The organism is Lysobacter yangpyeongensis (assembly GCF_042655745.1).
Taxonomy (GTDB): domain Bacteria; phylum Pseudomonadota; class Gammaproteobacteria; order Xanthomonadales; family Xanthomonadaceae; genus Agrilutibacter; species Agrilutibacter yangpyeongensis.
This window is the reverse complement of sequence record NZ_JBHSNM010000001.1, coordinates 1,031,620-1,144,677: the sequence shown is the minus strand read 5'-3', so window position 1 is coordinate 1,144,677 and position 113,058 is coordinate 1,031,620. Positions and strand designations below refer to the sequence as shown.

Sequence of the window (113,058 nt, the reverse complement as noted above, 5' to 3'; positions counted from 1 at the left end):
CCGACCTTTGCCGAGATCCTGCGCCTGGCGAAAGCCGCGAGCCGCGATGGCCGCGCGGTCGGTGTCTATCCCGAGACCAAGCTGCCGACGTATTTCGCCAGCGAAGGCCGCCGCATCGACGGCGCCCCGATCGGCGTGTCGGTGGGACACAAGCTCGTCGAGACGCTGATCGCCGAAGGCTTCACCGATCCGCGTCGCGTCTACATCCAGAGCTTCGAAGTCGCCAACCTCCTCGAGCTGAAGCGCTCGGTCATGCCGGCGGCGGGCGTGGAGTTTCCGCTCGTGCAGCTGTTCGGCGATCTCGATGCGAGCGGGCCATACGACTTCCGCTCGAACGCGAGCTACGGACTCGATCTCGCAGCACGCTACGGCGGCCTGGCGGATATCGTCGGCGGCATCGATGCCGCCACGCGATACCGCGCGCTGGCGACACAGCCGGCGCTGCAATGGATGCGGGCGAACTACGCCACCGGCATCGGCCCGCGGAAGGGCAGCCTCCTGCCGCGCGGATCCGCTCCGCAGTCGCACGAAGGCAAACCCGCCGCGCGGGAAGAGGAGCGGGGGCCTGCATTCCTCGCGCACGCGCTGGAGGCCGGTCTGCTCGTGCATCCGTACACCTTGCGGGCCGACGAAGCGCTGCTCACGCGCAACCCCGACGGGATTGCCACCCCCAGCGTCATCGACGAAGCCATGCAGTTGTTCGGCCTGGGCGTGCACGGATGCTTCATCGACCAGCCGGACCTCGGCGTCGCCGCACGGGACCGCTTCCTCGCCATCGGCGGGCGTTGACGCAACAGGCGCGTGGGACACAGCCGCTTCCGGCACGCAACGTCCGCCGCGTTCTGCCGCACCGCCGGCAGGTGCACCATGCCGCGTTTGTCCCGTTTTCCGGCATAGCCCGAACGTCACATGCATTCCGCACCGCGCGACTGCTAGGTTCGGCAGGCACCGCACGGCCTGCGAAGGGGCCTCCTTGCCGTCGGCTCTTCTGTCACCCATCGATTTCCACGGAGAGTTCCATGGCTGTTCCCACCATCAAACCGCTGGCCGCCGGCTGCCTCGTCGGCATGCTGGCCCTGGCCGGATGCAATGCCGGCAAGCCGGCGACCGCCGAGGCGCAGGCCGCGACCACGCCTCCGGCCTTCGCGCTGGACGAAAGCAAGCTGCCGCAGGTCGCGGGCTTCAGCGCGAACGACCTCGACGCCGGCAAGAGCGCCTGCGCCGATCTCGACGCCTACGTCAACGGCAAGTGGAAGGCCGCCAATCCCATCCCCGCCGACCGCACCGACTGGGGCCTGTACAGCGCGATGAGCGAGCGCTCGCTCGCCGTGCAGCACCAGCTGGCCGAACACGCCGCCGCGGCGGGTGGTACCGGCGTGGAAAAGATCATCGGCGACCTGTGGGCCACCGGCATGGACACGGCGAAGCGCAACGCGCAGGGCATCCAGCCGCTGCAGCCGCGCATCGCTGCCGTCGAGGGCCTGACCGACGGCGCATCCGTCGCCGCGTTCCTGCGACAGGCGTTCGCGAAAGGCGAGGGCTACGTTTTCAGCTTCGGTCCCAGCCCCGACTTCAAGGATTCCAACGTCAACATCGCCTACGTGACCCAGGACGGCCTCGGCCTGCCGGATCGCAGCTACTACTTCGACGCGGACAAGAAGGCCGCACGCGACGCCTACCAGGCGCACGTGGCGAAGCTGCTGGAGATGTCCGGCATCGCCGCCGCGGATGCCGCGCAGCAGGCGAAGGACGTGCTCGCGTTCGAGACGCGCCTGGCGAAGGTATCGAAGTCGAGCGAGGAGCTTTCGCGCGATACCGAGCTGTTCTATCACCCGGTGTCGGTGGCCGATGCCGACAAGCTGACGCCGCATTTCACCTGGAGCGAGTTCTTCGCCGCGCAGGGCATCGAAGCGCCCGCGATGTTCTCGCTGGCGATGCCGGAGTTCCAGCAGGAGTTCGACCGCATGCTCGCCGACGTTCCGGTGGCGACGTGGAAGAGCTACCTGCGCTTCCACATGGTCGACGATGCCGCGCGCTACCTCAGCGACGACTTCGCGCAGCAGTACTTCGAATTCCACAACAAGGCCCTCAACGGCCAGAAGGAAATCCAGGAGCCGTGGAAGCGCGTGCTCGGCACCATCAACCGCCAGGTCGGCGAAGCGATGGGCCAGCTCTACGTGAAGGCCACCTTCCCGCCGGAATCCAAGGCGAAGGTGCTCGACATGGTGCAGAACATGCGCGACGTGCTGAAGGCGCGCCTGGAGAAGCTGGAATGGATGGGGGACGCCACGCGCCAGAAGGCGCTGGAGAAGTGGGCGACGTTCACGCCCAAGATCGGCTACCCGGACAAGTGGCGCGACTGGAGCGGGCTGCAGACCAGCCGCGACAGCTACATCGGCAACGTGCTGGCCGCCAACGAATTCGACTACCGCTGGAACCTGGCGAAGATCGGCAAGCCGGTCGACCGCACCGAGTGGGGCATGAGCCCGCAGACGGTCAACGCCTACTACAACCCGCAGCTCAACGAAGTCGTGTTCCCGGCGGCGATCCTGCAGCCGCCGCTGTTCGATCCCAAGGCGGATGACGCGCTCAACTACGGCAACACGGGCGCCACCATCGGCCACGAACTGATGCACGGTTACGACGACCAGGGCAGCCGGTTCGGACCGAGCGGCAACTTCGAGAACTGGTGGACGCCGGCCGACGCGAAGGGCTTCGCCGAGCGCAGCGAGAAGCTGGTGCAGCAGTTCAACGGTTACGAGGCGCTGCCGGGCGTCAAGGTGAACGGCCGGCTCACGCTCGGCGAGAACATCGCCGACCTGGGCGGCATCGAAGTCGCCTACGACGCGATGAAGAAGGCCGCGGGCAACACGCCGGATCCGATGATCGAAGGCATGAGCCGCGACCAGCGCTTCTTCGCCAGCTTCGCGCTGAGCTGGCGCAGCGTGATGACGCCCGAATCGCTCAAGGTGCTGGTGGCGTCCAACCCGCACGCGCCGGAAAACTTCCGCGCGATCGCGGCGCCGTCGAACATGCCGCAGTTCGCCGCCGCCTTCCAGTGCAAGGACGGCGACCCGATGGTGCGCACCGGCGACAAGCGCGTCGTGATCTGGTGACCGCGTGGTCCATCTCCCCGTTCCGGCGGGGAGACGGACACAGGCTGCAGGGTGGGCCCAGGCCCACCCTTTTTCATGCCGCTTGTCTCAATGGCCTCGGCCGCGTCAGGCGAACAGGTCTTCCTGCGCCGCCGCACTGTCGGCATCGACAAAGCCCGACAATCCCACGCCGACCAGCCGGTAGCGTGTCCGGCTGGGCAGTTCGACCCGCGAACGCAACTCGCAGGCGATGTCCGCGAGCTGCCGCAGCGACTCCGGTCGCGAAGCAGGCGTGAGACTGCGGGTAAGCGTCCTGAAATCCGAGGTCTTCAGCTTCAGCACGACCGTGCGCGCGAGCCGGCCATGCGTCGAAGCGCGCTCGCGCTCGTAGCCGGCCCAGGCCTTTTCCGCCAGCCGGCGGATATGCGGTTCGAGTTCGTCCAGCAGCAGATCGTGCTCGAAGGTGTCCTCCGCCGAGATCTGCATCGTCGGGCGCTCGCTCTGCACCGGATGCTCGTCGATTCCGAGCGAGAGTTCGTGCAGGCGCAGGCCCCAGCGGCCGAAGCGGCGTTCCAGTTCCTCCACGCGCAGCGCGCGCAGGTCGCCGACGGTGGTCACACCCATCTGCGCAAGGCGGCCTTCCATCACCTTGCCCACGCCGGGCAAGCGGCCCACGGGAAGCGGCTCCAGGAACGCCAGCACCCGGTGCGGGCGGATCACGAACAGACCGTCCGGCTTGCGCCAGTCGCTGGCGATCTTCGCGAGGAACTTGTTCGGTGCCACACCGGCCGACGCGGTGAGCCCGGTCTCCTCGCGGATCGCGGCGCGGATCGCTTCCGCCGTCGCCGTCGCGGTGTCCAGGCCGGTCTTGGTGGTGGTGACGTCGAGGTAGGCCTCGTCGAGCGAGAGCGGCTCGATCAGGTCGGTGTGGCGCGCGAAGATCTCGCGCACCTGGCGCGACACGGCCTTGTAACGGGTGAAGTCGGGCGGCACGAAGATCGCCTGCGGACAGAGGCGCTCCGCGCGCACCGCCGGCATCGCCGAGCGCACGCCGAAGCGCCGCGCCTCGTAGCTCGCCGCGCAAACGACCGAACGCGAACCGCGCCACGCCACGACGACGGGTTTGCCGCGCAGCGAAGGATCGTCGCGCTGCTCGACGGAGGCGTAGAACGCATCCATGTCCACATGCACGACTTTGCGGGGCGGCGGGGTCACCCGCGAAGTCTAGCCGCCGCGCGGCGGCACGCACTCTTCCGCGGTCAACGCAGCAACTGGCGCACATGGCGCCAGAAGAGGTCGATGAATCCCGCTTCGTGGTGGGGCCGGGATTTTTTTGTCGCTGTCCGGTAGCCCGGTTGGCTGCTGGCCCGCATCGCCAGCGACGTGGGCAGGTCGGTGCCCTGCACGATGCCCAGCGGTGAGTAGCCCGCGTAATTGGGGAAGATCGTCGTCAGGTTCGGATTGCCCATGCGGCGGACCAGGATCTCCGAGAGCACGCGGCGGTAGTCGGTGCTGACCGGCACGTCGCCGTAGTAAGGCGACAGCACTTCGGGATCGAGGCCCGACCACGCGCCGAAGAAGCGCCGGCCGTTGACGGCACCGCCGAGGACCAGCATCGGGTTGCCATAACCGTGGTCGGTGCCACCGGCGGCGTTCTCGCGTACGCGGCGGCCGAATTCGGACTGCACGACCACCGTGACGCGCGATGCATGTCCGCTCGCCGCCAGGCTGGCGTAGAAAGCCGACAGCGCGGACGACAGCTCGTTCACCTTGTTCTGGTAGTAGTGCCAGCCGGCGCCGGCCGTGCCCTGTCCGTCGTGCGTGTCCCAGCCGCCCAGGTCGAGCGTGGCGTAGTTGAGGCCGAGTTCGAACTGGATCGATTGCGCGATCGTCCACAACTGTTCCGCGAACGTACCCGTCGGCCATCCCGCGGGCAGGGCGGCGTAGGGTTGGGTGGCGATCACGCGCAGCGAGCGGTCGGCGCGCTGTCCGTCTTCCTCGAGCGTGCTCGGGCCGGCCCACATCGAAGCGAGCATCTCGTTGACGCCGCGGAAGCCGGCCGGGGCCCCGGCGCGGGCCTGCTGCCATTGCCAGGCGCCGCTGTCGAGCGCGAAATCCGACGGATCGGCCATGACCAACGTGTCGGGCGATCCCAGCAGCGACACCGGCGTGCGGCTGCTGACACCCAGCAACGGCACGCTGCCGCCTGCCCCCGTGGCCGCTTGCGTATTCCACGCACGCGTCATCCAGCCGCTGCCGGTGCCCTTGGCGCCGGGGCTGCCCAGATCGATGTACAGCTGCGCGTCGAAATGGCTGCGCGTCGCCTCGGGCAGGCCGCAGCCGTGCACGATGGCCAGGTGTTGCGCGTTCCACAGGTCGCGCAGGCCGGTGGCCGACGGATGCAGGCCGAATCCGGTGGCGGCGTTGTTGGCGAGCGTGAGGGGCAGGGCGCCGTAGGTACCCGAGTTGGCGATGGCGAGATTGGGTCGCGCCTGCTCGTAGTGGCCGCGGTCGATGCCGCTGACGGGGACGACCAGGTTGAGACCGTCCATCGCACCACGCAGGAACACGTGGACGACGGTGTTGCCGGCGCCGGCCGCACTGGCGTCGGCGCGGCCGGAAAACATCATCAGCGGCTTGCCAGCGCCCAGCGCACTGCTGGCGCAGCAACCCTTGAGGAACTCGCGGCGGTTGAATCCCATGGCGTTGTCCTCAGCGGCTCAGGAATTCGGGCGACATCAGGATCAGCGACACCATGCTGCGCAGGCGCTGCTGGTTGTAGTGCTGCTTGAGGTCGTTGGCGGACCAGGTGTCCGTATCGGCAATCACGTAGCCGGTAGCGCTGCCGTTCTGCGCCATGAAGGCCACCAGTTGCTGCCGGCGTGTGGCGGTGGGCAGGTAACCGAGCAGGCGCCGGCACCAGAAATCGACCAGGTTGCTCGCCGTCCACGAAGCCACGTTGGCGCGCGTGGTCTGCAGGATCGGCGCCAGCGGCACGCCGGCATCGGTCGTCTCGGTGAGCCAGTTCAGCATCTTCCACGTCATCGCGTGGCTGTTGGAACCCGACCATGCCGATGCGGTATCCGGATAGCCGTTCGGCGCGGGCCATTCATACGGCGTGTGGCCGGTGTAATCCATGCGCCACATGAACTCGTCGCTCTTGTCGTTGCCCATGCGCAGCGTCCAGTCCGTGCCGAGCGCGCGCATGGCCGCGACCATGGTCTCGAAGGGACGACGTCGCTTGTATCCCCAACTGCCCGGAAGTGCGGGCGACAGCAGGATGTGGCGCAGCACGCGTTCGATCTGGTCGCTGGCCTGCCAGTGCTGCCGGAACACGGCGGCCGCGCTGGCGACCAGCGCCGGATCCGGCTTGTCGCTGACGAAGCGGCGGATCAGCTTGGTGCAGATGGAACGGGCGACGTACGGGTGGCTGGCGAGACGATCGAGGATGTCGCGGCCGTCCTTGAGCGCCGGTTGTTCGGGATTGAGCAGGCGACCCAGCACGAACTTGGGGCCCGCGTCGTGCCAGGTCTGGCGATAGACGAACGTGCCGTCATCGTCGGTCGGGAACTCCCAGTGCCCGTCCTTCACCGTCCATCCCGTGAAGGCAGAGGCCGTCTCGTAGACGTCGATGTCGCAGTAGCCCGACGGATAGGCCGGATCTTCCGGGCACGGCGGAATCTGGAACGGATCGGCGAAGCCGAGGTAGTGCTCGGCGCCTAGCGTGTGCAGTTCCAGCAGTTCGCGCGCGAAGTTCTCGTTGGGGCCGGCACGCGTGTTGTCGGCGTTGTCGAGGTAGTAAAGCATCGCCGTGCTGCGTGCCACTTCCTCCACCAGCGTGCGGAAGTTGCCCAACGCGTGCTGTCGCAGCACGTCGCGGTCGAAATGCACGTAGACCGGACCGGCATCGCCTTCGGTGGCGGTCACGTTGAAGTGGTCGTGCCAGAAGTTCACCACCAGTTCGCGCAGCTGCCGCTTCGAATGCACGGCGCGGACGAACGCGGCGCGCTGCACTTCCCAGGCCGGGCGCATGCGCACATCCCAATCCGGATCTCCGAGCACGTGGTCGGTCCACAGCTGGGTGAGGCTCTTGCCCAGCGTCGAATACCCGGCCCCGGTCAGACGCGCATCTAGCGCGCTGTCGTCGATGTTCGTCCAGTCCAGTTGCCACTCGACGAAATTGGCCAGGCGCGTGGTGTCGTTGGAGCCCAGGGCATTGAATTCGGCGAACGAGGCCGCGGTCGCGCCGTAGGTCAGGTGGCCGAGCGCGCGGACCGCGAACGGCGCCACCGGCAGGGTGACCATCGACGCTGGCAACGGTCCGCCGGTGTGCATGGAGGCGGCGGGTGCGGCCGCGGCCGCGGAAGCGGAGTGCCGCATCGCGACCGCGCCGCGCGCGTGGGTGCCGTACCGCTGGCGCAGCAACTGCTGCATGCGCGCCCGCTGCGCGCTCGATAGGGTGTCCATGGGGCTGCGTCCTTTCCGGCTCCCGCGAAGGCTAGGTTCACGCGCCAGGTGCGGGCGTGCCATGGATCACAGAACCGGCCAGCCCGACGGTCGCGCCGCACCGGCTTGCGGCGCGCGATGGGCCTTGGCACGATCCGCCGATGAATACGGATCCCCGCAATCGCCGGCACTTCTCCATGATCCGCGGGTTCCATCTCGCGGACTGGTTCACGCTCGCGAACGCCTTCTGCGGCACCGGGGCGATCTTTTCCGCCATGCGCTTCCTGCAGGATGGCGTGGTCGCCGACCTGCTGGTCGGCATGGCCCTGATTCCCGCGGCCTTCGTCTTCGATGCGCTCGACGGTCGCGTGGCGCGCTGGCGGCAATCCTCTTCGACGCTGGGTCGTGAACTGGATTCGCTGGCCGACGTGATTTCCTTCGGTGTCGCACCGGCGGCGCTGGCGTATGCCTGCGGCCTGCAGGGCGGCTGGGACTGGGCGGTGCTGAGCTATTTCGTCGGTTGCGGCGTGAGCCGCCTGGCGCGCTACAACGTGACGGCCGAGCAGTTGTCGGGCGGCGGCGACAAGGTGAAGTACTTCGAGGGCACGCCGATCCCGACCAGCCTGTTGCTGGTGATCGTGCTCGCCGTCGCCGCACGGCAAGGCGCGATCGGCCCGAACGTGTGGTTGGGCATGATCCAGCTGGGGCCATGGCAGTTCCACCCGCTGGTGCTGATGTTCGCGCTGTCGGGCTCGCTGATGATCAGCAAGACCCTGCGCATCCCCAAACCGTAGGGCGGGCCCCGGCCCGCCTTGCACGCAGGCGAGCGCTTCCTGCATCCCTCCCTGCAACAGTCGCAGCGGTATCATCCTCCGCCTTGACGGAGGAACCTGATGGCCAGCGGATTCGACGATTTCGAGCAGCTTGCGCGCCAGTACTGGAGCGCGTGGGGCGATGCGATGCGCGCAGGCGCGACGCCCGCCCAACCCGCCATGCCCAACTGGAACGACGCGCTGGGCTGGTGGTCGCAGCTGGCGAAAGGAGCGACCGCAGCCAACCCGGCCAGCGGTGCGGACGATGCCGTCAACCGCTTCAATTCCCAGGCGCAGCAATGGCTGGGCCAGCTGCAGCAGTTGGCGGCGCAGTTCGCCGGCACCCAGGCGCAACCCGCGGACATCGCCGACGCATGGCGGCGGATGCTCGGCGCAAACGGTGCGAACGCGTTCGCCGAGATGTTCAAGGGCATGCCTGGCCCGGGCCAGCATGGCGTCGACCACTGGATGGAGCAGATGGCGCCGCTGCTGCAGAACCTGCAGCGCGACGGTCGCAGCTGGCTGGGCCTGCCGGCGTTCGGTTTTGCGCGCGAACACCAGGAACGCTGGCAGGCGCTTGCGCAGGCGCAGCTCGACTATCAGGAGAAGAGCAACGCGTACAACGCGCTGATGGCCGAAGCGACGCAGCTCGCCTTCCGCCGCTTCGAGGACAAGCTCGCCGAGCGCAGCGAACCCGGTCGCCAGCTCGGCTCCGCGCGCGCGCTGTTCGACCTGTGGATCGACGCGGCCGAGGACGCCTACGCCGAAATCGCGCTGTCGCCGCGTTTCCGCGAGACCTACGGCGAATTCCTCAACGCGCAGATGAAGGTGCGCGCCGGCCTGCAGCGCGAAGTCGAGCAGTTCTGCGGCCAGCTGGGCATCCCCACGCGCACCGAGATCGACGCGGCGCATCGCAAGATCGTCCAGCTCGAACGCGAACTGCGGCGCCTGCGTGACACGCTGCACGACGCCGCTTCCCGAACACCGAACGAGGCCTCCAACCCGGCCGCGCAACCCAGGGCCGGAAAAGTCGCGGCGAAAAAGGCACCGGCGAAGAAGGCACCGGCGAAGAAGGGAGCGCGCGCATGACCCCCACCGACCTGCACGGCCCCTTCGCCTTCACCCCCGAAACCCTGGCGCAGGAGGCGATGCAGGTGCAGGCCAAGCTGCGCGCGGGCCTGGAAACGCTGCACGAGGTCGACGACGTCGATTACGGCGCCACCGCACGCGAGGAAGTCTGGCGCGACGGCAAGGTGGTGCTGTACCGCTTCAAGGGCGAGCGCGCGCCGACCGCGAAGGTGCCGCTGCTCATCGCCTATGCGCTGGTGAACCGGCCCTACATGGTCGACCTGCAGAGCGACAAGTCGATCGTGCGCGGCCTGCTCGAGCGCGGCGAGGACGTGTACGTGCTCGACTGGGGCTACCCGGACCGTTCCGATCGCTACCTGGAACTCGAGGACTACATCCAGCGTTTTCTCGGCGGCGCAGTCGACCACCTGCGTCGTACGTACCGCCAGGACGCGATCAATCTGCTCGGCATCTGCCAGGGCGGCGCGTTCTCGCTGTGCTATTCGGCGCTCAATTCGAAGAAGGTGCGCAACCTGGTCACCATGGTCACGCCGGTGGACTTCCACGGCGAGGACAACATGCTGTCGAACTGGGTGCGCTGCCTGGACGTCGATGCCTTCGTCGACACGCTCGGCAACGTGCCGGCCGACCTGATGAACTGGACCTACCTCACGCTCAAGCCGTGGCGGCTGTTCGTGCAGAAGTACGTCGGCATGGTCGACATCCTCGACAACCGGCAGGCGCTGGAGGACTTCCTGCGCATGGAGAAATGGATCTTCGATTCGCCCGACCAGGCGGGCGAGGCCTTCCGCCAGTTCGTCAGCCAGTTCTACCAGCGCAACGGCTTCGTCAACGGCGGCATCGAGATCGGCGGCCGTCCGGTCGACCTCGGCTTCGTCGACATGCCGGTGCTGAACATCTACGCCGAGCAGGATCACCTGGTGCCGCCATCGGCATCGCGCGCGCTGAAGGACCTCGTCGGCAGCGACGACTACAGCGAACTCTCGTTCAAGGGCGGGCATATCGGCATCTACGTGTCGAGCCGCGCCCAGCGCGAAGTGCCCTCGGCGATCCACGACTGGCTCGAGCAGCGGTCGCGGTAGTCGGCGCGGCGGTCGCTGCAGATTGCACGCATGAACAGGTTCGTCGTGCTGCTGTCCGTCCTGCTGCTGGCTTCAGCGCAGGCCGCGCCGCCGCCGGTCGCGGCCGGGGAGATCGACCGGCTGATCGCCGCGATGGGCGCCTCGGGCTGCGACTTCGAACGCAACGGCCGCTGGTATCCGGCGAAGCAGGCGGAGGAACACCTGCGCCGCAAGTACGAATGGCTGCGCAGGCGCGACCTCGTCGCCAGCGCCGAACAGTTCATCGAACGCGCCGGCACCCGGAGCAGCATGAGCGGTCGCGCCTATCGCGTGCGTTGCGCCGGACGGCCGGTCGTGCCGTCCGCGGAATGGCTGCGTGCGCGGTTGCGCGAAATGCGCCAGCCACGATCGAACCCGCACTGAGGCCGCGCTAGACTCGCGGCAGGTCCGGAGGACACATCCATGAACGCCCCACGCACGCTCTCCCGCTCCCGCGACGACCGCATTCTGGCTGGCGTGATGGGTGGCATCGCCAGGCGCTTCGACTGGAATGCCACCCTGGTGCGCGTGCTTTACGTAGTGCTGTCGATCGTCTCCGCGGCCTTCCCGGGCATCCTGGTCTACCTCATCCTCTGGCTGCTGACCCCGGAAGAGGGCAATTGAACCCAGTGCTGCGCGGCATCGCAGTGGGCCTCGGCATGGTGTGGGCCTTGCCCAACACCGCGCTGGGACTGCTGGCCGGCGCCGTGGGACTGGTTTTCGGCGCGCACGCGCACTGGCGCCCGAGGGACCTGGCGATCGTGTTCCATGGCTGGCCCTGGGGGCCGGGCGGAGCGCTCACCCTGGGCAACGTGATCCTGCATACCGGCGACACGCTGGATTCGACCTGCGTGACCTACGCGCATCGCGCCGGCCACGCCGACGAAGCGCCGATCCTGCTCGCCGACCACGAGCGCGCGCATGTGTACCAGTACATGGCGCTGGGCCTGCTGTTCCTGCCGCTGTACCTCGCGTGCGGCGGAATCAGCGTGCGCAACCGCTTCGAGCGCGCGGCCGATCGCTACGCGCAGACCGGACGCGGCTGGTGGCCCTGGGCATGACGCAGGATCCCGCGCCGTCCGGCATGCGAGAGAACGAAGTTCCTTCGTCGCTGCACGAGTTGTACGCGCCACCTTCCTCGCGGCCGGCGGTGGGCGGCGTGGTCCGCACCGCCGGACGTCCGCTGTGGGTCGGCTATGGCCTGGGATGGGCGGCGATCGGTTTCACCTTCCTCTGGGTGGTCGTGGCGTTTCCGGTGTTCATCCGGTTTACCTCGATCGGCATCGGTGCCGTGGCCGCTGCGGTCTGGCTGGGCCTGCTGGTGGCGCCCACGCTGGCGCTGATCGCCTATCTGGGCTGGCGCCGGCAGTGGAAGGCGCTGCTGGGAACCGCACTCGCCTGGGCCAGCGCCCTCGTGCTGGGCGCGCTGCTGCTTCTGCTGGTGGCGGGCCTCGGCAGGACGTTCTGAGCGGCGCGCTCGCCGTGTTCGCAAAACGTTGCGATTCCCTTTACCCCGCGATAACCACCCGCGCGATAACCTCGCAGGCGTCGGAGAACAAGTAACGAGCCTGAAAACTCGCTGCAACCGCTCCGGCAACGGAAGGCTCAGCCACCCGAGGGTCAAACCTCGAAGACTGGGCCTTCTCTATGTCCGGCGGTCGCAGACACGACGAGGGCCGCATTGCGCGGCCCTGCGGGTTCAGTCTGGTGCCGGAAGTGGGACTCGAACCCACACGCTTTTAAGGGCGGCGGATTTTGAGTCCGCTGCGTCTACCGATTCCGCCATTCCGGCGCGGCCGCGCAGTATAGCCGAGCGGGGCGGGATTGGCTTCAGAAGCCGCCGTAGCGCGCCATCATCGCGGCGAACACCAGGATCGCCGCCACCAGCAGCAGTTCGAAGCGGACGATGCGCGACATCGCGACGACTTCGCGCGCCTCCGGCACGAAGGCGGGATCCGCTGCCAGGGCCTTGCGCCAGCGCAGGAACCGGATCGTCGGCAGGATCGACAGCAGCCCTACCAGCACGAAACAGCCCAGCTTGGCGTGGAACCACGGGTTGTGCAGGTAGAAGTCATAGCCCTTCACGCCGTGGAAGACGCGTAGCAGGCCGACGGCGAGAATCAGGCCGGCGCTCAGGCCGTAGCCGGAATCCAGGCGGGCGAGGCGCTGCACCACGGCACCATCGATGCGCCCGCGCAGCAGGACCGACTCGGCCACCAGCATGGCGATCAGGGCGAAGAAGAGCAGGTGGTGCAGGGAGGCGAGCAGCAGGTCCTTCAGCATGGAAATCCTCCGCGCCGCGACCGCGGCGTCGACGCATTCGATGTCGGGGCATGCAGAAAAATGCCGGGCCAGGCCCGGCATCGCAAGCTCACTGGGTTTCGTCGGTACAGAGCGTCTTGTCCTGGCGCACGAACCATTCGCCCTCGCGCGGGACGAACATCGAACAGCACTCCATCGGCGCCTTGTAGATGTGCAGCGAGATCGCGACGTTGCGATCGCTGGCATTGCGGATGGTGTGGTACTCGTGCGGCGGGATCAGGCTGCCCGCGCTGCCCGGGCCGGCATGCATGCCGCCCGCGGCACGGAAATGGAAACGCTCGCCGTCGCGTTCGAGCAGTTCGTACTGGACGATTTCCAGCTCGCCGTCCCAGACGCCTTCCACGCACCACAGCCCGGAATGATCGTGCACCGGCGTGCCCTGGCCCGGGCCCCAGGTCATGGCCACGACGCTGTAGCCGTGCTTCGGACTGCGATACAGCTCGCGGCGTGCGTAGTGGTCCTGGATGGGATCGTGCACGCACGCCGGGAGTTCGACGTCACGGTCGCGGATCATGCGGCACAGCGCGTTGCGCAGGGCCGCGGTGACTTCGTGTTCGTCGCCACGGGCGACGGCGGCGTCGATGGCGGCGACCAGCTTGTCGTGGCCGGGAAAGTCGCAGTCCGGCAGCGCGGCCGGCTCATGGTCATGGGTTATGTCCATATGACCGATTCTATCGCGGCTGGTGGTTTGGCTGGCCACGACGAGAGGTGGGGTGCGGACGCCGGGTGCGGAAGGGACTGCTGGCGGCCGATGGCGGGCTGAAAGCCGCCCTACAGCCATTCCTACACCCGCCCTACAGGCTGTCGAGGAAGTCGCGGACGGCGGGGCCGAAGCGGGCGATGTCGACCAGGAAGGCGTCGTGGCCCTGTGGCGACTCCAGCGGCAGGAAATGCGCATCGGCACCGCCGGCGCGCAGGCCGTCGGCGATTTCCTGCTGCTGCTGGAGAGGGAACAGGATGTCGGTGTGCACGCCGATCGCCAGTGCCTTCTCGACGCGGATGGCAGCCAGTCCGGCCATGACATCGCCACCGGCGTATTCGCCGAGGTCGAACCAGTCCATAGAGCGGCTGAGGTAGAGGTAGCAGTTGGGGTCGTAGCGGCGCACGAAACGGCGCGCATGCCCTTCCAGGTAGCTTTCGACCTGGAATTCGAGGCCGAACGGCTCTTCGTCGGGCCGGTCGGATTCCAGGCGCACGCGACCGAAGCGTCCATCCCATTCCAGCGCCGAGCGGTAGGTGATCACGCCCAGCTTGCGCGCCATGCGCATGCCCGATTCGGGATAGTGCTCGTCGGTGTAGTTGCCGTGGTTCCACTCCGGATCGAGGCGGATGGCTTCGCGCTGCAGCGAGCGGATCGCGATCGAGAACGGCAACGCGCGCGCGGCGCCGGAAATGTTGATGTGGGCGCGGGCAATGCCCGGGTGTGCGCGCAACAGGGCCAGCGCGGTCATGCCGCCCATCGAATTGCCGATCACGCAGGCGAGGCGCTCGATGCCGAGCGAGCGCACCACGTGCGCGGCGGCATTGGCGCCATCCTCGACCGACAGGTCGGGAAACGAGAGGCGGTAGAGGTCGCCCGTCGCCGGATCGATCGACGCCGGTCCGGTCGAACCCTTGCAGCTGCCGAGCGAATTCACGCAGATCACGAACCAGCGGTCGCTGTCGATTGGCTTGCCGGGGCCGACCATCGGCTCCCACCAGCCGGCTTCGGGATTTGCGTCGTTGGCCGCGGCATGCGCATCGGGCGAGAGCCCGGTGACGATGAGCACCGCGTTGTCGCGGGCGGCATTGAGCTCACCCCAGGTTTCGTAGGCAATGCGCGCGCCGCGCAGTTCGCCGCCGCGTTTCATTGCAAAGGGGGAGGGCAGGTCGACGTAGCGCGTGCCGACTGGGATGAATTCGGTCATGGGCCCAAGTTTAGCAATCGCCTTCGCTCCGGCCGCGCTGGCCCGGCAACGCAGGGCGACGTCGCATGGAACGGCGGGCGTTCCATGCGACGCGTGGCGCATCAGGCGACCTTGAGGGTGACGTCGATGTTGCCGCGGGTGGCGTTGGAGTATGGGCAGACCTGGTGCGCCTTGGCGACGAGATCCTCGGCGGTTTCGCGCGCCACGCCCGGGATCGAGACCTGCAGCTCGGCCTGGATACCGAAGGCATTGCCCACCGGGCCGATGCCCACGTGGCTGGTGATCGAGGTGTCGGCCGGCAACGCGACCTTCTCGCGCGCGGCGACGACCTTCAGCGCGCCGATGAAGCAGGCCGAATAGCCCGCCGCGAACAGCTGTTCCGGATTGGTGCCGGGGCCGCCGGCGCCGCCGAGCTCGCGCGGCGTGGAGAGCTGGATGTCCAGCGCCTTGTCGGAGGAGACGGCGCGGCCTTCGCGACCGCCGGTGGCAGTGGAAGTGGCGGTGTAGAGGACTTTGTCGAGTGTCATGGTTGCAGTTCCCTTGTGTGCGGCGGAAGGGGGATCGGCCGCCGCGTTCCGATTGAAGTGTTGGCTATTTAATAGCGCGCTATATAAATGATGTGATGTCGCTGCGGGCGAGGGCGGATTGCGTGCCTCAGTCCGCGGCGTTGGCGTGGAGGTTGTCGCGCAGTCCTTCGAGCTGCGCCTTGAGCGTCACCAGCTGCTCCTTCGCGAGTCCGGCCGCGCAGAAGATCCCCTCGGGGACCGCGGCCGCTTTTGCCCGCAGCGCCTTGCCGGCGCGGCTGAGGTGGATGACCACCTGGCGTTCGTCCTCCGGCGAACGTGCGCGGGTCAGCAGGCCGGCGGCCTCCAGGCGCTTGAGCAGGGGGGTCAGCGTGGCCGAGTCGAGGAACAGGCGCTCGCCGATCGCCGACACCGTGAGTCCGTCGTTTTCCCAGAGCACCAGCATCACCAGGTACTGGGGATAGGTGAGGTCGAGCCCGGTCAGCAGCTGGCGGTAGACCTTCGTCATCGCCAGCGAGGTGGAATACAGCGCGAAGCACAGCTGGTTGTCCAGCTTCAGGGCGCGGGCGGCTTTGGTGTCGGGCTTGGTGGCCATGGGTGCGCAAATTACATAGCGTGCTATGTAATTGCAAGCTATGAATTGTGGGCGTGGGCGGAGCGCTGTGAGGCGGGCGGTGAGGCGGTTTATGCCGAAGCAGACAGAAGCAAAAGCAAAAGCGCTCGCTGCGCTCGCCCCCTCACCCGCCCGTTGGGCACCCTCTCCCCGCGATGCGGGGAGAGGGACGTAAAAGCAGCCTGCGAAAAGAGAGGGAGCTTCGTGACACTCTTCTCCCCGCTTGCGGGGAGAAGAGGCCCGAGGAGCCTGCCTCCGAATGCTTTAATCGGGGCATATGAAGGGGAGCGAGCGCAGGGAGCTGCTCTTCCGCTCGCCGGGAGTGCGGGAAAGAGAGGGGCGTCATGACTCTCTTCTCCCCGCTTGCGGGGAGAAGATGAAGAGGGGCGTCATGATCCTCTTCTCCCCGCTTGCGGGGAGAAGATGAAGAGGGGCGTCATGATCCTCTTCTCCCCGCTTGCGGGGAGAAGATGCCCGGAGGGCAGATGAGGGGGCGAGCGCAGCGAGCTGCTCTTCCGCTCGCCGGGAGCGCGGGAAAGAGAGGGGCGTCATGACTCTCTTCTCCCCGCTTGCGGGGAGAAGATGCCCGAAGGGCAGATGAGGGGGCGAGCGCAGCGAGCTGCTCTTCCGTCGGCATCAACCCAGTCAAAAAGCAAAAACACTTCCGCGGATCCGCACTCCTTGCGCGACGCAGAGGATGGGTGAGAACCGCAAGCAGACTTACCGAACGACGCGATCAACCCGCAGCGTATAAACCGCGCCCGCCTGCGCCTTAGCCGCCTGCGTGGCCGATTCGAAGTCCCCCGCCGCCCGATTCGCCGTGCCCTGACGCGACACGCGGGCGACAATCTCGACCTCGCCCGCTTGCGACAGCTTCATCGTCGGCATCGGACTGTCGCCGTCGCCGAGTTCCACCGTCACCGGAAAACCACTGGCCGGCACGCGCTTCACCGCCACCGGCATCGGCGCGCCGCCCGCCTGGCGCGCGATGACAAACAGGGCGTCGTTGCTGCGCAACTGCTGCTGCAAGGCCGGATCGAGTTCGACGGTGACGCGAAGCAGTGCCTGCGTCTTCGCAGCGGCGGGCGCGGCCAGCGGTGCCAGGCCCGCTTCCGTGCGCGCGGCATTGATCTGCACGCGAAGGCTGTCGGCCGTGACCCCATCGACGATGCCCAGCAACGGTTTCCAGGTCTTCGCCGCTTCCGCCGGCTGGTTCGCCTGCCGCTGCGCGATGCCCAGGAACCAGCGCGCGCGCTGGTGCATCGGCGCCTTTTCCAGCGCATGGCGAAGCAGGGCGACGGCTTCGTCGTCGAAGCGACGCGTGGGATCGGCGAGGGCGCGCGCTTCGGCCGCTTCCGCGAGCACGTCCGGTTCGTCCGGGGCGAATTTCACCGCCTGCATGAAGGCGTCGCGGGCCTCCTTCGCGAGACCCTGCTGGGCCTGCGCGCGCGCAAGCAGGCGCCAGCCTTCGGGCTGGTTCGGATTGCGCTGCAGTTCGTCCCGCAGCTGCGCGACAGCATCGGCCAGCGTATCGGGCGCGCGACGCTGCACGGGATCGAGCGCGCGCGGCGTGCCGACGAGTACGTAGAGCAGGCCGGCGACGATCGCGACGCTCGCGCCCATCGCCGCCGTCGCGCCGCGATTGCCGCGCCACAGCGGCCGCAGCACGAATCCCAGCACCAGCACGGCCAGCGCGGCCGCGGCGATCACGAATCCGGTCACATCACCACTCCTGGTCGTCGTCGGCGGGCGCGGCGTTGTCCGCGGTGCGCCGGCGCACGATGCCCGCCACCACCAATCCACCCGCCAGCAGCACCAGCGCCGGTCCGAGCCACAGCAGCCACGTGCGGGATTCGACCTGCGGGCGGTACAGCACGAACTCGCCGTAGCGCGCGACGAGGAAGTCCTTGATCTCGCGATCCGACTTGCCCTGGCGCATCAGTTCCAGCACCTCGCGGCGCAGGTCGCGGGCGATCTGCGCGTTGGAATCGGCCAGCGACTGGTTCTGGCACATCACGCAGCGCAGTTCGGACGTCAGCGCGTGGAAACGCGACTCTTCGGCGGTGCTGGTGAACTGCAGCGGCGCTTCCGGTCTGGCCGGCTGCGCGCCGACCAGCGATGGTGCGAGCGCGAGGCACAGCGCCATCGCGAACATCGCGCGACGAACACGCGGGAACAGATCCGCCCTCATCGCCCGTGTCCGATTTCGTCCAGCTTCGGCAGCAGTTGCGCCGCGATGACCTCGTCGGTCAACGGACCCACGTACTTCCAGCGCACCACGCCCTTGCCGTCCACCAGGAAGGTTTCCGGCGCGCCGTAGATGCCCCAGTCGATCGCGGTCTTGCCTTCGCGGTCGGCGACGACGATCCAGTACGGATTGCCGAAGCGTTCCAGCCACGCCAGCGCATCGGCGTGCTCGTCGTTCCAGTTGAAGCCGACCACGCGCACGCGCTTGGTTTCGGCGAAGCGCGTCAGCACCGGATGTTCGTCGCGGCAGGCCGGGCACCAGCTGCCCCACACGTTGAGCAGGTAGGGTTCGCCTTCGAGATCCCTGGTACCGAACAGGCGGCCGGCCTCGTGCAGCACCGGCAGCGCGAACGCCGGCGCGGGCTTGCCGATCAGCGGTGAGGGCAGTGCCTCGCGATTCGGATTGCGGCTCATCCACACGCCCGCGGCGAGCAGCGCGCCCAGCGCCGCAACGATCAGCAGGGGCATCCAGCGCGACATCGGCTTGCGTTCGCTCACGCGGCATTCTCCGCAGGTTGGCCGGCGCCCGTGCGGCGCGCTTCGTTGCGCGCGAAGCGACGATCCGTCGCCGTCACCAGGCCGCCGAGCATCATCAGGATCGCGCCGCCCCAGATCCAGCGCACGAAGGGTTTCACGTGCACGCGCAGCGCCCACGTGCCGCCGCCGAGTGGTTCGCCCATGGCGACGTAGAGGTCGCGGGTGAAACCGGGATCGATCGCCGCCTCGGTCATCACCTGTCCGCCGCTGGCGTAGGCGCGCTTTTCCGGATGCAGCACCGCGACCTGCCGGTCGTCATGGAATACGGTGACCGTGCCGCGATCGCCAACGTAGTTCGGACCCTGATAACGCTCGTTGCCGTCGAAGCGGAACGCGTAACGGCCCAGTTCCACGCTCTGGCCCTGCGCCACGGCGACCTCGCGCTGCTGACTCAGGCCTTCGGTGAGCAGGGCGCCGATGACGAACACGGCGATGCCGGCGTGCGCCAGCGTCATGCCGAGCATTTCCGCGGTGAACTGCCGGCCGGACTGGGCGAATCGCGACCACACGAAACGCAGCGTGCCCACTGCGATCCACGCCGAAGCCAGGATGCCCGCCGGTACCTTCCACGACGACTGCGGCATCAGGAAATACGCGGCCATGCCGGCGAGCAGCGCCAGCCCGGCCCAGGGCAGCAGCATCGCCAGCGGCTTGGAGGGCTGTTCCCGCTGCCAGCGCGTCAGCGGCCCGAACGGGATCAGCAGCACCACCGGCGTCATCAGCGGAATGAACATCAGGGCGAACCACGGCGAGCCAACCGAGATCTTTCCGAGGTCCAGGGCGTCGAACAGCAGCGGCGCGAGCGTGCCCAGCAGCACCGTGGCGCACGCCGTCGTCAGCAGCAGGTTGTTGACCAGCAGCAGCGTCTCGCGCGATGCCAGCGCAAACGGTGCGCCGTCGTCGTCGGACGGTGCGCGCAGCGCGTACAGCACCAGCGATCCGCCGATCACGATGCCCAGGAAGATGAGGATGAAGACGCCGCGCGCCGGATCCGCGGCGAAGGCGTGCACCGACGTCAGCACGCCCGAACGCACCAGGAATGTCCCCAGCAGCGACAGCGAGAACGTCGCGATCGCCAGCAGCAGCGTCCAGCCGCGGAAGCTGCCGCGCTTCTCGGTCACCGCCTGCGAATGCAGCAGCGCCGCACCGGCCAGCCACGGCATGAACGAGGCGTTCTCGACCGGGTCCCAGAACCACCAGCCGCCCCAGCCCAGTTCGTAATACGCCCACCACGAACCCAGCGCGATGCCGAGCGTCAGGAACGCCCACGCGATGTTGGTCCATGGCCGCGTCCAGCGCAGCCAGCGTGCATCGATACGGCCATCGAGCAGCGCCGCGATCGCGAACGCGAACGGCACCGAGAAGCCGACGTAACCCAGATAGAGCATCGGCGGATGGATGATCATCCCCGGATCCTGCAGCAACGGATTGAGGTCGCGGCCTTCGGCGACGGCCGGCAGCAGGCGCTCGAACGGATTGCTGGTGAAGATCAGGAAGGCGAGGAACCCGAACGCGACCAGCCCCATCACGCCGAGCACGCGCGCAATGACTTCCGCCGGCAATCGCTGTGAGAAGCGTGCCACTGCCGCGGTCCAGACCGACAGGATCAGCGCCCACAGCAGCAGCGAACCCTCGTGCGAGCCCCACACCGCCGTGTAGCGGTACACCATCGGCAACAGCGAGTTGCTGTTGATCGCGACGTACCTGATCGAGAAGTCCTGGCTGACGAAGCCGTAGGTCAGCACGCCGAACGCGAGCGCCACCAGCGCGAACTGCGAGTACGCTGCCGGCCGCGCCACCGCCATCCACGTATTGAGTCCACGCTGGGCGCCGACCAGCGGCAGGATCGACTGCAGCGCCGCGACCAGCAGCGCCAGGACGAGCGCGAATTGACCGAGTTCGGGCAGCACGGGTTAGTTCGCTTCCGCTTCGGGCATTGCGGCGGCGCCGTCTGCCGCCTTGACGTCGTGCTTGCGGTGCGCCGCGCCCATCTTGTCCGCCACTTCCTTCGGCATGTAGGTCTCGTCGTGCTTGGCGAGCACCTGCTCGGCGACGAAGTGGTCGCCCTGCATGCGGCCGGTGGCGATCACCGCCTGCTTCTCGCGGAACAGGTCGGGAAGGATGCCGGTGTAGACCACGGGCATTTCCGCATCTCCGTCGGTCACGCGGAAGTGCGCCTCCAGCGAACCCTGCGCGCGCTCGAACGAATGGGCCGCGACCATGCCGCCGAGACGGAAGCGCGCATTCGCGCCGGTCTCGCCGCGCAGCACTTCGCTCGGCGTGTAGAGATAGGTGATGTTGCGCTGGATCGCGTAGGTGATCATCGCGGCGGCGATGCCTGCGGCGGCGACCAGCGCGCCGATCCAGAGCAGGCGGTTGCGGCGAATGGGGTTCATCGGCTCAGTTCGTTCTTCATGGTGCGGGCCGCCTCGCGTGCGGCGCGCTGGCGCGCATTGCGCAAATGGCGACGGATCTGCAGGCGCGTGGCGACGAAGTCCCAGCCCAGCACGATCACGAATACCGCATAGGCGGCGATCAGGTAATTGACGTAGGTCATGCGCGCGGCTCCGCGGCGTTGGCGGCCTGCGCGACCCAGGCCTTGCCGGCCTCGCGGCGCAGGTTGTCGGCGCGCGCGCGGGCGAGCAGGGCGCCGATGAACCACAGCTTGGTCCCGACGATCATCAGGATCAGCGGCGGAATCATGCTGCTGTCCATCGTCGACTCGCCCATCAGGCGGATCGTCTGCCCTTGATGCAGCGAGTTCCACCACACCACCGAGTAGCGGATCACCGGCAGCAGTGCCACGCCGACGATGGCGAGGAAGCCCGCCGCGCGCGCCGCGGCGCGGCGATCGTCGATGGCGTTGTACAGGCCGATCACGCCCAGGTACATGAAGAGCAGGATCAGCTCGGTGGTCAGGCGCGGATCCCAGTCCCACCACGTGCCCCACATCGGCTTGCCCCAGATCGAACCGGTCAGCAGCGTGATCAGCGTGAACGCGGCGCCGATCGGCGCGCAGGCCATCGCGAGGATCTCGCACAGCTTGATCCGCCACACCTGTGCGGTCACCGCGTACACCGCCATCAGCGCATACACGGCCATGCTCATCCAAGCGCTGGGCACGTGGATGTAGAGGATGCGGAAGCTGTCGCCCTGCTGGTAATCGGCCGGCGTGTGGAACAGGCCCCAGTACATGCCCGCCACCATCACCAGCAGGCCCAGGCCGTAGCCCCAGGGCGCCCAGCGCGCGGCGAACCGGTCGAAGTACGGCGGCGAGCCAAGTTGGTGGAACCAGCGGACGATGGGATTCATGCGTTCACGTCCTTCCTGCCGGGCGGGAAGGTGAAGATGGACGGGGCGTGTGGGACGAGTCGATTTGGAACGAGTCCATTTGGAGCGCGGCGGGACTCATCAGTTCAATGCGATCCGGATTGCGGCGGCCGCGGCCAGCGGTGCCAGCACCAGCGCCAGGACAAGTCCGGCCCCCAGCATCAGCAGCGCGCCGGCGACATCCAGGCCCTGCGCCGCCTGCACCACGCTGCCTGCGCCGAACACCAGCACCGGCACGTAAAGCGGCAGCGCCAGCAGGGCGACAAGTATACCGGAGCGCCGCATCCCGACCGTCAGCGCGGCGACCACCGCACCGAGCAGACTCAGCAAAGGCGTGCCCAGCGCGAGCGAGGCCAGCAGCACGCCCAGCTGCGCGTGCGGGAGGTGCAGCAATTCGGCCAGCAGCGGCGCGGCCACCAGCAGCGGCAGCGCCGTCGTCGCCCAGTGCATGAATGTGCGCACCAGCACCAGCCACGCCAGCGGCACCGGCGCCAGCATCCACTGCTCGAGCGATCCATCCTCGGCGTCGCCGCGGAACAGCGAGTCCAGCGCCAGCAACCCCGCCAGCAGCGAGGCCAGCCACAGGACGGCGCCGGCCGACTTCGCCAGCGTCGCGCGATCGTTGCCCAGCGCCAGCGCGAACAGCGTCACCACCAGCAGCGCGAACAGCGCCGGTTGCAGCGCATCGCCACGCCGGCGCCACAGCAGGCGCAGGTCGCGCAGCAACAGCGCGCGGGCGGAGGCGAGCAGGCCGGTGGTCGGAGCGGCCGTCATGGGGCTCGTTTCCGCGATAGCGGGAAGGGGGAAGAGGGAAGAGGGAACGAGAGCCCCCCGCGAACGGAAATTGCGGGGCGCAGGGAAGCCTCGCTGACGATCATGCGTCGTTCCCCATTCCCACTTCCCCATTTCCGCCTTTCGCCTTCCGCATCACCAGCATCCGCGTCCGCACCGGCGGCGCCGCATACGCTCCGTGCGTCGTCACCAGCGTCGCCCCGCCGTCCTGCAGGTGCGCCTGCACCATGCGGTTGACCAGTTCGATGCCGTCCAGGTCGAGATTCGCGTACGGCTCGTCCAGCAGCCACAGCGGCGCCGGCGACAGCCACAGGCGCGCCAGCGACAGCCGCTTCTTCTGGCCGGCCGAGAGCTGCCGCGCCAAGGCGTCCTCGTAGCCGGCCAGCCCGACCATCGCCATCGCCTGCTCCAGCGTCAACCCGGCACGGCGGCCGTGCAGGCCGCAGAGGAAGGCCAGGTTCTCCAGCGCGCTCAGATCCGCCTTCAACGCCGGCAGGTGCCCGAGGTAAGCGATCGCGTGCGACCGCTGGTACGGATCGGCGACGCGGCCTTCGATCAGCACCTCGCCCTCGTCCAGCTTCAGCAGCCCGGCCAGCACACGCAGCAGGGTGGTCTTGCCCGCGCCGTTGTCGCCCTGGACCAGCAATGCCTCGTTGGCGTCGACCACGAAATCCAGCGGCCCGAACACCGGCTCGTCGTTGCGCGAGAAGCGCAGGCCGCGGGCCTCCAGCAGCGGGGGCAGGGCAGTCTTGGGGGGCGTGCTGTCCAGGAGGGCGACCGGCAGGAGCGGCCACGGCCGCGAAGCGGCAATTTTATGCGATCGGCCCCGGCCGCGACCCCGCTAGGTGGCAACCCAGTCGATCACGGCGCTGTCGGGCGCCTTCGGTGGCCGCGGCATCAGCATCCGCAGCCGCACCGGCTGGCCGAACTCCCACGCCAGCACGCCGGCCTGGCCGAACTCGCGCCCCAGCATGTCCAGCAGCGACGCCTCGACATCGCCCACCAGCCACCCGGCCTCGCGCCAGGTGCCGGCCTGGCCCCAGGCATGCGCCGGTTGCCGCTTCAGGCCCATGGCGTCGAGCCGGGCCACCAGCATCGCGTTCGCGCTTTCGTTGGCGGCATCCGAATGCGGCACCGAGGCCGGATTCCACGCCGTGATGAAGCCGTACCGGGCCAGCGGCCAGTAGGCCTCCACGTCCACGGCCCGCTGGCCGACCTGCATCGCCAGCGCATCGCCGTCCAGCACCACGGCGTAGTTCGCCCGGGTGTAGGCGGAGGCCAGCTCCACCGCATCGACGATCTGCAACTGGCGCATGCCGGCAGTCTTGCTGCTTTCCCGGTCCGGTGCATCCATTACGCGCGGGTCCATGATGAGCGTCCTCCCCTGGCTCCAGCCCGTTTGTCATTAGGACGCAAGGGGGGCATTCCTTACACTCCGGAGTTTCACCCAGACGCCCCGCCGAGCCAAATGACCCCGGAAACCAAGCTGCCCAAGGTCGGCACGACCATTTTCACCGTGATGTCGCAGCTGGCGATGGAGCACGGCGCCGTCAACCTGGGCCAGGGCTTCCCCGATTTCGACGTCCCCGAGCGCCTGGTCCAGGCCCTGGACCGCGCGATGCGCGAGGGCCGCAACCAGTACGCCCCCATGACCGGCATCCCGGCCCTGCGCCAGGCCATCGCCGCCAAGACCGAGCGCTGCTACGGCCACCGCCCCGACGCCGACGCCGAGATCACCGTCACCTCCGGCGCCTCCGAGGCCATCTTCGACGCCGTCCTGGCCGTGGTCGGCCCGGGCGACGAGGTCATCGTCCTCGACCCCTGCTACGACTGCTACGAGCCCGCCATCGACCTGGCCGGCGGCCGTGCCGTGCACGTGCCGCTGGACCCGCACAGCTTCGCCCCCAACTGGTCGCGCATCCGCGCCGCGGTCACGCCGAAGACCCGCCTGCTGATGATCAACACGCCGCACAACCCGTCCGGCGCGATGTTCGGCGAGGACGACATCGCCCGGCTCACCGCGCTGCTGCGGGACACCGGCATCTACCTGCTGTCGGACGAGGTCTACGAGCACATCATCTTCGACGGTCGCCGCCACGAATCCGTGCTGCGCTATCCCGAGCTGCGCCAGCGCGCCTTCGTCGTCTCCAGCTTCGGCAAGACCTACCACTGCACCGGCTGGAAGGTCGGCTACTGCGTCGCGCCGCCCGCGCTGTCGGCGGAATTCCGCAAGGTGCACCAGTACAACACCTTCTGCACCTTCACCCCGGCGCAATTCGCCTTCGCCGAAATGATCGAGGCCGAGCCCGCGCACTACGAGCAGCTCGGCGCCTTCTACCAGGCCAAGCGCGACCGCTTCCGCGCGCAACTGCTCACCACGAAGCTCAAGCCGCTGCCCGTGCCGGGCGGCTATTTCCAGCTGGTCGACTACTCCGATGTGAGCGATCTCGACGACATCGCCTTCTGCCGCTGGCTCACCATCGAGAAGGGTGTCACCGCCATTCCGCTCTCGCCGTTCTACGAAACCGCCCCCCAGGGACAGCGCCTGGCGCGGCTGTGCTTTGCGAAGAATGAGGGGACGTTGGATGCGGCGGTGGAGAGGCTACTGAAACTCTGATCCCTAAGAGTTCGGAGCTCCTTCGAATCGAATAGTTTGCCTTCGAGAGCACCTATTTGGTGCGAACGAACCAATCAGAAGTCTTTGCGTGCTCCTTTTAAGTGCGTCGATGGTGATAATTTCACCCTCGATGCTCCTTTTTTGTCGTCCGCTGAGCATATTTTCACCAACGGAGCAGATCAGAAAGATTCCCAAGCAGTGTTTAGGTCCGGCGAAGCAGAGTAGAACTCAACTGATTCGGAATTTTCCTACCTCGCAAAGAGGTAGTGGCTGACTGTATCGCCTGCATGTTTCAAAGATTCTTGTTTTGCCCGGCAGGAACTAGGGCACCACTTCAAACAAGGATCGCTGTATGGCTAAGAACCAATTCACGTTCAACATGACCGAAGGTCAGCTGGCAGAAACCACGCAGGCATTGGATGCGCTTGAATCCACCCTTTCCGAACTTATTGGGCTGGATAACGCGGCGCGCCGGAGCCTGACAAAAATGGGCCAAGGCTCGGAAGTCTTTTGCCGCAGGGCATTGTCTGGACTTCAGTTGAACCCCCAGATTGTTCCACCGAGCCTCGACGTCGCAGTGGCGATCAGCAAGCTGGAAGCCTTGGAGCGGCTTCTTCCGGTAGTCGAGCGTCTGCGCCGGCTCGCGCAGCGCGCAACCGATACGCAGATGGCAGTTGGCAGCGACGTGATGGATGCTGCGCTGGAGGGCTACGGCCTCTTGAAAGTCTCAGGCAAACGCCAGGGACTGGATGCACTTTACAGAGACTTGGCCGCTCGTTGGGCCAAGCCGCGGCGAGATTCCGAGGCAGCAGTCGACGCTTAACTTCTGACTCACTCACAAGGCCAGGGCTTAACTGGCCTTTGTTTCCCATAGGAGCTCTCATGAAACTTGTGAGCTTGGATGCATCGACTGATGCAGATGACCTTGGTGGACAAGTTGTTAAAGGCAGCACTGGCTGGAGATCCGGAGGCAGCTGCATTTTTGCAGATGTTTGCGCCTTGGGTTGCAAGGACACACGGACAGCCCTTTTATTTCAATCGGGGATGATGTGAGTCAGGTGTATCCGGCGATCGAGCCGTGGCGAATCGCCGGGAGAGTTGCGTCGGGCAGGTTGCCTTAGGGAAACGGCCTCTGATCCAGTTCTCTCGCCATCGGCTTGATCAACGGTCGGACTAGCTCGCCCTAGCCCTCAGGGAAACGCCTCTGCCCCAGTTCCACTGACTAATTGTCTGTGGAAGTCGGGGCGGTCCACTCTGCCCCCCTTCCTTCTTCGGTGCGTCGCCTGTTCGCCTGGTGTTGGTGTCGGAGTAGTTGAGGTGGCCCGTTCGGGGGCGGGAGATTTCGAAATGGCTGATCTATCGATGCCCTCTCGAATTTTTTGCAGAAACGGCAGCCTTGAAACCGAGGCATCCGTCCCCAACGACAGGAGTCGGGGAGAAATGCAAGCGCGGGTCCCGATGCCAGCAGGCGCCACGCAACCATAGGTTACGGGGTGGGGGCGGCTTATTCACAAGCTTGCCCACAATATATAGGGCTGTCTCAGTCCGTGAGACGCCATATTTTGTGGTGCTAGAATTGCTAATGCGCCTGAACCGGGTATACTTAGTACGCAGCGTTCCAAAAAACAAACGCCCCGCATTGCGAGTGCGGGGCGCTTGACAACAACAACAACAACAACAGCTACAAGGAGGTGGATCCAAACCAAATCGATGGGATAAGCCCAACGGGTCGGTGGACCCCTTCGTCAGCTGCTGGTCCTAGCAGACGCGGAAGTATAGGCGCAGCCCTATGCATTTCGCAAAGCAACACGAAGGTCTTTCCACCCCGGTCTCCCACCTACTCGGCGCGGCTTACGCCTCGCTGGGGAACCCGTTGGCACTTACATCCAAAAGCCAACTACAGACGGTGAAACCATGACTGTGAAGAAGACCACTCAATACCGCAGCGCCAAGACGGGCGAGTTCGTGCCCCGTCAGTTCGCTGAGCGCAATCCTTCGACTACGGTGAAGGAACGCAACGTTGTTCATAAGCCGTCGCCGACGAAGTCGCGCGGGAAATGAGGAACCGAAGGGGCGGCCATGAGGTCGCCCCTTCTTTCATTCGTACGTTGCTAGAGGAAAAACAAGAACCATGAGTGCGATTGCGAAGTTCATCCCCCATGTCGCTCACCCCCGCTTGTCCGTCCCGACCGCTGCTCGATTCTTGCGTCTACCTGCGATCGATCAATGGCGGATCCTGCATGAGCAGAAGTACCCGAAGCAGGCTCCGCATGTATTCAAGCAGCAGTTCTACGGTGTCGCTCGGAGTGGTATCCGCCAGCTGATCGAGGAGGGCCTGCCCGGTTTGATCGATGCACGTGCGGCGGCGGAAGCAATCCCCAAATTGCCGAAGCGGGAGCACACCCTGCGGGTAATCGAAAGCTTCGCGGCGTCGGACCATATGGCCCGCGGTCTGAGGGTTGGGGTTAACAAGCAGTATCAGCTCGACGTGGGCGGGCTGGAACTCAGGCTGTCTCCTGATCTGTTCGCTTACGAAGGTAACGAGGAACGCTTCATCTACTTCAACTACAAGGCCAAGCAGTACGACGCCGAGGCCGCGAAGATGACGTTGGAAATTGCCCACTGGCTGCTGGAGGAGGTCGGATTTAAGGTCGAGCCGCGGCAGGTGGAGTTCATCGATCTGTTCACCGGGACGCTTCACAAGATCAGTCGGCGGCGCAGCAAGACCATCAAGCTGCTCAGCGAGAATGCCAAGTTGATCCAGCGGATGTGGCCCGCGATCGATCCCTGACAAATGAGTTGCGCCCCAAGCGGACTCGGGGCGCTGCTTTTGTCCAAAGAATGTGCGTATCCACGGCATTGAACCGCGCCAGCCTTGCGATAATCTGCTCCAGCCCCCCAGCTGTGTCGGAAAGGCTCGACCGTAGAAGTCACCCTGAAATCAGGGGATAGGCTCGCCACTGCGTACGTGTGGGGCGGATTGGCATTGGTTGAGCTTCAGGGTCACCCCGGATCTTTTCAGGCCGAGTTCGCGCGGCCGACCAGCAGCTCCGCGGAGTTGTAAGCTCGAAAGTCCCCCATCGTTGAGTGGCGGAAAAGCGCATCTTGCGCGGGGCGACGCCGGCGATGTAATAGATTCTTGGGGCATCAATCTGCTCGGTCGGATGCGCGACCCATTTCATCAGGGAAGTAGTCGTCTGAGCAGATGACTGGAACATTTTGCGCTCAGTGGGCGCGGCTAGGGGATCTATGCAGACCTTTTCGACTGGTTCGTTGCCGGATGGATCGCGCTCACCTGATGGAGGACAAGAGCAGCGCCAAGTCCCTGTTCGCCTGAAGCGGCTTCGCTTGGGGATGCTGCTGGGACTACTGATAGTCGGAGCTGCCGCCATCGCGCAGCAGGCCATGGACGCCGACGGGAGCTGGCTGGATGAGGTAGAGCAGGGAATCCTCCAGACCGACGCAGGGGTATCCGCGGCGTCATTTTCCGGCGTGCCTGATCAGGCGCCCGTCAGCCTCGCAGGAACGCTGCCAACGCACGATGCCAGTGTCGGAAGGATCGCAGGGGATGGCGGCGTATCCGGCGGCGCGGCAACCTACACAATTCCGATCGTGATCCCCCCGGGGCGACGCGGCGTCCAACCCGACCTTGCACTGTCGTACAACAGCCGCTCCGGCAATGGCATTGCCGGCATGGGCTGGTCGCTCTCGGGGCTCTCGTCCATCGGCAGATGCCCCTCGACGCTGGAGCAGGATGGTCAGGTTCAAGCGGTCGACCTGAGCAACAGCGACAAGCTCTGCCTGGATGGCCAGCGTCTCGTACTGACCAGCGGTACCTATGGACAAGCGGGAGCGATATACGCGACCGAAATCGAGTCCTTCTCGCGCATCAAGCAGATTTCGGGCGCGATCAGTTCTGCGTCGACCTACTTCCAGGTCGAAACCAAGTCAGGCGACATCCTGTATTACGGCGGCAACTCTACGGCGTCGTCGACGGCACGCGTCATTCCCGGCGGCGCATCGGCACCGATGAACTGGATGCTGGAGCGCCGGCTGGACCGTACGGGCAACATGATGCGCTACGCCTACACCAGCTACGGCAACGGCGAGAACCTGTTGAGCTCGGTCGCATACACGGGGTTCAATACCTCGGACGGCGACCGGAAGGTGGAGTTCACCTACGAGACCCGCCCGGCTACTGGCACCGATCAGACCTCGTCTTACATCGCAGGCGGGCTTCTGCGCCAAAGCCAGCGTCTGACCAGAGTCACGACCAAGGTGGGTGCCCAGGCAGTGCGCGAGTATCGCCTCGCTTACATCACCAGTGCCGCATCCAGCCGCAGCCTGCTGGCATCCGTGACCGAGTGTGCCTACGTCTCGACAACGGCCTCGTGCCGACGCCCCACGGTGTTCACGTGGCAGCAGCGGACGCCGACATTTGCCTTCAAGCCGATGAGTTTCGAGGCTGGAGCCTCGCCGCTGGTTCCTGGGCGGATCACCAGCATGAAGCAGGGCGGCGACTTCAACGGAGACGGTACCGCGGACTATGTGGTCACACAGAGAAACACGAGTGGCGCGATAGAAACGTATCTTGCGACGTTCACACCGGGGCGCACGGTGCGGGCGGCCATGTTGATGTCGACCGGATCTATAGCGGACTACGAGCGGAATGTCGATTTCGATCTGGACGGTCGGGCGGATGTGCTCGGCTGGGATGCCAGTGGCAATCTGCAGGTCCGCTTCTGGCATGGACCGATCGACGCCACGACAGCTGCAGCGGCGTTCACGGACACCTGGGCTACGGGGATCAATCTTCCTGTAAGTGGAGCAAACGCGGCGGAGGTTTCATTCGCTGGCGATATGGACGCCGACGGCCGCGCAGACATTCTGGTCACGCGCAATACACCCGCCGGGCCCACCAGTTGCAAGATCTCGATCGAGTTCTACAAGAACACGCCAAGTGGAGCGGGAGGAACGAGTCCATCCACGTTCCCGCTGACCACGACGTACTGCCTGGCGCAAACAGGGGTGTTCGGTTTTCCGGCGTTCCCGGTCTACGAGTCGCTGCACGGGGTTCGGGACTTCAATGGCGATGGGCTGATGGATCTTCTGATCTACACCATGCCACCCACGAACGACCTCAAATCCAACCCGGCGCGCGTCGCTTATGGGCAGCGCACCAGCACGCTGTCCTTCAGCGACCGGGCTTACGCGACATTGTTTCCTGCAAGCGATCCCATCCAGCCCATGGAGGCTGACGGCTGGACGTACTCCATGTGGACCGACGTCAATGGCGACGGTCTGGACGATCTGCTGTGGGGCAAGGCCGGTGCGGGCGGATATTGGACGCTGCGCTTCAACACCGGCACGGGCCTGGGCGCTCGCGTGGTGTTCAACACGAACGTTGGCATCGAGCACTGCGCGGGCGAGGGCGACAGCCAACCCGACTGGGCGGGGCGCACCTACTGCGCCAAGAGCGGCTATGCGCCCTGGCATTCTGCCCAGATCACCTTTGCCGATACCGACGGCGACGGGCGCAGCGAGATCCTGATTCCTCGCCAGTTCGCCCAGCAATCCTGCGTGCCCGTGTATGCCGATCCCAACCAGTGCGGAGATCCGCTTCGCGCCAACAGCCTGCTGGACACGAGCGACAGCGAGACGCCGGAACGGATGGAAGCGCTAAGCGGCCCTATCGAGTGCCAGGAGGTGCGCTATATGTGCGCCGAGAACCCGTTGACGGGCAACACGGGCCTCGGCGCGGGTTTCATCACCTATGACAATGGGGATTCGGCCCGCGCATACGGCATGTACAACAACGGCTACGGGCGCTTCGACCAGAGTCAGTACTACATGGACGCTCTGCGCGTGCGCGAGACCGGCGCGGGTACGTACACCTTGTCGCAGGTTTCAACCGGCCTCATCGGGGGCGGTGGTCGTCCGGGCGAAGACATGTACGGCGATGGGTTGACGGACGTCATCGTGACGCCCGGCTGCGGCATGACCCGCTTCTACGAATGTGCTGGCCCCGTTGCTGACAGTAACGGTACCCCGTATCCGCCCTCGCAAGTGCCGCAGCAGTATCCGGGCGGGTACTCCTTCTATGTGCCGAAGCTGTACCTCAACGAGAACCTGGGCGCATCTGCGAGCCTCAACCCGGATGGCAGGACGCCACAGCTGCCGGACATGCTGGGGATGGTGACCGATGGGCTCGGAGCGCAGACGTCCTGGACCTACTATCCCCTGGGAAGCAAGGCCGGACGCGTCGCTGGCGAAACGCCCCTCTACACGGTGCCGGCCGGCACCTCCGGTCGATACATCGACGACCGGCACTACTACTTCACGTCTTCGATGCCGGTCGTCGCGGAAATGACTCGGTCGGACGGGATAGGCGACTACCGGTCGTGGAGATACGGCTATTCCGAGGCGATCTACCACGCGCGCGGCCGCGGCTTCCAGGGATTCAGAACGATCATCGAAGAAGATGAGGGTGCCGGAACACGCACGACGACCACGTTCAACCAGAAATTTCCGCTGACCAGTCAGCCCGATTCGATCATCGTCAGTTCGCTCAAACGGCCGGGCACGGACGGCCTGATCAGCAAGCAGGTGTACCGGTGGCGGTGCAATCGTGCCGATCGGAACGATGCGACGGCATGCGTGCCGCCCTCGGGAACGGCGACGGTCAAGTTCCCGTACCTGGCGATGCAGGAGACATGGTCGTACGACGCAGCCATGGCCGATGACCCCGGTGCTGGCGTGCCGGTGCAGTTGTCGTACAAGAGCGAAGTGGCCGCCGATGACGCCTCCTGCAATGGTGCCCTCGCGACCGCGTCGGCCTACGATGCCTACGGCAACCTGACCGCGAGCAGCACGGTGGTCACGGATGGAACCGGAACCGGTGGCTATCGCAGCTTCGTGGCGGCGCAGCGCACCTGCATCCGAACCACCTTTGCCGCAGCGGATACCACGAACTGGTGGCTGGACAAGATAAGCAGCCGTACCGTCACCAGCACCGTTGCCTACAACGCGACCAACCATCCGCTGCCCGCAGGCGTCGCCAATCCGACCCAGACCGTGGTGACCCAGTACACCTGGAATGCGAATCGAACCCCTGCAACCGAGACAGTGCAGCCGGGGGTGGCCAATCAGCAGCGCGTCACCACCTATGGTTACCCGAGCCCGAGTTATGGATTGCCTGGCAGTGTGACGGTCAATGCTTCCGGCGATGCCAATGGCAATCGCGTCACAACGACCAGCTACAGTTCGGACGGCTATTTCCCACAAACGGTCACCAACCCGTTGGGGCATGCCGCTACGGTGACAGCACGCAAGGAGGACGGTCAGCCCAGTCTGATCACCGACGCCAACGGGCTTCGTACCATCACCACGTACGACGCGTTCGGCTTTGCGACCAAAGTGCAGTACCGCGGAGTCACCGACGGTGAATATGTTGCGCCCGACAAACTGGCCAGCCTGAGTTGGTGCGGTTCGTGCCTTGCCCCGGGGAAGTACCGACGCGTAACCGTGCAGGACGGCAGCTCGTCGGAATTTGTCTACTTCGACCTGCTGGGGCGGTCGGTGGGCAGCGCACGGGCGTTGGCTGATGCGACCTGGTCTTATCAGGCAATCCATTACGACGCGGCCGGCCATGTTTCAGCGCAATCGGAGCCTTTCCGATCCAATCAGGCCACCATCGAGTGGACGCTGTTCACGGACTATGACGTTCTCGGACGCCTCAAGGAAAAGGTGGTTCCACAGGGGAATGCGGATGGCCGCGGCGACCGTGTCACGAGTTATACCTACACTGGCCGCACCACAGGAATCCAGGTCTGTGGCAGCCAGGACCCGGACACGAGCAAGTGCCTCAATCTCTCGCGCACAACCGACAGCCTCGGACGCTATGTCGAAACCGTGGATGCCAATGGGGGAGTGACCAAGTTCTGGTACGACGGCAATGGCAACAGCCTGGCCCTCAAGGATGCCAAGGGCAGTGTGATCAGCGCGGCTTACAACGCGCTGGGCCAGCGCACTTCGGCCAATGATCCGAACCAAGGGGTCTGGTCGTTCGCGTACGACGCACTCGGAGAGGTGCTCAGCCAGACCGACGCCAGAGGCATCGTGTCCAGCATGCAGTACGACAAGCTGGGCCGGCCGACGCAGTCGTCGGCAAGCTACGCCTATGACGACATTGCCGGTACCGACACGATTACCGACACCTGGACATACGACCCAGCGTACGGGAAAGGCAAGGAGGCCACCCGGACCCGCACGTTGAACACGACGACCGTACTGCGTCAGGTGACGACGACCTACGACCTGTTGTCGCGTCCGGCAGCGGTGCAGTACGACCAGATCGGCGTGGCCACACCCATTGTTCAGGAGACGGCCTACGACATGTACTACGGTCGTCCAAAGGCGCAGAGCTTCGGCAACGGCGAGGCGGTGTGGCTCCGTTATTCGAGCTTCGGTCACCTGACCCGCGAAAGCGACGCCAACGGCACGAATACCGACTACCGGGTGGTCAACACCGTCGACGCGCGCGGCAATCCCACCCAGGAAACCCTGGCGGGCGGCAATGTCTCGGCGGTCCGGGGCTACCAGGCCGAAACGGGACAACCAACCCGAATTACCTACAGCAAGGTCGGCGGGGCCGAGTTGCGGCGTCTGGATTACAAGTACGACGTCTTCGGCAACCTGAGCGAGCAAGCGCTCAACACGAACCAGACCGTGGAGGACTACAGCTACGACGTCCTGCATCGGCTGACCGAGGCCACGCGCGTCGGGGCAGCTTCGGGTACGGTCGACTACGCCTATGACGCGGTCGGCAATTTCACGTCCAAGTCCGACTTCAGCAGCACTGCCGCCAATGCCTATACGTATACCGGCGGTACTTGCGGAGGTGGTCCCAACGCCGTGAAGAGCGTGGCGCTGAAGACGGGCGGCTCGCGCACGTACTGCTACGACGCCAACGGCAACCTCACGTCCGACAGTGCCGGCCTTGCGATCACCTACGACCACACGCAGCGCCCCATCAAGATCGCCCGCGGGGCGGTGATTTCCCGCTTCGATTACGACAGCACGGGCGAGCGCATCCGCCAGACCGGCATTGAAGGCATCCAGTACTACCCGGGGATCGAGCGTCGCTTTGGTGCCGGAACGGTCGACAAGACCTACGCGGGCACCGCCGCCGTGGTCACCACCAGCGGAGCCACACGCAGCGTGCAGTACCTGTTGACCGATCGGCTGGGAAGCGTCGATGCAATTGCTGACGCCAGCGGCAACCTCGTGGAGACCCGCGGCTACGACGCCTTCGGCAAGCCACGCACCGGGACCTGGGCGGATGCAACCCGGCTGGCGTCCACCAGCAACACCCCGCACGGATTCACGGGGCACGAGCACCTCAATCAGCTCGAGCTGATCCACATGAACGGACGGGTGTATGACTACACCCTGGGCCGGTTCACGGGCGTGGACCCGGTGATCCAGTTCCCGCTTAATAGTCAGAGCCTGAATCCGTATAGCTACATTCTGAACAACCCGCTGAGCGCGACAGATCCGACGGGCTACACCAGCACGAAGTGCAGTGAGGTGCCGCTTGGTGGGGCCGGTAGCGGGACTTGCCAGGAAATTGTCGATGATAAAAGAACGACGATTAATTACACAAAGAAGGACGGCGTTCTAACGATCAGTGCATCCGGCGCCGGCGCGAGGGCCTTTGAAAATGCTGCAGCGGCTCTTAGTGGCGCCAGTAAGCAGGGGGGCATTGGCGGAGGGCGCCAAGAGCGCGATAGTCGTGCAGACGCGAAGGGCAGCTCTGCCAATGGAGCTGTCAGTGGCGCTGATGCTCCAGTGCCGCTCTATTCTCAGCCCAGGACATCAGAGCCCCACGAAATCGACTTGGCGTCTGGTGGGTCTCGAGGATTGACCAAAGGCGAGAAGGAAATGGCTAGAAGCGTGTTTGGTGATGACCTTGACTATGACAAGCCAAGAATTTTCCGAAAGAAGGCGTACTTTTTCCAGCCGAATGATCGCGCAATGACTCCAGATGGAAATATCTATTTTCATCCCGATGATCAGGGCTATCACGACGACTTCTCGAACTCGGATATATATAGCCAGCACACGTTTATTCATGAGATGACTCACGTCTGGCAAAACCAGCAAGGCATCAACGTGCGTACGGCAGCCTTTAATAGAAGCTACGACTATTGGCCGCTTCAGTCAGGGAAGAAATTCGGTGATTATGGCCTTGAGCAGCAAGCGCAGATGACCTCTGACTACTTCATGTTGCAGTCGAGTGGTCGAATCTGGACTTCCCTTAAGCCTAGGCCGACGGCGCAAGACTACGAGCAAGTCATACCTTTCAGGTACAAGCCATGAACAAGAAGGTACTTTTTTCGATCATTCTTAGCCTAGCCTCCGTGGGCTGCAGTGCGGGAAGTCCAAAAGATCGTGGCGCTGATGCCGCGAATTCGGGTCGCTATGCCGAAGCCTACAAATTGTGGCTGCCGCTGGCTGAAAATGGAGATTCGGAAGTCCAAGAGTCGGTGGCTCTTCTTCTGATAAGTGATGAAGATCTTGGGGTGGCGCTGCCAAAAGATCAGCGCGAGCGCCTGGCACTTAAGTGGGTTGTTCGTTCGGCCAGAAATGGCAACAAAAGTGCGATGACTTGGTTGGGCCAGGCTATGCAAAACGGTTGGCACGGCCTCCCGGCAAATCCAGTCCAGGCGGCTTGTTGGCTAGCAGCCGGTGAGTCCAAGAGGGCGGCCTCATCCTGTGTCGCGCCAGATTAATCATTAGCGTGCTTTCACCCGTGGAGAAGTGCTGCCGACGCTAGAGGGCGAGCGTCGCAGCTTCGCAGCGGCTGCTACTGGCCGAAATGCGTAGGAGCAACGTCCCTGGATTCCCGCCTTCGCGGGAATGACGAGCAAGAGCAAAAGTCGTGTCGGTGAGTGGCAAGAACTGGCCGGGAGCCGACATCGGGCCACGCTCGCGATCGCCCGGCCCACTGATCAAGTCTGATTGGTTGCGGAGATCAACTTCAGGGAACTGGGTCAGAGACCGTTTCCCTAAGGCGATCGGCCCAACGCAACGCTCACAGCGATACGTTACGGCTCGATCGCCGGATATACCTGCCTCACATCATCGTCCGATTGAAGTACGTAGCCTTCTCGAACTCCGCAATATTCGCGGCAATCCGCGAAACCCGCGGAAACATCCCCGCCAGAACTCGTAGGGCGCAATAACCGAAGGGCATTGCGCCGGCATCCGTCCGGAGCCAACTACGGTGAAGTATCGGGATGCGTCCGAGGGATGAATATCGCTCGGGCGTGTGGGGGGCATGTTCCCCGCTTCGTTCTGGCGCAATGCGCTGCGCTTATTGCGCCCTACGGAACTGGGCAACGTCGATGCCATCGCCGATGCCGTAAGCTCCCCCGTAAGCTTCCCCGTCAAGCAGACACTGCAAAAGTAGAACTTCCCGCGCGAGTGATTCGGTACTCGGCGGGCGTAAGGCCACCGAGCGAGTCATGGCTTACGCTTGACGGGGGAGCTTACGGAGGAGGTCAGGAACTTGCGACAGCTATGGAACCGCGACCAACTCAATGCAATCCACCGGACAAGCCGGCACGCACAACTCGCACCCCGTGCACAACGGCTCGATTACCGTGTGCATGTGTTTGGAGCCGCCGATGATCGCGTCCACCGGGCAGGCCTGGATGCATTTGGTGCAGCCGATGCAGTCGGCTTCGACGATCAGCGCGACCTGCGGCGGTTTGTGCACGCCGCGCTCGCGGTCATAGGGTTTCGCAGCGACGCCCAGGACCCGGGCCAGGGCACGCGCGCCGGCATCGCCGCCGGGCGGGCAGCGGTCGATGCCGGCTTCGCCGCGCGCCATCGCTTCCGCATAGGGGCGGCAGCCGGCAAAGCCGCACTGGCCGCATTGGGTCTGCGGCAGGAGGCGGTCCAGGCGTTCGGTCAGATCGGTCATGCGGGATGCCCGCGGTCGTGGCCGCGGGCTCTTGCTGTGCGGATCAGCGGACAGGCATGCCCGGCGCGGCGCCGTTGTCGGCATCGAGCAGATGCAGGCTGCCGCCGTCGAATCCGGCCGACAGGATCATCCCTTCGCTCAGGCCGAAACGCATCTTGCGCGGGGCAAGGTTGGCGATGAACACGACGTTGCGGCCGACCAGCTTCTCCGGCTCGGCGTAAGAGCCGCGGATGCCCGAGAAGATCTGGCGCTTGCCCAGTTCGCCGGCATCCAACTCGAAGCGCAGCAGCTTGTCGGAGCCTTCGACGAACTCGCAGGCGAGCACCTTGCCGATGCGCAGGTCCAGTTTGGCGAAGTCGTCGATGCCGATGGTGGCGGCAGCAGCGGACTCGGGGGCGGCGGCCTTGGCGGCCGTCGCCTGTGCGGGCGCGGTCGCCGTGGCGTTCGCGTTGCCAGTGGCATTGCCGTTGGCCGGCGCGGTCTGCAGGTTTTCCTTGGAAGCTTCGATCATGGTCTCGATCTGTTTCGGATCAATGCGGGTGAAGAGCGGGGTGTAGGCGGCGATGCGGTGGCCCAGCAGCGGGGCGCGCAGCTCGTCCCAGTGCGCCACCGGCGCCTGCAGGAAGACCTCGGCCTGCGCGGCCACGCGCGGCAGCACTGGCTTCAACGCAGCGGCCAGCACGCGGAACAGGTTCAGTCCCTGGGTGCATACGGCGTGCAGTTGCGCCTCGCAGCCTTCCTGCCTGGCCAGCACCCACGGCTTGTGTTCGTCGATGTACTTGTTGGCCTCGTCAGCCAGCGCCATCGCCAGGCGCAGTGCGCTCGCAGCCTCGTTGCGGCCGTATGCCTCGGCGATCGGCGCGAACTGCTCGGTGAAGCGCGCGTACTGGGCCGCATCGGGTAAGTCCGCGGCGAGCACGCCGTCGAAGCGCTTCTCGATGAAGCCGGCGCAGCGGCTGGCGAGGTTGACGAACTTGCCGACCAGGTCCGAGTTCACGCGGGCGGTGAAGTCGGCGAAATTGAGGTCGACGTCGTCCACGCCGCCGGAGGTCTTGGTCGCGAAGTAGTAGCGCAGCGCTTCCGGGGCGAGGCCGTGGTCGAGGAAGGTGCGCGCCATGATGAAGGTGCCGCGCGACTTCGACATCTTCTCGCCGTTCACCATCAGGTAGCCGTTGACGTGCAGGCGGGTCGGCGCGCGATGGCCGGCGCCGTGCAGCACCGCGGGCCAGAACAGGCCGTGGAAGTTGACGATGTCCTTGCCGATGAAGTGGTGCATCTCGCTCGTAGTGCCCGGCGCGAGGTAGCGATCGAAGTCGATGCCTTCGCGCTCGCTCAGTGCCTTGAAGCTGGCGAGGTAGCCGATCGGCGCGTCCAGCCAGACGTACAGGTACTTGCCGGGATGGCCGGGGATCTCGAAGCCGAAGTAGGGCGCGTCGCGCGAGATGTCCCACGCGCGCAGGCCGCCTTCGGCGTCCAGCCATTCCAGCAGCTTGGCCTTCACGCCCGGCGTGGCGACGTCGCCGGAGAGCCACTCGCGCAGGAAGTCGCTGAAGTGCGCGACGTCGAAGAAGAAATGCTCGGACTCGCGGATTTCCGGCGTGGCGCCGCTGATGACCGAGCGCGGGTCCTTCAGCTCGGTGGGCGAATAGGTGGCGCCGCAGTTCTCGCAGTTGTCGCCGTACTGGTCAGGCGTGCCGCAGTTGGGGCAGATGCCCTTCACGTAGCGGTCGGGCAGGAACATGCCCTTGAGCGGGTCGTACAGCTGCGACACCGAGCGGCGCTCGATGTGGCCGTTGGCTTCCAGCTGCAGGTAGAAGCGTTCCGTGAGTGCCTTGTTGTGCGCGGAGTTGGTCGAGTCGTAGTGGTCGACCACGACGTCGAAGGCGCGCAGGTCGCGCTCGTGCGAATCCTTCATGCCGGCGATGAACTGCTCCGGCGTCACGCCCGCCTTCTCGGCGGCCAGCATGATGGGCGTGCCGTGGGTGTCGTCGGCGCTGACGAAGTGCACCGAATCGCCGGACATGCGCCGCGCCCGCACCCAGATGTCGGCCTGGATGTAGCCCACCAGATGGCCCAGGTGCAGCGCACCGTTGGCGTAGGGCAGGGCGAAGGTGACCAGAAGATCGCGGGACATGGCGACGGCAGTTGCGAGGGGGGCGCGATTATCGCATGCGACTGCTTCGGCCCCGGCGCCATGCCGGGACGTCCTCGCGGACATCGATCCGCCGGGCGTCATCGCGCCAGGCGTGCTTCCATTGAGTGCGCTGTTCAGTGCGATCTGCCGAGTGCCGCCCGCTGGTGCGCTCAGGCCGGGGCGCGATGCCGGATCAGGGTTCGCGCAGCCATTCCTGCGAGCGGCAGATGAAGGCGATGCAACCGGACACACCCAGCCGGTTGCCGCCGTCGAGCAGGCGCAGCTTTGACCGGTAGGCCTTGCCGCGCTCCGGATCGAGCACCATGCCGCCGCCCCAGCCCTCGTCGGTCGGCTTGAGGCCCCACAGGATCACCATGCCCTTGATGGGCTGGTTGTGGTTGCTGCCCGTGCATTTGTCGCACAACGGGTTCGGGCCGTCCTTGGTGTCGAGGATCTCCACGACCTTGCCCGCGTAGCTGCCATCGCGCGCGAGGTAGACCTCCACCACGGACTTGGGCTTGCCGGTGTCGTCGTCGATCGTGCGCCAGCGCCCGGTCGGCGCTGCGTGCTGGGCCTGCACGACGGCAGGAATGGCGAGCAGCAGGCCGAGCAGGAATTGCAGGGGCAGGGTGGGTTTCATGGGCGCGGTATCCGGGCGGTGGCCGTAACGAGCAGCGTCGGTGGTCAGCAAAGGAAACGGCCCGACAGTGCGGGCCGTTCCATGATCTGCAGTTGGCGTGCGGCTCAGTGTTCGCGCGTCCAGGTCTGGTGCTTGCAGATGAAGCCCAGGCAGCCGTAGACGTTGATCTTCTCGCCGCCGTCGGTCAGCTCCGCCTTCGACTTGTAGGTCTTGCCGTTAGAGAGCTTCAGCACCGTGCCGCCGGAGAAGGCGTTCTCGCCGTCGGGCTTGAGGTTCCAGAGGATGACCATGTCCTTGATCGGCTTGTCCTTGTTCGCACCGGAGCAGGACGTGCAGGTCGCATTGGCGGCGAACAGCGTCTCGACGACCTTGGCCGCGTAGGCACCGTTCTTGGCCTGGTAGATGTCGACGATCAGGCGCGGCTTGCCCGTTTCCTCGTCGTAGGTCTTCCAGCGCCCGACCGGCGAAGACTGCGCGAAGGCGGCGATGGAAGTCGCCAGCAGCGGCAGGGCCAGCAGCGAGCAGAGCAGTTGGGTACGCAGGTTGCGCATTGATCGGTCCCCTCCGGAGGTGTGATATTCGCGGTCCGGCTGGAGCCGCGACGCCGTCTTTATAGCGCATCCGGTGGCGAATGGTGCCTCGCGCGGGCGCGCCCGTTGCCGTCCGTTCCGGCGCGCGGCGGGCCGGTCGGCGCATGGCCTAGTATTCGTGAATGACTGTCTCTCCGAACCCTCCCGCGAACGATCGCGCAAAGGCCTACGTCGACGCTGTAGACGCACTCAATCGCCAGGACTGGCGCACCGCGCTGGCTTTGGCGCAGCGCCTGATCCAGCAGGCCCCCGGGCTGGCCGGCGTCCATTACGTGGCCGGCGTGGCCGCGCTGAACCTGTCCGACCTTCGCACCGCCGTTGGGCATCTCCAGCAGGCGGTGCGGCTCGATCGCAAGCGCGCCGACTATCTCGCCCAGCTGGCGCGTGCGCTCGGCATGGCGCAGCTGATTCCCGAAGCGGTGGAGGCGGCGGACGCGGCGGCCGCCAACGGTCCATCCGACCCGCAGACGCTCAACACGCTCGCCGTGGTCTATACGCAGGCCAACGCCTACGCGAAATCCGCGGAGATGAACCGGCGGGCGGTGGCCCTGCAACCGGATTCGGCGGCCTTCCGCTTCAACCTGGCCACCTCGCTGACGTTCTGCGGCGACCTCGACGGCGCCGAGGCGCAGTACGAGGCGTGCCTTGCCCGGCAGCCCACGCACTGGCAGTCCCACTTGGGGCTGTCGCAACTGCGACGCCAGAGCGCGCAGGGCAACCATCTGGAGCGGCTGCACCGGCAACTGGCGGATGTCGGTGATGATCGGATGGGCCGGCTGTACCTGCATCTGGCACTGTCCAAGGAATACGAGGACCTGGGTGACACGGAAAACGGCTTCCGGCACCTGTGCGAAGGCAAGGCCGCCGGACGAGGCGACAGGAGTTACGACGCCGCACGCGACGAGGCCCTGTTCGCCGCCCTCATGGCCAACTTTGAATCGCTACCTCAAGGCGCAACCGGAGCCGAGAACGACGAACCCATCTTCGTCATCGGCATGCCGCGTACCGGAACAACGCTAGTCGATCGGATCCTGTCCAGTCATCCCGACGTGCATTCGGCCGGCGAGCTGCCCAACTTCGGCGTGGTGCTGAAGCGCGCGTCCGGCAGTCGCACCCCGCAACTGCTCGACGAGGACACCATCGCTCGCGCGGGTGTGCTGGACTGGAAACGGGTAGGCGAGGCCTACATCGCCAGCACGCGTCCTGGTACCGGTCACCGTCCGCGCTTCATCGACAAGCTGCCGCAGAACTTCCTCTATGCCGGCCACATCGCCCGCGCGTTGCCCAACGCGCACATCGTGTGCCTGCGACGCAATCCCATGGATACCTGCCTGAGCAATTTCCGGCAGTTGTTCCAGGTCGGTTCGGCGTACTACGACTACTCCTTCGATCTGTTGGGCACCGGGCGTTACTATCTTTTGTTCGACCGCCTCATGGCGCATTGGCAACGGGTGATGCCCGGACGCATCCTCGAAGTGCAGTACGAAACACTGGTCTCCGAGCAGGAAGCGACCACGCGGGCATTGCTCGCACATTGCGGACTAGGTTGGGACGAGCGTTGTCTGCGTTTCGAGGACAACCAGGCGCCGGTGGCGACGGCTAGCGCGGTCCAGGTCCGCTCGCCCATCTACCGCAGTTCGTTGCAGCGCTGGAAGCGTTACGAAACCCAGCTGGCCGGGCTGCGGTCGCTACTGGAAGCGGGCGGCGTGCAGGTGGAGTGAGACTGCAGGAAAAACGCGTGGCTGCGTCGTGCTATGCGGTCACGCCAAAAAAGAAGCCCGGCATTGCCGGGCTTCTTCGTTAACACGCGAGGCTCGCGTCAGTTGAACTTGTAGTCGAACTGCACGAACACTTCGCGGCCCACCGGGCTGAACTGACGCCAGAAGAACGGGTACGTGTTGAAGGTGTCGTCGCGCGGATGGATGCGGTCGAACACGTTGTTGATGTACAGGCCGACGGTGGCCTTTTCCGTGATCTCCTTCGAGACGTTCAGGTTCCACAGGATCTGCGGACCGATGCGACCGGTTTCCGCCCAGTTCGGCAGCGAGCCCCAGCGGGTGTAGTACACCGCCGTGGTCCAGTCGTTCTTTTCCCACACCACGTTGCCGCTGATGCGGCTGCGGTTGTTGAAGAACTGGGGATGGTCGCGGATGTCGATGACGGGTTCGCCATCGAACTCCTGCTGTTCCAGCTTCAGCACGTGCGTCCAGTTCAGGCCGAAGGTGAAGTCGCCCATGCGATCCGTGTCGATCTTGTAGCGCCACGCCGCGTCGATACCCGACGTGCGGTTGAGCGACTGGTTGATCGGGAACGAACGGAACTCGGTCACGTCGCCATCGTTGAACGGACCGCCTGCGTCTTCGCGGGTGACCAGACCGGTGTAGAACTGGCAGAGCGCCGAGCTCGGATCGACCGGTGCACCGTCGCGCGTTTCGCCCAGGAGGCAGTCGGCTTCGTTGCGGAACAGCAGTCCGGAGATATCGGACACCGCGTCACGCAGCTCGATGTTGTAGTAGTCCATCGAGATCGACATGTTGTCGATGACGTCCCACACGAAGCCCACGGTCGTCGACTTGCCCTTTTCGGCGTCCAGGTTGCGGTCGCCCGAACGGGTGCCCTGGACCTGATAGTTGTAGTCGTTGCCGCTGCAGGGATTGGTGGGATCACGCGGATCGAAACCATCCGCGCGGCACTTGTACTCGTCGAAGATCGAAGTGAAGAACCCGGATTCCTCGGCGTAGATGTAGTGCATGTCCGGCGCGCGGAAGCTCGTGCCGTGGCTGCCGCGGATCAGGAGGTTGGAGAACGGGCGCCATTCCAGGCCGACCTGCCAGGTAGTGGCGTCGTCGATGGCGCTGGCGTCGACGTACTTGTCCCAACGGCCGGCCGCGCTGAGCTTCAACGAGTCGAGGACGGGGACGCTGAACTCCACGCCTGCGGCGTAACGGTCGCGATCACCGCGGCCACCGGTGCTGGTCAGATTGAAGATCGGCTCCGGACCGGTGTAGTTCGGGTTGGTGCGCGGATCGGGGTTGATCTCGTACTTCTGGGTGGCGGCTTCGAGGACCGCCGCCATGCCCACCGCGCCTGCCGGCAGTTCGAAGAGGTCGCCCGAGACCACGAAGTTGGCCTGGTTGACGCTCGTCTTGGCCTTGTCCTTCACGATCGTGTTGAGCGAAGCGAAGGTCGCCGGATCGATCGGGTTGTAGAAGCGATCGATGTTGAGGTTATAGGCATCGTAGCCGTAACCCAGGATGTCGCCCCCAGCAACGGGTTCGAGGAAGTAGTCCTGCAGCGGGTTGGCCAGGAAGCGCGGCTGCCGGCTGTCGAGGTCGTACTGTGCACGGGACAGGGTCGCATCCCAATCGAAGCGGCCGTCGGCGAAGCTGCCGCGCAGGCCGGTCGCGAAGTCGTACGACTTCTCTTCGATCGTTGTCACCAGCGCGCCGCCGGTTTCTTCCGGCGTGAAGATGCGCTGCAGCTGGACGTAGGAGCCCGGGATGCCGAACTGTTCCAGGAACGGCGATTGCAGGTTGGCCAGGTACAGGCCACCGGTGGACCAGAACTGCACGCCGCTGGTCAGCTTGGCCTTGGCGCGAGTGTGGTACAGCTGGATGAAGCCCGTCAGGTTGTCCGTGAAGTCCATCTCGCCATTGACGTAGAAGGACTGGTTGCTGTCGCTGTTGCGGATTGCCTGCGTGGCCGGGTAACCGAAGTAGCCGCAACGCGGGCCGGTGTACACGGCGGACGTTTCGAAGAAGAAGGTATCGAATTCGCCGAACCGACTGCAGGTCTCCTGCGCTCCGTCGGGGAAGATCCGGTTGCTGTCGAACAGGTCGAAAGCGAGCAGGCCTTCCACCGGGTTGACGTCGTCATCCGGAACGGAAGGATCGTCGAGGTAGGAATCCATGAAGTCGCGCTGGCTGGCGTACAGCGCTTCGCGCTCCAGCGACTCGAACGCATAGGTCACGCTCCAGTTGTCGCCGGTCTTGCCACCCACCCACTGCACCTGGCCGGTATCGCCACCGCCACGGGTGGTGGTGCCGGCGCGGACCGTGAGCTGGTCGCCGTCGTAGTTCTTCTTGAGGATGATGTTGACCACGCCGGCGACCGCATCCGAACCATAAATGGCTGATGCACCGCCGGTCAGGATCTCGATGCGCTCGATCGCGGCGGCCGGGATGTTGGCAAGGTTCGTCGCGTTGGATTCGCTGTTGTACGGCAGCGGGTAATCGGCGGCGCGACGGCCGTTGATCAGGATCAGCTGGTAACCGGGGCCGAGGCCGCGCAGGTTGAGGAAGCTGGCGTTCGGCGTGAAGCCGTTCTGCGTCATCTCGTTCTGGACGCTGCCGGTGAACTGGGTCAGCGTGTTCAGCGCGTCGTAGACGGTGGTGAAGCCTTCCTTCTCGATGTCGCCCGCGGTGATCACGGTCACGGGTGCCGGACCTTCGACAGTCGCGCGCTTGATGCGCGAACCCGTGACGACCACGGCGTCGACCTCCGTCGCGCTCTGATCCGCCTGGGTGGTCTGGTCCGCAGGCGCCTGAGCGGCTTCCTGGGCGAGGGCACCGCCAGCGGCCGGCGCGAGCAGCGCGGCGAGCAAAGCGGTGGTCAACCGGCTGCGATGCAGCCGAGAATAGCCTACTACTGCCATTAGTTTCCCCTTTGAATCGTGATGTATTTCGCTTGTTATTTGCCGGCCCCTGGCAGTTGGCTACAGCCAACGGTCCGAACTTAACATGGGGTTAACACGATCGTCATGTGCGCCCGCAAAATGCCTTTCGCGGCAAAGTCTGGTACCGGCGGGGCTGCACAGGAGGAGTCCGGGCGCCGTTCGCTGGCCGACAGGCGCATCCGTCGGGCCTAGAATGTTGCAGAGCGGCAAGACTCCGCCGCGCCATCGGACATCCGCTTGAATTCCCTGCAATCGCGTATCGCTGCCCTTCCGCTGCCCGGGATGGGCATTCCTCTGGGCGACACCACTTCCCGCCTGCGGGTCGCCGAGTCCGGAGGCAGCGTGGCGGTCGAGATCGTCGTCGGCTATCCGTCCAGTTGGCTGGACTCCTGGGTGCGGGAGCAGGTCGCCCGGCTGGCGGGCGAACAGGACCTGGCGCTGGCGAGTTTTTCCCTGGTCTCCCGCATCGCCAGCCACGCCGTCCAGGAAAAGCTCTCGCCCCTCACGAACGTCCGCAACGTCATCGCCGTCGGCTCCGGCAAGGGCGGGGTGGGCAAGTCCACGGTCGCGGTCAACCTGGCGCTGGCCCTGGCGGCCGACGGCGCGAAGGTGGGCGTGCTGGATGCCGACATCTACGGCCCCAGCGTGCCGCTGATGCTGGGCCTGACCGGCCGGCCGGACAGTCCCGACGGGAAGACGATCGAGCCGATGCGGGCCCATGGCGTGGAAGCCATGTCGATCGGCCTGCTGGTCGACCAGGACACGCCGATGATCTGGCGCGGCCCGATGGCGACCTCCGCGCTGACCCAGCTGCTGACCGAGACCCGCTGGGGCGACCTGGATTACCTGATCCTCGACTTGCCGCCGGGTACGGGCGACATCCAGCTCACGATGGCGCAGAAGATTCCCGTCGCGGGCGCGGTCGTCGTCACCACGCCCCAGGACGTGGCCACGCTCGACGCGCGCAAGGCGCTGAAGATGTTCGAGAAGGTCGAGGTCCCGGTGCTGGGACTCGTCGAGAACATGGCCGTGCACGTGTGCACCAACTGCGGCCACGCCGAGCACGTCTTCGGCGCCGGCGGCGGCGAGCGCATGGCCGCACAGTACGGCGTGCCGCTGCTGGGCAGCCTGCCGCTGGAGGCGCGCGTGCGCGAGCAGGGCGATGCCGGCGTACCCGTCGTCATCGCCGATCCGGAATCGGTCGCGGCCCGGCAGTTCCGGGCTACCGCACGCCGGGCGGCGATCGAACTGGCGCGGCGGCCACAGGTCGCGCGGCCGCTCGCGGTTTCGCTGCTGGGCTGAATCCGTATCCGGCACATCGGCCGGTCGTCGGCCTGGCCGGTCGCACATCTGCCCGGCCCGGGAGTGCGCGATGCGGCGCCCGGTGGCCGCAAGCGGCTAGAATCGCCGCTCCCTTGCCCCCGGAACGCCGTACCGCATGAGCATCAAGTCCGACCGCTGGATCCGCCGCATGGCCGAGCAACACGGCATGATCGAGCCGTTCGAACCCGGGCAGGTCAAGCATGCCGCCGACGGCCAGCGCATCGTCAGCTACGGCACCTCCAGTTACGGCTACGACGTGCGCTGCTCGCGCGAATTCAAGATCTTCACCAACATCAATTCGACGATCGTCGATCCCAAGCATTTCGACAGCGGCAGCTTCGTCGACGTCGAGGGCGACTACTGCGTCATCCCGCCCAACTCCTTCGCGCTGGCGCGCACCGTCGAATACTTCCGCATCCCGCGCGACACGCTCGTGGTGTGCCTGGGCAAGAGCACCTACGCGCGCTGCGGCATCATCGTCAACGTCACGCCGCTGGAACCGGAATGGGAAGGCCACGTGACCCTGGAATTCAGCAACACCACGCCACTGCCGGCGCGCATCTATGCCAACGAGGGCGTGGCGCAGATGCTGTTCTTCCAGTCCGATGAAGTCTGCGAAACCTCGTACCGCGATCGCGGCGGGAAGTACCAGGGGCAGACGGGCGTCACCTTGCCGCGGACCTGAAGTCCATGCAGGCGCCCGATCACGACCCCTACCGGGCCCCGCAGGCCCGCGTTGCGGATGTCATGACTCCGCTTGCACTCGCAGGCAGGGGGCAGCGCCTTGGAGCCAAATTGATCGATGCGCTGCTCAGCGCGGTGGTCACCATGCCCGTGTTCTATTTCAGCGGCTGGTTCTCCGAAGTGGTGGATCTCGCCATGAACCGCAAGCCGGTTCCCCTGGCACTCAGTCTCTTCTCGGTTGGGGCAGGACTGGCCGCGCATACGCTGCTGCAGGCCTATCCGCTGCATCGTTATGGCCAGACCTGGGGCAAGCGGATGCTGGCGATCCGGATCGTCGACATGGAAGGCAACAGGCCGGCGCTCGCGAGGCTGATCGGTCTGCGATTCTTCTCGTCGCAATTGATCGGACTGATTCCCTTCGTGGGCAAATGGGCCGGTCTGGCGGGTGTCCTGATGATTTTTCGCAATGACCGCCGTTGCCTTCACGATTTCATTGCCGGCACGCGCGTCATCAACTGTTAGCCGTCAATGCTCCGCGCCGGCCGCGAGTTCCTGGTCGGCGTGTGTTTCCAGCGCGACCCGCAGCGCGATGCGCAGTCCCCGCACCAGGACGTCGAGCGGCAGGCCGGGCGTCCCCGGACGCAGTGCGACCTGATCGGTCGAGTAGGGGATGTGCACGAATCCGCCGCGCACGCGTTTCGTGCGCAGCGCATGCATCAGGCCGTAGAAGACGTGGTTGCACACGTAGGTGCCGGCGGTCTGCGACACCTCCGCCGGGATATCCGCTTCGCGCAGCGCGGCCAGCATGGCCTTGATCGGCAGACGGGTGAAGTACGCGGCCGGTCCGCCCGCCACGATCTCGCGATCGATCGGTTGTCGTCCGGCGTTGTCGGGAATCCGTGCGTCGTCGACGTTGATGGCGACGCGCTCCAGCGAGATCGCCGCGCGCCCGCCGGCCTGGCCCACGCACAGCACCAGCGACGGCGCGGTCTCGCGGATCGCGGCGCGCAACGCCCGCAACGCGGTGCCGAACTCGACCGGCAACTGTCGCGCGACGATGCGATGCCCCGCGATGCGGCGGCCGTGCAACTGCTGCACCGCCTGCCAGCTCGGATTGACGGTCTCGCCATCGAAGGGCGCGAATCCGGTCAGCAGCACCGTGGGGAGTTTCGCGTCGCTCACCGGAACACCAGCCAGTACATCAGCCCCAGGTTCACCAGCATCAATGCAATCGCGGTGGGGAACTGTACGCGGATGACCGCATTGGGATCGTCGAGTTCGAGCAACGCAGCCGGCACGAGGTTGAAGTTGGCGGCCATCGGCGTCATCAGCGTGCCGCAGTAGCCGGTGACCATGCCGATCGCGCCCAGCGCGGCGGGATCGGCACCATGGCGCTGGACCAGCAACGGCAGGCCGATGCCCGCCATCATCACCGGGAACGCGGCGAACGCATTGCCCATGATCACCGTGAACAGCACCATGCCCAGCCCGAACGCGAGCAGGCAGGCGATGCGGCTGTCGGCGGGAATCACGGCGGTAACCAGCGACGAGACGGCTTCACCGACGCCACTGGCGGCGAAAACGCCGCCCAGCGTCGCCAGCACCAGCGGCAGCAGCGCGGCCCAGCCCATGGTGTCGAGCAGGCGGCGGCCTTCGGTCGCGGCCTGGAGCGGCCGTTCGCGCGTCGTGGCGATCGCGGCGAACGCAGCCAGGATGCTGGCCAGGCCCAGAGCGGGCAGGGTGATACTGCCTTCGGCGAACAGACGGTGCGTGCCGTAGCGCAACTTCTCGCCCAGCAGCACGATCAGCACGGTTACCAGCGGAATCACCAGGGCCGGTCCGAACAGGCGATGGCCCAGGCGTTCCGCACTGGCGCGACGTTGTTCCTCGGGCGCCTCGGCGATGTGTTCGCGACGCATGCGCGTGGCGAGCAGGGCCAGCGCGATGACGCCGGCGCCGGCGATCTGCGCGGGCAATCGGTCGCCGGCCTTGCTCGCGGCGAGGATTGCCTCACCGCTGGCGAACAACACCGCGATCAGCGACCAGAACGCAGCGTGGGCGAAACGCCGCTCGCGCAGGTTGCGCCAGCCCGCATACAGCAGGAACGCGGCGAGCACGACGTAGAAGTGCTCAATCCGCAGCATCTGCATGCTCCGGGTCGGCAGGTGGCGTCGCGCCGACGCGTGCCAGCCGGCGCTGGAACACGGCGATGCGGATGGCGTGGATGATGAAGGCGGCGATGGCCGTGGGCAGCGCCCACAGCGCGATCTGCAGCGGTTGCAGGACGATGCCGTGTTCGTTGAGGAAACCCTGGATCAGCAGCACCGCACCGAACGCAAGGAACACGTCCTCGCCGAAGAACCGTCCCACGTTGTCGGTGGCCGCCGCGAGCGCATGCACGCGCTGCGCTCGCGCGCGATCCAGTCCGCCGTGATCCTTGTCCGCGGCGGATTCGGCCATGGGCGCCAGCAGCGGGCGCACCGTCTGCGCGTGGCCGGCGATGTCGATGAGCCCGACCATGCTCAGCAGCTGGCGGATGCCGAGGTAGGTGACGAGCAGGCGGAGCAGGGTCACGCCGCGCAGGCGCTGGATCCAGGCAAGCGCGTGCTCGCGCAGGCCGGCGCGCTCGAGCAGGCCGATCGTCGGCAGCGTGAAGCAGAACAGCAGCAGCGCGCGGTTGGAAACGAAGCTCTCGCCCAGCAGCGCCAGCAGATCCGGCAACGACATGCCCGCGGCGAGGCCGCTGACCACGCCGGCACCGACCACGACGATGACCGGGTTGAGCCGCAGCACGAAGCCGATCACCACCACCGCGACGCCCAGCAGCGGCCAGTAGTTCATGCCGGCGCTCCCACCGCGGCGATGCGGACGCCATCGGCCTGCAAGGCCTCGCGGATCGCGCGGGCGAATGGCGCGGCGTCGGCGCGATCGCCATGCAGGCATAGCGTGTCGGCACGCAGCGCGATCGGTTCGCCCGTACGCGCGATCACGCCGCCGTCGCGGACGAAGCCGCGCACTTGTGCAATCGCTGCGTCGAGATCGTGGATGACCGCGTCGGGATGGCTGCGCGGCGTGAGCGTGCCGTCGGCCTCGTAGCGGCGCTCGGCGAAGACTTCATGTGCGATCCGCAGGCCGGCGGCTTCGCCCGCCGCCGTCAGCTGCGAACCCGACAGGCCGACGAGGATCAGCTGCGGATCGATGCGGAACACCGCGCCGGCAATGGCATCGGCGACGCTGCGATCGCGTGCGGCGCGGTTGTAGAGCGCGCCGTGCGGCTTCACGTGCGCCAGCCGCACGCCTTCGGAGGCGGCGATGTCCGCGAGCAGCGTGAGCTGCGCCGCCACCAGGCGTTCGATCTCCGCCACCGGCAACGGCATGTCCACGCGGCCGAAGGTGGCCCGGTCGGGGTAGCCCGGGTGGGCGCCTGCGGCGACGCCGTGTTCGCGGCACAGGCGCAGGGTCGTGCGCATCGTCGCTTCATCGCCGGCATGCGCTCCGCACGCGATGCTGGCGGAGGTGACGAGGGGAATGATCGCGGCATCGTCGCCGCAGCCTTCGCCCAGATCGCAATTGAAGTCGATGCGCACCGGTGGGCTATTTGCGGCTGAAAAGCAGCCCCAGGCCCACCACGATCAGGATCGCCGGCCACCAGGTCGTGATCAGGTTGCCGAGCCCGGGCACGTTGAAGCCGAGGTTCCTGAGCAGGAACAGCGTGCCGACGATGATCAGCACGAGTGCTGCGACGATGGTGCCCTTCATTCGCGATTTCCCCTGGAGCGTTGTCTTGGTCGTTGTGCGATGCGTTGCTGGTCGACGAGCTGCGTGTCGATCATCAGCGCGATTCTGGCGATCCGCGCACGCGCCGCGCAAGCGAGGCGCGTCGCGGTTCGGGCATCGCAGGACTGGAAGCGCACGGTTTCGCCGGGACGCAGCTGGGCCAGGCGCGACAGGTCGGCGGCGATGACGTGGCCCAGCCGCGGATAGCCGCCCACCGTCTGCGCATCGGCGAGCAGGACGATGGGCTGGCCATCGGGAGGCAGCTGCACCGTGCCGGGCGCGACAGGAGCGGATAGCTGCTCCGTGCCGGACATGACGCGCGCGGCCTGTTCCAGCTGGCGGCCTTCCAGCCGCAGGCCCTGCCGGTTGCTGCGGTTGTCGACCTTCCATGCGCAGCCGTCGAGCGCATTGCCGCCCTCGTGCGAGGGCACGTAGCGAACTGGCAGACCGCGCTGATCGAAATGCGGGTCGATCCACCATTTCGGCATCGCGGCGAGCGGGGCATGAATCGACGGCGGCGCGCGCAGCCGGAGCACGTCGCCGGCGTGCAGTGCACGTCCCTGATAGCCGCCGAATCCGCCGCGCAGGTCGGTGCTGCGGCTGCCCAGCACCGGCGTGACGTCGATGCCGCCGGCCAGCGCGAGCCACGCGCGCGCGCCGTCGTGGAGCGCGCCGATCCGCAGCGTTCCCGGCGGCAATTCCGCGGGCCGCCCCGATTCCACCACGCAACGCGCGCCGCGCTCGGACGCGAACGACGCCATCACGCGCGCACCGCACACGGCCACGCGAATGGCGTGGTCGAACTGCAGCGTTGGTCCGTGCAGGGTGAGTTCCAGCACCGCTTCGCCGCCGGCGTTGCCTACCAGGCGATTGGCCAGCGTCGCGGCCTCCGCATCGAGTGCCCCGCACTGCGCAACGCCCAGGTGGCGCCAGCCCGTGCGGCCGGCATCCTGCACGGTGGTCAGCAATCCCGGTGCCAGGACGCGCAGGTTCACCACGGCGCATCCGTTGCGACGAAGCGCACGCGATCGCCCGGCGCGAGCAGTGCGGGTGGGTCGCGCGCGGGATCGAACAACACCTGCCGCGTGCGACCGATCAATCGCCAGCCGCCGGGGCTCGCGTTCGGATAGATGCCGGTCTGCGCGCCGCCGATGCCGACGCTGCCCGCGGGGACCGACGTGCGCGGCGTGGCAAGACGCGGCAGCGCCAGTGCGGGATCGAGCCCGAGCAGATACGGAAAACCGGGCGCGAAACCGATCATCGCCACCGTGTACAGCGCGGCGGCGTGGCGGCGCACGACTTCTTCCGGCGTCATGCCCAGTTCGACCGCCGCGGCTTCGAGGTCGGGGCCGGCATCGCCGCCATAAACCACGGGAATCTCCACCGTGCGCGTCTCGGTGGCAGCCGCGCCTGCCTCCGCGCCGGCAGCAGCATGTGCCGCCAGCCATTGCGCCACCGCATCGGCGTCGATCATCGAGGAATCGAAGAACGCCCCGAGGCTGGCGTACGCGGGGACCAGATCGCGCAACCACGGCGGGCGCTGCGCGAGCAGGTGCGCGCGCAGCGCATGCACGCGCGCATTGACGACAGGATCGATGCGGTGGCCCAGCCGCAGCACCAGGGCATCGTCGGCGATGGCCTCGATGTCCGCGGGAGCAGGGAAGGTCACGCCAGCGCCGCGCGCAGGCGTTCGATGCGGCGCACGAGTTCTTCGGGCGAATACGGCTGCGCGGTGGCCGTGCCCCAGACCGGTCGCGGCCAGGCGATGTCTTCGCGGAAGCGCGCGATCACGTGCACGTGCAGCTGCGGCACCAGGTTGCCGAGCGCGGCGACGTTGAGCTTGTGCGGCTGGAACACCGCCTGCAGCACGCGGCAGGCGCGGCCGATCTCGCGCGTCAGCGCGGCTTGCTGCGACTCGTCCAGATCGGTCCATTCCACCGCGTTTTCCACGCGCGGCACCAGGATCAGCCACGGATGATTCGCGTCGTCCATCAGCTGCAGGTCGCACAGCGGAAAGTGCGCGACCGGATGCGTGTCTTCGGCAAGCTGCGGATGCAGGTGCCATCCGACCGGAGGGGGCGTGCGGTTCATCGCAGGTTCTCCGCGAGGAAGTCCAGGGTCCGTTGCCAGGCGAGCCGTGCGTTCTCCGCGTGGTAATGGGCGTTGTCGACGTCGCGATTGAAGGCGTGGTCGGCGCCTTCGTAGACGAATACCTTCGCCGTCGGCTGCTTGCGCCGATGCAGTTCGATGTCGGCCGGCGGAATGCTCTTGTCGAGCGAGCCGAAGTGGAACATCAGCGGCGCGCGGGCGGGTTCGTCGAGGAAGGGCACGCTGCGCGCGCCGTAGTAGGTCACCGAGGGCAGGCCGAGCCGTGTATTCGCCAGGAACGCGACGCTGCCGCCCCAGCAGAAACCGACCGCGCCCGTGCGCAGGCCTTCGGACTGCAATGTCTCGGCCGCGACTTCCACGATGTCCGTGGCGCGGTCGAAGCCGAGGTAGTTGCGCAGCTCGACGCCGCGCCGGGCTTCGGCTTCGCCATAACCCAGCTCCACGTCGCGTTCCACCGGATCGAACAGGCTCGGCGCCAGGGCGACGAAACCCGCGTCGGCGAGGCGTTCGGTCACGGTCCGGATATGCGGATTGACGCCGAAGATCTCCTGCAGCACCACCACCGCGCCGCGGGAAGGGCCCGATGGATCCGCGCGCCAGGCCCGGACGGGGCCGTGAGGCGTATTCAGGTCGGTCCAGTGGCTCATGGGGGCGGGCAGGGCAGTCGGGACGCCTACTTAACCCCTTCGCGCCCCATCGCTGCAAGCCGCGGGCCGACACTCGCCGGGGCGGGTACAATCACCTGTTTTTTTCGGAACTTCCTGCTCCATGTCCGTCGCCAATCCCAAAGTCGGTTTCGTCAGTCTCGGTTGCCCCAAGGCGCTGGTCGATTCCGAACGCATCCTCACCCAGCTCAAGGTCGAGGGTTACGACCTTGTGCCGACCTACGACGACGCCGACGTCGTCGTGGTCAACACCTGCGGCTTCATCGACTCGGCGGTCGCCGAATCGCTCGACGCGATCGGTGAGGCGATGGCGGAGAACGGCAAGGTCATCGTCACCGGCTGCCTGGGCAAGCGCGAAGAGGTCATTCGCGAAGCGCATCCGGGCGTGCTGTCGATCAGCGGCCCGCAGGACTACCAGAGCGTGATGCAGGCCGTGCACAAGGCGCTGCCGCCGAAGCACGATCCCTTCATCGACCTGGTGCCGCGCCGCGCGGCCGACGACGACATCGGCATCAAGCTCACGCCGAAGCACTACGCGTACCTGAAGATTTCCGAAGGCTGCAATCACCGCTGCAGCTTCTGCATCATCCCGTCGATGCGCGGCGATCTGGTATCGCGGCCGGTCGACCAGGTGCTGCGCGAAGCCGAGAAACTCGCGATGGGCGGCGTCAAGGAACTGCTGGTGATCTCGCAGGACACCAGCGCCTACGGCGTGGACGTGAAGTACGCCGAACGCGAATGGCGCGGAAAGTCCTACCAGACGCGGATGAAGGCCTTGTGCGAAGGCCTGTCGGAGCTGGGCATCTGGACGCGCCTGCACTACGTGTACCCGTATCCGCACGTCGACGAGATCGTGCCGCTGATGGCGGAAGGCAAGCTGCTTCCGTACCTCGACATTCCCTTCCAGCACGCCAGCCCGCGCATCCTCAAGCTGATGAAACGCCCCGGCGCGGTCGACAAGGTGCGCGAACGCATCCACACGTGGCGCGAGATCTGCCCGGACATCACCCTGCGTTCGACCTTCATCGTCGGTTTCCCGGGCGAGACGGAAGCGGAATTCGAGGAACTGCTGGACTTCCTCGACGAGGCCCAGCTCGATCGCGTCGGCGCCTTCGCCTACTCGCCGGTCGAAGGCGCGACCGCGAACGCGTTGCCCGATCCGGTGCCGGAAGAGGTGAAGCAGGAGCGCCTCGCGCGCTTCATGGAGCGCCAGGCGGACATCTCCGCCGCGAAGCTCGAAGCCAAGGTCGGCACCGTGCAGCGCTGCCTGGTCGACGCGCTCGATGGTGAACTGGCGATCGCCCGCTCGATGGCGGACGCGCCCGAGATCGACGGGCTGGTGCAGATCCAGAACGGTTTCGAGGCCGGGCTGAAGCCGGGCGAATTCGTCGATGTGGAGATCATGGGCAGCGACGAGCACGACCTGTACGGCGAGGTCGCTTTCGGCGACTGACGCCGCCGCAGGCCCGCGGATCGGGCCTCCACGGCGTTCTTACAATTGCTGTGCTTAAGTTCAGGCGCGCGACCCCGACGCAGGGCGGTTCGTGCCTGCCTGTCGCGTCGTCGCGCGAAAGGAGGACTTATGCCTGCAATCACCGCTCACCGGCCCCATTTCACCGTCCCGGGCTCGCACATTTCCGGCAAGGCCCTGGTCTGGTCCGCGCTCGCCGCGGGCGCCGTATTCCTGGTGCTCGAACTGCTCGTGACACGCTATGTCATGGGCGTGAATCCCGGCGTGATGATCCGGATGATCGCGGCCATCACCCAGGGCAGCGCGATGCTGCCGCCGCCGGAAACCGCGGACCTGTCGGTCACCCTGGCGGCGGTGATCCTGCACTTCGCCATGTCGCTGACCTATGCGGTCGTCTTCGCGTTCATCGCGAAGGGACGCTCGGTGCGCGCCGCGGCCCTGCTCGGCGCGGGCTACGGACTGCTGCTGTACGTGGTGAATTTCTACGGATTCACCGAACTGTTCCCGTGGTTCGTCGGCGCGCGCGGCTGGGGCGCGGCCCTGGCGCATGTGGTGTTCGGCGTGGTGCTCGGCGCCACGTACGCGCACTGGGCGCCGCACGAGGCATCCCACGCCCATTGAGGGCGGGAGTCGCGTGCCTGCGGCAATCGCGCCATTTGGCGCGATTGCCGGTTGGCGTGTTCGGGGAAGGGTTATTTGCCCGCTTCAACGAGTGCGGCCGCCGTGGTCGGCCCGCTCGCCATCGTGTCGGTGTGCGAGGCGACCATCGTGCGGAATTCGAGCGACGCCTTGAAGCCGGTCGTCAGCTTCCGGCCCCTGAGGATGGCATCGACCTTCTCGTCCTGCTCGTCGGTGGTCGCCGGGCCGATGCTGACGTAATCCCAGCTGTCCCCGTCCATGTGGGCATACCACTGCGTGGCGCCGACGCCGGCTTCGGACGCGGCGGCGTCGCGCACTGCCTGCCAGCGCAGGAAGTCGAGCTGCTTGCCCGGCGCCACCCGATAGATGGAGACCATCACCTTGCCGGGTTCCTGCGCAAGGCCCGTGGAAGGCGCCAGCATCGCGGCCAACAGCAGTGCCGGAGCGAGTGAGCTCGTGGCATGACGAACGAAACCTTTCATCGCTAACTCCCTTCCGGAACGTATCCGGGGTGGCGCCGGCCTGCTGGCCGGCCGGAGAGTGCCGGCGGACTCTTCGGTCGAATGCCCATGCGGACGTCGCATCTGCGTCCGCAGCGTTGAACGACCCCCACGTGCCAAAGCGGCCATGGAACGGCGCGCGGCCTCGACGCCGTGCTGGCCCCGCGCATGCATACTGCGGGCGACGCCCGTGGGAACGGACCTATGAATCAGTCACATGGCTTCATCCGCCTGGCGAAGGCGGCGTCGCGCTTCACCGGCCGCCCGGCCTGCTTCGGCCTCGCGCTGCTGGTGGTCGCCGCCTGGGCGATCACGGTCCGCTGTTCGGTTTCAGCGATACCTGGCAACTGGTGATCAACACCGGCACCACGATCGTCACCTTCCTGATGGTGTTCCTGATCCAGAACACGCAGAACCGCGATACCGAAGCGATGCAGCTCAAGCTCGACGAGCTCATCCGCGCCACGCGCGGCGCGCACAACCGCCTGATGGATCTGGAGGAGCGCGAGGAAGGCGAGCTCGACCGGCTGCGCGAGGAATACGAGCGGCTCGCCCGGCACTCGCGTCGCGACGGCGAACCGCCGCAGCGTTAGGTTGCCGCGTCAGCTGGTGTATTCGACCTCGACGATCACGAAGCGCCGCACGCCGCCGGGCAGCTGCGCCTCGAATTCGTCGTCCAGGCGCTTCTTCAGCATCGCCCGCGCCAGCGGCGAATCGATGCTGATGTGGCCGAGCTTCGCATCGGTTTCGTCCGGCCCGACGATGCGGTAGCGGTGCGCGTCGCCGCTGGCGACATCCTCCACTTCGACCATCGCGCCGAAGAACACCGCTTCGCGATCGCTCGGCGCTTCGCCGACCACGCGCAGCACTTCCAGCCGTTTGGACAGGTAGCGCACGCGCCTATCGATCTCGCCCAACTGCTTCTTGCGGTAGGTGTACTCGGCGTTTTCCGAGCGGTCGCCTTCGGCCGCCGCCGCCGCGAGTGCCTTCACCACTTCCGGACGCTTCACCCGCCACAACTCGTCGAGCTCCGCCTTCAGGCGCGCATGGCCCTCGCGCGTGATGAGGGCGGTGCTTTTCTCGGCAGGCGGTCGCCAGCGACTCATCGGAACTCCATGACACAGAAGGCAGCCCATTCTGGCGGGCTGCCTTCGTCTTGCGCAAAAACTTCGTGAAGTGCGCGATCTCCGCGCAGCAGCAATGCGGCTTTACTTCGCCGGCGGTCCGCTGCGCGAGAGCGAGTGCGGCACCTGCGTGTCGATGGCCTTGCCTTCGCCGTCGAGCGCGTCGAGCTGGTCCTGCGTGGCGATCGCGAACAGCTGGTCCTGCTCGCTCTTGGAATTCGGATCTAGGCGGATGCGCTGGCCGTTTTCCTCGGCGGTCCAGGTGCCGTCGCCGTCGAAGCCGTTGCCCGGCTTGCCCTGGTAGGCGCCGTGCAGGGCATAGGTGCCGTCGCGGTTGAGCGTCAGCGTCGTGTCGATGCCGGGGCAATCCGCGCACGGCAGTGTGCCGCTGAAGACGCCGGCAAAGCCCTTGGTGTCGAACGGTGCTTCGGCCGGTGCGGCTGCGGGTGCCGAGTCCGTGACGACCGGGGCCGCCGGTTCGGCCGGAGCCGCAGGCGCAACGGGTTCGGCGGGCGCCTGCGGCTTGCAGGCGGCGAGGGCGAGCACGGACGCCGCGGCGAGAAGCAACAACCGGTGGTTCATCGAAAACACTCCTGTGTGCGGGATGAGGTGGATGCGCCGGCCCAAAACGCGAAGCGCGGATTCGAGGCGAACCCGCGCTTCGCGTCAACCTGCGCTGCAGCAATCCGCGCTCAGCGGCGCCCGCCGAAGATGCCGCCGAGCAGGCCGCGCAGGATCTGCCGGCCGATCTGACTGCCCACGGTGCGCGCGGTCTGCTTGGCCATGGTCTCGACCATGCCCTGGCGGCGTTTGGTGCCGAAGACGGCGTCCTTCACCGCTTGGCCGAAGCCGCCTTCCTCGGCATCGTCCTGTTCGCGCGTCTTCGCCGCCGGCGCATCCGCCTTCGCGGTAGCGACCTCGGCCTTCTTCGCCAGCATCTCCGCGGCCGATTCGCGATCGATGGCAGTGTCGTATTTCGCACCGACCGGGCTGCCCGCGCGCACCTGCGCGCGCTCGGCCCCAGTGATCGCGCCCATGCGGCAGCGCGGCGGCGCGATCAGCGTGCGCTCGACCGGCATGGGGATGCCCTTGTCCTGCAGCGTCGACACCAGCGCTTCGCCGGTGCCGAGCTTCGAGATGGCTTCGGCAACATCGAGCTTCGGATTGGCGACGAAGGTTTCCGCCGCCGTCTTCACCGCCTTCTGGTCGCGCGGCGTGAACGCGCGCAGGGCGTGCTGCACGCGGTTGCCCAGCTGGCCGAGGATGTCGTCGGGGACGTCGTCCGGGAACTGCGAGCAGAAGTACACGCCCACGCCCTTGGACCGGATGATGCGCACGACCTGTTCGACGCGCTGCTGCAGCGCGGGCGGCGCATCGTCGAACAGCAGGTGCGCCTCGTCGAACACGAACACCAGCTTCGGCTTGTCGAGGTCGCCCACTTCCGGCAGGCGCTCGAACAGCTCCGACAGCAGCCACAGCAGGAACGACGAGTACAACCGCGGCTTCAGGATCAGCTGCTCGGACGCGAGCACGTTGACCACGCCGCGGCCGTTGGTGGTGGTGCGCATCAGGTCGGCGAGTTCCAGCGCCGGCTCGCCGAAGAACATCTCGCCGCCTTCCTGTTCCAGGCGCAGCAGCGCGCGCTGGATGGCGCCGATCGACTGCGTGCTGACCAGGCCGTACGAGGTCGAGATGTCCTTGCGCTCTTCGGCGACCAGGCCGAGCAGGGCGCGCAGGTCCTCCAGGTCGAGCAGGAGCAGGCCGCGGTCGTCGGCCAGCTTGAACACGATGTCGAGCACACCGCACTGCGTGTCGTTCAGTTCGAGGATGCGCGCGAGCAGGGTGGGGCCCATCTCGCTCACCGTGGTGCGCACCGGATGCCCGTTCTTGCCGAACAGGTCCCAGAACACGACGGGGCTGGCTTCGTTGACGTAATCGCCGATGCCGATGTCCTGGATGCGCGCCTGCAACTTGTCGTTCAGCGTGCCCGGCACCGCGAGGCCGGCGACGTCGCCCTTCACGTCGGCGAGGAACACCGGCACGCCCATGCGCGAGAAACCTTCGGCGATGGTCATCAGCGTGACCGTCTTGCCGGTGCCAGTGGCGCCCGCAACCAGTCCATGACGATTGCCCAGACGGCCCTGCAGGTAGACGTGGCCGTGGCTGTCCGGCAGGGCATCCGGCGTGGTGACCGCCTTGCCGAGAAGGATCGCGTTGGTCGGGGACGCGCTGTCTGTCATGTGAAGGTCCGGAGTTGGGGAATGGGGAGCGGAGCCCGAAGCGGCCCGATTCTATGCCAGCGTCGAACGTCCGCCGTTCCGCGCGGACCTCTGCCAGGCCCGCGCCACGTCGTGAAGCCGCACCGGACCCCTGTCGCAGTTCGCGCGTTCCGTCCGAGCCCGAGGACGCGATGCCGCGGTGGCGCCTTTTTCGCCATTGCCGCCGCGCCCGGCACCGGTCTACCCTCCCGGACTCCCACGTCTGCCTCACGCAACAATCCCCATGCAGCTGATGTTCCGCTCCATCCTCGCCGCCGCCGTGCTCGCCGCGGTGTCCGGCAATGCCGGCGCGGTCTCGCGCCGCGACCAGGCCAATATCGACGCGCTCAACCAGCGCATGCAGGCTGCCGAAGCGCGCTACCGCGACGCGATGGTCCTGACTGCCAACGCCGATCCGGAAGGGCAGAAGGAGAGCGACGCGGCGCTGGAGGACATGGAGGACGTCATCGCCGCCTGCATGAAACAGCGCGGCTGTTCGGTCCCCACGCTGCTGGCCACCTACAAGCGCCTGCTCAAGCTGCACGTGGACGCCGAAGCCGATGCCTCGGAAGAGGAGCCCGAGGCGGTCGACGACCATTCCAGCGCGGTCACCGCCGACGTGCCCGAAGCCGCGCGCGCCGCCCACCTGCTGGCCGACGATCACCGCTTCGACAGGATGGTGCAGTTCAACCCGGCTGTGCAGGCGGCGATCCGCCGCTGGCTCACCGACATGCGCGGTCCGCTGATCAGCAGCTACGAGAACTACCAGTACATGCGCCACCTGATGTGGCCGCAGTACGAGCGCGCGGGACTGCCCGAGGCGCTGCTGTTCGGGATCATGGCCAAGGAATCCAACGGCAAGGTGCATTCGACCTCGCGCGCCGGCGCTGCCGGCCCGATGCAGTTCATGTACGCGACCGGACGCCGCTTCGGCCTGGGCGACGACGGCACCGGCTTCGACACCCGCTACGACCCGCGCCGCGCGGCCGAGGCCAGCGCCGCCTACCTCAACGAGCGCATGGGCCAGTTGAACCGCAGCATCGAGCTCGCGCTGGCCGCGTACAACGGCGGCGAAGGCCGTGCGCTGCGCGTGTACCAGGGCACCAGCGGCAACTTCTGGGACGCCAGCGTCTACAACCAGTTCCCCGCGGAAACGCAGGACTACGTGCCGATGGTGATCGCGGCGGCGTGGCTGTTCCTGCACCCGCGCGAATACGGGCTCAGTTTCCCCAGAGTGGAAGCCAAGCCGGCGCCGCTGCGCCTGGCCCAGCCTGCCTCGATCTACCAGCTCACCATCTGCCTGGGCAACCGCGGCGAGCGCGACGGCTACATGCGCGCGCTGCGCAACCTCAATCCGCGCTACCAGGCCGATGCCTGGCTGCCGGCCGGCACCACGCTCAACGCGACCACGAAGATCGTCGGCCTGTACAACCGCTGGTGCACGACAGGCGCGCGCGCCGAACTCGCGCGCACGCTGGTGATGAGCGATCCCCAGACCGCGATCGTGCGCATGGGGCCGGTGACCACGGTGGCGACGGACGACGACGCTGCGACCGGCGAAGACCGCGCGGATGCGCCGGCAGCGCCCAAGGCAGCGAAACCGCGCAAGCCGAAGCATCCCAGCGCCTATCGTGTCCAGCGCGGCGAGACGCTGACCGCGATTGCGCAGAAGTTCCAGTGCGACACCGGCGATCTGGCCAGGGTCAACCGCATCAAGGGGCCGCGTTTCGCGATCCGGCCCGGGCAGAAACTCAAGCTCGACGGCTGCGGCGAATAGCCCGTACAACACGGTCGTACACGAACGGCCATACACAAGAGCACAGGGGGCAGGGATGGTGGCGCAGACGGTAGTGGCCTCGCCGGGTGGCGGGGCGAAGTGGGTCGCGGCGGTCGCGGTGGCTGCCGCGCTGGCCATCTCAGGCGCGGTGTATCCCGAACTGCGTGCGCTGCACTACGCGTGCAAGCCGCTCGCGACCTTGCTGGTCGCCGCGATGGTGTGGCGTGTTCCGGCCGGCGGGCGATACCGCGCGGCGGTGCTGATCGGCCTGCTGCTGTCGACGCTGGGCGATGTCTTCCTGATGCTGCCGACCGCGTCCGGCGGCCCCGACTGGTTCGTGTTCGGCCTGGCGAGTTTCCTGCTCGCGCATGTGGCGTACCTGGTCGGTCTGTGCGCGCGTGCGAAGTTGTTCGCGAAGTGGTGGCCTTTTGCGACGTACGCCGCGGTCGCCCTGGCGATCTCGAGCGTGCTGTGGCCGCATCTGCCGGCGGATCTGAAGGCACCCGTCGCTGTCTACGTCCTGTTGCTGTCGGCGATGGCGGCGCAGGCGGCCGCGGTGTGGTCCTGCCTGCGCGAGCGCAGTGCCGGGCTGGCGGCTCTGGGCGGACTGTTCTTCGTCGCTTCGGACGCCACGCTGGCGCTGGATCGTTTCGTTGCCCCGTTCCCGGCGGCGGTCGTGCTCGTGCTGGCGACGTACTGGATCGCGCAGCTGCTGATCGGGTTGTCCGTGCGGCGCTGACGCCTTCTTTCCACACAGCGCTTGTGTCTTCTTCTTCCTGCTTGCGGGGAGAAGCTGCCCAGGGCAGCTGAGGGGGCGGGCGCAGCGAGCGCTTTTGCTCTTGCCTTCGGATCGGAAGGCAAGAGCGACTGGCCGGTGAGGTAAAAAGCCTCGGCCACGAGCCCCAGAGCCCGGCCCGCGAGGCAAAAAGCCTCGCCGATGAGCCTCGAAGCCTCGAGGCTCGAAGAAAAATGCCTCGAGGCCGGGGCAGACAACCTCACGCACGAGGCAAAACACCTCAGGCTCGAGGCTCATGTGCCTCGACGTCGAAGCAAAAAGCCTCAGCGCCGAGGCAAAAAGCCTCGAAGTTCGAAGCTCAGAGCCTCGCGCTCGAGTTTCCGCGCCTCGAAGGGCATTCCACGCGGTCCATCTTCTCCCGCCCGGGAGAAGGCAACTCTCTTCAGTGCGCCGGCTGCATAGCCAGGCTGGCCAACCGCTCGCCCAGCTTCACCGGCAGCTGCGCGCGCAGCCCCGGATTCAACTCGGCGACGCCCTTGGGCAACAGCACGATCACGGTCGAGCCGTAGTTGAAGCGCGCCATCTCGGCGAAGCGCTCCAGGACGACGCCGCTGCCGCGGTAGTCCTTCGTGGTGATCGGCCCCCCGTAGGGCGGAATCTCGATGCCGCCCCACACGGTTTCCACCCCCGACACCAGCAGCGCGCCGACCATCACCACGGCCATCGGGCCGAAGTCGCAGTCGAAGTGGCAGACCAGGCGCTCGTTACGCGCGAACAGCTTCGATACCGAACCCACCGCATCCGGGCCGACGCTGAAAAGCCGTCCGGGCACGTGCACGGTCTCGCGCAGCGTGCCGGTCCACGGCATGTGCACGCGGTGGTAGTCCTTCGGCGACAGGTACACCGTCGCGTACACGCCGCCATCGAACGCCGCGGCCGCATCGGCATCGCCCAGCAGTTCGGCCGTAGTGAAGCCGTGGCCCTTGGCCTGGAAGATGTGGCCGGCGTCCTCGTGCAGCACGCCTTCATCGGCGCGGCCGATGTGGCCGCATTCGCTGATCTTGCCGTCGGCCGGCATCAGCAGTGCGCGCGGATCGGCGTCGGCGACGCGCGCGCCGGACTTCAGCGCGCGGGTGAAGAAGGCATTGAAGGTGGGATAGCTGGTCGGATCCGGATTCGCCGCTTCCGACAGATCGACGCCGAACCTGCGCGTCACCGTGTCGATCAGCCACTGCTTGACCGCGCGGTTGCGCGAATACGCGAGCCGGCGCGCCAGCGAGGAGAGCAGCCGGTGCGGCAACACATAGGTCAGCGCCGTGATCGGGCTCATCGATCGCTCCTGCTCAATGCGGTCATGTCGTCGGCAATGTCCTTCGGTTCCAGCGGCGGCTGGATGAAGCCGGTCAGCCGGCCCTGCGGATCGAGCACCGCGAGCGACGCGCTGTGGTCCACCGAATACTGGTCTGCAGGCGCACCGGCAGGCGCGGGCACCTTGGCGAACACCATGCTCAGCGAACGGGCGAAGGTCTCCAATGCCGGCACGTCGGCGGTCGCCGCGAGCGTGTCGCGGTGGAAGGCATGCGCGTATTCGCCGATCGCATCGGGCGTGTCGCGTTCGGGATCCACCGACACGAACAGCACGCGCGGGCGCGTCGCTTCCGGCAGTGCGCTCCACTGCTTCTGCGCACCGGCGAGCTGCGCCAGCGTGGTCGGGCACACATCCGGGCAATGGGTGAAGCCGAGGAAGACCAGGGTCCAGTGCCCCTTCAGTTCGCCGGGCACGAGCGGCGTGCCGTCGGACTGCCTCAGCGTGAAGGCGGGCAACTCGCGCGGCGGATCGAACAGGCGCACGGCCTTCAACGCAGGACGGCTGCCGGTCGGCGAATGCGCGAACCAGGCCTGTGCGGCGATGAGACCCAGCGCCGCGGCAAGCGCGGCAACGAGGACGTAAACGGTGGTGCGGTTGAACATCGCGGGTCCTGCGGGCCTTCCCGAAAGGGGGCACATGATACCGGTCGCGCCTGCCGGGGCCGCCTTGCGACAACGGGCCGTCCGCGCCGACCCCGTATAATCGGCGCCCCTTTTTCCGCGCAGAACCGCCCGTGGCCGCCCAGTCCCCCCGCATCGACTCACTGGCGTTCGAGCAGGTCTCGATCATCGACCTGATCCGCTACGGCGGCAGCCGCTTCAGCCAAGCCGGCCTGACCTTCGGCCACAGCTACGACAACGCGCTGGACGAAGCGACGCAGCTGGTCCTGCACGCGCTGCACCTGCCGCATGACCTGAGCCCGGTGTACGGCCCGGCGCGCGTCACCGCCGACGAGAAGGCGAAGGTGCTGGCGCTGTTCGAACGCCGTATCCATGAGCGCGTTCCGGCCGCCTACCTCACGGGTGAAGCCTGGTTCGCCGGCCTGAGCTTCAAGAGCGACCGCCGCGCGCTGGTGCCGCGTTCGCCGATCGCCGAATTGATCCTCGCCGGCTTCGAGCCCTGGCTGGGCGGCCGCGAGGTCGAACGCGTGCTCGACCTGTGCACGGGTTCGGGCTGCATCGCCATCGCCACCGGCCACTACCAGCCGAACTGGCAGGTCGACGGCGTCGACATCAACGACGAGGCGCTGTCGCTCGCGGCGGAGAACAAGGAACGCCTGCACGCCACCAACGTCACGCTGCGCAAGTCGGATCTGTTCAACGATCTGAAGGGCGAGGTCTACGACCTGATCGTGACCAACCCGCCGTATGTCACCAACGCCGAAACCGACGCGCTGCCGAAGGAATATTCGTACGAGCCCGAGCTGGGGCTGCGTGCGGGCGACGACGGCCTCGACCTCGCGCTGAAGATCCTGCGTGATGCGCCGGAGCACCTGAGCGAAAACGGCCTGCTGATCTGCGAAGTGGGCGAGGCGGAAAACGCGCTGGTCGAACTGCTGCCGGAACTGCCGATGGCGTGGGTGGAGTTCAAGGTCGGCCAGATGGGCATCTTCGTGGTCGAGTGCCACGACCTGGTCGAGCATCACGCGCGCATCAAGGCGCTCGCCGACGCGCGCTGAGCCGCGCGGTTTCGCGCGGCTTTCTAACGAACGATCAGCGTCCGAGCCCGTGCGGCTCGATGTAGCCGCTCGCGATCCCGGCCACCACCAGCAGGATCAGCACCACCGACAGCGCGATGCGTTTGGTCAGCGCATTCACCGTGCGCTTGGTGGTGCCCATGTCGACGAGCATGTAGTACAGCCCGGCGCCGAGGTTGTAGAGGATCAGGCCGAGGAAGGCGACGACGATCAGCGTTTTCATGGCTGCGTTACCGGTGTGATGGAAGAAGCGGGGGAGGGCGCGGCCATCGCGGCGCGTACCCGGCGCAGCCAGCGCCAGCGGACGACCAGCGCGACCGTGATCACGAGCAGGAACAGCCCGTACGCCACCGAGGTGGCCAGCACCTGCTGCCACATATGCCCGAACGAACGATCGGCATTGGCCATGCTCCAGTACATGCCGCCCGCCGCGGCGGCCAACGCCAGCAGCAGGCTGGTCGTGTCGAACAGCGTGCGCCCGACGCCGCGCGGGGCGCGCGGGTAGATCCAGAACAGCACGGCCAGGATCGTGAACCAGGGCAGGAACAGGATCAGGGCCAGATTGAGCTCGACTTGCGGGTTCATGGCGTGGGCGTGAGGGACGCAGCAGGGGATGCCGCCATGCTAGGCCCACCGGATCAGTTGGCCTAGAATCACAATTGGAGAAAAAAACCGGATCAGTTGGGGCTGTCGTGCCTCGCCCCGTTGCGGGGAGAGGGACAGCATTGCGAAGCAATGCAGGGTGAGGGGACGTCACAACAGCGCAAACGACGGCAAAAGAGCCCCTCATCTGCCCTCGGGCATCTTCTCCCCGCGCTGTGGGGAGAAGAGGAAGTTCTCCCTCCGTCGATTACCGCGAGAGCCCGACATGAAACGCTACGAAGCCCTCGCCGACGACATCGCCCGCTCCATCCGCAACGGCCTGCTCAAGCCCGGCGCGCGGTTGCCCTCCGTGCGCCAGGCCAGCCGCGCCCGCAAGCTCAGCCCGGCGACGATCTTCCAGGCCTACTACCTGCTTGAAGCGCAGGGTCTGGTCGAATCGCGCGCCCGCTCCGGCTACTACGTCACCCAGGCTGCAACGGTACTGCCACCGGAACCGGAAACCGTCTCGCGCCCCGACGGCGAATCGCGCGAGGTCGACGTCAGCGAACTCGTCTTCGAGATCCTGCAATCGGCAATGCATCGCGACGTCGTGCCGCTCGGCTCCGCCTTCATGAGTCCCACGCTGTTCCCGCTCGACCGCATCGGCCGCGCCGTCGCCACCGCGGCGCTGCACCTGGATCCGTGGAGCACCGTCGACGACCTCACGCCGGGCAATGCCGCGCTGCGCCGGCAGATCGCGCTGCGTTATCTCATCGACGGCATGGACGTCAGCGCCGACGAGATCGTCATCACCAACGGCGCGCTCGAAGCGCTGAACCTGTGCATCACCGCGGTCACGCGTCCCGGCGACGCGGTGATCGTCGAATCGCCGTGCTTCTACGCCTGCCTGCAATCGCTGGAACGCAACGGCCTGCGCGCGATAGAAGTGCCCACGCATCCGCGCGACGGCATCGACCTCGATGCGCTCGAAGCTGCGATTGCGCGCCACGCGCCGCGCGCCTGCTGGCTGATGCCGACCTTCCACAACCCGCTCGGCTGCACCATGTCCGAAGAGCGCAAGCGCGCGCTGGTGGAACTGCTCGCGCGCCACGGCATCCCGCTGGTCGAGGATGACGTCTACGCCGAACTGCATTTCGGCGCGAAGCGCGCATTGCCCGCCAAGGCCTTCGATCGCGAAGGCCTGGTGATGCATTGCTCCTCCTTCTCCAAGAGTCTCGCGCCCGGCTACCGCATCGGCTGGGTCGCCGCCGGCCCGCGCGCGCAGGAGATCGCGCGGCGCAAGCTCACCACCACGCTCAACACCAACGTGCCCACGCAGATCGCACTGGCGCGCTATCTCGAACGCGGCGGCTTCGACCGCCACCTGCGCCGGTTGCGCGCGACGCTCGCGCAGCAGCAGGCGCGTTATATCGCCGCGATTGCCGAAGCGTTCCCCCAAGGCACGCGCGTCACCCGGCCCGCGGGTGGATACTTCCTGTGGCTGGAATTGCCCGAAGGCATCGACGCGCTGCGCCTGCAGCGGCAGGCGGCGCGGCTGGGCATCAGCATCGCGCCCGGCCCGATGTTCTCGGCGAGCCGCGGCTTCGGTAATTGCCTGCGGCTCAATTGCGGGCATCCGTTCGATGCGCGGATTGAGGGCGCGTTGCAGCGGCTTGGTGCGCTGGCGGCGGGCACTCCATAGCGGACATCGGAGCGACGATCCGGACTGTGCATCGGCTATCGATTCAATAGACCGACCTTCCCGCGCATGGGGTGGACTCGCCATGTCACCGCTTCGCTTCCTGTTTGGATTGCTTCTGGTCGCATGCTCGGGCCTGGCATTGGCACAGAGTGCGACGCTTGGCCTGTCGCTGCGCGCGGCGTCCGCGCAACGCGTCACCACGCTCCGGTGATCGAGCCGCGGGGCCGTGGGAGATGCCTCGCCTTGACATCCGCGCGCCGGAGGTGGTTGCGCCGGACATTCGAAAAAAGAAAGGGCCCGCAAAGCGGGCCCTTTCGAATCGTGGTGGAGCGGAGGAGGATCGAACTCCCGACCTTCGCATTGCGAACGCGACGCTCTCCCAGCTGAGCTACCGCCCCACGAAGGTCGCAAAGTCTACCGGCTGGTTCGGATCTTCGCTAGTCCTGCGAGGCCAGCAGTGGGGCGAGGGCGGGTTCCAGGGCCTGGCGGCGCCAGCCGGCGAGGGCGGTGGGCCAGCGGCCGTCGTCGAGCAGGGCCTGCAGCCAGCGGCGCGAGGCAAGGACGCCGTCGGGCAGGCCGAGCTCCGCGCTGCGCTTGCTGACCGCGTCCTGCAGTTTCTTCAGGCGCTGCTTGTCGCGGGTTTCGCCGATGCTCGCATCCGGCGCGTCGGCTTCGTCCGCCAGTGGCGTGGCGAGCGCCTGCCAGATCGCATCGCCGAGCTTGCGCGGTGCCTTGGGGTGCGCGTCGAGCACGGCCTGCAGCGCGCCGCGATCGGCCGGCGGCGTGCGGGCGATGGCGACGGCCAGTTCGTTGTCGAGGATCCAGCCGCGCGGCCGGTCGTTGTCGCGCGCGTAGGCATCGCGCCAGCGCAGCAGGCGCACGAGGCGGCGCTGCGCGTCGGCATCGAGGAACTGCGCGCTGCGCAGCGAGAGATGCGGCCAACGTTCGGGGCCTTCGCTTTCCGCGTTGGCGACGGTACGCGCGGCGTCTTCCGCCAGCCAGCTCCTGCGGCCGAGCTGGTCGAGCATGCCGCGCAGCGCGTCGTGCATCGCGGCCAGATGGCGCACGTCGTCGGCGGCGTATTCCAGCTGCGCGGGCGACAGCGGACGGCGCAGCCAATCCGAACGCGTCTCGCCCTTGGCCAGCGTGATGCCGATGAGCTGCTCGACCAGGCGCTGGTAGCCCACGCCCGCGCCGATGCCGGCCAGTGCCGCCGCCTGCTGCGTGTCGAACAGCGGCTTGGGCACCACACCACAGGCATGGCGGAAGGCGACGAGGTCCTCGCTGGGGCTGTGCATCACCTTCAGGATGGATTCGTCGGCGAGGATCGGCGCCAGCGCTTCGGTCATACCGCGCACCAGCGGATCGATCAGCAGCACCGTGGGATCGCCCGCGGCGTCGTCGAACGCGACCTGCACCAGCGCCAGTTGCGGCCAGTAGGTGCGTTCGCGGATGAATTCGGTGTCGAGGCCGACGCGGGCGGGCGTGTGGGCGAAGTGCGCCTGCAAGGCGGCGGGGTCGGAAATCCAGACGTGCATGGCGTGCAGGATAGGGCAGGTTGCCGCAGCGGGCGACAATGGCCTACTTTCGTGAACCCGCAACGGGTACTCATCGCCGTTGCAGGACGTCGGTCGCACGAGTCGGCCGGCCGCACGAACCGCATCGCATGCCAGGAGCTGCATGGCTTGAAGTCGCCCGTGCTTAAACCGAAGTCGACACGGCTTGCGCGGATGGCCCGGGGCGCGTCGGCGTGCTTGCTGCTGTCCGCGTTGCTGGTCGCGTGCGAGGGCAAGCAGGCCGACCGCGGCCAGGCGCAGGCGCGCACGCCGATCGTTACGATCGGTGCCGACCAGGCGGTGTCACCGGTGCCGGCGTGGCGACCGCCGGCGATCGAGGTCACCGACGCCAATGCCACTGCATTGCGCAAGCGCGCCGAAGCCGCACTCCGTGCCGGGGAACTCTACGAAGGCGCCGATCCCGCCGCCACGGCGATTCCGTTGTATCTCGCGCTGCGCCGGCATGCGCCGGATGACGCGCGCATCGGGCGCGGAGTCGACGATGCGGTGCGCGCGCTGCTCGAGCAGGGGCGCGCCGCGCTCGACGGCATCGACGACGAGCCGCAGGAATTGCACCGCGCGCACGAGATCGCCGCGGTGGCACGCGTGGCGGCGCCGTCGGACGCGCGGGTCGAGGCATTCCTGGACAAGCTCGATCGCGCCGACGAAGCAGCGCAGGCCAACCGCCTCGGCGAGGCCGCGCTGAATGCCGATCGCGTCGGCGAGAAAGGCGAAGCGGGCGGCGCAATTGCCTACTTCCACGAAGCGCTGGAGCGTCGTCCCGGCGACGCCCGTGCCCGGCAGGGCCTGGCGGCGGCGGAGAGCGCGTTGATCCGGCGCGCCGAGGCGGCCGCGACGGCCGACGACTACGACGGCGCGGCCAATTGGCTGGCCGAAGCGGCGCGCGTGCGGCCGGGATTTCCCACGGTGATGGATGCCCGCGAACGCATTGCGATGCAGCGCGCGATGCGTGTGAACGGACTGCGCGATGCCGGCATCGCCGAACTCGCCACGCCGACGCCCTCCGGACTGCGTCGCGCCCGCGAACGACTGGCGCAGTTGCTGCGCATCGCCGCGCCGGGCGACCCCACCGTGCTGGAACTGCGCACGCGGATCGAAACGGCGGCGCATTACGGGCTGTTCCGGCCGGGACAGGCCTTCACCGATGCCCTGGCCGGCGGCGGTCGCGGCCCGCAGCTGGTGGTGGTGCCGCACGGTGCGTTCCGCATGGGAGGACCGGACACCGACCCCGACGCCGGCGACGAGGAGCGCCCGTTGCGCACGATCCGTTTCGACCGCGGCATCGCGATCTCGCGCACGGAGATCACCGTCGCCGAATTCCGTCGCTTCGTGAACGCCACGCACTACCGCGCGCGCTCGACGCGACGCGGCTACTCGACGATCTACGACGAGCGCAGCGGCAACTTCGTGCGTGCCGGCAACGTCGACTGGCAGTCGGATTACGTCGGCCGGCCTGCGGCCGACAACATGCCCGTCCTGCACGTGAGCGCCCGCGACGCGGCGCGCTATGCCGAGTGGCTCTCGGCGCAGACCGGGCAGCGCTACCGGCTGCCCAGCGAAGCCGAATTCGAATACGTGTTGCGCGCCGGCAACGCGGCGCGTTATCCCTGGGGCGACGGCGCTCCGCCGCTGCGGGCGGGCAATTTCACCGGTGCGATCGACAAGTCGCCCAGCGGCCGGCGTTGGACCAACGCCTTCCGGGGCTATGGCGATGGCGCCTGGGGGCCGGCGCCGGTGGGCAGCTACCTCGCCAATCGCTGGGGCGTGCACGACATGGCCGGCAACGTCAGCGAGTGGGTCGACGACTGCTGGCACGGCAACTTCCGCCGCGCGCCCCGCGACGGGCGGCCGTGGGTCAATCCGGGCTGCCGCAACCAGGTGATCCGCGGCGGTTCCTGGGCGAGCTCGCCGGCGCATACGCGTTCGTCGTGGCGGCAGGGCACCGACGTCAACAACACGAATGCGCGAGTAGGGTTCCGGGTGGTGCGGGAAATCTGAATCCGGCGCATGCTGGCGCAGTCCGCCGGCCGCGCACTTGGTACGGCGATTCCATCGCAGGACGGAGGCGAGGATGAGAGTGGACCCTTACGGCAGTGGGCAGGCGGCGCCGCAACGCCGGGGCTTCGGCCTGGGCGGCATCCGCTGGTGGATCCTGATCCTGTTTGCCGGATACGCGGCGTGGTCGTGGTTCGGCAGTGCGCAGACCGATCCGTACACCGGCGAAACCGCGCATTACGGCGCGACGCCCGAGGAGGAAGTCGAGCTCGGCGCGCAGGCCTACCAGCAGGTGCAGGGCGATGCCGCCGCGCAGGGCGCGCTGTTGCCGCCGGATTCGCAGGTGAGCCGGCAGATCCGCGACATCGCCGGCCGCCTGGTCAACCGCGTGCCGCAGGTCACCGCCGACCTGGCTGCGATGAACCAGCAGCAGGCGCCGACGGACTACCAGAACTTCCAGTGGGACGTCAGCGTCATCCAGTCCGACCAGGCCAACGCGTTCTGCCTGCCGGGCGGGAAGATGGCGGTCTACACGGGCCTGCTGCCCATCGCGGAAAACGAGAATGCGATGGCGATAGTCATGGGCCACGAGATCGCCCACGCGCTGCTGCGCCATGGTTCGCAGCGCATGGCGCAGCAGAAGCTGGTGCAGATGGGCCAGCTGGCGGCCGGCATGGCGCTGGGCGGGATGGATCCGCAGCAGCAGCGGGCGATCATGGGCGCACTGGGCGCCGGCGCGCAGTACGGATTCATCCTTCCCTACGGCCGCAACCACGAGACGCAGGCGGACAAGGTCGGGCTGATGCTGGCCGCCGCGGCGTGTTACGACCCGCGCGAGGCGATTCCGTTGTGGGAGCGCATGTCGCAGCTGGGCGGCGGCGAGCGGCCGCCCGAATTCGCCTCGACCCATCCCGATCCGGCCAACCGCATCCAGACGCTGCAGGCGCTGATGCCGACGGCCATCGAATTCCATTCGAAGTACTGCGCAGGACAGCCACCGCTGCAGTAGGCGGTCCGCGCGAAACGAAACAAGCCGGGAATTTCCCGGCTTTTTCATGCATTGCGCGGCGCTCAGCGCTTGGTGGTATCGGCCTTCTTCGGCGGCGGGCTGGTGCTCGCCCCGATGCTGCCGGCCATGTTCTGCTGGAATTCCTTCCACATCTGCAGATTGCGCTCGGTCAGCTGGTTCATCATGGTCCACGGCGTCTGGCCGAGCAGGCCACCGATCTGGGTGCGGAACTGCTGCTGCTGGTCCAGGAACAGCTGCATCGACCGCTCCAGGTAGTTGCCCATGAAGCCCTGCAGCGAATCGCCGTAGAAGCGGATGATCTGGCTGAGCAGTTGCGTCGAGAGCACCGGTTCGCCGTCGGATTCGTGCTCGGCGATGATCTGCAGCAGGACCTGGCGGGTCAGGTCTTCCCCGGACTTGGCGTCGCGGACTTCGAAGTCCTCCCCGTCGACGATGAGCTGGCGCACATCCTCGATCGTGATGTAGCTGGAGATCTCGGTGTCGTAGAGACGACGGTTGGGATACTTCTTGATGATGCGGATCGAACTCATCGAGCACCGGCTCTAAAGCGTGATGCTGCGCAGCATGGCGCAGGGGCGGTTGGCTTGCAACTCGCCCCGGGCATGTGCCGTCGGTCACGGCCGGACTGACGGAATCTGGCTGAACCGGTGGGGTTTTGTGCGCAGCAAAGCCCCTGCGGCCGGTTACCAGCCCATGTACTGGCCGCCGTTCGCCGACAGATTGGCGCCGGTGATCCAGCCGGCTTCGTCGGGGACGAAGAACGCAACCGCATAGGCGATCTCGTCGGGGCTGCCGAGGCGGCCGGTGGGTATCTGCGTGATGATCTTGTTGCGCACGTCTTCGGGCACGGCCATGACCATGTCGGTGGCGATGTAGCCGGGGCAGACCGTGTTGACGGTGATGCCGAACTTCGCGTTTTCCTGCGCCAGCGAAATGGTGAAGCCGTGCATGCCGGCCTTGGCGGCGGCGTAGTTGGCCTGGCCGTACTGGCCCTTCTGGCCGTTGATCGAACTGATCTGGATGACGCGGCCCCACCTGCGTTCGCGCATGCCCTCGATCACCGGGCGGGTGACGTTGAAGCAGGAGTTGAGGTTGGTGCAGATGACCTCGTTCCACTGCTGCGCGGTCATGCGGTGGAAGGTGGTGTCGCGGGTGATGCCGGCGTTGTTGACCAGGATCTCGACGGGACCGAGCTGGCGCTCGACGTCGCGCACCATCGCCTCGGCCTCCTCCGGCGAGGACACGTCGCCCCGGGCGAGGACGACGTCGTACCCGTCGGCACGCATCTGCGCCTGCCAGGCCTTCGCCTTTTCCTCGTTGCGGTAGTTGGTGGCGACGCGATGGCCCATCCCGGCCAGACGCCTGACGATCGAGGTGCCGATGCCGCCGGTACCGCCGGTGACGAGTGCGACGCGTGATTGCATGTAGTTCTCCATGGCGCTGCGAAGGATGCCGACGGCATTCTAGGGAGCAAACATGACTCCCGTGTTGTGCGCTGCGGCGAGCGCGACACTGCGATTCCGGGGAATCCGCGTCGCGTCGAAACCGGTCAGCGCGGCTGCGAGCAATGACGGGACATCGCGCGCATCCGCGAGGGCGGCCGCCTCCTGTCCCAGCGCGCTCCAGGCGGCGCGCAGGGCCGGCAGCGGGACCTGGGGATCCACCGGGAGGGCGGCATCCGATTTGGACAATTTGCGGCCGGCACGATCCAGCACCAGCGGCAGGTGCGCGTATCGCGGTTCGGACAACCCGAGTGCGCGTTGCAGCACGATCTGTCGGGGTGTCGAGTCGAGCAGGTCGGCGCCGCGCACCACATCGGTGACGCCCTGCGCCGCATCGTCCACGACGACCGCCAGCTGGTAGGCCCAATAGCCTTCGGCGCGACGCAGGACGAAGTCGCCGACATCGCGCGAGACGTCCTGTTCCTGCGGCCCCTGCAGGGCATCGTCGAAACGCACGAGGGTGTCGTCGGCGACGCGCATGCGGATGGCGGGATCCGGGCGGCGGCGCCGGGCGATGCATCTGCGATGGATGCCGCCGCTGGCGGCCAGATCGCTGCGGCTGCAATGGCATTCGAAGGCAAGGCCGGCCTCCAGCAGGCGCTGCAGGGCCGCTTCGTACAGCGCGCTGCGTTCGCTCTGGCGCACTACCGGTTCATCGGACGTGAGTCCGAACGCCGCCAGCGCATCGAGCTGGCGTTGCGCGGCGCCGGCGACTTCCCGCGGAGGATCGATGTCCTCGACGCGCACGAGCCAGGTGCCGCCCGCACGACGCGCCAGCAGCCAGCTGCCGAAGGCCGCCAGCAACGAACCGAAGTGGAGGTCGCCGGTAGGCGAGGGGGCGAAGCGTCCGCGGTACATGGAAAGGGTGTGGCTCCGGGGCTCGAAACAGGAAGGCGCCATCATTGTCCCCGCGCGGCAGGTGTCTGCGTACAGCCGCCGGTGGGCCGCGCGTTCCGCCCGGACAATCTGCCGGGAGGCGCGTTCTCCTTCGCCGCGCTCGCGCCGGAACGCGCCACTACTGGCAAAGCGTCCAGCTTGAATTCCGTCCGAGCCTGCCACATCTTCGCCCTGAAACCACGAATCCGCGCCGTCGCGCGAGAGGTTGCCGTCCATGTTCAAACGCGTTGCCCTGTTCCTCGCCACCAACCTGGCCGTGCTGGTGCTGCTCGGCATCGTCCTGTCGATCCTGCAGAACTACTTCCACGTCCGGCTCGGCAACCAGGGCGGTCTGCTGGTCTTCGCGGCCCTCTTCGGCTTCGGCGGTTCGATCATCTCGCTGCTGATGTCCAAGTGGATCGCCAAGCGCAGCACCGGCGCCCACGTGATCGAACAGCCGCGCAACGAGCTGGAGCAGTGGCTGGTGTCGACGGTCCACCGCCAGGCCGAGCGCGCGGGCATCGGCAAGCCCGAGGTGGCCATCTACGACGCACCGGAAATCAATGCCTTCGCCACCGGTGCGAACCGCAACAACGCGCTGGTCGCCGTCTCGACGGGGCTGCTTCGGGCGATGAGCCGCGACGAGGCCGAGGCCGTGCTGGGCCATGAGGTCAGCCACGTCGCCAACGGCGACATGGTCACGATGGCGCTGATCCAGGGCGTGCTGAATACGTTCGTGATCGTGCTGTCGCGCGTCGTCGGCCGGATCATCGACGGCTTCCTCAGCGGCAACCGCGAGAACAGCGGCGGCGGCATCGGCTACTTCGTCACGGTGATGGTGCTGGACGTGGTGTTCGGCCTGTTCGCCAGCATGATCGCGATGGCGTTCTCGCGTTATCGCGAATTCCGCGCCGATGCCGGCGGTGCCAGCCTGGCCGGGCGCGACAAGATGGTCGCCGCGCTGCGCCGGCTGTCGCAGACCTACGGCCACAGCACGCTCCCGGGCCAGATCCAGGCCTTCGGCATCAGCGGCGCGGTGGGCCATGGCCTGCGTCGCCTGATGATGAGCCATCCGCCGCTGGAGGAGCGCATCGCCGCCCTGCAGCGCGCCGCCTGACCGCTTCGCCATCGATGAAAAAGCCCGCCGGATGGCGGGCTTTTTCGTTGCGGCGTCGACGTCGCGGAGGCGCGGTCAGCCGAATTCGTAATCCATTTCCGGACCGGCCGGCGCCAGGAAGTGGCCCTGGGCGTAGTCGATGCCGGCACTGAACAGGGTGCTCATGCTGCCGGCATCCTGCACGTGCTCGGCGATCGTCTGCTTGCCCAGCTCCTGCGCCTTGGCGGCGAATTCGCGCACGCGCTGCTGGTGTTCGGCGCTGGTGCCCAGTTCCTTCATGAAGGAACGGTCGATCTTGATGAAGCTGGCGTCGAAGTGGCTCAGCAGCTGGAACGGATTGAGGCCGATGCCGAACTGTTCCAGCCCCACGCGCACGCCGAACTGGGCCACGCCGGCCTGGAACTGCTGGGCGCCGCGCAGGTTGGTGAACACCTTCGATTCGGGGATCTGCAGCACCAGCAGGCGGCCATCGACGCCGAGGATCCTGAGCTGCTCGCCGATGTGCTGGACGAGGCTGTCGTCCTGCAACGAGGCCTGGGTGATCTTCACCATCAGGCGGGTGCGGTGGTTGAGCCGCTGGCGCTCGGCGATGAGCTGGATCGCGCGGGTCACGACCCAGCGGTCGATTTCGCCGAGCAGGCCGTGTTCTTCCGCGATCGGCAGGAAGGTCAGCGGCTGCACCAGGCTGCCGTCTTCGCCGCGCAGGCGCAGCAGCGTCTCGTACATTTCCTCGGGTGCGCCGTGCAGCGGCACCAGCGGCTGGAAGTGGATGACGAACTGGTCGTTCGCGATCGCCTCGCGGATGCGCGTGACCCAGGCAGCGACGCGCTCGATTTCGGCACGGTCGGTGGCGCTCGGGTCGTAGAGTTCGGCGCGATTGCCGCCCACGCCTATCGTCGACTGCAGTCCCTGCGCCGCCTTGCCCAGGATCGCCGGGACGTTGGTGATGCGCTCACCGATCTGCACGCCACCGATGCTCAGGGTGACGTTGAGCGAGTGGTTGCGCGCTTCGATCACCGTGTCGGCGAATGCGCTGCGTAGCGATTCGGCCAGTTTCGAGGTCTGCGCGTAGTCGCTGTTGTGGGTGAGCACGGCGAACTGGTGCTCGCCGAAGCGCGCGACGAGATCATCGGGCCCGACCGCCGAGCGCAGGCGCTCGGCCAGCGCGGCGACGAGGTCGTCGGCCGCATCCAGGCCGATTTCCTGCAGCAGGCGGGCGTAATGGTCGGGTTCGATCAGGAGCAGGCCCTGCGCCGTCGCCTTGGCGGCCGTCTCGCCCACCGCGTCCTCCAGGGCACGCAGGAAGGTCTGCCGGTTCAGCAGGCCGGTGACCTGGTCGAGCTGGCGCAGGCGTTCGAGCTCCTCGGCGGCGCGGGGGTCGAACACTTCCTCCTGCTTGCGCAGCACGACCTGCAGGCAGCTCTCGCCCTCGTAGGTGGCCTGGGCGAATTCCATCACTGCCGGGAAATGATCGCCCTCGAGGGTGACGGCTTCAGTTTCGTACCGCGGCGGCGGCAACTCGCCCTTGGACAGCTGCTTGAGCAGCTTCTTGAATTCGTCGACCTTCTTCGGCGCGACCAGGTCGAGCAGCGACATGCCTTCGATGTCCTCGAAGGATTCGAAGCCGAACATCTCCAGGTACGCGGTATTCGCCCGGATGTGCATCCCTTCGTGGATGTAGGCGATGGGGTCGCGCGAGGAGTCGATGAGCGCGTCGCAGCGGCGCTCGATCTCGCGCATCTGCGCCTCCAGGCGGCGATAGGAGCGACGCGCCTCGAGGTCGACCCATTCGGCCCGCACCACGTTCTGGATATGCTCCATGTGCTCGCGCAGGGCCACGCCGCGTGCGCCGGCGGCCATCAGCTTGAGGAGCGCGGCTTCGTCGATGGCGTTGACCAGCACCAGGACCGGCAGGTCCTTGCCGCTCGCATCGACCTTCTCCATCACTTTGGAAAGCGTCACGCCGGCGGCGTTCTGCGCCACCAGGACCACGTCCTGCGGCTGCGATTCGATCAGGGACTGGAACTCGTCCTCGTTCTCCGGACGCGAGGGACGCACGGCAATGCCGGCATTGCGAAGACCACTGACAATGGCTTCGGCCGCTTCGACGCTGTCGTCGACGATCAGCAGTCGCAGGGCCGTGTCTTTGCCGAATTGCATTCCCATCCCTCCGTACGCGGCGGGCCTCCGGCATCCTGCCGAGGTTCACCGTAGACCACGGTTTATGACATGAATGCGCGGCTGGCGTCCATGTCCAGGATCATCCGGTGTGGCGTGTTCGACAAAATTCGCGGGCGGCTGGCCCGCGCCCTCCTGGCGAAGGCTGAGGATAGTCCCCGTCCTGTCAAACGGGGTTCGATGGCTCAGAGCGGACGCTTGCCGGGATCGCCCGCGACTTCGCGCACGAGTCGCGGGACCAGGTAACCGGACAACCGCGCCGCCAGGGCCGCGTGGAGGCGGCGTGCTTCGTCGTCGCCGACTTCGAAGTGGGCCGAGCCCTGCACGCGATCGAGCTGGTGCAGGTAGTAGGGCAGTACGCCGCTTTCGAACAGGCGCTCGCTCAACGCGGCGAGGGTGTCGACGTCGTCGTTCACGCCACGCAGCAGCACCGCCTGGTTGAGCAAGGTGGCACCGGCTTCGCGCAGTGCGGCGCAGGCCCGGGCCACGTTGCAATCGATTTCAGCCGGGTGGTTGGCGTGGAGCACGACCGCCGTCGGCCACGGAAGATCGCGCAGCCACGCGACGAGCGCGGCATCGACGCGTTCGGGAAGCACCACCGGCAGTCGTGTGTGGATGCGCAGTCGCTTCAGATGCGGGATGCCGGCGAGCGCGTCGGTCAGCTCGACGAGCTTGGGTGTCGACAGGGACCACGGATCGCCGCCCGACAGGATCACCTCGTCGATGCCGGCGTCGTCGCGGATCACGGCGACGGCTTCGCGCCACTGGCCTGCGGCCGCGGTCTCGCTGGCGTAATCGAAGTGCCGGCGGAAGCAGTAGCGGCAATGGACCGCGCAGCTGCCCGTGGTGACCAGCAGCGCGCGGCCCCGGTACTTGCGGATGACGCCATCGGCGGCCTTCGCCGCGCCGTCGCCGACGGCATCCAGGACGAAGCCCGGCATCGGCTGCATCTCGTCGTCGAGCGGCAGCACCTGGCGCAGCAGCGGATCGTGCGGATCGCCGGGGCGCATCTTCGCGGCGAATCCGCGCGGCACGCGCAACGGAAACTGCGCCGCGGCCTCGGCGGAAACCTGCAGCGCGGCGTCCTGCAGGCCCAGCAGGGACAGCAGTTCGCGCGGATCGCGGATGGCTTCACGCCACAACTGTTGCCAGCGGGCGGGGGCAGCGGCCGGTTCCAGGGGGGCTTGGTGCCCGAGGGCGGGGGCAGCAGGTATCATGTCGGATCGCGATTTTCCGGCGCTGCCGACAATTCGCGCAGCGCAGCCCGCCATTTTAGCCGTCTGCCGCCCCGCGGCGGCGCGGCAGCGGGCCCGTATCCGGGCCCGTCCACCACATTCAGCCACTTTTTTCAGGAGTCCCCATGGCCAGCCTGGGCATGAACGACGTCAAGACCGGACAGAAGATCCTGGTCAACAACGATCCCTGCATCATCACCGAGACCGAATACGTCAAGCCGGGCAAGGGCCAGGCCTTCACCCGGGTGAAGTACCGCAGCATCAAGTCGGGTCGCGTGGTCGAAATGACCATGAAGGCGACCGACAGCGTCGAGCAGGCCGACGTCGTCGACACCGACATGCAGTACCTGTACTCGGACGGCGAGTACTGGCACTTCATGAACCAGGAATCCTTCGAGCAGGTGCAGGCCGACAAGGCCGGCATGGGCGGCGCCGAGAAGTGGCTGAAGGGCGAGGAAGAGTGCGTAGTGACGCTGTGGAACGGCACCCCGATCGCCGTGCAGCCGCCGAACTTCGTCGAACTCAAGATCGTCGAGACCGATCCGGGCGTCCGCGGCGACACCTCGGGCGGCGGCGGCAAGCCGGCGACGCTGGAAACCGGCGCGGTGGTGCGCGTGCCGCTGTTCGTCGGCCAGGACGAAGTGATCAAGGTCGACACCCGCTCGGGCGAGTACGTTTCGCGCGTGAAGTGACGATTTGACCCGTGGCCGCGCCAGCGGCCACGGCTTTGCCAAATCGTCATCCCCGCGTGCTTCTAGCGGGGATCCAGTGACTTTGCAGTTGCTCTTCGGGTCGTTGCCTTTGTGTTGACGCCGAGGAAGAACGCAACGCCACTGGATGACAAAACGAAGTCGTCATCCCCGCATGCTCCTAGCGGGGATCCAGTGACTTTGGTTGTTGCTCTTAAGGCTTTGTTCTTCGCGGTGCTGCTGGCGAAAAGCAAAGTCACTGGATGATCGGACATTCGTCCGCTGAAAAGCCCCGCTTTCGCGGAATGACGAGCAAAGGCAAACAGCAACAGCAGCACGACAGGACCCACCGAAGGATCAACGAATGACCCAAGCCCCCGAAGCCTGCGATCTCCTCATCGAAGCCGGCTTCGTGGTTCCGGTCGAACCGCAGGGTGTGGTGCTCGCAAACCATGCCGTCGCCGTGCGCGACGGCGCGATCGTCGGGGTGTTGCCGATCCACGAGGCGCGGCAGCGTTACCAGGCGGTGGAGACCGTCTCCCGCCCCGAGGGCGCGCTGATCCCCGGCCTGGTCAATGCGCATACGCACAATCCGATGACGCTGCTGCGCGGCGTCGCCGACGACCTGCCGCTGATGGAATGGCTGCAGGGCCACATCTGGCCGATCGAGGGCGCGGTCATCGGCCCGGAATTCGTCGCCGACGGCATCGCGCTGGCCATCGCCGAGATGCTCCGCGGCGGCACCACCTGCGCCAACGAGAACTACTTCTTCCCCGACGTGCAGGCCGCCGTCTACCGGCAGCACGGCTTCCGCGCGCGCGTGGGCCTGCCCGTCATCGATTTCCCCACGGCCTGGGCGAAATCGTCGGACGAATACTTCGACCGCGCCACCGAAGTGCACGACCAGTGGCGACACGATCCGCTGGTCGCCACGGCGTTCGCGCCGCACGCGCCGTACACGGTGAGCGACGAGAACTTCGAGCGCATCCGCATGCTCGCCGACCAGCTCGACGTGCCGGTGCACCTGCACACGCACGAGACCGCGCAGGAAGTCGCCGAATCGCGCGAGAAGCACGGCCAGCGTCCGATCGCGCGCCTGGACCGGCTGGGCCTCGTCAACGACCGCCTCATCGCCGTGCACATGACCCAGCTCACCGATGCCGAGATCGCGCTGTGCGCGGAGCGGGGCGTGAGCGTGGTGCACTGTCCGGAGTCGAACCTCAAGCTCGCCTCGGGCTTTTGCCCGATCGGCAAGTTGCAGCAGGCCGGCGTGAACATCGCCATCGGCACCGACGGCTGCGCCAGCAACAACGACCTGGACATGTTCGGCGAAACGCGCACCGCCGCGTTGCTGGCGAAGGCGGTGGCCGAAGATGCATCGGCCTTCGACGCGGCCAGCGCGCTGCAGGCAGCGACGCTCGGTGGCGCGCGCGCGCTGGGCTTCGAGACGCAGATCGGCTCGATCGTGGCCGGCAAGCAGGCGGACCTGGTCTGCGTCGACCTGGGCCAGCTCGAAACCCAGCCGCTGCATCACGTCATCTCGCAGCTGGTCTACGCGGCTGGTCGCCACCAGGTCAGCGATGTCTGGATCGCCGGCAAGGCGAAGCTGCGCGAGCGCATGCTGGTCGACATGGATGCCGATGCACTGGTGGCCAACGCGCGGCAGTGGCGCGACCGCATCGCCACGATCCGGATCTCGTAAGCGGATCTTGCAAGTATTTTCCGGCCGTTCGCGCGGCCACGATGGAGTTCCCGCCATGAGCGCAGCACCTTCGGGCAACGACAATTTCAGCCAGGCCGAACTCGACAAGTTCGGCGCGCTGGCGCAGCGCTGGTGGGATCCGGAAGGGCCGCAGAAGGCGCTGCATGCGCTGAATCCGGCGCGGCTGGGTTACGTGGCCGATCGGGTGAAGCTGCAGGGCGCGAACGTGCTCGATGTCGGCTGCGGAGCCGGCCTGCTGAGCGAAGCGCTGGCGCGCAACGGCGCGCAGGTGATGGCGCTGGATCTCGCCCCAGAACTCATCAAGGTCGCCAGGCTGCACCGGCTGGAAAGCGGCATCGACGTGGATTACCGGCTGCAGTCGGCCGAGTCGCTGGCGCAGGAAATGCCCGGACGGTTCGACGCGATCACCTGCATGGAAATGCTCGAACACGTGCCGGATCCCGCGGCCATCGTGCAGGCCTGCGCGACGATGCTGAAGCCGGGTGGTCGTCTGTTCCTGTCGACGCTCAACCGCACGCCCGCGGCCTTCGCGCTTGCCATCGTCGGCGCCGAGTACGTCGCGCGCCTGCTTCCGAAGGGAACGCACCGCTACCGGGATTTCATCCGGCCGTCCGAACTCGCCGCGTGGCTGCGGGCCACCGGCCTGGAGCTGGAAGACGTCAGCGGCCTGATGTACGAGCCCTGGCGCAACGCCGCGCGTGTGATCCCGCGCACCGACGTCAACTATCTCGCCTGCGCGCGCAAGCCCGCCGACGAATGACAGCGCGTGTCCGGCGCCGGATCACGGGCGCGCGGACACGCACACCGACCGCGTATCGCATGCCCAATTTCCGTTTCCCCAGAGCCGTGCTGTTCGATCTCGACGGTACCCTCGTCGACAGCGCGCCCGACTTCATCGCCGTGATCAATCGCATGCGTGCCGAACGCGGCCTCGCGGCGATGGCGCTCGCGGACCTGCGTCCGGTGGTGTCGAAGGGTGCGCGGGCCATGCTGGGCGCGGGGTTCTCGGACGTGCCTGTGGCCGAGCGCGAGGCCTGGGTGCAGGAGTTCCTGGATCGCTACGAAGCCGAACTGGGCCTGCATGGCAAGCCGTTCGAAGGCGTGGAAGCGATGCTCGCCGCGCTGGAAGCGAACGGCACGACCTGGGGCATCGTCACCAACAAGCCCGAATACCTCGCGCGCAAGCTGATGCCGCTGCTGGGCTGGGAAACGCGCTGTGCGGTTCTGGTCGGCGGCGACACGCTGCCGGTGCGCAAGCCCGATCCGCTGCCGCTGCAGCACGCCGCGACCGCGATCGGCGTCCTCGCCGGACACTGCGCCTACGTGGGCGACGACGAACGCGACATCGTCGCCGCGCGCGCGGCCGGCATGCCTGCGGTGGTGGCGCTGTGGGGCTATCGCCTGCACGAGGACGATCCCTTCGCCTGGCAGGGGGACGTGCTCGTCCACCATCCGTCCGAACTGTGCCAGGCGCAGGCCTGGCCCCGCATGGCGAATGGATGAGCGCATGAGCGACCGGGACGCCGTCGGCGAATTCCTCGACAAGTGGCGCGCGCGCTGGCCGGAATGGGGCGTGGCGGAGGTCTTCGTGCCACGCGGGCAACGCGAGCCCGTGCTGGCCTGGATGACGCTGGTGCAGGAGCTGACCGATGCGGCCTGGGGCGGCAGCGATCCGCGTCCGGGCGAGGCCAAGCTGGGCTGGTGGATCGAGGAACTGCAGGGTTGGGCGCGCGGGATCCGTCGCCATCCGCTCGGTGCGGTGCTGCAGAAGTTCCCGGTGCCGTGGACGCAGGTGGCCGCGGCATTGCCGTCGTTGCGCGACAGCCGCGAACGGCCGGTCGACGCCGGGGATGCGCTCGCGCAGATGCGCAGTTTCAGCGAGGCCGTCGCGGCGATCGAAACCGGACTGTTCGGCGGCGACGAAGCCGGCGCGCCTGCCGTCATCGCCGTGAACCTGCTGCAGCTGCGGATCGCCCATCACCCCGCCGAGGCCGCGCCCTTGCAGGTGCTGGCCCAGGCCGGCGAGGGCGGCGCGCTGGCCGAATGGGTCCGCCAGCTGGCCCGACAGGCCACGGTCGACGCCGGCAGCCGGCCACGTCGCGTATTCGCCGGCCTGTCGCGCGCGCGCCTGCTTCGCGGCACGCCGGCGGACCCCGTGCCTGCCATCGCGGCGCTGTGGGCTGCCTGGCGCGCCGCGCGCGGCTGAGGTGTCCGGTTCAATGCCCGGGGCCCGCACCGGTCCGTTCCGCCCGCGGCGAAGGCCGCATCACGCGAGCCCGGTAGAATGCCGCGCATTGCGAGCTTTCCAGGTCCTTCCCCCGTGTCCGTGAACGTGCGCCCCGATCCCTCCCGCCGCCTGCCCGACGTCGCCTTCGATGCCGCGGCACTGGCGCGTCCGCTGGACTGGGTGGGCATGTCGAACATCGCGCTGCCGCTGCGCGTGGCGTCGGGCCAGGACGCGATCACGGTGCCGGCGTCGGTGGACGTTTCCGTCGACCTGCGCGACGCCGCTGCGCGCGGCATCCACATGTCGCGCCTTTACCTGGAACTGCAGCACGCCTTCGCCAGCGAAACCGTGACCCCGGCGGGCCTGCGCCGCGTGCTGCAGACCCTGGTCGACACGCAGGGCGGGCTGTCCACGCGCGCCCGCCTCGTCCTGCGCTACGAACACCTGATGCTGCGCCCGGCTCTGGCGAGCGAGCACGCGGGGTGGAAGCGCTATCCGGTGGAGATCGATGCTGCGCTGATCGACGGGCACCTGAAGCTGGGCATGCGCTTCGCGGTCGAATATTCCAGCACCTGTCCGGCCTCAGCGGCCTTGTCGCGACAGCTCAATGCGGAGCGGTTCGCGCAGGACTTCGCCGATGCGCGTCCGCTGTCTTCGGCCATCCACGAATGGCTGGCTTCCGAACGCGGCCTGGCGGCCACGCCGCATGCGCAGCGCAGCCGCGCCGACGTGCGCGTGGAGCTGCGCCACACCTTCGACGAACTGCCGCTGGCGGCGCTCGTCGATGCGGTGGAGCAGGCGCTGGGCACGCCGGTCCAGACCGCGGTCAAGCGCGAGGACGAGCAGGCGTTCGCCCGCCTCAATGCCGAAAACCTGATGTTCTGCGAGGACGCGGCGCGGCGCGTGGCGGCGGCACTGTCTGCCGATCCGCGTATCGAGCGTTTCGATGCGCAGGTCGCGCATTTCGAAAGCCTGCACGCGCACGACGCGGTGGCGCGCGTTACCGGCGAAGGGCGTCCGTAACGTCGCGCAGGCGCAGCACGATCCACGCCCGCGCGATCGCGCTCACTTTCCCCGCTCGAGCACCAGCAGCGGATCGATCCGCACGTCGAACCAGTTCATGCCCCAGTGCAGGTGCGGACCGGTCGCGCGTCCCGTCGCGCCCACGGCGCCGATCACCTGGCCTTGTGCGACGCGGTCGCCCACCTGCACGTCGATGCGCGACAGGTGCAGGAAGTTGGAGCTCACGCCGTGCCCGTGGTCCAGCAGCACGGTGCCGCCGGTGAGGTAGAGGTCGGGGTTGGCGAAGGTCACCACGCCGGCCGCCGGTGCCTGCACCGGAGTGCCCTGGGCCGCGGCGATGTCCATGCCGGAGTGCGGCGCCCTGGGCGTGCCGTTGTAGATGCGCTGGTTTCCGAAGCGGCCGCTGATCCGGCCCTGCACCGGCCAGACGAATGCCTGCACGAAGTCCGCACGGGCATCGTCGCGCAGCCTCGCCTGAGCGACCATCGCCTGCTCGCGTTCGATGCGCGCGGCGATTTCCGGCGGCGGGTTCACCGTTTCCGGCGGCACGCCCTCGATGCGCTCGATCGGCCAGTCGCGCGGCGTCACCACGATGCTCGCCACTTCGTCGCGACCGTCCGCATGCTGCACGTGGACCTGCACCGGACCGGCTTCGTCGCGACCGATGCCGAACACCACCGTGCCGTACGGCGTCGGATGCAATTCACGTTCGCCGTAACGCACGACGCTGCCGGCGGGCACCTTGCCGAAGACCAGCGATCCCTGCGATGCCTGTGCCGGGAAGACCACCCGCTCGTCCGCCGCGACCGTCGATGCCGCGGGAGCTGCGACCACCTGGGCATTGCCCGCACATGCGGTCAGCGCCGCCGCCACGAACAGCGCGGCGACCGGCTTCAACGATCGAACTCCAGGCGCTGGCCCATCGCATCGCCAATCAGCTGGCGGCCGTCCCAGGCCAGCACGCCGTTGACCCAGGTCGAGGCGACGCGCGAATGGAACGTGGTGCCTTCGAACGGCGACCATCCGCACTTCGACAGCACGTCGTCGGCGTGGACCGTCATCGGCGTGTCGTCAATCAGGACCAGGTCGGCGGCGTAACCCTCGCGCAGGAAGCCGCGATTACGCACGTCGAACAGCCGCGCGGGTGCGTGCGCGAACTTCTGCACGACCTGGGCCGTGGTGAGCTTGCCTTCGTGCACGAGTTCCAGCGCGGCCAGCAATGCGTACTGCACCAGCGGCAGGCCGGACGGCGCGGAGAGATAGGGCTTGGCCTTCTCTTCGATCGTGTGCGGCGCGTGGTCGGTAGCCAGGACGTCGATGACGTCGTTTGCCAGCGCGGCGACCAGGGCTTCGCGGTCCGAGGCTTCCTTGATCGCGGGATTGCACTTGATGCGGTTGCCCAGCCGCGCGTAGTCGGAGCGGTCGAAACGCAGGAAGTGGATGCAGGTTTCCGCGGTGATGCGCTTGCTTTCGACCGGACCCGGTTCGAACAGCGCCAGTTCGTCCGCGGTGCTGATGTGCAGCACGTGCAGGCGCGAGCCGTGCCGACGCGCCAGCGATACGGCCAGTTCCGTCGATTTCAGGCAAGCCTCGCGCGAACGGATGTCCGGGTGGCAGGAAGGCGGAATGTCGTCGCCGTATTTCGCCTTGTAGCGGGCGAGTTCGGCGTCGATCATCGGCGTGTCTTCGCAATGCGTGATGATCGGCGTCGGCGCGTCGCGGAAAATGCCGTCGAGGATGTCGGGGTTGTCCACCAGCATGTTGCCGGTCGAGGCGCCCATGAACACCTTGATGCCCGGTGCGCTGCGCGGATTGAGTCGGCGGATCGCCTCGAGGTTGTCGTTGCTGGCGCCCAGGTAAAAGCCGTAGTTGCCCCAGGCCCGCCCGTGCGCGCGACGGTACTTGTCCTCCAGCGCGTCGCTGTCGAGCGTCGGCGGGGAGGTGTTGGGCATGTCCATGAAGCTGGTCAGGCCGCCGGCCACCGCGGCGGCCGATTCGGTCGCGATGTCCGCCTTGTATTCCAGCCCCGGTTCGCGGAAGTGGACCTGGTCGTCGATCATGCCGGGCAACAGGCGGCGACCATTGGCATCGACGACGGTTTCGTGGGGGCGGGCACTGAGACCCATGCCGATCTGGGCGATCCGGCCGTGCTCAATGCGCAGGTCACTGTCGAATTCGCGACCTTCGTTGACGAGACGGGCGTTGACGATCAGTGTCGATGGCATTGGGTCTTTCCGTTGAGCGGCGGGACCGGATCGAATCCGCCGGGGTGCAGGGGATGGCAGCGCAGGAGCCGGCGCGCGGCCAGCCAGCTGCCCTTGAGTGCGCCGAAGCGCGAGATGGCTTCCATCGCGTAGACCGAACACGTGGGATGGAAGCGGCAGGCAGGTCCCAGCAGCGGACTGAGCCAACGCTTGTAGCCACGCAGCACCAGGATGAGCAGGCGATCTATCACGATTCCTTCATGCCAACAGGCAGTTACTGGCGCCAATGCAATCGGGGCCTGAATTGCGCCCGCTCGCCGCGTCTTCAAGAGCGGAAAAACCGCGGTCCAAACGCGGTTGCCGCGGTAGCCGGGGCAGGGTATAACAGCGCGCTTTCCAGATACAGGGTCATGCTGCAGGGCTGACGAAAGGCGCATTGCTTTTTCCAGCCAGGACCCCAACTCTGGTCGACCGGACCGATCGCGCGCCTGATTCGGCAACGTGCGGAACGTCCGGCCGTTCATTCGAAGGAACAGAGGACACGCCGCTCGTGGCAGCAAAGAAACCCGCGAAGAAGGCCGCCAAGGCCACCAAGAAGCCGGCAGCCAAGGCCGCCCCGAAGTCCGTGGCGAAGAAGCCGGCTGCGAAGAAGGCCGCGCCTGCCAGGAAGCCTGTTGCCAAGAAGCCTGTTGCGAAGAAGGCGGCCCCGGCCAAGAAGCCGGTGGCGAAAAAGCCTGTCGTCGCCAAGAAGGCTGCACCTGCGAAGAAGGCCGCTCCGGCGAAGCCCGCGCCGGCCAAGTCGGCGCCCGCCAAGCCGACGAAGTCCGCGCCCGCCAGGAGTGCTCCAGTCAAAGCCGCCCCCGCCAAGGCTCCGCCGGCACCCGCCGCGAAGTCCTCGTCGGTGGTGAAGAAGCCGGCCCCCCGTCCGGCGACCAAGACGGCTCCGGTGTCTCCCGCTGCTGCTCCCGCCAAGGCCAGCCCGGCCAAGGCCGCGGTCGGCAAGTCGGTGGAAACCGTGAAGACCGCTCCCACCGGCACGCCGGACGTGGGTAACAACCCGGCGCGCCCCGCATCGCCGCAGCGGCCGGCCGGCAAGGTTGCCGTCGCCGTCGCCGCCACCAAGGACAAGGCACCGGCTCCGCGCGGCAAGGTCAAAGTCGTGGAATACAAGACCGATGAGGCCACCGGCCGTCCGATCGTCCCGAAGGGCTACGTTCCTTCGCCGGACGAGGAATACATGAGCCCGTTGCAACTGGAGTACTTCCGCCAGCGCCTGCTGAAGTGGCGCGCGGACCTGGTCGAGGAATCCAAGCAGACCATCGAGAACCTCAAGGACGAAGTGCGCGATGTCGGCGACGAAGCGGAGCGCGCCACGCGCGAGACCGAAAATTCGCTGGAGCTGCGCACCCGCGACCGCTACCGCAAGCTGATCAGCAAGATCGACAGCACGCTCAAGCGCGTGGACTCGGGCGATTACGGTTTCTGCGTCGACACCGGCGAGGAGATCGGCCTGGAACGCCTGGAGGCGCGCCTCACCGCCGAGCGCACCATCGACGCCCAGGAGCGCTGGGAGCACATGCAGAAGCAGATGGGCGACTGAGCCAGCTACTTCTTGCGCATGCAGAAAACCCGGCCTTGGCCGGGTTTTTTGCATTTGCGCCATCGCTGGTGGAAGCCGGATGTCCGTAGCTCCGAGCCGCGCGCTGCTGCCGCATGCGGCATCTGCGCGCACACGATGCAACGCGCCGACGGGAACGATCAGGCGCCGTCCGCCTCGAACCCCACCTTCCGGTGCGAGCCATCGCAATAGGGCTTGTTGTTCGACTGTCCGCAGCGGCACAGCCATGTTTCGGTGATACGGTCGATCGTGTGGCCGGTGCCGGTGACGATCTCGAGGTTCCCAACCACCTTGAGCGGGCCGTTCTTCTGCGGCTCGACCTGCAGCGGACCGTCGCGCACCGCGAGCGGACGGGACTCCTTCGCCGGCCGTTCGCCGCTGGCCATGAAGCCGCCCTCGGCGTGGCTGTTGTCGCAGAACGGCTTGTGCTTCGACAGGCCGCAACGGCACAGCGTGGCGCGGAATCCTTCATCCCGCCCGGCCACCTGCAGCGGCGCGTGGAAGGCGAGCGGGCCGTTTTCGCGCAGGTGCACCAGGTTCACTACCGGCGCGGGTTCCTGTTCGCCACCGTCGATCCGCTCGTACCGGATCGCGCCGGACGGACACAGGCGCGCGATCAGCGCGACTTCCTCGGGCGAAACCGCATCCGGGTGGATCCATTCGCCCTCGACGTTGGGCACGAAGACATCCGGATGCCGCAGCACGCAGTTGCGCGAATGGATGCAGCGCGCACCGTCGAAATGAATGACGACCTTGCGTCCCCGCACGGTTTCCTGGCCCATGGCGGCTGCCCCGGTGGATGCGACGGCCGCAGTCTACGCCGCCGCGGACCTGCCGGCAGGCCGGCGGTCAGTGCAGCTCGCGCAGGTCCAGGCGTCGCAATTGCGGCGCCAGCCGCGCGGTCGTCGCCACCACCAGCAGCGTCATGCAGCCGCCGAAAACGACCGAAGGCACCAGGCCGAGCAATCGCGCCGCCACGCCGGATTCGAAGGCGCCCAGTTCGTTGGACGAGCCGATGAAGATCCCGTTGATCGAGGACACGCGCCCGCGCATGTGGTCGGGCGTCGCCAGTTGCAGGATGGTGGAACGCAACACCACCGAAACGCCATCGCACATGCCCGAGAACATCAGCATCACCGCCGACAGCCACAGGTAGCGCGAGAGGGCGAAGCCGACGATGCACAGGCCGAAACCGGCAACCGCGATCAGCAGCACGCGACCGGCATGGCGTTGCAGCGGATGTCGTGCGAGGTACACGCCCATCAGCACCGCGCCGACGGCGGGCATGGCGCGCAGCAGACCGAGCGCTTCCGGACCGTAATGCAGGATCTCGCTGATGAAGGCGGGCAGCAGCGCCACCGCACCGCCGAACAGGACCGAAAACATGTCCAGCGCCTGCGCACCCAGCACCACCTGCGTCCTGAAGACGAAGCGCAATCCCTCGCCGATGCTTTGGAACACCGGGGCACGCTCGCTCGGAAGCGGCGGTTCGGTCACGCGCAGCGTAATCACGGCGACCGCCGCGGCGGCTGCCAGCACCGAGGCAACCAGATACGCCGATGTCTTGCCGCCCCACGCCACCAGCAGGCCGCCAACCGCCGGCCCGAGCACGAGTCCGGACTGCATGACGACGCTGCTCACGCCCGCACCGCGCGCGAACTGCGCGCGCTTGAGCACGCGCGCGAACAGCGACATGTACACCGGTGCGAGGAACGCACGGACGATGCCGTTGACCGCGATCGCTGCGTAGATGACCAGCGTGCCGTAGCCGAAGGCCCCGGCCGGCAACACGCCGCTGGCGACGCCTGCGAGCGTCAGCGTGGTCAGCAGCAGGCCGATGCAGGCCAGCATGCCGAGCACCCGTCGCCGCAGGTGATCCACCGCATAGCCGGCAAACAGGGCGAAGCAGAAGTAGGGAATGACCTCGGCCAGGCCGATCAGGCCCAGCGCGAACGCATCATGGGTGATTTCGTAGACATGCCAGCCGACCGTCACCGCGACGATCTGGTAGGACAGCATCGCCAGCAGGCGATAGGTCAGCAGGCCGGTGAAGCCGCGGTTGCGCAGCAGGCTCCGGATGCCGGTGACTTCTTCGGGCGCATCGGCCGGCGCCGCCTCGCTCACGTCGCCGGGCCCAGTGCGCTCCGGGCGCGGTCGCGGATGAAGGCGAGCAGGGCGGCCAGCCCGTTGCTGCGGGTCGGCGACAGATGCTTGGCCAGGCCGATGTCGGCGATGTAATCCGGCTCGGTGGCCAGGATCTCGTGCGCGCTGCGGCCCGAATACACCCGCAGGGCGAGGTAGATCAGCCCGGACACGATCGCCGAATCGCTGATCGCCTGGAAGTCGAGGCGCCCGGCATCGCCCGACGCCACGATCCAGACCATCGACTGGCAGCCGTGCAGGCGGTGTTCCTCGGTTTTCCGCTCTTCCGGAAACGGCGGCAGCTTGCGCCCGAGGTCGATCAGGTACTGGTACCGCTCGGCCCAGTCGCCAAAGAAGGCGAACTCGTCGCGGATGGCGCCCTGCGCGTCGCTGGCGCTGGCTTCGAGCGGGAAGGTGGAAGCGTCCATGGCGCGATTTTACCGCGGCGCGGTGGCGCAATCGTCGCGCCACCTATACCGGCAAAGTGATCGTGTCGCGAACGCCGCATCCCATGCGCGGCGTTGCATAGCTCGGCAGGCGCCGCTCGGCAGGCGCCGATCAGGCCCGCTTCCAGCGCACGCCCTGCGGCGTGTCCTCGAGCAGGATGCCTTCATTCGACAGCTGCTCGCGGATCGCATCGGCGCGGGCGAAGTCGCGGGACTTCTTCGCCGTGGCGCGTTCGTCGATCAGCGCCTGGATGCGGGCGTCGTCGTCGCCGGAAGTCCCGCGCGCAAACCACGCGGCGGGATCCTGTCGCAGCAGGCCCAGGGCCAGGCCCGCACCGAGCAGTTCGCCCTTGAGGCGCTGGCGTTCCTGGGCGGATTCGGTCTTGCGCGCCTCGCCGGCGATGCGGGCGATCTCGGCCAGCACCGCGGGGGTATTGAGGTCGTCGTCCAGCGCCGCCTCCACGCTGGCGGGAATCGCCGCGATCGCCTCCACGTCCGCCAGATTGCGCAAGGTCCCGTACAGGCGATCCAGCGTGCGCACGCTCTGTTCGATCAGGCCGTCCGACCACTCCAGCGGCTGCCGGTACTGCGCCGAGAGCAGGGCATAGCGCAGGGCTTCCGGCGGATGCTTGCGCACCAGGTCGTGGATCTTCTCGATGTTGCCGATCGACTTGCTCATCTTGGCGCCGCCGAAGTTGAGCATGCCGTTGTGCAGCCAGTAGCGGGCGAAGACGCGACCGCCGTGCGCGCACTCGCTCTGCGCGATCTCGTTCTCGTGGTGCGGGAACTGCAGGTCGACGCCGCCGGCGTGGATGTCGATGGTTTCGCCCAGATGCGCGGCGGCCATCGCGGAGCATTCGATGTGCCAGCCCGGGCGGCCACGCCCCCAGGGCGAATCCCAACCGGGCAGGTCGTCGGTGGAGGGCTTCCACAACACGAAATCGCCGGGCTCGCGCTTGTACGGGGCCACTTCGACACGGGCGCCGGCGAGCATCTCGTCGGGATCGCGGCGCGACAGCTTGCCGTAGCCGTCGAAGCTCGAGACCGAGAACAGCACGTGGTTCTCGGCTTCGTAGGCATGACCGTTCGCGATCAACTGTTGGATCATCGCGACGATCTGCGGAATGTGCGTGGTGACCTCCGGCTCGATGTCCGGCGGGGCGATGCCCAGCGCGGCCATGTCCTCGCGGTAAGCCGTGGCGAACTTGCCGGTGATGACCGAGATCGGTACGCCCTGTTCGCGCGCAGCGTTGTTGATCTTGTCGTCGACGTCGGTGATGTTGCGCGCGTAACGCACCTGTCCGTAGCGGCGACGCAGCAGGTTGGCCAGCACGCCGAACACCACGTACGGACGCGCGTTGCCGATGTGCACGTAGTTGTAGACCGTGGGGCCGCACACGTACATCGTCACGCAGGCGGGGTCCTGGGGCGCGAAGGGTTCGACGCGACGCGTCAGGCTGTTGAAGAGTTGCAGGCTCATGGGGATACCGCGGGAATTGCGTCAATTCTAGCGGCCTAAAGCGGGGATTCAGGGCCTCGCCGCCGCTGTCGCCTACAATCCGGCGGTCCCGACCGATCCCGAGCGCGATGACCCGACTCCGCCTGTTGCTGTCCCTCCTGCTGACCTGCGCGGCCTTCACGGCCGGCCCGGCCCTGGCGCAGCACACGGTCATCCAGCAGGAAAACGTGCGTTACGACTACGCCCAGGTGCTGCGCGTGACCCCGGTCTACCAGACCCTAACGGCCACCCGCACCGAACAGCGATGCGAGCCGGTCGCGGAGGACAAGTCCCGCCTGTCGCGGGCGGTCGGCGCCCTCAAGGACGCGCTGCGTCGCGACGACAAGCCCGCGCCCGGCAACTGCCAGTCGGTGTCGGTGGAGCGTGAATTCCGCCGGCCGATCGCCTACGACGTCGATTACGTCTACAAGGGCGCCAAGTTCCGTTCGCGCCTGCCCGAGGACCCCGGCAACCGCCTGCGCATCCGCATCGCGATCACCCCGGCGGTGCCCGGGGCGACCACGCCCTGATTTCACGGGCTTATTCCCGATGGTGATGCCCCGCCGGTTGCGTCTTGGGGCGCACCGTGCGAGCATTCGCGCCCTCATGAAGCCCCTGCGCGCCGACGCCGATGTGATGACCTCCGCCTGGATGGCGGCTGGCATGACTTCGCGCGCGCGTCGACCGTTCCCGCCAATGCTGGCTGGGTAGCGCGTCCGCGCCATTGGTTCGAACGATGGCATGACACACGAAAAGCCCAGCCTTCGCGCTGGGCTTTTTTGCTTTTCCGGCCCGGCGATTCCCCCGATTCGTACTTGGAGACCGCGATGAAGCCCGCCACACAAAGGCATTTCCTCAACACCCAGGACTGGTCCCGTCCCGATCTCGACGCCCTGCTGACGCAGGCGGCCATCTTCAAGCGCAACAAGATCGGCGACGAGCTCAAGGGCCGCTCGATCGCGCTGGTGTTCTTCAATCCCTCCATGCGCACGCGCACCAGTTTCGAACTGGGCGCGTTCCAACTCGGCGGCCACGCCATCGTCCTGCAGCCCGGCAAGGATGCGTGGCCGATCGAGTTCGACCTGGGCACGGTCATGGAAGGCGACACCGAGGAGCACATCAAGGAAGTCGCGCAGGTGCTGGGCCGCTACGTCGACCTGATCGGCGTGCGCGCATTCCCGAAGTTCGTCGACTGGCGCTACGACCGTGAGGACATCGTGCTCAGGTCGTTCGCGAAGTACTCGCCGGTGCCGGTGATCAACATGGAAACGATCACCCATCCGTGCCAGGAACTGGCCCACATCCTCGCGCTGCAGGAGCACTTCGGCACCACCGATCTGCGCGGCAGGAAGTACGTGCTGACCTGGACCTACCATCCGAAGCCGCTGAACACCGCGGTGGCGAATTCGGCGCTGACCATCGCCACGCGCATGGGCATGGACGTGACCCTGTTGTGCCCGACGCCCGACTACCTGCTCGACGAGCGCTACATGGGCTGGGCCGAGCAGAACGTGGCCGAAAGCGGTGGTTCGTTCACCGTGAGCCACGACATCGACAGCGCCTACCGCGGCGCCGACGTCGTCTATGCCAAGAGCTGGGGCGCGCTGCCGTTCTTCGGCAACTGGGCGCCGGAAAAACCCATCCGCGACCAGTACCGCCACTTCATCGTGGACGAGCGGAAGATGGCGCTGACCAACAACGGCGTTTTCAGCCACTGCCTGCCGCTGCGTCGCAACGTCAAGGCCACCGATGCGGTGATGGACTCGCCGCAATGCATCGCCATCAACGAGGCCGAGAACCGGCTGCATGTGCAGAAGGCGATCATGGCGACGCTGGTGGCGATGAGGCGGGAGTGAGAGGCGGGAATGTGAAGCGGGAATAGGGAACGACTTCTCCCGGCCGCTCACTCGCCCGCAAGCACCAAGCCTGTCCTGGCCCTGCGTTCCCCCTTCCCGCTCTTCCATTCCCGCTTCATTACTCCCGCTTTTCATCCCCGCACCTTCGAATCCCGGATCCTCCCCATGACCATCCCCCGCGACATCGTCCTCGCCTTCTCCGGCGGCCTCGACACCAGCTTCTGCGTTCCCTACCTGCAGGAACGCGGCTGGAACGTGCACACCGTGTTCGCCGATACCGGCGGCGTGGATGCCGAGGAGCGCGCCTTCATCGAGCAACGCGCGGCCGAACTCGGCGTCGCCTCGCACGTCACCGTCGATGGCGGCCCGGCGATCTGGGACGGCTTCGTCAAGCCGTTCGTGTGGGCGGGCGAGGGCTACCAGGGGCAGTATCCGCTGCTGGTGTCCGACCGTTATCTGATCGTCGATGCCGCATTGCGCCGTTGCGCGGAGCTGGGCACGAAGGCGATTGCGCACGGCTGCACCGGCATGGGCAACGACCAGGTGCGCTTCGACCTGGCCGTGAAGGCGATGGGCGATTACGAAATCGTGGCGCCGATCCGCGAAATCCAGAAGGAACACACCGAAGTCCGCGCCTACGAGCAGAAGTACCTGGAGGAACGCGGCTTCGGCGTGCGCGCCAAGCAGAAGGCCTACACGATCAACGAGAACCTGCTGGGCCTGACCATGTCCGGCGGGGAGATCGATCGCTGGCAGGCACCGGGCGAGGGCGCGCGCGGCTGGTGCAAGCCGCGTGCGGAATGGCCGTCGGAGCCGTTGCGGGTGAAGGTGGGCTTCGTCGGCGGCGAAGCGGTCGCGCTCAACGGTGAAAAGATGGAAGGCCACACGCTGCTGGCCCGGCTCAACTCGCTGTTCGCGGCCTACGGCGTCGGGCGTGGCATCTACACCGGCGACACCACGATCGGGCTGAAAGGCCGCATCATCTTCGAAGCCCCAGGCCTGATTTCGCTGCTCACCGCGCATCGCGCGCTGGAAGAAGCCGTGCTGAGCAAGCAGCAGAACCGCTTCAAGCCGGACGTGGCGCGCAAGTGGGTGGAGCTGGTGTACGAAGGCTTCTTCCACGATCCGCTCAAGACCGACCTGGAAGCCTTCCTCGCCTCGAGCCAGTCCGCCGTCACCGGCGATGTCGTGCTGGAAACGCAGGGCGGCGTGGTGAATGCGGTGGCGATCGAGTCGAAGCACATCCTCAATGCGAAGGGCGCGACCTACGCGCAGGCTGCGGATTGGGGCGTGGCCGAAGCCGAAGGCTTCATCAAGCTGTTCGGCATGAGCAGCACCCTGTGGGCCGAAGTGAACCGCTGAGGACCAGGCCGTGACCGATCTGCGCATCAGCACCGATCCCGCACAACTGGACATCCCGCTGATCCATCACTTCCTGTCGACGCAATCGACCTGGGCGAAGGGGATCGGCGAGGCGCTGGTGCGCCGTTCGATCGCCAATTCGCTGTGTTTCGGCGGCTATCTCGCCGATGGCCGGCAGGTGGCGTTCGCGCGGGTCATCACCGATCGCGCCACGTTCGCGAATCTGGTCGATGTGTTCGTCCTGCCGGAATACCGTGGCCTCGGCTACAGCAGGCAGCTGATGGATGCTGTGGTCGCCCATCCGGACCTGCAGGGCCTGCGCCGCTTCACGCTCGCGACCGGCGATGCCCATGGGCTGTACGCGCGCTATGGCTTCACCGCGCCCTCGCGCCCCCAGACCCTGATGGAAAAGTACGTGCCCGACATCTACGCGGTGACCGCATGAGCGAGCTCCTCGCGCCGACGCTGCAGCATCTCGAAGCGCTGGTGTCGTTCGACACCCGCAACCCGCCGCGCGACATCGGTACCGGCGGCATGTTCGATTACCTGCGTTCGCAGCTCGACGGCTTCCGCGTCGAAGTCACCGACCACGGCGCGGGCGCGGTGTCGCTGCTGGCCGTGCGCGGCCAGCCCACGCGCCTGTTCAACGTGCACCTGGATACCGTGCCCTCGTCGGAAGCCTGGTCCTCGAATCCGCACAAGCTGCGCCTGACCAGCGACCGTGCGATCGGCTTGGGCGCCTGCGACATCAAGGGCGCGGCGGCGGGCCTGCTCGCCGCGGCTGCGCGGACGCAGGGCGACGCCGCCTTCCTCTTCAGTACCGACGAGGAAGCCAACGACGCGCGCTGCATCGCCGCGTTCCTGGCGAAGGACCACGGCTTCCGCGAGGCCATCGTTGCCGAACCGACGATGTGCGAGGCGGTGCTGGCGCATCGCGGCATCAGCTCGGTATTGATGAAGTTCCGTGGTCATGCCGGCCACGCGTCGGGTGCCGACGCACTGCACACCAGCGCGCTGCACAACGCGATGCGCTGGGGCAATGCCGCGCTCGAATTCGTCGAGTCGCAGGCGCACCAGCGTTTCGGCGGCCTCACCGGACTGCGCTTCAACATCGGCCGCGTCGAAGGCGGGATCAAGGCGAACATGATCGCGCCCAGTGCGGAAGTGCGGTTCGGATTCCGCCCGCTGCCGTCGATGCCGATCGCGGCGCTGCACGAGCATTTCCGCTCGCTGCGCGGTTCGGCGGCGATCGAGTCGTACCAGGAGACCTTCCATGGCCCGTCGCTGCCCAGCGGCGACATCGCCGGCGCCGAGCCGCGTCGCCTGCAGGCACGGGATCTCGCCGATGCCCTGGAACTGCCGATCGGCAACGCGGTGGATTTCTGGACCGAGGCCTCGCTGTTCTCGGCCGCGGGCCTGACCGCGCTGGTGTATGGGCCTGGCGATATTGCGCAGGCGCACACCGCCGACGAGTGGGTGTCCTTCGATCAGCTGGCCACCGCCGTTTCCACCTACCTGCGATTGCTGGATGCCACCGCATGAACGCGCAGTTCCAGTTCGCCTCCGAGCCACGCAAGAAGCAGAACGTCGAGCCCCTAGCCACCATGACCGACATGCGCAACACGATCGTCCGCCTGCTGTCCAACATGGCCAGCGCGAAGGAGATCCAGCAGTACCTCAAGCGCTTCTCGCAGGTCGACGCCTCGCGCTTCGCCGTGGTCAAGGTCGGCGGAGCGGTGCTGCGCGACGACATGGATGCGCTGGTGTCCTCCCTCGCGTTCCTGCAGCAGGTCGGCCTGACGCCGATCGTGGTGCACGGCGCCGGCCCGCAGCTCGACGAGGAGATGAAGAAGGCCGGCATCGAGAAGCGCACCGTCAACAACCTGCGCGTGACCGACGGTCCGGTGCTGGCCGTGGTGCGCCGGGTGATGCGCGAGGAGAACCTGCGCCTGGTCGAAGCCCTGCAGGAGCAGGGCGTGCGCGCGACCTCGATCCAGTCGGGGGTGTTTGAGGCCGACTTCCTCGATCGCAATGTCTACGAGCTGGTGGGCAAGGTGACCCGCGTCGATACCGACGGCATCCAGGCGGCGATCAAGGTGGGCTCCATTCCGGTGATCGCCTCGCTTGCGGAAACCTCCGACGGGCAGATCGTCAACGTCAACGCCGACTGGGCCGCGAACGAGCTGATCAAGACGCTGCAGCCGTACAAGATCGTGTTCCTGACCGGCACCGGCGGCCTGCTCGACGAGCACGGCAAGGTGATCGACTCGATCAATCTGTCTACCGAATACGAACACCTCATCGCCCAGCCGTGGATCAACGGCGGCATGAAGGTGAAGATCGAGCAGATCCGCGATCTGCTCTATGCATTGCCGCTGTCCTCCTCCGTTTCGATCACCAAACCCTCGCACCTGGCCAAGGAGCTGTTCACCCACAAGGGCTCGGGCACGCTGGTGCGGCGCGGTGAGCGCGTGCTGGAGGCTTCGCGCTGGGAGGACCTGGATCTGGAGCGGCTGCGCGGGCTGATCGAATCCGCCTTCGGCCGCAGACTGCTGCCCGACTACTTCGAGCGCACGCGCCTGCATCGCGCCTACGTCAGCGAGAACTATCGCGCCGCGGTGATCCTGACGGCGGAAGAGGCCGGAACCTATCTCGACAAGTTCGCGGTACTCGACGAGGCGCAGGGCGAGGGGCTGGGGCGCGCGGTCTGGCAGGTGATGCGCGAGCAGAATCCGAGCCTGTTCTGGCGCTCGCGCCACGGCAATCCGGTCAATGCGTTCTATTACGCCGAGAGCGACGGCTGTCTGAAGGAGCGGAAGTGGAAGGTGTTCTGGTACGGCCTGGACGGCTTCGATGCGATCGCGCGCTGCGTCGAGCACTGCCGTACGCGTCCTGCGACCCTGAAGGATTGACATGAGCGACGTGCAATTCCCCGCCATCCGGAAAGACGCGCCTGGCCTGCGCGGCGAACACGTGTCGCTCGAACCGCTGCAGCTGGCGCATTGCGACGGACTGCGCGCGGCGCTGGGCGATGGCGAACTTTCGCGGATCTGGTACACGAACGTGCCGGCCCCGGAAGGTGTGGAGGCCTACGTGCGCGACGCACTGGAGGCACAGGCGGCGGGGCGCGCAATCCCCTTCGCGGTGCGATCCGCCGACGGCGCGGTCGTCGGTTCCACACGCTTCTACGACCCGGATCCGACCGTGCCCCGGCTCAGCATCGGCTACACGTGGTACGCCAGACACGTGCAGCGGACCGGCCTCAACACGGAAGCGAAATTGCTGCTGTTGACGCATGCCTTCGAGACGCTCGGCTGCATTGCCGTGGCGTTCGAGACCAGCTGGTTCAATCATGCCTCGCGTACCGCGATCGCGCGCCTCGGCGCAAAGCAGGACGGCGTGCTGCGCAATCATCGCCGCCACAGTGATGGCAGTCCGCGCGACACCGTGGTGTTTTCGATCATCGACGGCGAATGGCCGGCGGTGAAGCGCCATCTGCAGCACAAGCTGGAGCTGCACCGCCATGGCTGAGCGCATCGGCATCATTGGTGCGCGTGGCTACGTCGGATCCGAGCTGATCCGACTGATTGCCGGGCATCCGCGCTTCGAACTGGCCTTCGTCTCCTCACGCGAGCGCGAAGGCCAGCGGCTGCGCGATCACGAAGCGGGGTACACGGGCGAGCTCGCCTACGTCGCGCACGGACCAGAAGCCGCGGCAGAGCAGGGCGTCGATGCGCTGGTGCTGGCGCTGCCCAACGGCAAGGCGGCGCCGTTCGTGGCAGCCGTCGATGCGACGGCGCCGGAAACGTTGCTTATCGATCTGTCTGCCGACTACCGCTTCGACGATGCCTGGTACTACGGTCTGCCGGAGCTCACCCGCGACCGCTATGCGGGACAGCGCCGCATCAGCAATCCCGGTTGCTACGCCACGGCGATGCAACTGGCGATCGCGCCCATGTTCGATGTCCTAGACGGGCCCGTGCAGTGCTTCGGCGTGTCCGGCTATTCCGGTGCCGGCACGACGCCCTCCGACAAGAACGATCCGGCGAAGCTGCGCGACAACCTGATGCCGTACGCACTCACCGGCCATGTGCATGAGCGCGAGGTGACGCGGCAGCTCGGTCATGCGGTGGAATTCATGCCGCATGTCGCACCGCATTTCCGCGGCCTCACGATCACCGCGAACCTGCACCTGCAACGCGCCTTCACCCGCGACGAGGCGGTTGCCCGTTACCGCGAACGCTATGCCGGCGAGCCGCTGGTGCGCGTGGCCGATGAGGCGCCGTGGGTCAGCGCCATCGCCAACGCCCATCACGTCGATATCGGTGGCTTCGCGCTGTCGGAGGACGGGCGCCGGCTCGTCGTGGTTTCCACGGAGGACAACCTGCTCAAGGGCGCGGCAACGCAGGCGTTGCAGAACCTCAATCTGGCCTTCGGTTTCGATGAAATCGCGGGTATTCCCGCGTAGGGCGGGTCTCGACCCGCCATCCGATCAACGTGACACCCGGCGGGCCGAGACCCGCCCTACGGAAGACGACCATGTCCGATCTGCTCTGGCAAAAACCCGGCGTCAAGGTCGACGCCCGCATCCAGGCCTTCCTCGCGGGCGAGGACGTGATCCTCGATCGCGAGTTCTTCCTCTTCGACATCGAAGCCAGCCGCGCGCATGCCGAAGGCCTGCAGCTGATCGGCATCCTCGCTGCGGACGAACTCGACGGCATCCGGCGCGAACTGACGACGCTGGCCGACGACTATCGCGCCGGTCGTTTCGTGCTCGACGAGCGTTTCGAGGACGGCCATTCGGCGATCGAGTCGCGCCTGATCGAGCGTCTGGGCGATGCGGGTCGCCGCATCCATACCGGCCGCAGCCGCAACGACCAGATCCTCGTCGCCACGCGGCTGTGGCTGAAGGACCGGTTGTCGCGCGTGGTCGCGCTGTGCCGCGAGTCGGCCGGGATTGCGCTGCAGCGGGCTGAGGTCGAGAAGCTGTTGCCGTTGCCGGGCTACACGCACCTGCAGCGCGCCGTCGTGTCCTCCGCGGGCATGTGGTGGGCCGCGTGGGCGGAGGGCTTCATCGACGATGCGCTGCGCGCGCAGCAGACACTCGCCTGGATCGACGCGAATCCGCTCGGAAGCGCCGCCGGTTACGGCGTCAACCTGCCGCTGGCGCGCGACCACACCACGCAGGCGCTTGGCTTCGGACGCCTGCAGGTCTCGGCGGCGTACGCGCAGTTGTCGCGCGGAAAGTTCGAGATGGCGGCGATCGAGGCACTGAGTTCCGCACTGCTGGACCTGCGTCGTCTGGCCTGGGACCTGAGCCTGTTCACCAGCGCCGAATTCGGCTTCGTGGCCTTGCCGTCCGAGTACACCACGGGCAGCTCGATCATGCCGAACAAGCGCAATCCGGATGTCATCGAGTTGATGCGTGCGACGTATTCCGCAGCGGCCGCGGCGCGCACTGAAATCGAACAACTGCTGTCGCTGCCATCCGGTTATCACCGCGACCTGCAGTTCTCCAAGGGCGCGATCTTCCACGCCTTTGGTCGCGGGCTCGGCGCGCTCGAATTGCTGCCTGACCTGTTACGCAATCTGGAATGGAAACCCGAGGCGATGCGGGCCGCGCTGGATCCGTCGATGTACGCAACCGATCTCGCCGTCGATCTCGCGCGCGAAGGCATGCCGTTCCGTGACGCATACAGGCAGGCCGCCGATCCCGCGCGCTGGGCGCAGGGCGACCCGCAGGTCAGCCTCGCCGCGCGTGTATCGCCCGGGGCCGCGGCCGACCTGCGTCTGGATGCGTTGCGTGCGCGGCTCGAGGCGCTGGGCTGAGGGCGCGGAAGCGGCCATGTTTCGTGCGCGGTCGGCGGTGCTGGTCGATGCTTCGTCGCGCTTCAGCGTTGGTGAACTCGGGTTGGGCTCCAGTCCCTTGGCCCCGGAATCGCTGACCATCAAGCGTTACGTCATGCGCAAACGCACCCACTGCGCGACAGGAATCGCCGCAGCCATCTTGCATCGACGGCGTTGCGCGACGAGGATTGGCGCTCCACAGGGAGGGACGTGATGGATCTTCTGACGCTGGATCACTTTGCCGGATGCGTGAACGAGACGTTCGCCGCGGCACTCAACGAAGGCGAAGTTTCCTTCGTCCTGGTCGAGGCGCGCGGGTTGCCGGCAGGCGCAATGATGGGCGCGCGCGCACCGTTCTCGCTGCTGTTCCGCAATGCTTCGTCGTTCCTGTTTCCGCAACAGACTTACCGGATGCGACATCCGGCGATCGGCGAGGTGGGCATCTTCCTCGTTCCGGTGGCGCGCGAGCGCGAAGGCTTCCTTTACCAGGCCGTATTCAACTGACGGCCGCAGCGGCCGGGCAGGGCGGTCGCCGCATGCGCAGGTGAGTGCCCGTGTCGGCGACGGGCTGGAAACCGAGCCGTTCGTACAGCCGGCGCGCGCCTTCGTTGGCATGCAGGACATGCAACAGGACATTGCTGTCGGCGCGATCGGCCTGGGCGAGGGTGGCGGCAATGATCGCGCTGCCCAGCCCGCGGCCGCGTAGCGAAGGCAACAGGCTGATGTCGACGATCAGATAGTCGTCCTGTACCAAGGCCAGGTAGTAGCGCCCGACGGGCCGGCCATCGAACTCCACGACGAGGAAATCCGCATCGGGATAGACCTGCGTGTAATGCCGGTGCTGCAGTTCGAACTGGCTGCGCAGGAACTGTTGCTTGAACTCGTCGGGCCAGGGCGTCTGTGCGAGCTCGTCCTCGCGCGTGCTGGCATACAGGTCGTAGAGGAATTCCCTGTCGCCGGCGTTGGCCGCTCGCATCCGGACCCCGCGCTCTGCGAGCGCGGGATCCATGGCGAAGGTGGCCGTGCGTGGCGGGAACTCCATATCGCCCTTGCGCTACGCCGAGTCAACCGAAGGACGGAAATATGCCCTGCAGGGCGATGCAGAAGTTCATCGCCAGATAGGGCTGCTGGTTGCTGTGCGGCAGGCCGCCGCCGGCCGTCCCGATCAGCCCTGGCGCAAACCCGGTCAGGTTGCTGCCGTTCGGAGCGAACGCCTGGCTGCTGGCTGGCGATGCCAGGCCGTAACCTGCGGCGGGCGACGAGGATCGCTTGCTGGTGTCGTTCTGGGCGAAGACGGTGAGGGCGTGCTGGTGTTGCGGCATTTCCGGATCGGTCAACGTCACGTTCGGCTCGCCGAACGCCTCGCCGATCGTGCGCGCGGTGAGGCCCAGTCCCTGCCCCTGGTTGCAGGCGGCATTGTCCTGCAGGTTGGGCAGGGCGAACGTGACCCTGCCGTCGCCTCCGTACTGGGTTCCCAGCAGGGAGAACAGCGCGGTGTTCTGGCTGATGGGCAGCAGCTGACCGGCGCACTGCGCCCAGTTTTTGGGGGCGAAGTTGAAGCCGAATATCTGGATCTCGCCGATGTATGGTTCGCTCATGGTGTAAGTCCCTTACGTTGGTCCGTGCGTCGCCATTGGCGGAAGACGCACGGAAACGGAATCAGCTCTGCTGCGGAAAGATGCCGGCGGTAGCGATGCAGTACTGCACCGTCAGGGTCGGCATCAGGTTGTCGTGCGGCTGGCTGCCGCCGTCCGGCGTCGTACAGGTGGGCGACATGCCGACGCTGCTGACACTCAGATCCGTCGCGTACAAGGTATCGCCGCTGACGGCGCCGAGTTCCAGGTTCGCGCCGGGCGCGGCAGCGCTGGCTGCGAGCGTCGTGGCCGAAAACCCATGCGTGTGCGCCGGAACCTGGTTGGGCGTCAGGGTCACCGACTCGCTGCCGCCGAATCCGCCGAGAACGCGCGGCGTGAGCCCGGTGCCCGCGCCCTGATGCACGGGAATCTGCCCACGCAGGTCGGGGACGCCGAACGTGTTCACGCCGTCGCCGCCGTACGTGGTGCCGAGCAGCGTGTATAACGCGTCGTTCTGGGCAATGGAAAGCAGGCTGCCGTCGCAGGCCTGCCAGCCTTCGGGGGTGCGGGAGAATCCGAACATGCGGATTTCGCCCAGGAAAGGTTCGCTCATGGGGATGACTCCAATGGCTGGAAGTGATGTCGTCGTCGCGATGGCGATCGCGGCATCAGTTGCGCGAGGGGTAGATGCCTTGCAGCGCGATGCAGAAATTGATCACGCGGTACGGCTGCATGTTCTCGTGCGGCTGGGTGCCGCCGGTGGCTGCGACGGTGCGGCTGTCGAGCGCGACCTGGGCGCCGCCGGAAGAGGCGTAAAGATTCGCCGTCGACTTGCCGAAGAGCGTTCCCGCAGGATTGCGCGTGTTGGTGTCGGAGGTGGTTCCGACCAGCTGGTGCGTGTGAACGGGCAGGTTGTTCTGGATCAGCGTGACGGTTTCGCTGCCCGACATGGTGCCGATCGGATTGGAGTCGCTGTAGCCGATCGGCGTGCGTCCGCGCATGTCCGGCAGCGCGAAGGTGGTGACGCCATTGCCACCGTAGGTGGTGCCGAGCAGTGAAAAGAGCGCCTGGTTCTGCGCGATCGGGAGCAGCTGTCCGTTGCATTGCGCAAAATTGCGCGGTGCGAAGCTGAATCCCACGGGCAATATCTGCCCGATGAATACTTCGGTCATATCCTTCGTCCCCTTCTGTGCCGCGGCTCGTCATGTGCCGCGCGCTTTTTCACTTTCCCCCCAGCTTGCGCAAATAGCAACTGAGCCGGTTGGCGCGGCACTTGTCGTCATGACCGGATTGCTGTTCGAATAGCGTGCGCTATTAGGGGGGGGGCGAGCCCGGGCGGATCCGGTGCCTGCCGACACGGAATCAGTCATAGCTGGCATGGCCGGCGGCGGGCAGCTCGCAGAAGTGCTGCTCGTGTGTAGCGAGGGCAGCACAATGCATCAGGGTTTCGGCTCACGGCACTTTGCCGTTTCTGGCTTTTCGCGCGGTTGGCTGGCAGGACTGCTGCTGTTGTTCGCAGCGCTGTTATGGCCGCAAATGGCCCTCGCGCAGACGGCATCGCCGCGTTGCCCGACGCCTTTCACGATCAGCATTCCCAACGGCGGATCGCAGACGGTCGATGCGAACGCCTGCCATGAAGGCTTCGGCATCGGCTTCCTGATCCAGTCGCCGGCGCATGGTTCGGTCACCATCGACACACTTGCGAGCACGGTGACGTACGCGCACAACGGCGACAGCGCGACGAGCGATACGTTCCGCTTCGACGACGGCTCGGGCTTCTACGTGCAGGTCGACGTCACCATCGCCCCGGCTACCGCGATCACCATTGCGCCCGGCTCGCTGCCGGCGATGACCGCCGGTACGCCTTTCAGCCAGACGCTGACGGCCAGTGGCGGCACCGCCCCGTACACCTATTCGCTTGCGAGCGGCACGCTGCCGACAGGCCTGTCATTGAGCAGTGGGGGGGTGATTTCCGGTACGCCTACGCAGCGCGGCTCGTTCTCGTTCTCCGTGCAGGCGACCGATGCCGCATCGGTGACGGGCAGCAAGAGCTACAACCCGACCGTTTCCGGCGGCACGCTTTCGCTGACACCCAATCCGCCGCCGAATGCGATACAGACGGTGCCGTATTCGCAGACGCTCACGCCCTCGGGCGGTGTTGCGCCGATGACGCTGGCCTGGGAAGCGGATCCTTCGTTCCCGCTGCCGCCCGGACTTTCGCTGAGCGGCAACACCCTGAGCGGCACGCCGACCACGCCGGGCACGTATACGTTCGGCATCCGCGTCACCGATAGCAGTACCGGCCCGGGAAGCTGGTTTCAGGTCGTCAGCGTCACCATGACGGTGGATCCGCCGCCGACGATCTCGATTGCGCCCGCATCGCTGCCGGGTGCGGCTGCGGGAGCAATCTACGGCCAGTCGATCACGGCCAGCGGCGGCACGTCACCCTATTCGTATGCCGTGACCGCCGGCGCATTGCCCGCCGGCCTGACGCTCAATACCGCGAACGGTGCGCTGACCGGCACGCCGACGGCGACCGGATCGTTCAACTTCACCGTCACCGGTACCGACGCCAACAGTTTCACGGGCTCGCGCGCGTACACGCTGACGGTTGCCGCACCGACGATCGTCGTGGCGCCGACGTCGCTGCCGGGCGCGAGCGTTGCCGCGGCCTACAGCCAGTCGATCAGCGCGAGCGGCGGCACGGCTCCCTACACATTCGCTGTCAGTGCCGGTGCACTGCCGGCAGGCTTGAGCCTGGGTGCGGGCGGGACGCTCTCGGGCACACCGACAGCGGGCGGTACCTACATTTTCACGGTGTCGGCCACCGACAGCACCACCGGTACTGGTGCTCCGTTTGTCGGCAGTCGCAGCTATTCGCTGACGGTCGCGGCACCCACCATCAGCCTTGCACCCACGACCTTGCCCAACGCCGACCAGGGCGTGGCGTATTCGCAGACGATCACCGCCAGTGGCGGAACGGCCGCGTACACGTATGCAATCACCGCGGGCGCACTGCCACCGGGAATGAGCCTGGGCAGCGCGGGTGCGCTGTCGGGCACGCCGACGGCGAGTGGCACCTTCAACTTCACCGTGACGGCGACCGACAGCAGCACCGGCACCGGGCCGTACACCGGCAGCCGTGCCTATTCGCTGACGGTCATCAATCCGCAGCCGGTCGCGAATGCCGTGTCGGCAACGGTGACATTCAATAGCGGCGCGAATCCGATCACGCTCAACATCACCGGCGGCGTGCCGGATTCGGTTGCGGTGGCGTCGGCGCCGGCAAACGGCACCGCGATCGCATCGGGAGTGGGCATCACCTACCAGCCCAACACCGACTTCGTCGGTTCCGACAGCTTTACCTACACGGCCACGAACGCCAGCGGTACATCCGCGCCGGCCACGGTGAGCATCACCGTCAGCGGCCCGCCGCTGCCGATCGCGAATGCGGTGTCCGCTACGGTGGCGCACAACAGCGGGGCGAACCCGATCACGCTCAACATCACCGGCGGCACCCCGACATCGGTGGCCGTTGCAACGGCGCCGACCCACGGCACTGCGATCGCGAGCGGCACCGGCATCACCTACCAGCCCGATGCCGGGTACGCGGGTGCGGACAGTTTCACTTACACGGCGACCAACCAGAGCGGAACGTCGGCGCCGGCCAACGTGAGCATCACGGTCAGTGCTCCGACCATCGTCGTGTCGCCGGGCAGTCTATCCGTGGCAACGGCAGGAACCGCATACAGCGAGACCTTCGGGGCAAGCGGCGGCACCGGACCCTACAGCTTCAGTCTGCCTGCGGGCGCGCTTCCGGTCGGCATGTCCCTGAGCAGTGCGGGCGTGTTCTCCGGTACGCCGATGACGGCAGGAACATTCAATTTCACCGTGCGCGCGACCGATGCGAACGGGTTCACGGGCGATCAGGCGTACGCATTGGTCGTCAACGCACCCACGATCATCGTGTCGCCGGCGACGCTGCCGGATGGTGTCGCCGGTACGGCGTACAGCCAGTCGTTCGGTGCCGCCGGCGGCGTAGCGCCGTACAGCTTCAGTCTGGTCTCCGGCGCGCTTCCGGTGGGCATGTCCCTGAGCAGTGCGGGCGTGTTCTCCGGTACGCCGACGACGGCGGGAACGTTCAATTTCACCGTGCGCGCGACCGATGCGAACGGGTTTACGGGCGACCAGGCGTACACGTTGGTCATCAGCGCACCCACGATCAACATATCGCCTGCGGCGCTGCCAGATGGTGTCGCCGGTACGGCGTACAGCCAGTCGTTCGGTGCCACCACCGGCGGCGTCGCGCCGTACAGCTTCAGTCTGGTCTCCGGCACGCTTCCGGTCGGCATGTCCCTGAGCAGTGCGGGCGTGTTCTCCGGTACGCCGACGACGGCGGGCACGTTCAATTTCACCGTGCGCGCGACCGACGGCAACGGCTTCACGGGCGATCGTGCGTACAGCTTCGTAGTGGCTTCGCCCACGATCACCATCACGCCGGCTTCGTTGCCCGGCGGCACGGCGGGCGTCGCGTACGGCCAGACAGTGACGGCAAGTGGCGGAGCGGCACCGTACAGCTTCAGCCTGGTCGCAGGCACGCTTCCGGCCGGCGTGGCGATGAGCAGTGGTGGCGTCCTGTCGGGAACGCCGGTACTGGGCGGCACGTTCAACTTCACCGTTCGCGCGACGGATGCGAACGGTTTCACTGCCGACCAGGCGTACAGCGTGGTGATTTCCACGGTGACCATCACGGTCTCGCCGGCCAGTCTCCCCGATGGCGTTGCCGGAACCGCCTACAGCCAGACGTTCACCGGCAGCGGCGGCACTGCACCTTATGCCTTCAACCTCGTTTCGGGTGCCTTGCCTGTCGGCATGTCGATGAGCAGCGCGGGCGTGTTCTCGGGCACGCCGACGGTGGCGGGCACCTTCAACTTCACCGTGCGCGCGACCGACGACCTCGGGCTTACTGGTGACCGCGCCTACACCCTGGTCATCGCGGCGCCGGCCATCGCGATCTCGCCGTCGACGCTGCCGGACGGACTCGCCGGCACCGCCTACAGCCAGGCGCTGAATGCGAGCGGCGGTGCGGCACCGTATGCGTTCAGTCTCGTCAGCGGTGCGCTGCCGGCCGGAATCAGCCTGAGCAGCGCGGGCGTGCTTTCGGGCACGCCTTCGTCGGCGGGCAATTTCACCTTCACGGCTCGCGCGACCGATGGCAACGGCTTTGCCGGCGACCAGGCGTATACCCTCGTCATTACTGCACCGACGATTGCCGTATCGCCGGCAAGTCTGCCGCCCGGGACGACGGGCACGGCCTATGCCCAGACGATTTCAGCGTCGGGCGGCGCCGCGCCTTATTCGTTCGCCATTACAGCCGGCGCACTGCCGACTGGCGTATCGCTGTCGGGCAGCGGTGCCCTGGCGGGCACACCAACCGCGGCCGGCAGCTACGGCTTCACCGTCACGGCGACCGACAGCCTCGGGTTCACGGGCGCACACGCGTACACGTGGGTGATCGGCGAAGCGGCGCCTGTCGCTGTCGACGATACGGCGACGACGCAGGCGGGGACGGCCGTCTCGATCGCAGTGACGGCGAACGACACCGGCACGATCGACTCGATCGCTTTGGCCTCCGCGCCCGCGCACGGCACGGCTGTAGTCAATGGCCTGGCGTTCGTCTACACGTCCAGTGCCGGCTACTTCGGGACCGATACGTTCACTTACGTCGCTACCGGCCCGGGCGGCACCTCCAACGCCGCCACGGTCACGATCGATGTCGAGGCCTTGCCGGCGCCGGTGGGCGTACCGCAGACGGTGACCGTCCTGGCCGGCAATAGCGTGTCGTTCGATGCAGCGAGCGGCGCCAGCGGAGGTCCGTTCACCGGGGTGACGTTCCTGGCGACGCCCGCGCAGGGTGTGACCAGCGCCAGCGGCACTACCGTGAGCTACACACCGCCGGTCACGGCATCGGGCTCGGTCACCATCCGCTACACGCTGAACAATGTTTTCGGCGCGTCCGCACCCATCACCTCGACGGTAGTCATCAACGCGATGCCGATCGCGGCGGCGCACAGCGCGACCACCATGGTCGGCGTGCCGGTACACATCGATCTCAATCCCGGCGCGACCGGTGGTCCGTTCACGGCCGCAGCGGTGGTCGCGGTGATGCCGACCGATGCCGGCACGACCGAAATCACCTCCAGCGGTAATCCCGACGATCGCCAGTTCCGGCTGAAGTTCACGCCTGCCGCCGGTTTCGTGGGCGCCGCCCAGGTCAGCTACACCCTGAGCAATGCAAACGCGACGTCGGCGCCTGCGGTGGTGGCCATCCAGGTGACCGCGCGACCGGATCCGTCCCGCGACGCCAGCGTCATCGGTGTGCTGACGGCGCAGGCCGCGGCCACGCGCCGATTCGCGTCGAGCCAGATCGGCAACTTCCAGAACCGCATGGAAGGGCTGCACGACGACGCGAATGGAGGCTTCGACAACGGCCTGACCGTGGCGATTACGCGTCGCTGCGGCGACGGGCGTGCGCGCCGGCCGGGTGAGCGCTGCGATGGCGAACTGCTCGGCACGCCCACCGATGCTGCGGCACCGACCAGCGCGCTGATGCCACAGGATCACGGCAAGTCGCGGTTCGGCGTCTGGACGGGCGGCAACGTCAGCTTCGGGGACGACGATTCGCGGCGCGATGGCGACGGTTTCGAATTCGAGACCGGCGGCGTCAGCCTCGGCGCCGACTATCGCCTGACGCCTGCCTTCGCCTTCGGCGGTGGCCTGGGATACGGGCGCGATGTCACCGACATCGGTGAGGACGGCACGCGCAGCGAGGGCAGGGCGCGCAGTCTGGCCGCGTACGCCAGCTACCACCCCGGTAGCGCGGTGTATCTGGACGCCTTGCTCGGCTACCAGTGGCTGTCGTTCGACACGCGGCGCCACGTGGAGGCGACGGACGGGCGGGTGCATGGCGATCGCGACGGTTCGCAGTGGTTCGGTTCGCTGGCAGCCAGCTACGAACACCGCGACGAAACGCGCACCATTGCGCCCTACCTGCGCCTCGACGTCGCCCGCGCCACCCTGGATCCCTACACCGAACAGGGCGATCCGATCTACGCGTTGCACTACGGCGAGCAGGACGTGGACAGCACGACCGGCAACCTCGGCGTGCGGTTCGAGTTCCACCATCGCCTCGACCGCGGCGTGTTCTCGCCGCTGCTGCGCGTGGAATACCAGCACGAGTTCGACGAGCCCGGCCTGGTGACGCTCAACTACGCCGACATGCTGACCGGGCCGTTCTATCGTGCGCGACTGGATGGACAGGATCGCAACCGTTTCGTGTTCGGCATCGGCGCGTTGTTGCAGACCGAAAGCCAATGGATGCTGCGCGCCGAGTACCGCGGAGTCGTCGGCCAGGAAGACCAGGAGGAGCACTCGGTCATGCTCAATGTCGAGAAGCAGTTCTGACCCGGAAGTGGCGTCGGAAGCGGTGCAGGCCGCTTCCGATGCCGGGCATGCGGCCGCAAGCCGCCGGGCAGGGGCGATGCCCTGTCGGGAAGCAACAAAAAAGCCGGCGCAAGGCCGGCTTTTTCATGGATCGATTGGTCGGGGAGACAGGATTTGAACCTGCGACTTCTACGTCCCGAACGTAGCGCTCTACCAGGCTGAGCTACACCCCGACGGCAGAGCCCGGCATTCTACTGACGGCTCCCGGTTCGGGCAAGTGGTCAGTTGCCATGAATGTGGGCCGCGGCCTCGCCGGTCCGGCGGCAGTTAAACTGTGGCGCCGCGCGAAAGCGCCGGATTCCCGGCTCCCGGGACATCCCTCGTCACCCGATACCTACCGGAGCACCGCTTGATCAAGCCGCGTACCCCACCCGGGGTCATGGAACTGCTGCCTCCTGACCAGATCGCGTTCCAGCGCATGCTGGATGTGATCCGCCGCAACTACGAACGCTTCGGCTTCCTCCCGGTGGAAACGCCGGTCATGGAACTGTCCGAAGTGCTGCTGACCAAATCCGGCGGCGAGACCGAGCGGCAGGTGTATTTCGTGCAGTCCACCGGTGCCTTGGGCAAGGCGGCCGACGCCGGGCAGGAAGGCCTGCCGGAACTCGCCCTGCGTTTCGACCTGACCGTACCGCTGGCGCGCTACGTGGCCGAGCACGAACACGAGCTCGCCTTCCCGTTCCGTCGCTACCAGATGCAGCGCGTCTATCGCGGCGAACGCGCACAGCGCGGCCGCTTCCGCGAGTTCTACCAGTGCGACATCGACGTGATCGGCAAGGATTCGCTGAGCGTGCGCTTCGATGCGGAGATCCCGGCGGTCATCCACGCGGTGTTTTCCGAACTGGATATCGGCGCCTTCACCATCCAGATGAACAACCGCAAGCTCATGCGCGGTTTCTTCGAGGCGCAGGGCGTGGCCGATGGCGAGCTGCAGGCGCTGGTGCTGCGCGAGGTCGACAAGCTCGACAAGCGCGGCGAGGACTATGTCCGCGAGACGCTGGCTGGCGAGGGGTTCGGGCTTTCGGCCGAATCGATCGACAGCATCATGGCGTTCGTGAAGGTGCGTTCGACCTCGCACGCCGACGCTCTGGCGCAGCTGGATGCGCTGGGTGAAGGCAACGAGGCATTGCGCGAAGGCGTCGCCGAACTGCGCGAGGTACTTGAACTGGTGCGCGCGATTGGCGTGCCCGAGTCGAACTACGCACTGAACTTCTCGATCGCGCGCGGTCTCGACTACTACACCGGCACCGTTTACGAGACCACGCTCGACGATTACCCGCAGATCGGGTCGATCTGCTCGGGTGGCCGCTACGAGAACCTCGCCAGCCACTACACCAAGTCGAAGCTGCCGGGTGTGGGCATTTCGATCGGATTGACGCGCCTGTTCTGGCAGCTGCGCGAGGCCGGTCTGCTGGCCGGCGCTTCGGTCAGCACCGTGCAGGCCTTGGTCACGCAGATGGATGCCGCGCACCTGCCGCACTGCCTCTCCGTCGCCAGCGACCTGCGGCGCGCCGGATTCAACACCGAAGTGGTGATGGAGGCCGGCAAGCTGGGCCGGCAGTTCAAGTATGCCGACCGCGCGGGCATCCGCTTCGTGATCGTGCTGGGCGAGGACGAAATCGCCAACGGCACGGTGACGGTGAAGGACATGCGTCGCGAGGACCAGTTCACCATCAACCGTCACGAACTCGTGGGCGCGCTGCGCGTGGAACTCGCGCAGGCCGAAGCATTGCAGGGCAAGCACGCATGAAACCGATCCGCCTCGATGGACGCTCGCTGACGCGGGCGCAGCTGGTCGCGGTCGCGCACGGCGCGGCCGTCGAACTCGATCCCGCGCAACTGCCGGCGGTGCAGCTCGCTGCCGATTTCCTCGCCGAACAGGCGCGCCGCGAAGAACCGATCTATGGCGTGAACACCGGCTTCGGCAGCAACGCGGACAAGCTGCTGGGCGGGCACCGCCTGCGC

106 protein-coding genes, 3 tRNA genes and 1 pseudogene (2 of these 110 cut by a window edge) are annotated in these 113,058 nt (G+C 66.9%); 50 read left to right on the top strand and 60 right to left on the bottom strand.

Going from position 1 to position 113,058, the window contains the following annotated elements; translation table 11 throughout:
• Positions 1-789, top strand: partial view of a glycerophosphodiester phosphodiesterase family protein gene (locus ACFPN1_RS04790; RefSeq protein WP_386753428.1) — the 3' portion only. Its footprint begins 381 nt before the window's first position; the window shows 789 of its 1,170 coding nt (coding positions 382-1,170); the start codon falls outside the window, past its left edge; its stop codon occupies positions 787-789.
• A gap of 230 nt (positions 790-1,019) precedes the next feature.
• Complete coding sequence (locus ACFPN1_RS04785; protein ID WP_386753426.1) at positions 1,020-3,116, top strand: M13 family metallopeptidase; 2,097 nt, start codon at positions 1,020-1,022, stop codon at positions 3,114-3,116.
• 105 nt (positions 3,117-3,221) lie between these two features.
• On the opposite strand, the gene dinB is transcribed toward ACFPN1_RS04785, so the two are convergent.
• The 3 genes from dinB to ACFPN1_RS04770 are packed head-to-tail and all read right to left on the bottom strand — an operon-like array spanning position 3,222 to position 7,562.
• Entirely contained in the window at positions 3,222-4,310 is a 1,089-nt protein-coding gene (gene dinB / locus ACFPN1_RS04780) for a DNA polymerase IV (RefSeq protein WP_386753425.1), read from the bottom strand.
• Between the two features lie 44 nt (positions 4,311-4,354).
• Positions 4,355-5,797: a DUF1501 domain-containing protein gene (locus ACFPN1_RS04775; RefSeq protein ID WP_386753424.1), complete on the bottom strand. Its 1,443-nt coding sequence runs from the start codon at positions 5,795-5,797 to the stop codon at positions 4,355-4,357.
• Between the two features lie 10 nt (positions 5,798-5,807).
• A complete protein-coding gene (locus ACFPN1_RS04770) occupies positions 5,808-7,562 on the bottom strand; it encodes a DUF1800 domain-containing protein (protein WP_386753423.1) in 1,755 nt (584 codons plus the stop codon).
• Between the two features lie 140 nt (positions 7,563-7,702).
• Between ACFPN1_RS04770 and ACFPN1_RS04765 the strand changes: the two genes are divergently transcribed.
• From ACFPN1_RS04765 to ACFPN1_RS04735, 7 genes are all read left to right on the top strand, one after another.
• Positions 7,703-8,335 (top strand): CDP-alcohol phosphatidyltransferase family protein, encoded by a 633-nt coding sequence (locus ACFPN1_RS04765; RefSeq protein WP_386753422.1) that lies wholly within the window; start codon positions 7,703-7,705, stop codon positions 8,333-8,335.
• 99 nt (positions 8,336-8,434) lie between these two features.
• Positions 8,435-9,442 (top strand): class III poly(R)-hydroxyalkanoic acid synthase subunit PhaE, encoded by a 1,008-nt coding sequence (gene phaE / locus ACFPN1_RS04760; protein WP_386753421.1) that lies wholly within the window; start codon positions 8,435-8,437, stop codon positions 9,440-9,442.
• A gap of 11 nt (positions 9,443-9,453) precedes the next feature.
• Positions 9,454-10,524: a class III poly(R)-hydroxyalkanoic acid synthase subunit PhaC gene (locus ACFPN1_RS04755; protein WP_386754043.1), complete on the top strand. Its 1,071-nt coding sequence runs from the start codon at positions 9,454-9,456 to the stop codon at positions 10,522-10,524.
• Positions 10,525-10,554: 30 nt separating this feature from the next.
• Entirely contained in the window at positions 10,555-10,926 is a 372-nt protein-coding gene (locus tag ACFPN1_RS04750; RefSeq protein WP_386753419.1) for a DUF5329 family protein, read from the top strand.
• Positions 10,927-10,965: 39 nt separating this feature from the next.
• Entirely contained in the window at positions 10,966-11,166 is a 201-nt protein-coding gene (locus ACFPN1_RS04745; protein ID WP_386753417.1) for a PspC domain-containing protein, read from the top strand.
• Between the two features lie 8 nt (positions 11,167-11,174).
• On the top strand, positions 11,175-11,603 hold the full coding sequence (locus ACFPN1_RS04740; RefSeq protein WP_386754042.1) for a hypothetical protein: 429 nt from the start codon (positions 11,175-11,177) through the stop codon (positions 11,601-11,603).
• On the top strand, positions 11,600-12,010 hold the full coding sequence (locus tag ACFPN1_RS04735) for a hypothetical protein (protein WP_386753416.1): 411 nt from the start codon (positions 11,600-11,602) through the stop codon (positions 12,008-12,010). Before ACFPN1_RS04740 ends, ACFPN1_RS04735 begins: the two co-directional genes overlap by 4 nt.
• Positions 12,011-12,247: 237 nt before the next feature.
• On the opposite strand, the gene ACFPN1_RS04730 is transcribed toward ACFPN1_RS04735, so the two are convergent.
• The 16 genes from ACFPN1_RS04730 to ACFPN1_RS04655 all read right to left on the bottom strand — a co-directional run bounded on the left by ACFPN1_RS04730 (position 12,248) and on the right by ACFPN1_RS04655 (position 24,183).
• A tRNA-Leu gene (locus ACFPN1_RS04730) sits at positions 12,248-12,334 on the bottom strand.
• A 38-nt stretch (positions 12,335-12,372) separates the two neighbouring features.
• Positions 12,373-12,825 carry a DUF2214 family protein gene (locus ACFPN1_RS04725; RefSeq protein WP_386753414.1) on the bottom strand — a complete coding sequence of 151 codons (453 nt, stop codon included), beginning with the start codon at positions 12,823-12,825 and terminating at the stop codon, positions 12,373-12,375.
• 88 nt (positions 12,826-12,913) lie between these two features.
• The gene (locus ACFPN1_RS04720; protein WP_386753413.1) at positions 12,914-13,525 is read right to left on the bottom strand and encodes a cysteine dioxygenase family protein; all 612 of its coding nucleotides are present in this window, start codon (positions 13,523-13,525) and stop codon (positions 12,914-12,916) included.
• 133 nt (positions 13,526-13,658) lie between these two features.
• On the bottom strand, positions 13,659-14,771 hold the full coding sequence (gene metX, locus ACFPN1_RS04715) for a homoserine O-acetyltransferase MetX (RefSeq protein ID WP_386753412.1): 1,113 nt from the start codon (positions 14,769-14,771) through the stop codon (positions 13,659-13,661).
• Between the two features lie 101 nt (positions 14,772-14,872).
• Entirely contained in the window at positions 14,873-15,298 is a 426-nt protein-coding gene (locus ACFPN1_RS04710) for an organic hydroperoxide resistance protein (RefSeq protein ID WP_386753411.1), read from the bottom strand.
• Between the two features lie 127 nt (positions 15,299-15,425).
• Positions 15,426-15,890: a MarR family winged helix-turn-helix transcriptional regulator gene (locus ACFPN1_RS04705; RefSeq protein WP_386753410.1), complete on the bottom strand. Its 465-nt coding sequence runs from the start codon at positions 15,888-15,890 to the stop codon at positions 15,426-15,428.
• Positions 15,891-16,628: 738 nt separating this feature from the next.
• The gene (locus tag ACFPN1_RS04700; protein WP_386753409.1) at positions 16,629-17,630 is read right to left on the bottom strand and encodes a tetratricopeptide repeat protein; all 1,002 of its coding nucleotides are present in this window, start codon (positions 17,628-17,630) and stop codon (positions 16,629-16,631) included.
• Between the two features lies 1 nt (position 17,631).
• On the bottom strand, positions 17,632-18,063 hold the full coding sequence (locus ACFPN1_RS04695) for a cytochrome c-type biogenesis protein (protein WP_386754041.1): 432 nt from the start codon (positions 18,061-18,063) through the stop codon (positions 17,632-17,634).
• A 32-nt stretch (positions 18,064-18,095) separates the two neighbouring features.
• On the bottom strand, positions 18,096-18,635 hold the full coding sequence (locus tag ACFPN1_RS04690) for a DsbE family thiol:disulfide interchange protein (RefSeq protein WP_386754040.1): 540 nt from the start codon (positions 18,633-18,635) through the stop codon (positions 18,096-18,098).
• A 14-nt stretch (positions 18,636-18,649) separates the two neighbouring features.
• The gene (locus ACFPN1_RS04685; protein WP_386753407.1) at positions 18,650-20,602 is read right to left on the bottom strand and encodes a heme lyase CcmF/NrfE family subunit; all 1,953 of its coding nucleotides are present in this window, start codon (positions 20,600-20,602) and stop codon (positions 18,650-18,652) included.
• Between the two features lie 3 nt (positions 20,603-20,605).
• On the bottom strand, positions 20,606-21,088 hold the full coding sequence (gene ccmE, locus ACFPN1_RS04680) for a cytochrome c maturation protein CcmE (protein WP_386753405.1): 483 nt from the start codon (positions 21,086-21,088) through the stop codon (positions 20,606-20,608).
• Complete coding sequence (gene ccmD, locus ACFPN1_RS04675) at positions 21,085-21,249, bottom strand: heme exporter protein CcmD (protein WP_386753403.1); 165 nt, start codon at positions 21,247-21,249, stop codon at positions 21,085-21,087. The genes ccmE and ccmD overlap by 4 nt, the downstream gene beginning before the upstream one ends.
• Entirely contained in the window at positions 21,246-22,004 is a 759-nt protein-coding gene (locus tag ACFPN1_RS04670; protein WP_386753401.1) for a heme ABC transporter permease, read from the bottom strand. The genes ccmD and ACFPN1_RS04670 overlap by 4 nt, the downstream gene beginning before the upstream one ends.
• 99 nt (positions 22,005-22,103) lie before the next feature.
• Entirely contained in the window at positions 22,104-22,796 is a 693-nt protein-coding gene (ccmB, locus tag ACFPN1_RS04665; protein ID WP_386753399.1) for a heme exporter protein CcmB, read from the bottom strand.
• A 100-nt stretch (positions 22,797-22,896) separates the two neighbouring features.
• On the bottom strand, positions 22,897-23,583 hold the full coding sequence (gene ccmA / locus ACFPN1_RS04660; protein ID WP_386754039.1) for a heme ABC exporter ATP-binding protein CcmA: 687 nt from the start codon (positions 23,581-23,583) through the stop codon (positions 22,897-22,899).
• Positions 23,584-23,655: 72 nt separating this feature from the next.
• The gene (locus ACFPN1_RS04655; protein ID WP_386753398.1) at positions 23,656-24,183 is read right to left on the bottom strand and encodes a DUF3293 domain-containing protein; all 528 of its coding nucleotides are present in this window, start codon (positions 24,181-24,183) and stop codon (positions 23,656-23,658) included.
• Between the two features lie 99 nt (positions 24,184-24,282).
• Here ACFPN1_RS04655 and ACFPN1_RS04650 point away from each other — a divergent pair, with 99 nt between their 5' ends.
• The 6 genes from ACFPN1_RS04650 to ACFPN1_RS04625 all read left to right on the top strand — a co-directional run bounded on the left by ACFPN1_RS04650 (position 24,283) and on the right by ACFPN1_RS04625 (position 36,224).
• The gene (locus ACFPN1_RS04650; protein WP_386753397.1) at positions 24,283-25,431 is read left to right on the top strand and encodes a pyridoxal phosphate-dependent aminotransferase; all 1,149 of its coding nucleotides are present in this window, start codon (positions 24,283-24,285) and stop codon (positions 25,429-25,431) included.
• A 352-nt stretch (positions 25,432-25,783) separates the two neighbouring features.
• Complete coding sequence (locus ACFPN1_RS04645) at positions 25,784-26,254, top strand: hypothetical protein (RefSeq protein WP_386753396.1); 471 nt, start codon at positions 25,784-25,786, stop codon at positions 26,252-26,254.
• Between the two features lie 1,091 nt (positions 26,255-27,345).
• Entirely contained in the window at positions 27,346-27,492 is a 147-nt protein-coding gene (locus tag ACFPN1_RS04640) for a hypothetical protein (RefSeq protein ID WP_386753395.1), read from the top strand.
• A 70-nt stretch (positions 27,493-27,562) separates the two neighbouring features.
• On the top strand, positions 27,563-28,222 hold the full coding sequence (locus ACFPN1_RS04635) for a hypothetical protein (protein WP_386753394.1): 660 nt from the start codon (positions 27,563-27,565) through the stop codon (positions 28,220-28,222).
• Positions 28,223-28,785: 563 nt separating this feature from the next.
• Positions 28,786-35,811 carry a SpvB/TcaC N-terminal domain-containing protein gene (locus ACFPN1_RS04630; protein WP_386754038.1) on the top strand — a complete coding sequence of 2,342 codons (7,026 nt, stop codon included), beginning with the start codon at positions 28,786-28,788 and terminating at the stop codon, positions 35,809-35,811.
• The gene (locus ACFPN1_RS04625; protein WP_386753393.1) at positions 35,808-36,224 is read left to right on the top strand and encodes an SEL1-like repeat protein; all 417 of its coding nucleotides are present in this window, start codon (positions 35,808-35,810) and stop codon (positions 36,222-36,224) included. The genes ACFPN1_RS04630 and ACFPN1_RS04625 overlap by 4 nt, the downstream gene beginning before the upstream one ends.
• 788 nt (positions 36,225-37,012) lie before the next feature.
• Here ACFPN1_RS04625 and rnfB read toward each other — a convergent pair.
• From rnfB to ACFPN1_RS04605, 4 genes are all read right to left on the bottom strand, one after another.
• Complete coding sequence (gene rnfB / locus ACFPN1_RS04620; protein ID WP_386753392.1) at positions 37,013-37,420, bottom strand: Rnf electron transport complex subunit RnfB; 408 nt, start codon at positions 37,418-37,420, stop codon at positions 37,013-37,015.
• A 43-nt stretch (positions 37,421-37,463) separates the two neighbouring features.
• Positions 37,464-39,554: a methionine--tRNA ligase gene (metG, locus tag ACFPN1_RS04615; protein WP_386753390.1), complete on the bottom strand. Its 2,091-nt coding sequence runs from the start codon at positions 39,552-39,554 to the stop codon at positions 37,464-37,466.
• A gap of 193 nt (positions 39,555-39,747) precedes the next feature.
• A complete protein-coding gene (locus ACFPN1_RS04610) occupies positions 39,748-40,194 on the bottom strand; it encodes a DUF2147 domain-containing protein (RefSeq protein ID WP_386753389.1) in 447 nt (148 codons plus the stop codon).
• Positions 40,195-40,298: 104 nt separating this feature from the next.
• The gene (locus ACFPN1_RS04605; RefSeq protein WP_386753388.1) at positions 40,299-40,745 is read right to left on the bottom strand and encodes a DUF2147 domain-containing protein; all 447 of its coding nucleotides are present in this window, start codon (positions 40,743-40,745) and stop codon (positions 40,299-40,301) included.
• A 161-nt stretch (positions 40,746-40,906) separates the two neighbouring features.
• On the opposite strand from ACFPN1_RS04605, the gene ACFPN1_RS04600 reads away from it, so the two are divergent.
• Positions 40,907-42,505, top strand: coding sequence for a tetratricopeptide repeat-containing sulfotransferase family protein (locus tag ACFPN1_RS04600; protein WP_386753386.1), 1,599 nt, complete (start codon positions 40,907-40,909; stop codon positions 42,503-42,505).
• 98 nt (positions 42,506-42,603) lie between these two features.
• Here the strand turns inward: ACFPN1_RS04600 and ACFPN1_RS04595 are convergent, their stop codons facing one another.
• Entirely contained in the window at positions 42,604-45,399 is a 2,796-nt protein-coding gene (locus tag ACFPN1_RS04595) for a TonB-dependent receptor plug domain-containing protein (RefSeq protein ID WP_386753384.1), read from the bottom strand.
• Positions 45,400-45,741: 342 nt separating this feature from the next.
• Between ACFPN1_RS04595 and apbC the strand changes: the two genes are divergently transcribed.
• The 3 genes from apbC (at position 45,742) to ACFPN1_RS04580 (ending at position 47,988) form a co-directional block, all read left to right on the top strand.
• On the top strand, positions 45,742-46,761 hold the full coding sequence (gene apbC, locus ACFPN1_RS04590) for an iron-sulfur cluster carrier protein ApbC (RefSeq protein WP_386754037.1): 1,020 nt from the start codon (positions 45,742-45,744) through the stop codon (positions 46,759-46,761).
• 136 nt (positions 46,762-46,897) lie between these two features.
• Positions 46,898-47,467, top strand: coding sequence for a dCTP deaminase (dcd, locus tag ACFPN1_RS04585; RefSeq protein WP_386753382.1), 570 nt, complete (start codon positions 46,898-46,900; stop codon positions 47,465-47,467).
• 5 nt (positions 47,468-47,472) lie between these two features.
• The gene (locus ACFPN1_RS04580; RefSeq protein ID WP_386753381.1) at positions 47,473-47,988 is read left to right on the top strand and encodes an RDD family protein; all 516 of its coding nucleotides are present in this window, start codon (positions 47,473-47,475) and stop codon (positions 47,986-47,988) included.
• 3 nt (positions 47,989-47,991) lie between these two features.
• On the opposite strand, the gene pcp is transcribed toward ACFPN1_RS04580, so the two are convergent.
• From pcp to ACFPN1_RS04535, 9 genes are read right to left on the bottom strand one after another with little or no spacing between them, the layout of a single operon-like run.
• Positions 47,992-48,648 carry a pyroglutamyl-peptidase I gene (pcp, locus tag ACFPN1_RS04575; protein ID WP_386753379.1) on the bottom strand — a complete coding sequence of 219 codons (657 nt, stop codon included), beginning with the start codon at positions 48,646-48,648 and terminating at the stop codon, positions 47,992-47,994.
• Positions 48,645-49,610 (bottom strand): DUF979 domain-containing protein, encoded by a 966-nt coding sequence (locus ACFPN1_RS04570; RefSeq protein WP_386753377.1) that lies wholly within the window; start codon positions 49,608-49,610, stop codon positions 48,645-48,647. Before ACFPN1_RS04570 ends, pcp begins: the two co-directional genes overlap by 4 nt.
• Positions 49,597-50,307 carry a DUF969 domain-containing protein gene (locus ACFPN1_RS04565; RefSeq protein WP_386753375.1) on the bottom strand — a complete coding sequence of 237 codons (711 nt, stop codon included), beginning with the start codon at positions 50,305-50,307 and terminating at the stop codon, positions 49,597-49,599. The genes ACFPN1_RS04570 and ACFPN1_RS04565 overlap by 14 nt, the downstream gene beginning before the upstream one ends.
• Entirely contained in the window at positions 50,304-51,053 is a 750-nt protein-coding gene (locus ACFPN1_RS04560; RefSeq protein WP_386753373.1) for a LamB/YcsF family protein, read from the bottom strand. Before ACFPN1_RS04560 ends, ACFPN1_RS04565 begins: the two co-directional genes overlap by 4 nt.
• Before the next feature lie 7 nt (positions 51,054-51,060).
• Entirely contained in the window at positions 51,061-51,225 is a 165-nt protein-coding gene (locus tag ACFPN1_RS04555; RefSeq protein WP_386753371.1) for a LiaI-LiaF-like domain-containing protein, read from the bottom strand.
• Positions 51,222-52,238, bottom strand: a complete 1,017-nt coding sequence (locus ACFPN1_RS04550) for a 5-oxoprolinase subunit C family protein (RefSeq protein ID WP_386753369.1) — start codon at positions 52,236-52,238, stop codon at positions 51,222-51,224. The genes ACFPN1_RS04555 and ACFPN1_RS04550 overlap by 4 nt, the downstream gene beginning before the upstream one ends.
• On the bottom strand, positions 52,235-52,912 hold the full coding sequence (gene pxpB / locus ACFPN1_RS04545) for a 5-oxoprolinase subunit PxpB (RefSeq protein WP_386753367.1): 678 nt from the start codon (positions 52,910-52,912) through the stop codon (positions 52,235-52,237). The genes ACFPN1_RS04550 and pxpB overlap by 4 nt, the downstream gene beginning before the upstream one ends.
• Positions 52,909-53,334, bottom strand: coding sequence for an HIT family protein (locus ACFPN1_RS04540; RefSeq protein WP_386753365.1), 426 nt, complete (start codon positions 53,332-53,334; stop codon positions 52,909-52,911). The genes pxpB and ACFPN1_RS04540 overlap by 4 nt, the downstream gene beginning before the upstream one ends.
• Positions 53,331-53,999 carry a dienelactone hydrolase family protein gene (locus ACFPN1_RS04535; protein ID WP_386753363.1) on the bottom strand — a complete coding sequence of 223 codons (669 nt, stop codon included), beginning with the start codon at positions 53,997-53,999 and terminating at the stop codon, positions 53,331-53,333. The genes ACFPN1_RS04540 and ACFPN1_RS04535 overlap by 4 nt, the downstream gene beginning before the upstream one ends.
• A 121-nt stretch (positions 54,000-54,120) precedes the next feature.
• On the opposite strand from ACFPN1_RS04535, the gene rimO reads away from it, so the two are divergent.
• Complete coding sequence (gene rimO, locus ACFPN1_RS04530) at positions 54,121-55,470, top strand: 30S ribosomal protein S12 methylthiotransferase RimO (RefSeq protein ID WP_386753361.1); 1,350 nt, start codon at positions 54,121-54,123, stop codon at positions 55,468-55,470.
• A 129-nt stretch (positions 55,471-55,599) separates the two neighbouring features.
• Positions 55,600-56,109, top strand: a complete 510-nt coding sequence (locus ACFPN1_RS04525; protein WP_386753359.1) for a hypothetical protein — start codon at positions 55,600-55,602, stop codon at positions 56,107-56,109.
• A gap of 71 nt (positions 56,110-56,180) precedes the next feature.
• Here ACFPN1_RS04525 and ACFPN1_RS04520 read toward each other — a convergent pair whose 3' ends face one another.
• On the bottom strand, positions 56,181-56,609 hold the full coding sequence (locus ACFPN1_RS04520; RefSeq protein ID WP_386753357.1) for a hypothetical protein: 429 nt from the start codon (positions 56,607-56,609) through the stop codon (positions 56,181-56,183).
• 222 nt (positions 56,610-56,831) lie between these two features.
• Here ACFPN1_RS04520 and ACFPN1_RS04515 point away from each other — a divergent pair, with 222 nt between their 5' ends.
• Together ACFPN1_RS04515 and ACFPN1_RS04510 are read left to right on the top strand one after the other, a co-directional pair.
• On the top strand, positions 56,832-56,981 hold the full coding sequence (locus ACFPN1_RS04515; protein ID WP_386753356.1) for a hypothetical protein: 150 nt from the start codon (positions 56,832-56,834) through the stop codon (positions 56,979-56,981).
• Complete coding sequence (locus ACFPN1_RS04510; RefSeq protein ID WP_386753354.1) at positions 56,978-57,220, top strand: low affinity iron permease family protein; 243 nt, start codon at positions 56,978-56,980, stop codon at positions 57,218-57,220. The genes ACFPN1_RS04515 and ACFPN1_RS04510 overlap by 4 nt, the downstream gene beginning before the upstream one ends.
• A 9-nt stretch (positions 57,221-57,229) precedes the next feature.
• On the opposite strand, the gene greB is transcribed toward ACFPN1_RS04510, so the two are convergent.
• The 3 genes from greB to ACFPN1_RS04495 all read right to left on the bottom strand — a co-directional run bounded on the left by greB (position 57,230) and on the right by ACFPN1_RS04495 (position 59,991).
• Positions 57,230-57,733, bottom strand: a complete 504-nt coding sequence (greB, locus tag ACFPN1_RS04505) for a transcription elongation factor GreB (protein WP_386753352.1) — start codon at positions 57,731-57,733, stop codon at positions 57,230-57,232.
• A gap of 102 nt (positions 57,734-57,835) precedes the next feature.
• Entirely contained in the window at positions 57,836-58,333 is a 498-nt protein-coding gene (locus tag ACFPN1_RS04500; RefSeq protein WP_386753351.1) for a copper resistance protein NlpE, read from the bottom strand.
• 110 nt (positions 58,334-58,443) lie between these two features.
• Positions 58,444-59,991 carry a helicase HerA-like domain-containing protein gene (locus tag ACFPN1_RS04495; RefSeq protein ID WP_386753349.1) on the bottom strand — a complete coding sequence of 516 codons (1,548 nt, stop codon included), beginning with the start codon at positions 59,989-59,991 and terminating at the stop codon, positions 58,444-58,446.
• Between the two features lie 262 nt (positions 59,992-60,253).
• Here ACFPN1_RS04495 and ACFPN1_RS04490 point away from each other — a divergent pair, with 262 nt between their 5' ends.
• Positions 60,254-61,786, top strand: coding sequence for a transglycosylase SLT domain-containing protein (locus ACFPN1_RS04490; protein WP_386753347.1), 1,533 nt, complete (start codon positions 60,254-60,256; stop codon positions 61,784-61,786).
• Between the two features lie 55 nt (positions 61,787-61,841).
• Positions 61,842-62,525 carry a lysoplasmalogenase gene (locus tag ACFPN1_RS04485; RefSeq protein WP_386753345.1) on the top strand — a complete coding sequence of 228 codons (684 nt, stop codon included), beginning with the start codon at positions 61,842-61,844 and terminating at the stop codon, positions 62,523-62,525.
• 439 nt (positions 62,526-62,964) lie between these two features.
• On the opposite strand, the gene asd is transcribed toward ACFPN1_RS04485, so the two are convergent.
• Positions 62,965-63,852 carry an archaetidylserine decarboxylase gene (asd, locus tag ACFPN1_RS04480; RefSeq protein WP_386753343.1) on the bottom strand — a complete coding sequence of 296 codons (888 nt, stop codon included), beginning with the start codon at positions 63,850-63,852 and terminating at the stop codon, positions 62,965-62,967.
• Entirely contained in the window at positions 63,849-64,493 is a 645-nt protein-coding gene (locus ACFPN1_RS04475) for an SCO family protein (protein ID WP_386753341.1), read from the bottom strand. Before ACFPN1_RS04475 ends, asd begins: the two co-directional genes overlap by 4 nt.
• A gap of 152 nt (positions 64,494-64,645) precedes the next feature.
• Between ACFPN1_RS04475 and prmB the strand changes: the two genes are divergently transcribed.
• Positions 64,646-65,569 (top strand): 50S ribosomal protein L3 N(5)-glutamine methyltransferase, encoded by a 924-nt coding sequence (gene prmB, locus ACFPN1_RS04470; RefSeq protein WP_386754035.1) that lies wholly within the window; start codon positions 64,646-64,648, stop codon positions 65,567-65,569.
• 34 nt (positions 65,570-65,603) lie between these two features.
• Here prmB and ACFPN1_RS04465 read toward each other — a convergent pair whose 3' ends face one another.
• Positions 65,604-65,810, bottom strand: coding sequence for a twin transmembrane helix small protein (locus tag ACFPN1_RS04465; protein WP_386753339.1), 207 nt, complete (start codon positions 65,808-65,810; stop codon positions 65,604-65,606).
• The gene (locus tag ACFPN1_RS04460) at positions 65,807-66,172 is read right to left on the bottom strand and encodes a hypothetical protein (protein ID WP_386753337.1); all 366 of its coding nucleotides are present in this window, start codon (positions 66,170-66,172) and stop codon (positions 65,807-65,809) included. Before ACFPN1_RS04460 ends, ACFPN1_RS04465 begins: the two co-directional genes overlap by 4 nt.
• Before the next feature lie 283 nt (positions 66,173-66,455).
• Here ACFPN1_RS04460 and ACFPN1_RS04455 point away from each other — a divergent pair, with 283 nt between their 5' ends.
• Positions 66,456-67,871, top strand: coding sequence for an aminotransferase-like domain-containing protein (locus tag ACFPN1_RS04455; protein WP_386753335.1), 1,416 nt, complete (start codon positions 66,456-66,458; stop codon positions 67,869-67,871).
• A gap of 322 nt (positions 67,872-68,193) precedes the next feature.
• Here ACFPN1_RS04455 and ACFPN1_RS04450 read toward each other — a convergent pair.
• Both ACFPN1_RS04450 and rnd read right to left on the bottom strand, forming a co-directional pair.
• A tRNA-Ala gene (locus ACFPN1_RS04450) sits at positions 68,194-68,269 on the bottom strand.
• A gap of 39 nt (positions 68,270-68,308) precedes the next feature.
• Positions 68,309-69,409, bottom strand: a complete 1,101-nt coding sequence (rnd, locus tag ACFPN1_RS04445) for a ribonuclease D (RefSeq protein ID WP_386753333.1) — start codon at positions 69,407-69,409, stop codon at positions 68,309-68,311.
• 192 nt (positions 69,410-69,601) lie between these two features.
• On the opposite strand from rnd, the gene ACFPN1_RS04440 reads away from it, so the two are divergent.
• Positions 69,602-71,446, top strand: a complete 1,845-nt coding sequence (locus ACFPN1_RS04440) for an SUMF1/EgtB/PvdO family nonheme iron enzyme (protein ID WP_386753331.1) — start codon at positions 69,602-69,604, stop codon at positions 71,444-71,446.
• 73 nt (positions 71,447-71,519) lie between these two features.
• On the top strand, positions 71,520-72,452 hold the full coding sequence (locus ACFPN1_RS04435) for a M48 family metallopeptidase (protein ID WP_386753329.1): 933 nt from the start codon (positions 71,520-71,522) through the stop codon (positions 72,450-72,452).
• Between the two features lie 62 nt (positions 72,453-72,514).
• Here ACFPN1_RS04435 and phaR read toward each other — a convergent pair whose 3' ends face one another.
• The 3 genes from phaR to gluQRS form a co-directional block, all read right to left on the bottom strand.
• Complete coding sequence (phaR, locus tag ACFPN1_RS04430; protein WP_386753327.1) at positions 72,515-73,003, bottom strand: polyhydroxyalkanoate synthesis repressor PhaR; 489 nt, start codon at positions 73,001-73,003, stop codon at positions 72,515-72,517.
• A gap of 153 nt (positions 73,004-73,156) precedes the next feature.
• Positions 73,157-73,897: an acetoacetyl-CoA reductase gene (phbB, locus tag ACFPN1_RS04425; RefSeq protein WP_386753325.1), complete on the bottom strand. Its 741-nt coding sequence runs from the start codon at positions 73,895-73,897 to the stop codon at positions 73,157-73,159.
• Between the two features lie 39 nt (positions 73,898-73,936).
• Entirely contained in the window at positions 73,937-74,833 is an 897-nt protein-coding gene (gene gluQRS, locus ACFPN1_RS04420; protein WP_386753323.1) for a tRNA glutamyl-Q(34) synthetase GluQRS, read from the bottom strand.
• Positions 74,834-75,086: 253 nt separating this feature from the next.
• Here gluQRS and htpX point away from each other — a divergent pair, with 253 nt between their 5' ends.
• The gene (gene htpX / locus ACFPN1_RS04415) at positions 75,087-75,968 is read left to right on the top strand and encodes a protease HtpX (RefSeq protein ID WP_386753321.1); all 882 of its coding nucleotides are present in this window, start codon (positions 75,087-75,089) and stop codon (positions 75,966-75,968) included.
• A gap of 75 nt (positions 75,969-76,043) precedes the next feature.
• Here the strand turns inward: htpX and ACFPN1_RS04410 are convergent, their stop codons facing one another.
• Together ACFPN1_RS04410 and epmB are read right to left on the bottom strand one after the other, a co-directional pair.
• Positions 76,044-78,128 carry an EAL domain-containing response regulator gene (locus ACFPN1_RS04410; protein ID WP_386753319.1) on the bottom strand — a complete coding sequence of 695 codons (2,085 nt, stop codon included), beginning with the start codon at positions 78,126-78,128 and terminating at the stop codon, positions 76,044-76,046.
• Positions 78,129-78,331: 203 nt separating this feature from the next.
• Complete coding sequence (epmB, locus tag ACFPN1_RS04405) at positions 78,332-79,363, bottom strand: EF-P beta-lysylation protein EpmB (protein WP_386753317.1); 1,032 nt, start codon at positions 79,361-79,363, stop codon at positions 78,332-78,334.
• 143 nt (positions 79,364-79,506) lie between these two features.
• Here epmB and efp point away from each other — a divergent pair, with 143 nt between their 5' ends.
• The 6 genes from efp to folE2 all read left to right on the top strand — a co-directional run bounded on the left by efp (position 79,507) and on the right by folE2 (position 85,043).
• Positions 79,507-80,073, top strand: a complete 567-nt coding sequence (efp, locus tag ACFPN1_RS04400) for an elongation factor P (RefSeq protein ID WP_386753315.1) — start codon at positions 79,507-79,509, stop codon at positions 80,071-80,073.
• 361 nt (positions 80,074-80,434) lie between these two features.
• Positions 80,435-81,772 carry a TRZ/ATZ family hydrolase gene (locus ACFPN1_RS04395; RefSeq protein WP_386753314.1) on the top strand — a complete coding sequence of 446 codons (1,338 nt, stop codon included), beginning with the start codon at positions 80,435-80,437 and terminating at the stop codon, positions 81,770-81,772.
• A gap of 55 nt (positions 81,773-81,827) precedes the next feature.
• Positions 81,828-82,553, top strand: coding sequence for a bifunctional 2-polyprenyl-6-hydroxyphenol methylase/3-demethylubiquinol 3-O-methyltransferase UbiG (ubiG, locus tag ACFPN1_RS04390; RefSeq protein WP_386753313.1), 726 nt, complete (start codon positions 81,828-81,830; stop codon positions 82,551-82,553).
• 59 nt (positions 82,554-82,612) lie between these two features.
• Complete coding sequence (locus ACFPN1_RS04385; RefSeq protein ID WP_386753311.1) at positions 82,613-83,296, top strand: phosphoglycolate phosphatase; 684 nt, start codon at positions 82,613-82,615, stop codon at positions 83,294-83,296.
• A 4-nt stretch (positions 83,297-83,300) separates the two neighbouring features.
• On the top strand, positions 83,301-83,999 hold the full coding sequence (locus ACFPN1_RS04380; RefSeq protein WP_386753309.1) for a phytoene/squalene synthase family protein: 699 nt from the start codon (positions 83,301-83,303) through the stop codon (positions 83,997-83,999).
• 114 nt (positions 84,000-84,113) lie between these two features.
• Positions 84,114-85,043, top strand: coding sequence for a GTP cyclohydrolase FolE2 (gene folE2 / locus ACFPN1_RS04375; protein WP_386753307.1), 930 nt, complete (start codon positions 84,114-84,116; stop codon positions 85,041-85,043).
• A 42-nt stretch (positions 85,044-85,085) separates the two neighbouring features.
• Here folE2 and ACFPN1_RS04370 read toward each other — a convergent pair whose 3' ends face one another.
• The 3 genes from ACFPN1_RS04370 to yidD are packed head-to-tail and all read right to left on the bottom strand — an operon-like array spanning position 85,086 to position 87,498.
• Positions 85,086-85,940 (bottom strand): M23 family metallopeptidase, encoded by an 855-nt coding sequence (locus ACFPN1_RS04370; protein WP_386753306.1) that lies wholly within the window; start codon positions 85,938-85,940, stop codon positions 85,086-85,088.
• Positions 85,937-87,268, bottom strand: a complete 1,332-nt coding sequence (locus tag ACFPN1_RS04365) for a dihydroorotase (RefSeq protein WP_386753304.1) — start codon at positions 87,266-87,268, stop codon at positions 85,937-85,939. The genes ACFPN1_RS04370 and ACFPN1_RS04365 overlap by 4 nt, the downstream gene beginning before the upstream one ends.
• Positions 87,253-87,498 (bottom strand): membrane protein insertion efficiency factor YidD, encoded by a 246-nt coding sequence (gene yidD / locus ACFPN1_RS04360; RefSeq protein WP_386753303.1) that lies wholly within the window; start codon positions 87,496-87,498, stop codon positions 87,253-87,255. Before yidD ends, ACFPN1_RS04365 begins: the two co-directional genes overlap by 16 nt.
• Positions 87,499-87,797: 299 nt before the next feature.
• On the opposite strand from yidD, the gene dksA reads away from it, so the two are divergent.
• A complete protein-coding gene (gene dksA, locus ACFPN1_RS04355; RefSeq protein ID WP_386753302.1) occupies positions 87,798-88,847 on the top strand; it encodes an RNA polymerase-binding protein DksA in 1,050 nt (349 codons plus the stop codon).
• A 158-nt stretch (positions 88,848-89,005) separates the two neighbouring features.
• On the opposite strand, the gene ACFPN1_RS04350 is transcribed toward dksA, so the two are convergent.
• The 4 genes from ACFPN1_RS04350 to cysS form a co-directional block, all read right to left on the bottom strand.
• The gene (locus tag ACFPN1_RS04350; protein WP_386753300.1) at positions 89,006-89,647 is read right to left on the bottom strand and encodes a CDGSH iron-sulfur domain-containing protein; all 642 of its coding nucleotides are present in this window, start codon (positions 89,645-89,647) and stop codon (positions 89,006-89,008) included.
• A gap of 67 nt (positions 89,648-89,714) precedes the next feature.
• Positions 89,715-90,989 (bottom strand): MFS transporter, encoded by a 1,275-nt coding sequence (locus ACFPN1_RS04345; protein WP_386753298.1) that lies wholly within the window; start codon positions 90,987-90,989, stop codon positions 89,715-89,717.
• On the bottom strand, positions 90,986-91,435 hold the full coding sequence (locus tag ACFPN1_RS04340) for a SufE family protein (RefSeq protein ID WP_386753296.1): 450 nt from the start codon (positions 91,433-91,435) through the stop codon (positions 90,986-90,988). Before ACFPN1_RS04340 ends, ACFPN1_RS04345 begins: the two co-directional genes overlap by 4 nt.
• 130 nt (positions 91,436-91,565) lie before the next feature.
• The gene (gene cysS, locus ACFPN1_RS04335; protein WP_386753294.1) at positions 91,566-92,933 is read right to left on the bottom strand and encodes a cysteine--tRNA ligase; all 1,368 of its coding nucleotides are present in this window, start codon (positions 92,931-92,933) and stop codon (positions 91,566-91,568) included.
• Positions 92,934-93,040: 107 nt separating this feature from the next.
• Between cysS and ACFPN1_RS04330 the strand changes: the two genes are divergently transcribed.
• From ACFPN1_RS04330 to ACFPN1_RS04285, 10 genes are all read left to right on the top strand, one after another.
• Positions 93,041-93,481, top strand: a complete 441-nt coding sequence (locus ACFPN1_RS04330) for a hypothetical protein (RefSeq protein WP_386753292.1) — start codon at positions 93,041-93,043, stop codon at positions 93,479-93,481.
• A 297-nt stretch (positions 93,482-93,778) separates the two neighbouring features.
• Positions 93,779-94,807 carry an N-acetylornithine carbamoyltransferase gene (locus tag ACFPN1_RS04325; protein WP_386753290.1) on the top strand — a complete coding sequence of 343 codons (1,029 nt, stop codon included), beginning with the start codon at positions 93,779-93,781 and terminating at the stop codon, positions 94,805-94,807.
• 165 nt (positions 94,808-94,972) lie between these two features.
• Positions 94,973-96,169, top strand: a complete 1,197-nt coding sequence (locus ACFPN1_RS04320) for an argininosuccinate synthase (RefSeq protein ID WP_386753288.1) — start codon at positions 94,973-94,975, stop codon at positions 96,167-96,169.
• A 10-nt stretch (positions 96,170-96,179) separates the two neighbouring features.
• On the top strand, positions 96,180-96,614 hold the full coding sequence (locus ACFPN1_RS04315) for a GNAT family N-acetyltransferase (RefSeq protein WP_386753287.1): 435 nt from the start codon (positions 96,180-96,182) through the stop codon (positions 96,612-96,614).
• A complete protein-coding gene (locus ACFPN1_RS04310) occupies positions 96,611-97,711 on the top strand; it encodes an acetylornithine deacetylase (RefSeq protein WP_386753285.1) in 1,101 nt (366 codons plus the stop codon). The genes ACFPN1_RS04315 and ACFPN1_RS04310 overlap by 4 nt, the downstream gene beginning before the upstream one ends.
• A 62-nt stretch (positions 97,712-97,773) precedes the next feature.
• A complete protein-coding gene (locus ACFPN1_RS04305; protein WP_386754034.1) occupies positions 97,774-99,081 on the top strand; it encodes an acetylglutamate kinase in 1,308 nt (435 codons plus the stop codon).
• A 1-nt stretch (position 99,082) separates the two neighbouring features.
• Positions 99,083-99,700, top strand: a complete 618-nt coding sequence (locus tag ACFPN1_RS04300; protein ID WP_386753283.1) for a GNAT family N-acetyltransferase — start codon at positions 99,083-99,085, stop codon at positions 99,698-99,700.
• On the top strand, positions 99,693-100,637 hold the full coding sequence (argC, locus tag ACFPN1_RS04295) for an N-acetyl-gamma-glutamyl-phosphate reductase (protein ID WP_386753281.1): 945 nt from the start codon (positions 99,693-99,695) through the stop codon (positions 100,635-100,637). The genes ACFPN1_RS04300 and argC overlap by 8 nt, the downstream gene beginning before the upstream one ends.
• A 71-nt stretch (positions 100,638-100,708) precedes the next feature.
• A complete protein-coding gene (gene argH / locus ACFPN1_RS04290; RefSeq protein WP_386753280.1) occupies positions 100,709-101,998 on the top strand; it encodes an argininosuccinate lyase in 1,290 nt (429 codons plus the stop codon).
• Positions 101,999-102,229: 231 nt separating this feature from the next.
• Positions 102,230-102,520: a DUF6916 family protein gene (locus tag ACFPN1_RS04285; RefSeq protein WP_386754033.1), complete on the top strand. Its 291-nt coding sequence runs from the start codon at positions 102,230-102,232 to the stop codon at positions 102,518-102,520.
• Here the strand turns inward: ACFPN1_RS04285 and ACFPN1_RS04280 are convergent.
• From ACFPN1_RS04280 to ACFPN1_RS04265, 4 genes are all read right to left on the bottom strand, one after another.
• Positions 102,513-102,992: a GNAT family N-acetyltransferase gene (locus tag ACFPN1_RS04280; protein ID WP_386753279.1), complete on the bottom strand. Its 480-nt coding sequence runs from the start codon at positions 102,990-102,992 to the stop codon at positions 102,513-102,515. The genes ACFPN1_RS04285 and ACFPN1_RS04280 overlap by 8 nt on opposite strands.
• A gap of 88 nt (positions 102,993-103,080) precedes the next feature.
• A complete protein-coding gene (locus ACFPN1_RS04275) occupies positions 103,081-103,614 on the bottom strand; it encodes a phage tail protein (protein WP_386753278.1) in 534 nt (177 codons plus the stop codon).
• Positions 103,615-103,675: 61 nt separating this feature from the next.
• Entirely contained in the window at positions 103,676-104,203 is a 528-nt protein-coding gene (locus tag ACFPN1_RS04270) for a phage tail protein (RefSeq protein WP_386753277.1), read from the bottom strand.
• Positions 104,204-104,258: 55 nt separating this feature from the next.
• The gene (locus ACFPN1_RS04265) at positions 104,259-104,762 is read right to left on the bottom strand and encodes a phage tail protein (RefSeq protein WP_386753276.1); all 504 of its coding nucleotides are present in this window, start codon (positions 104,760-104,762) and stop codon (positions 104,259-104,261) included.
• 670 nt (positions 104,763-105,432) lie between these two features.
• Between ACFPN1_RS04265 and ACFPN1_RS04260 the strand changes: the two are divergent.
• Positions 105,433-110,973: pseudogene (locus tag ACFPN1_RS04260) on the top strand (putative Ig domain-containing protein); the annotation flags it as partial.
• A gap of 216 nt (positions 110,974-111,189) precedes the next feature.
• On the opposite strand, the gene ACFPN1_RS04255 reads toward ACFPN1_RS04260, so the two are convergent.
• A tRNA-Pro gene (locus ACFPN1_RS04255) sits at positions 111,190-111,266 on the bottom strand.
• A 176-nt stretch (positions 111,267-111,442) separates the two neighbouring features.
• Here ACFPN1_RS04255 and hisS point away from each other — a divergent pair.
• Positions 111,443-112,843, top strand: coding sequence for a histidine--tRNA ligase (gene hisS, locus ACFPN1_RS04250; RefSeq protein ID WP_386753274.1), 1,401 nt, complete (start codon positions 111,443-111,445; stop codon positions 112,841-112,843).
• Positions 112,840-113,058 carry the 5' portion of an HAL/PAL/TAL family ammonia-lyase gene (locus ACFPN1_RS04245; RefSeq protein ID WP_386753272.1) on the top strand. 1,668 nt of this gene lie beyond the right edge of the window, so the window shows 219 of its 1,887 coding nt (coding positions 1-219); its start codon is at positions 112,840-112,842; the stop codon falls past the right edge of the window. The genes hisS and ACFPN1_RS04245 overlap by 4 nt, the downstream gene beginning before the upstream one ends.

Coding starts and splice junctions, on each gene's coding strand:
- ACFPN1_RS04440 (WP_386753331.1), top strand. CDS start 69,602: ATGGCCCGGGGCGCGTCGGCGTGCTTGCTGCTGTCCGCGTTGCTGGTC.
- ACFPN1_RS04520 (WP_386753357.1), bottom strand. CDS start 56,609: ATGAAAGGTTTCGTTCGTCATGCCACGAGCTCACTCGCTCCGGCACTG.
- ACFPN1_RS04325 (WP_386753290.1), top strand. CDS start 93,779: ATGAAGCCCGCCACACAAAGGCATTTCCTCAACACCCAGGACTGGTCC.
- ACFPN1_RS04515 (WP_386753356.1), top strand. CDS start 56,832: ATGAATCAGTCACATGGCTTCATCCGCCTGGCGAAGGCGGCGTCGCGC.
- ACFPN1_RS04580 (WP_386753381.1), top strand. CDS start 47,473: ATGCAGGCGCCCGATCACGACCCCTACCGGGCCCCGCAGGCCCGCGTT.
- ACFPN1_RS04320 (WP_386753288.1), top strand. CDS start 94,973: ATGACCATCCCCCGCGACATCGTCCTCGCCTTCTCCGGCGGCCTCGAC.
- ACFPN1_RS04285 (WP_386754033.1), top strand. CDS start 102,230: ATGGATCTTCTGACGCTGGATCACTTTGCCGGATGCGTGAACGAGACG.
- ACFPN1_RS04305 (WP_386754034.1), top strand. CDS start 97,774: ATGACCGACATGCGCAACACGATCGTCCGCCTGCTGTCCAACATGGCC.
- ACFPN1_RS04645 (WP_386753396.1), top strand. CDS start 25,784: ATGGCTAAGAACCAATTCACGTTCAACATGACCGAAGGTCAGCTGGCA.
- ACFPN1_RS04625 (WP_386753393.1), top strand. CDS start 35,808: ATGAACAAGAAGGTACTTTTTTCGATCATTCTTAGCCTAGCCTCCGTG.
- asd (WP_386753343.1), bottom strand. CDS start 63,852: ATGAGCCCGATCACGGCGCTGACCTATGTGTTGCCGCACCGGCTGCTC.
- ACFPN1_RS04720 (WP_386753413.1), bottom strand. CDS start 13,525: ATGGACATAACCCATGACCATGAGCCGGCCGCGCTGCCGGACTGCGAC.
- ACFPN1_RS04410 (WP_386753319.1), bottom strand. CDS start 78,128: ATGCAATTCGGCAAAGACACGGCCCTGCGACTGCTGATCGTCGACGAC.
- metG (WP_386753390.1), bottom strand. CDS start 39,554: ATGTCCCGCGATCTTCTGGTCACCTTCGCCCTGCCCTACGCCAACGGT.
- phaE (WP_386753421.1), top strand. CDS start 8,435: ATGGCCAGCGGATTCGACGATTTCGAGCAGCTTGCGCGCCAGTACTGG.
- ACFPN1_RS04610 (WP_386753389.1), bottom strand. CDS start 40,194: ATGAAACCCACCCTGCCCCTGCAATTCCTGCTCGGCCTGCTGCTCGCC.
- ACFPN1_RS04650 (WP_386753397.1), top strand. CDS start 24,283: ATGACCCCGGAAACCAAGCTGCCCAAGGTCGGCACGACCATTTTCACC.
- ACFPN1_RS04500 (WP_386753351.1), bottom strand. CDS start 58,333: ATGAACCACCGGTTGTTGCTTCTCGCCGCGGCGTCCGTGCTCGCCCTC.
- ACFPN1_RS04705 (WP_386753410.1), bottom strand. CDS start 15,890: ATGGCCACCAAGCCCGACACCAAAGCCGCCCGCGCCCTGAAGCTGGAC.
- ACFPN1_RS04265 (WP_386753276.1), bottom strand. CDS start 104,762: ATGACCGAAGTATTCATCGGGCAGATATTGCCCGTGGGATTCAGCTTC.
- ACFPN1_RS04465 (WP_386753339.1), bottom strand. CDS start 65,810: ATGAAAACGCTGATCGTCGTCGCCTTCCTCGGCCTGATCCTCTACAAC.
- ACFPN1_RS04300 (WP_386753283.1), top strand. CDS start 99,083: ATGAGCGACGTGCAATTCCCCGCCATCCGGAAAGACGCGCCTGGCCTG.
- ACFPN1_RS04380 (WP_386753309.1), top strand. CDS start 83,301: ATGAGCGACCGGGACGCCGTCGGCGAATTCCTCGACAAGTGGCGCGCG.
- ACFPN1_RS04695 (WP_386754041.1), bottom strand. CDS start 18,063: ATGTTCGCGATGGCGCTGTGCCTCGCGCTCGCACCATCGCTGGTCGGC.
- ACFPN1_RS04670 (WP_386753401.1), bottom strand. CDS start 22,004: ATGAATCCCATCGTCCGCTGGTTCCACCAACTTGGCTCGCCGCCGTAC.
- phaR (WP_386753327.1), bottom strand. CDS start 73,003: ATGAGTTCGATCCGCATCATCAAGAAGTATCCCAACCGTCGTCTCTAC.
- htpX (WP_386753321.1), top strand. CDS start 75,087: ATGTTCAAACGCGTTGCCCTGTTCCTCGCCACCAACCTGGCCGTGCTG.
- ACFPN1_RS04570 (WP_386753377.1), bottom strand. CDS start 49,610: ATGCTGCGGATTGAGCACTTCTACGTCGTGCTCGCCGCGTTCCTGCTG.
- ACFPN1_RS04635 (WP_386753394.1), top strand. CDS start 27,563: ATGAGTGCGATTGCGAAGTTCATCCCCCATGTCGCTCACCCCCGCTTG.
- ACFPN1_RS04640 (WP_386753395.1), top strand. CDS start 27,346: ATGACTGTGAAGAAGACCACTCAATACCGCAGCGCCAAGACGGGCGAG.
- ACFPN1_RS04745 (WP_386753417.1), top strand. CDS start 10,966: ATGAACGCCCCACGCACGCTCTCCCGCTCCCGCGACGACCGCATTCTG.
- ACFPN1_RS04475 (WP_386753341.1), bottom strand. CDS start 64,493: ATGTTCAACCGCACCACCGTTTACGTCCTCGTTGCCGCGCTTGCCGCG.
- ACFPN1_RS04270 (WP_386753277.1), bottom strand. CDS start 104,203: ATGAGCGAACCTTTCCTGGGCGAAATCCGCATGTTCGGATTCTCCCGC.
- ACFPN1_RS04495 (WP_386753349.1), bottom strand. CDS start 59,991: ATGACAGACAGCGCGTCCCCGACCAACGCGATCCTTCTCGGCAAGGCG.
- ACFPN1_RS04540 (WP_386753365.1), bottom strand. CDS start 53,334: ATGAACCGCACGCCCCCTCCGGTCGGATGGCACCTGCATCCGCAGCTT.
- ACFPN1_RS04735 (WP_386753416.1), top strand. CDS start 11,600: ATGACGCAGGATCCCGCGCCGTCCGGCATGCGAGAGAACGAAGTTCCT.
- ACFPN1_RS04725 (WP_386753414.1), bottom strand. CDS start 12,825: ATGCTGAAGGACCTGCTGCTCGCCTCCCTGCACCACCTGCTCTTCTTC.
- efp (WP_386753315.1), top strand. CDS start 79,507: ATGGCCAGCCTGGGCATGAACGACGTCAAGACCGGACAGAAGATCCTG.
- ACFPN1_RS04765 (WP_386753422.1), top strand. CDS start 7,703: ATGAATACGGATCCCCGCAATCGCCGGCACTTCTCCATGATCCGCGGG.
- ACFPN1_RS04605 (WP_386753388.1), bottom strand. CDS start 40,745: ATGCGCAACCTGCGTACCCAACTGCTCTGCTCGCTGCTGGCCCTGCCG.
- ACFPN1_RS04785 (WP_386753426.1), top strand. CDS start 1,020: ATGGCTGTTCCCACCATCAAACCGCTGGCCGCCGGCTGCCTCGTCGGC.
- rnd (WP_386753333.1), bottom strand. CDS start 69,409: ATGCACGTCTGGATTTCCGACCCCGCCGCCTTGCAGGCGCACTTCGCC.
- ACFPN1_RS04330 (WP_386753292.1), top strand. CDS start 93,041: ATGACCCGACTCCGCCTGTTGCTGTCCCTCCTGCTGACCTGCGCGGCC.
- ACFPN1_RS04340 (WP_386753296.1), bottom strand. CDS start 91,435: ATGGACGCTTCCACCTTCCCGCTCGAAGCCAGCGCCAGCGACGCGCAG.
- ACFPN1_RS04385 (WP_386753311.1), top strand. CDS start 82,613: ATGCCCAATTTCCGTTTCCCCAGAGCCGTGCTGTTCGATCTCGACGGT.
- ACFPN1_RS04365 (WP_386753304.1), bottom strand. CDS start 87,268: ATGCCATCGACACTGATCGTCAACGCCCGTCTCGTCAACGAAGGTCGC.
- ACFPN1_RS04565 (WP_386753375.1), bottom strand. CDS start 50,307: ATGAACTACTGGCCGCTGCTGGGCGTCGCGGTGGTGGTGATCGGCTTC.
- ACFPN1_RS04710 (WP_386753411.1), bottom strand. CDS start 15,298: ATGACACTCGACAAAGTCCTCTACACCGCCACTTCCACTGCCACCGGC.
- argC (WP_386753281.1), top strand. CDS start 99,693: ATGGCTGAGCGCATCGGCATCATTGGTGCGCGTGGCTACGTCGGATCC.
- ACFPN1_RS04600 (WP_386753386.1), top strand. CDS start 40,907: ATGACTGTCTCTCCGAACCCTCCCGCGAACGATCGCGCAAAGGCCTAC.
- ccmE (WP_386753405.1), bottom strand. CDS start 21,088: ATGAACCCCATTCGCCGCAACCGCCTGCTCTGGATCGGCGCGCTGGTC.
- ACFPN1_RS04655 (WP_386753398.1), bottom strand. CDS start 24,183: ATGGACCCGCGCGTAATGGATGCACCGGACCGGGAAAGCAGCAAGACT.
- ccmB (WP_386753399.1), bottom strand. CDS start 22,796: ATGACGGCCGCTCCGACCACCGGCCTGCTCGCCTCCGCCCGCGCGCTG.
- gluQRS (WP_386753323.1), bottom strand. CDS start 74,833: ATGTACCGCGGACGCTTCGCCCCCTCGCCTACCGGCGACCTCCACTTC.
- metX (WP_386753412.1), bottom strand. CDS start 14,771: ATGACCGAATTCATCCCAGTCGGCACGCGCTACGTCGACCTGCCCTCC.
- ACFPN1_RS04280 (WP_386753279.1), bottom strand. CDS start 102,992: ATGCGAGCGGCCAACGCCGGCGACAGGGAATTCCTCTACGACCTGTAT.
- dcd (WP_386753382.1), top strand. CDS start 46,898: ATGAGCATCAAGTCCGACCGCTGGATCCGCCGCATGGCCGAGCAACAC.
- ACFPN1_RS04630 (WP_386754038.1), top strand. CDS start 28,786: ATGCTGCTGGGACTACTGATAGTCGGAGCTGCCGCCATCGCGCAGCAG.
- ACFPN1_RS04485 (WP_386753345.1), top strand. CDS start 61,842: ATGGTGGCGCAGACGGTAGTGGCCTCGCCGGGTGGCGGGGCGAAGTGG.
- ACFPN1_RS04455 (WP_386753335.1), top strand. CDS start 66,456: ATGAAACGCTACGAAGCCCTCGCCGACGACATCGCCCGCTCCATCCGC.
- ACFPN1_RS04350 (WP_386753300.1), bottom strand. CDS start 89,647: ATGGGCCAGGAAACCGTGCGGGGACGCAAGGTCGTCATTCATTTCGAC.
- ACFPN1_RS04435 (WP_386753329.1), top strand. CDS start 71,520: ATGAGAGTGGACCCTTACGGCAGTGGGCAGGCGGCGCCGCAACGCCGG.
- cysS (WP_386753294.1), bottom strand. CDS start 92,933: ATGAGCCTGCAACTCTTCAACAGCCTGACGCGTCGCGTCGAACCCTTC.
- ACFPN1_RS04310 (WP_386753285.1), top strand. CDS start 96,611: ATGAGCGAGCTCCTCGCGCCGACGCTGCAGCATCTCGAAGCGCTGGTG.
- argH (WP_386753280.1), top strand. CDS start 100,709: ATGTCCGATCTGCTCTGGCAAAAACCCGGCGTCAAGGTCGACGCCCGC.
- epmB (WP_386753317.1), bottom strand. CDS start 79,363: ATGATACCTGCTGCCCCCGCCCTCGGGCACCAAGCCCCCCTGGAACCG.
- rnfB (WP_386753392.1), bottom strand. CDS start 37,420: ATGACCGATCTGACCGAACGCCTGGACCGCCTCCTGCCGCAGACCCAA.
- ubiG (WP_386753313.1), top strand. CDS start 81,828: ATGAGCGCAGCACCTTCGGGCAACGACAATTTCAGCCAGGCCGAACTC.
- ACFPN1_RS04775 (WP_386753424.1), bottom strand. CDS start 5,797: ATGGGATTCAACCGCCGCGAGTTCCTCAAGGGTTGCTGCGCCAGCAGT.
- ACFPN1_RS04535 (WP_386753363.1), bottom strand. CDS start 53,999: ATGAGCCACTGGACCGACCTGAATACGCCTCACGGCCCCGTCCGGGCC.
- ACFPN1_RS04750 (WP_386753419.1), top strand. CDS start 10,555: ATGAACAGGTTCGTCGTGCTGCTGTCCGTCCTGCTGCTGGCTTCAGCG.
- ACFPN1_RS04525 (WP_386753359.1), top strand. CDS start 55,600: ATGCCTGCAATCACCGCTCACCGGCCCCATTTCACCGTCCCGGGCTCG.
- ACFPN1_RS04555 (WP_386753371.1), bottom strand. CDS start 51,225: ATGAAGGGCACCATCGTCGCAGCACTCGTGCTGATCATCGTCGGCACG.
- ACFPN1_RS04490 (WP_386753347.1), top strand. CDS start 60,254: ATGCAGCTGATGTTCCGCTCCATCCTCGCCGCCGCCGTGCTCGCCGCG.
- ccmD (WP_386753403.1), bottom strand. CDS start 21,249: ATGACCTACGTCAATTACCTGATCGCCGCCTATGCGGTATTCGTGATC.
- ACFPN1_RS04770 (WP_386753423.1), bottom strand. CDS start 7,562: ATGGACACCCTATCGAGCGCGCAGCGGGCGCGCATGCAGCAGTTGCTG.
- apbC (WP_386754037.1), top strand. CDS start 45,742: ATGGGCATTCCTCTGGGCGACACCACTTCCCGCCTGCGGGTCGCCGAG.
- ACFPN1_RS04460 (WP_386753337.1), bottom strand. CDS start 66,172: ATGAACCCGCAAGTCGAGCTCAATCTGGCCCTGATCCTGTTCCTGCCC.
- ACFPN1_RS04275 (WP_386753278.1), bottom strand. CDS start 103,614: ATGAGCGAACCATACATCGGCGAGATCCAGATATTCGGCTTCAACTTC.
- ACFPN1_RS04690 (WP_386754040.1), bottom strand. CDS start 18,635: ATGTCGCGCTGGATGCCCCTGCTGATCGTTGCGGCGCTGGGCGCGCTG.
- rimO (WP_386753361.1), top strand. CDS start 54,121: ATGTCCGTCGCCAATCCCAAAGTCGGTTTCGTCAGTCTCGGTTGCCCC.
- phbB (WP_386753325.1), bottom strand. CDS start 73,897: ATGCAATCACGCGTCGCACTCGTCACCGGCGGTACCGGCGGCATCGGC.
- ACFPN1_RS04395 (WP_386753314.1), top strand. CDS start 80,435: ATGACCCAAGCCCCCGAAGCCTGCGATCTCCTCATCGAAGCCGGCTTC.
- greB (WP_386753352.1), bottom strand. CDS start 57,733: ATGAGTCGCTGGCGACCGCCTGCCGAGAAAAGCACCGCCCTCATCACG.